Source organism: Ureibacillus sp. FSL W8-0352 (assembly GCF_038004345.1).
Lineage (GTDB): Bacteria > Bacillota > Bacilli > Bacillales_A > Planococcaceae > Ureibacillus > Ureibacillus thermosphaericus.
This window is the reverse complement of record NZ_JBBOQT010000001.1, coordinates 3,324,899-3,440,241: the sequence shown is the minus strand read 5'-3', so window position 1 is coordinate 3,440,241 and position 115,343 is coordinate 3,324,899. Positions and strand designations below refer to the sequence as shown.

Genomic DNA, 115,343 nt, shown 5'->3' with positions numbered 1-115,343 from the left:
CTATTTTCCTTATATAATTTTTTCTTAAAAAGTGAATGTGAAAATGCTGGTACCACGGTAATTGCTACAAGCAAAGATGCGAGCAATGCAAAGGTTATTGTCAGTGCAAATGGGAGAAATAATTCCCCAATCATCCCTCCAACAAATACTAGTGGTAAAAATACTGCAATGGTAACCAATGTAGAAGATAATATTGGTTTAAACATTTCAATCGTTGCAGAGCTTATTAATGCTCGTCCATATAAAGGTTCGTTTCTTAAATGGAGCCTTCTGTAAATATTTTCAACGACCACAATCGAGTCATCAATAACCCTCCCAATTGCTATCGTCATCGCACCTAATGTCATCATATTTAACGTAATATCTAGAGAATACAAAATCATAAAAGCAATCAATAAAGATAATGGTATGGAAATTACAGAAATCAATGTTGATTTGATATCTCTTAAGAAGAATAAAATGACAACAATTGCTACCACTGCGCCAATAAAGGCTTTATTTAACATGGTTCTGACAGACTGTTCAATTGGTGCACCTTGGTCTAAAGTAACATCAATGATTAACCCTTGAACGGATGACGTTAATTCATTCGCTAACGCTTTCGCTTCCTTAACGACTTCCAGCGTATTGGCATCTTGCGCTTTAACAATTTGTAAAGTGATTGCCTCTCTACCATTCGTTCTTGATACAGACTCCACTTTCCCAACAAAATGAATAGTTGCAATTTCACCTAACGTAACAAAAGGATAAGGGTAAATCTGGGAAGGGGTAATTGGTATAACTATATTCTTTAATCCTTCAATTGTCGTCAATTTACCATCAATTACGATTGATTGCTCTTCATCCTGAAACGGAAATAATCCAAGAGGCACTCGGACGTTGCTCGATTGAATCATTTGTTTTACATTTTCCTCTGTTATCCCAAGAGAAGCCATTTTCTCTTCATTAAAATGTAACTCAATTTCATTTACATGTTGACCTGAAATCGAAACAGACGCCACACCATCAATTCCTTCAAATTTTGGTGCGACAATTTCTTCTACCGTCGTTGTAAGTTCTGCAATATCTTCTGTTTCACTTGAAATACTAAAAGCCAATATTGGAAATGCATTAATTGTTACTCGTGTAATATTTGGCTCCTCTGCATGATCTGGAAGTTTTATTTGTTCAATGGCTGACTTGATTTCCCGTTCGGCATTAACAAGGTCAATACCATACTCAAATTCAATTTGCACATTTGATAAATTGGCATAGGAATTAGAGTATACATTTAGAACTCCTTCTAAGTTTGCAACAACTTTCTCCAAAGGTTCTGAAATTTCTTCCATCACCTGTTTTGGAGTTGCTCCAGGATACACTGTCGTAACCGTAATAACTGGAATTGATATATCAGGAATAGTCTCCATATTCATTTTAGATGTAGAGTATATTCCTGTACCTAAGAAAATGAATGTTAGTAACCAGACAGCTAGTTTATTCCTTAGCACAAATCGAAGAATCCCATTCAATGGTCATTCACCTATCTTTGATGGTTAATTATTTATTTTTATTTTGTGCAATCTCATTTTTTCAATGCTGAAAATTCATCATTTTACGAGCTAGAGAATCAATTCATCATTTCCTATCAATTCGACCAGATATTTGCCAGCATAGAACGAGAAGCTTCAAAATAAAAAAAGCCCTTGTAATGAGTTACAAGGGCTCTAAACTAGTGATTATTTTGAAATAATGTGGATTGGGTTGCCAAGTAATACTTCCGCAGTTTCCATTGTGATTTCGCCTAAAGTTGGATGCGGGTGAATTGTAAGAGCGATGTCTTCAGCTGTCATACCGCCTTCGATTGCTAGGCAGATTTCAGAAATCATGTCAGAAGCACCAGCACCTACAATTTGTCCACCGATGATAAGGCCATCTTCTTTACGTGCAACAAGTTTCACAAAACCTTCTGTTTGATTTAATGCTAATGCACGACCGTTTGCTGCGAATGGGAATTTCGCAACAGTTACTTCGATACCTTCAGCTTTCGCTTGCTCTTCGCTATATCCAACAGATGCCATTTCTGGGTCTGTGAAGCAAACAGCTGGAATTGCTAAGTAGTCAACTACAGATTTATGTCCTGCAATTGCTTCAGCAGCAACTTTTCCTTCATAAGAAGCTTTGTGAGCAAGTTGTGGACCAGGAACAATATCACCAATTGCATAGATATTTGGAATATTTGTACGGCATTGTTTATCAACTTTAATTAATCCTCTTTCGCCGAACTCAATACCGATTTGTTCAAGACCAAGTTCATCTGTATTTGGTCTGCGTCCAACTGTTACAAGTACGTAATCTGCTTCAACTTTCTTCTCTTCGCCGTTTACTTCATAAGTTACAATTACGCCATCTTTAGTTTCTTCTACACCTTTAGCAAGGGCGTTCACTTCAATTGTAACACCTTTTTTCTTCAGACCTTTTTTCACGATTTGAGTCATTTGTTTCTCAAATCCTGCTAAGATGTCGCTTGCACCTTCAAGGATTGTTACTTCAGTACCAAAGTTTGCATATGCTGTTCCTAATTCTGTACCGATGTATCCTCCACCGATTACAACTAATTTTTTAGGTAATTCTTTTAAGTTTAACGCACCAGTAGAGTTAATTACACGATCAGAATATTTGAATGTTGGGATTTCCACAGGACGAGAACCTGTTGCAATAATTGCATTTTTAAATTTATAAGTTTGAGCTTGGTCGCCATTTACAACGCGAACAGTATTTGCATCAACGAAATAAGCTTCACCTTTTACAACATCAATTTTATTTCCTTTTAATAGACCAGCTACTCCACCTGTAAGTTTTTTTACTACGCTGTCTTTGAAAGCTTGCACTTTTTCAAAATCAAGTTTTACATCAGAAGTAATAACACCCATATCATCTGAATGTTTTGCTTGTTCGTAGCGGTGAGCAACTGAAATTAACGCTTTTGATGGAATACATCCAACGTTTAAGCATACTCCGCCCACTTCATTTTTTTCAACAACTGTTACTTTTTGTCCAGTTTGTGCTGCACGAATTGCTGCAACATATCCACCAGGACCTGCTCCAACTACAAGAGTGTCGATTTCGATTGGAAAATCTCCTACTACCATTTGTTACGCCTCCATTAATAAAAGTTCAGGATCACTTAGTAAACGCTTCAAATAATTCAAAGCATTTTGAGCTAAAGCTCCATCGATCATACGATGATCAAAGCTCAATGATAATGCTAACATAGGTGCTGCTATAATTTCACCTTCTTTTATTATAGGCTTTTCTGAAATTCTTCCAAGTCCTAAAATTGCTATTTCTGGATGATTAATCACTGGTGTGAACCATTGGCCTCCAGCAGAGCCTATATTTGTGATGGACATTGAGCCGCCTTTCATCTCGTTTGGAGCAAGTTTTCCTTCACGCGCTTTTGTTGCTAAATCATTGATTTCGGACGCAATTGTAAAAATTGATTTTCTGTCCGCATGTTTGATAACTGGAACAAGCAACCCACGTTCAGTATCGGCAGCAATTCCAACATTATAATAATGTTTTTGAATAATTTCTTGTGTTGCATCGTCAAATGAACGATTAAATTCTGGGAATTCTCTCAACATTGCCACTAACGCTTTTACCACATAAGGTAAATATGTTAACTTGACGCCTTTTTCAGCCGCAACATCTTTGAATTTTTTGCGATGAGCGACTAAATTCGAAACATCTACTTCGTCCATTAAAGTTACATGAGGAGCCGTTTGTTTGGAATGAACCATTGCTTTTGCAATCGCTTTGCGAATTCCAGATATTTTTTCTCTCGTCTCTGGGAATTCACCTTCCAACACAGGAATTTGTGGAATTTCTGCAACCGCTTCTTGTTTTTCTTCCACAACTTTCGGCGCTTCTTGAACAGTTTGCCCGCCTTCCATATAACGAATGATATCCTCTTTTAAGATACGACCGTTTTTCCCTGTACCTTCCACTAATTGAATATCAACACCGTTCTCTCTAGCAAACTTGCGAACGGAAGGCATCGCGATTACACGTTTAGCAACTTCAATTTCAGAAGATAGTGGTACTTCCTTTGTTTCCTGTTGTTTCGTATCTTCTACTTTTCCATCTTCTGCTGTCGCTTGAACTTGCGCTTCAGTTTTAGATGAATCTTCCTCAACGTGCGCATCACCTTTAAATTGCATGTTTTCATAACCTGGTGCATCTAAGCGAATGAGCACATCTCCAACGACAGCTACACTGCCTTCATCGACTAAAATTTCTTCTACTTTACCTGCAACAGGAGAAGGAATTTCCACTACTGCTTTATCGTTTTGAATCTCACATAAAATATCGTCCTCATTTACCTCATCACCTGGTTTCACAAACCATTTTACGATTTCACCTTCGTGGATTCCTTCGCCGATATCTGGCATACGAAATTCAAACGCCATTACGTCCACCCTTTCATCAATTAGAATGTTAAAACTTTTTTCGCTGTTTCGATAATGTCTTTGTAATTAGGTAACCAAACATTTTCAGCTTGCGGGAACGGATAAATTGTATCTGGTGCTGCCACTCGAAGTACCGGAGCTTCTAAACTTAATACCGCTCTTTCCATGATTTCCGAAACGACATTTGCCGCGATTCCAGCTTGCTTTTGTGCTTCTTGAACAACAATTGCACGATTTGTTTTTTCTACAGAAGCAATGATTGTGTCAATATCAAGTGGTTGCACTGTGCGAAGGTCCACTACTTCTACAGAGTATCCTTCTTTCTCTAATTCTTCTGCAGCTTTTAAGCTTTCATGCACCATTAATCCGTAAGCGAAAATGGATAAATCTTTTCCTTCTCGTTTTACATCTGCTTTACCAATTGGAATTGTATAAGCTTCTTCAGGCACTTCTTGACGGAATGAACGATATAGTTTTAGATGCTCTAAAAAGATAACCGGATCATTATCGCGAATAGCTGAAATTAACAACCCTTTCGCATCATATGGCGTTGAAGGAATCACAACTTTTAAGCCCGGTTGTTGAGCCATTAATCCTTCTAAACTATCAGAGTGCATTTCAGGCGTGTGTACACCGCCCCCAAATGGCGAGCGAATCGTAATTGGCATATTAAACGTACCGCCAGTGCGGAAACGATAACGAGCAATTTGTCCGCTAATGGAATCCATTACTTCATATACGAAACCGAAGAATTGAATTTCCGGAACTGGACGAAATCCTTGTAAAGCTAAACCGATTGCAAGACCACCGATTCCTGATTCAGCAAGAGGAGTATCGAATACCCGATCCACTCCAAATTCCTTTTGTAAACCTTCAGTTGCTCGGAATACCCCGCCGTTTACACCGACGTCTTCCCCGAACACTAACACATTTTCATCATTTTTCAATTCTGTGCGTAAAGCATCAGTAATCGCTTGAATCATCGTCATTTGTGCCATAGGTTACTTCGACTCCTTTGCTTTATAGATTTCGTATTGTTCTTTTAGATTGAAAGGCAGCTCCTCATGCATGATGGAGATTAAGTCAGTTACTGTTTGTTTTGGAGCTTGGTCCGCTAATTTAATAGCTTCTTTGATTTCTTCTTTCGCTCTTTCAATCACTTCTGTTTCTTTCTCTTCAGACCAGAGTCCTTTGCCTTCTAAATATTTACGGAAACGTACAATTGGGTCTTTTTTCGCCCATTCATTATCAATATCTTCTGTACGATAACGCGTTGGATCGTCCCCTGACATTGTATGCGGTCCGTAACGGTAACAAATTGTTTCAATTAATGTCGGACCTTCACCAGCTACAGCACGCTCACGTGCATCTTTTGTTGCTACATAAACAGCTAATGGATCCATTCCATCTACTTGAACACATGGAATACCTGCTGCAATTCCTTTTTGTGCAAGTGTTTTTGCAGCTGTTTGTATGTCACGAGGAGTAGAAATCGCATATTGGTTATTTTGAATAAAGAAGATTGCTGGCGCTTTGTATGCCCCTGCAAAGTTGATACCTTCATAGAAGTCACCTTGAGATGAACCACCGTCACCTGTATATGTTACTGCTACATTCTTTCCGCCGCGCTTCTTAATTCCTAAAGCAACCCCAGCTGCTTGAATGTATTGGGCACCAATAATAATTTGAGGAGGTAAAATATTTACACCTTCAGGAATTTGGTTTCCAATGAAATGTCCACGGCTAAATAAGAATGCTTTCCATAACGGTAAGCCATGCCAAACGATTTGAGGAACATCTCTGTAACCTGGTAAAATCCAATCATCTTTTTCCAATGCAAAGTGGGAAGCTAATTGGGAAGCTTCTTGTCCTGCAGTTGGCGCATAGAATCCAAGTCGTCCTTGTCGATTTAGAGAAATAGAACGCTGGTCTAAAACTCTTGTGTAAACCATGCGAGTCATCAGTTCTACCAATTCTTCATCAGACAATTTTGGTTCATACTCTGGGTTCACAACTTCTCCGTTTTCATTTAAAATTTGAAACATTTCAAATTTGCTTTCAACATCTTGTAATACACCTTTTGGATCAAAAACTTTCCCACTCATAAAACACCTCTCCTTTATCTGTATCATTTTTTATAACCCGAAAATTGATACAACCTTCAATTTACTACAGTATATATTACCATAATACAATCGGTCAATCGTTGTTTTTTCTTTTCAATTCAAAATTATGCTAGTTATTTGAATTTATCACAAAAAACATTCTGTTATACGACAAAACAAACTTGTATTATAACAGTTTGATTTTTTGACAAAATTAATATGATATGCTCATAAAATAATCCGTTGTACGAAATTCATTATCGCCTATAAATGACATATAATATTCATTGAAACATCTATTAGAAAAAGAAATTGACATATGGTATTTTTAAATAGAAAAACCTTCATTTTGATAGAGAAATTGAAAGGAAGTAAAATATGATTTTAATGAAAGATATTGTTCGTGAAGGCCACCCTGCATTAAGAATGAAAGCAGAAGAGATGAAATTCCCGTTATCAGATGAAGAGCGTAAATTAGCAGAGGATATGTTGCAGTTTTTAAAAAATAGTCAAGACCCGGAAATAGCAGAAAAATATGAATTGCGTTCTGGAATAGGGCTTGCAGCAAACCAAGTAAATTGTTTAAAAAGAATGTTTGCCCTTCATATTGAAGAAGAAAATGGAGAAACACTCAGCTTTGTCGCAATCAACCCAAAAATCGTCAGCCATTCTGCTGAAAAAACTTACTTACCTAATGGTGAGGGTTGCTTATCCGTTGACCGCAATGTTCCTGGGTATGTTCCTCGATATGCACGGATTACGGTAAAATTCTTCACTGTTGATGGCGAAGAGAAAAAAATGCGTTTAAAAGGTCTTCCTGCGATATGTTTTCAACACGAATTGGACCATTTAAACGGGATTATGTTTTATGATCATATTAATAAAGAAGATCCGTTTGCTCCTATTCCAGATGCTTTTCCTTTTGAAGGTTAATAAGCATAAAAAAGAAAACCCTAAAAGCACCAATTTTGTCTTCAGTGCTTTTGGGGTTTCTACTTGTATGAGACAAATGCCGAGACTTTGAAAAGTCATCATGCATATAAATAGATTAGATGATTTCTAATTTTTTCATCACTTTCACAAGCCCATCATTGTCAACATGTTCACCTACAACATCAGCTACTTTTTTTACTTGTTCTTTAGCATTACCCATTGCTACCCCTACACCAACTGCTTGAAGCATTTCAATGTCGTTTAATCCATCACCAAAAGCAATGGCATTTTCAATGGGAATATTCATTTTTTCCAATACTTTTTTAATCCCTCTCGCTTTTGAACCGTCTTTTGGAAGGATATCGCAAGAGTACGGATGCCAGCGAACAAATTTAACATTTGAAAATGTTTCGTGATAAATCGCTTCCTCTTCTTCTTCCATAAAAATAAGTGTTTGATAGACAGCATTTTCTTTATAAAAATGAGGATTAATTTCGGGATACGGGTAGCGTAACGATAATAAACTTTGTTCGATTTTTTTGTTTCCTTCTGTTGTCGCAATCATTTTTTCGTCATCAATAAATACAACAGGATGATTGCGCATTGATCCGAATTCAATGATTTCCGTTAAATCGTCTTGTGGAACACTATCTGTAAAAATTACTTCATTTTTATAAACAACATATTGTCCATTAAAAGTTATAAAAGTATCAATCTCTAACTCTTTTAAAATCGATTGAATCATAAAAGGAGCTCGACCTGTAGCAATGGCAATTTCATAACCGTTCCTTTTTGCTTGATAAATTGCATCTTTCGCAGATGGAGGCAATCTTTTCTTACTATTATAAAGTGTACCATCTACGTCAAAAAACAGAACCTTCTTCATTGTCACTAACCCTTCTAATGCATATTTATATGTAAATGAAAAATACTTTACATATATATAATTCTACCTTATACTTTAAATTAAGGAGTGGTGCACCATGTTAAAAAGACTCAAAAAGAAACTTTTGAAGCGTCTTAATGGCATCCTCGGTAAAAAATCAATCGCTTAAGCCCTTCAAAAACGGAGGGCTTTTCTTTATTTTAAAAGATTCACATGATAATATAAAGGAAATGCATTCTATTTCAACATGTTACAAATTTGAAATTTTGGTATATAATGAATATTTCTTAATAACTTTTGTCACTTTAACTAATAGGCCACTTCATGCATTTGGTTGTGAAGATATAAACCATTTGCGTTAATATAATAAATACCAATTGATTATATTCGTAAAAAGTGGAAAAATAATAGATGCAAAAAATGTTCGGTTAAAGAGGGAGAGAAAAGATGATTTACAAAGTGTATTATCAAGAAAATCCAGATGAAGTACCAGTTCGCGAAAATACGAAAAGCCTCTATCTAGAAGCTAATTCAGAACGAGAAGTCCGCGAATATTTAAAAGATCGTCACATTTTGATTGAATATATTCAACTACTTGAGGGCAATTATTTAGAATATGAAAAAAATAGCCCGAATTTCCGTTTGGAGAATGCGTAGTCTATATGAAATTTGTAAAAAATGATCAAACTGCCGTTTTTGCTCTTGGCGGACTGGGTGAAATCGGCAAAAATACTTATGGAGTTCAATTTCAAGATGAAATCATTATCATCGATGCAGGGATTAAATTCCCTGAAGATGATTTGCTAGGAATCGATTATGTAATTCCTGACTACACTTATTTAGTACGAAACGCCGATAAAATTAAAGGTCTTTTTATTACTCATGGCCATGAAGACCACATCGGTGGAATACCCTATTTATTGCGCCAAGTAAATGTACCTGTGTACGGTGGAAAACTTGCCCTTGGACTTTTGCGCAATAAATTAGAAGAACATGGTTTACTACGTCAAACGAAACTGATTGAGATTAAAGAAGACGATGTCATTAAATTCCGAAAAACATCTGTTAGTTTTTTTAGAACAACACATAGTATTCCAGACGCATTTGGAATCGTTGTAAAAACACCGCCTGGAAATATCGTTCATACTGGTGACTTTAAATTTGATTTTACACCAGTGGGTGAACCAGCCAACTTAACGAAAATGGCAGAAATTGGACGCGATGGCGTGCTTTGTTTATTATCAGACAGCACAAACGCAGAAGTACCTAACTTTACAATGTCAGAACGAAAAGTTGGTGAAAGCATCCACGATATTTTCCGTAAAGTTGAAGGACGTATTATTTTTGCAACGTTCGCTTCCAATATCCATCGTCTTCAACAAGTAACAGATGCAGCTGCTCAATATGGAAGAAAAATTGCAGTTTTCGGACGATCGATGGATAATGCTATTTCCATCGGTCGAGAATTAGGATACATTACTGCACCAAAAGAAACGTTTGTTGACGCTCAAACCATCAATCGCCTACCAGCAAATGAAGTAATGATTTTGTGTACAGGCTCTCAAGGCGAACCAATGGCGGCTTTATCGCGAATTGCTAATGGTACACACCGTCAAATTCAAATCCAGCCTGGAGATACAGTTGTATTCTCCTCTTCGCCTATTCCTGGCAATACGATTAGCGTCAATAAAATTATTAACTTATTATACCGTGCTGGTGCAGAAGTCATTCATGGATCCATTAACAATATTCATACTTCAGGTCACGGTTCTCAAGAAGAACAAAAATTAATGCTTCGCTTAATGAAGCCAAAATTCTTCATGCCAATTCACGGTGAATATCGCATGTTAAAAATGCATACGAAACTTGCTATTGATTGCGATGTACCGGCTGAGAATACTTTTGTAATGGAAAATGGAGATGTACTTGCACTAAGCTCAAACGAAGCATACATTGCAGGACGCATCCCTTCTGGCGATGTTTACATTGATGGAAGCGGTATTGGTGATATCGGAAATATCGTGTTGCGCGATCGCCGAATTCTTTCCGAAGAAGGATTAGTCATTGTTGTTGTTAGCGTAGATATGAAACAACAAAAAATTGTGGCAGGTCCTGATATTATTTCGAGAGGCTTTGTTTATATGCGTGAATCTGCTACATTAATTAGCGAAGCACAGAAAATGCTTGCAGATCATTTAGCAGAAATGATTCAAGAAAAATCTCAATGGACAGAATTAAAAAATGAGATTACGGATATTTTATCCCCATATTTATTTGAAAAAACTAAACGCAGACCAATGATTTTACCAATCATTATGGAAGTATAAAAATCTGAGGCTGTCTAGAAAAATTAACCTTCTAGACAGCCTTATTTCTTCGATTCATGTTGTCATTCAATTTTATATATTGCTAACTCGCTTCCTTCTTTCTTTATCAATTGACTATTATGTCAGCTATTTTGACTATTATGCTTTTGCGTATGGCTAATATGTTCTGAAATTTGACTATTATCGCCCATCGATTGCGGCTTTTTTTATCGATTGGCTATTATGTTCACTACTTTGACTATTATCCTCTTGTGAATGACTATTATCTTCGGAAGTTTGACTATTATCTCCCTTTGCTCTCGGCTTTTTTTATCGATTGGCTATTATGTTCGTTCCTTTGACTATTATCCTCTTGCGTATGGCTAATATCTTCTGAAATTTGACTATTATCGCCCATCGATTGCGGCTTTTTTTATCGATTGGCTATTATGTTCACTACTTTGACTATTATCCTCTTGTGAATGACTATTATCTTCGGAAGTTTGACTATTATCTTCCTTTGCTCTCGGCTTTTTTTATCGCTTGGCTATTATGTTCACTACTTTGACTATTATCCTCTCGTGAATGACTATTATCTTCGGAAGTTTGACTATTATCTCCCTTTGCTCTCGGCTTTTTTTATCGGTTGGCTATTATGTTCACTACTTTGACTATTATCCTCTCGTGAATGACTATTATCTTCGGAAGTTTGACTATTATCTCCCTTTGCTCTCGGCTTTTTTTATCGATTGGCTATTATGTTCGTTCCTTTGACTATTATCCTCTCGTGAATGACTATTATCTTCGGAAGTTTGACTATTATCTCCCTTTGCTCTCGGCTTTTTTTATCGATTGGCTATTATGTTCACTACTTTGACTATTATCCTCTCGTGAATGACTATTATCTTCGGAAGTTTGGTTATTATCTCCCATCACAAATTTTTTTATCGCTTGACTATTATCTCCACAAGTTAACCTTTAAGAAAATAAATAAATGTTATAAACATAATTCATAATTTTCATTTTTTATTTTGGGTTACAACTTGTACAATGTCTCTAAAACAAAAAGAGGAATGTTTATGTCTACTATTCAGAAAGATCATTGGAATCCCGTACTTTATGATGAACAGCATTCTTTTGTATCAAAATTTGGGAGCAGTTTAATTGATTATTTAGCTCCGAAAAAGGGGGAAAACATTCTAGATGTTGGTTGTGGTTCAGGAGATTTAGCTCAAAAAATTGCAAATACCGGAGCAAGTGTTAATTGATTTAAGTGAAAACATGATTGCAAAGGAAAAGAGAAATATCCTTACCTGACCTTTTTGGTGAGAGATATTACAAAACTGGATTATCATAATGAGTTTGATGCTCTTTTTTCAAATGCCACATTACACTGGATCAATGAACCAGAAAAAGCACTTACAAATATTTTCAAAAGTTTAAAAAAGGAGGAAGATTTATCGCTGAGTTTGGTGGGAAAGGTAATGTCCAAATGATTACTCAAGAAATCATCAATCAAATCAAAAGTGCAGGAATAGAAAAAGAAATTTCTTTTCCTTGGTACTTCCCGAGCATTGGAGAATATAGCACATTAATGGAATAAATGGGTTTTCAGGTTGCTTTTGCCATGCATTTTGATCGACCTACACCACTAGAAGGAGAAGAAGGACTAAAAAATTGGATTATCATGTTCTGCAGTGAACTATTTGAGGGAATGAAAGAAGAAAGTAAGCATGCAATCATTGAGAACGTGGAAAAAGGTTTAAAGCCTTCACTTTGTGAAAATGGTGTTTGGTTTGCTAATTATAAACGTATACGTGTCATCGAAGTAAAAGGGTAACCATATGGAAACAACTAAAAAATAACCTTTCCCTCTATTTGTGGATTTCGAAATAGTAAGCTAAAATAATGTCATCGATGCATGTACGGAGGTAACAAATGAGAAAAGACTTTGTAGTTATTGGATTGGGACGATTTGGAGGAAGTGTCTGCCGGGAATTAGTTCGACTTGGAGCAGATGTGATGGCAATTGACTCTTCATCTGATAGAGTGGAAGAATTTTCTAAAATTGCTACCCATGCGGTTATTGCAGATTCCACAGATGAGGAAGCATTAAAATCACTCGGTATCCAAAACTTTGAACATGTGATTGTGGCAATTGGAGACGATATTCAAGCAAGCATACTCACGACATTAATTATAAAAGAATTAGGTGTACCCCAAGTTACTGTGAAAGCGCAAAACGATTATCACGCAAAAGTATTACAAAAAATAGGGGCGGATTTAATCGTACACCCAGAACGGGATATGGGTATTCGCATTGCCAATAACATAATGTCGTCCAATGTCCTTGATTATTTAGAATTATCCGATGAGCACTCCATTATGGAAATTAAATCAAACCATCGCATTGCTGGATATTCAATTAAAGATTTAGATATTCGTGCGAATTATGGAATTAACATTATCGGGATTAAACGAGGGGAACAAATCATCATTTCTCCTAGTGCCGATGAAAAAATATTATTAGACGATATATTGCTTGTCATCGGAGCTGTAGTGGATATTAACCGCTTCGTCAATCGGGCGATGACATAATAAGTGATATATTTCATGAAGCCTTGATGAAGCTTTTCTTTCCAAAAAACAACTCTTTTGAAACAATCATGATACAAATCGAGTAGGAGGGAGCGATTAACTCCCACCGTACGTACGGTTCCGTATACGGCGGTTCAATTAAAATCATTGACGCAAGTTTTCATAACTTCCGTGAATAGCTTGTCTTCTTATGCCAGTGGTCACTCCACCCTCCAAGAGGTCTCCCACGGGATTCACCGCTTCCTTCCTCAAGTGAGGTACTACGTTTTCTGTGTTCATCATGACTCACTGAATGCCAAGGGCTATTCTCTCTTCATTGTTCGGTCCTTCTTAGTAGTTCTAAACCAACTAATACTATGACCTCTGCTGACTTCTGACGGTTCAGCTACTTATCACTAAGTAGGTTATGAAGCGTACTTCACCTATCCGCCAGACCTCCCCGGGTAAGTACATGCACTTTCACACCATCTATCCGCCTCATTTACTCGATATGACCTTCGACAGAAAGAGCTTTGTTTTGTTTTGCAAACTCACTCAATCATACCTAGCCTTATATGAGGTTCGTGTTCCTCGGACCGGTGTTTTGCCTCCAGCTTCCTTCAGATTCCGCGTCACCACGGACACCCTTGCGTTGAGCTAACCTCTACTTCTGTCTTCGGGGTTCGGGACTTACACCCTATAGTTCATGTACATGCCGGGCGCACAAAAAGCTGGGGGCGTCTGAAAAGTCATTTCAAGACGCCCCCTTTGCGGCTGTCGCACATGCTTAGCCGAGATAAATTGCGGCTGTCGTACATGCTTAGCCGAGATAAATTGCGGCTGTCGTACATGCTTAGCCGAGATAAATTGCGGCTGTCCCTAGTGCTTTCACCGCAGATAAATTAAGGCTGTCGCACATGCTTAGCCGCGGCTAAATTGCGACGAGGAGGCGCGTTTGATGTGACCACCGCAGGAGCAAAGTTTTTAAGAGAACATTACTATAAGAAGTAAGGCTGTTCAGAAAGTGTTCGACTTTCTGAACAGCCTCAACTTTTCCTTTTATTTTCCCTCTATAATCCTGTTTACCCGCTGTTCTAACATGTTCATTCCTTTTCCACCAGCTTGATAGTGCCGCAAAAAACCGGAGCGGTCAAACAAATAATAGGAAGGCACATATTCATTTTCAAATAAATCCGATAATACTAAATCATTATCTACAAATATAGGCTGTGTCATATTTAACTTTTCCGCTACTTGTTTAATTGTTTCAATATCCGTATCTTCTTTTGAACGAGGCATATGCACTGCTACGACACTCAAGTAATCTTTATACTTTTCACAAAATCGATTAAAATCGGGCATAGCTTCTTTGCATAAATAGCAGCTGACTGACCAAAAGTGGATTAACGTGAGTTTTTCCCCTAATAATTCTTCTTTTCGCACTTTCCCATTAATCCATATTGTTGCACCATCCAATTCTGGTAATGGTGAACGCAATTTCATCAACTTTCCCCCTTAAAGATATCTCCCATGCCTCTATTAAATCATAATGTAGATTGACCAGGTCGCCAATTGGCTGGGCATAATCCGCCCGTTTGAAGAGCCTGTAATACGCGCAATACTTCATCAACATCCCGACCAATATTATTGTGATGTATGACTTGATATTGAATCTCACCATCTGGACTAATAATAAATAATCCGCGAAGCGCTACCCCTTCCTCTTCTATTAAAACACCAAACTTCCTTGAAACTACGTGATTGTGATCTGAAGCTAAAGGGTAATTTAGTTGTCCAATACCATTTTTCGTCCGTTCTGTATTGATCCATGCTAAATGAGTATATATTGAATCTGTCGACACACCGATTACTACTGCATTTAATTCTTCAAACTCATCATAGCGATCGCTCAATGCTGTAATTTCCGTGGGACATACAAAAGTAAAATCCATTGGATAAAAAAATAGAACAGTCCATTTCCCTTCATTCATGATATCTTCTAAAGCAACTTTTCCAAAGGTCTTATCCGGCATTACTGCATTCAATTCAAATAACGGAGCCTGTTTATTCACTAAACATTCTGCCATGTGAGATTCCTCCTAACCGCCAAAATGAAGGTAATACTTTCCTTTTTTACGTTAACAAATGCATTCCGTATTTTCAATTATTTTGGGTACAACGCTTCCTAATATCTTACTGAAAAGTTAAAAAAATATTGCATTTTTTCTTTATATAAATATGAAAATTTTATAAAAAATTGTTGCATTCCAATTAAAATTAGGTATAATCATTATCTGTAATTGTAAACTAAAAGTTTTGTAAAAGTAAACTTTCTTACAAAAAGTTTAGAAAAAATAAACTACTTGTCGAAAAAGAGGAGTTTTATCTATGCAAATCGGAAAGAAAATTAAAGCATTGCGCATTAAGAAAGGGTTAACTCAAGAAGAGCTCGGAGAAAGAACGGACTTAACTAAGGGTTACATTTCACAACTTGAACGCGATTTAAACTCCCCTTCCATCGACACGCTTTTTACCATTTTAGAAGTATTAGGTTCCACCCCTAAAGAATTTTTTGATGATGACTTTGAAGAACAAAAAGTGGTTTACAGCGAGGAAGACCAAACCTCTTATATAGATGATGAAAAAAAATATGAAATCAAATGGCTTATACCGACTTCCAATGATAAAGAAATGGAACCGGTCATCATTACATTTCAAAAGGGTGGCGAATATAAACAATTCGAACCTTCTCTAGCTGAAACATTTATTTATGTATTAAAGGGTCGGATTCGAGTTGTTTTAGGGGAAGAAGAATACATCGCCAGTGAAGGAAATTCAATCTATTATGAAGCTTCAAGCAATCACCAAATATTTAATGCCAATGATGGTGAGTCACAATTGCTTCTTGTAGCAACAGAATCTTATCTATAGTGTTTAGGAGGCTTGGATATGAGTAACACAATTATTCAATTTGAAAATGTATCAAAATCTTATGACGATGGGACAGTAGTATTAAAAAACATTAACTTTGAATTGGAGAAAGGAAAGTTTTATACCTTACTTGGACCATCAGGTTGTGGAAAAACAACGATTCTTAGAATAATTGCGGGTTTTACAGAGCCTTCTAGCGGAAACGTCTATTTTAATGGAAAAAAAATCAACAACGTTCCTGCTCACCAACGACAAGTAAATACAGTATTTCAAGACTATGCGCTATTTCCACATTTAAATGTCTTTGAAAATGTCGCATTCGGATTGCGCATAAAAAAGATAAAAGAAAGTGAAATTAAAGAGCGTGTTATGGAAGCGCTGAAATTTGTCAATTTGGAAGGGTTTGAAAGCCGTGAAATTTCTGAGATGTCAGGTGGTCAGCGACAACGTGTAGCCATTGCACGAGCAATTGTCAATGATCCAGAAGTGATTTTGCTAGATGAGCCACTATCTGCCCTTGACTTAAAATTACGTTCTGAAATGCAATACGAACTCAGAGAATTACAGCAGCGACTTGGAAAAACCTTTGTTTTTGTCACTCACGACCAAGAAGAAGCCTTAGCGATGTCCGATGAAATTTTTGTATTAAACGATGGTGAAATTCAACAATCAGGTTCCCCTGTTGACATATACGATGAACCAATCAACCGATTCGTAGCGGATTTTATAGGAGAATCAAATATCGTTGAAGGCATTATGTTAGAAGATTACAAAGTGCAATTTGCCGGAAGAGTTTTTGATTGTGTTGATAAAGGCATGAAACCAAATGAAAAAGTAGATATTGTCATCCGACCTGAAGATTTGGAAATTACATCAGTGGACAAAGGAAAACTTGTTGTAACAGTCGATACTCAATTGTTCCGCGGTGTGCATTACGAGTTATCGACTTATGATAAAGACGGTAATGAATGGCTCGTTCATTCTTTGAAAAAGGCAGAAGTTGGCGAAGAAATCGGCTTAAACTTTAATCCGGAAGCAATCCATGTAATGCGTTTAAATGAGACGGAAGAAGAATTTGATAAACGATTAGAATCATATGGAGAGGGTAACAATGCGTGATCGTGTAGCAAAAGGGCCGCTCATTCCCTATCTCCTTTGGATTGCTTTCTTTGTCATTGCGCCAATTGCCTTAATCGTTTATTATTCCATGCTAGATTTAAACGGCAATTTCACATTGGAAAACTATAAACGATTCTTTTCGCCTGTTTATATCCAGATGACACTTACTAGCTTTTTTTACGCTGTCATCATAACTTTCTTTACATTGCTTATTTCTTATCCGATGGCATTTATTTTAACGAAAACGAAACACAAATATCTTTGGCTCATGTTTATCATTATTCCATCATGGATTAATTTACTTTTAAAAACTTATGCTTTCATCGGAATATTTGGTTTATATGGACCGATTAACGCAGTAGTCAGCGTATTTGGAATTGAGCCACAACAAATTTTATTCACTGATTTTAGTTTTATATTTGTGTCTGTTTATATCTTTATTCCATTTATGATTATTCCGATTTTTAACTCCTTAGATAAGTTAAATCCAACATTAGTGGATGCAGCAAGAGATTTAGGTGCATCACCTTTTACTACATTCCGCCGAGTAATTTGGCCATTAACAATCGAAGGCGTGAAGTCGGGAATTCAAGTTACATTTATTCCTGCATTATCACTCTTCATGATTACTCGCTTAATTGCAGGAAACCAAGTGATTACATTAGGGACAGCTATTGAACAGCAATTCCTCGTTGCCCAAAACTGGGGAATGGGTTCAACAATTGCCGTATTCCTTGTATTAATTATGTTAGTAAGTATGTTATTCACTGGTAGAAAAGCAAAAGGAGGTCGCGTGTAATGAATAGATTATCTACACCAGCAAAAATATATGTCGCCGTTGTATTCATCATATTATACGCGCCGATCTTCTATTTAATTTTCTACTCATTCAATAGCGGTGGTTCCATGCATAATTTTGAGTCGTTTACAATGGAACATTATCAAGCTGTTTTTGAAGATTCTCGGTTGTTAGTCATATTAATTAACACAATCATCATCGCCTTGTTATCTAGTTTAATTTCTACGATTCTCGGTACTTTAGGGGCCATTGGAATTGTGTCAATAAAAAACCGAAAAATGCGAAATACGTTACTTTCATTAAATAATATTATGATTGTAAGCCCAGATGTAGTGATTGGTGCAAGCTTTTTAATTCTCTTTACGATGATTGGAGTAAAACTCGGATTTACGTCAGTCCTAATCTCACATATTGCTTTTAGTATTCCGATTGTTGTTTTAATGGTATTGCCGAAGTTATTAGAAATGAATCCCAATTTAATTGATGCAGCACAAGATTTAGGTGCCACTAAACGGGATGTTTTATACCGTGTAATCGTCCCTTACATTAAACCTGGCATTTTTGCAGGCTTCTTTATGGCACTCACCTATTCATTAGATGATTTCGCTGTTACGTTTTTCGTAACCGGAAACGGATTCTCTACATTATCTGTAGAAATTTATTCCATTGCTCGCGTTGGCATTTCATTAACAATTAATGCCCTTTCAGGAATTATCTTTGTTGTGACGGTTCTTATTGTAATTGGTTACTATTTCGTAACTCGCCGCACGAAGCTTGCTAACGGGGGGTTAGGACGATTATGAAATCATTAATTAACTTAAGTATCGCTATTTTGCTACTAAGTGCGGGGCTTTACTTCGTTGCTGATCAATTGGAAGCTTCCGGTGGCAAAGGAAGTAAAGACACGATTACAATTTACAACTGGGGAGACTATATCGACCCAGATTTATTAAAACAATTTACTGAAGAAACTGGAATTAAGGTCATTTATGAAACCTTTGATTCCAACGAAGCAATGCTGACAAAAATCCAACAAGGTGGAACAACATATGACATCGCCATCCCATCTGAATATACTATTGAGATGATGATTGAAGAAGATTTACTCCACCCAATTGATCATTCAAAAATACCGAATTTACAATATATTGATCCCTATTATTTAGACTTACCTTTTGATCCGAAAAACAAGTATTCTATACCATATTTCTGGGGTACAGTTGGCATTGTCTTTAATCCAAATTTAATTCCAGATCATATCACTTTTGAATCATGGAACGATTTATGGGATCCTTCCCTGAAAAGAAAAGTATTTTTAGTGGATAGTGCCCGCGAAGTAATGGGAATGGGTTTAAACTCCATTGGCCAATCGTTAAATGCAAAAGATGAGAAATTGTTGCGTCAAGTAACTGATAAACTCGTCACCCTTTCTCCAAATATTAAAGGGATCATTGGTGATGAAATCATACCTTTAATGATTAATAATGAAGCAGCTGTTGCCCTCACATGGTCGGGATCAGCAGCTGATATGATGTCAGAAAATGAAGAATTAGATTATGCAGTACCACAGGAAGGATCAAATTTGTGGTTTGATAACTTTGTCATTCCGAAAACAGCAAAAAATATTGATGGTGCACATGCTTTCATCAACTTCATGCTGGATCCTGAAGTGGCTGCTCAAAATGCCGAATATGTCGGATACTCTACACCGAACAAAGCCGCATTGGAAATAATGGATCCGGAAATTATTAACGATGAACGTTTCTACCCTCCTGAAGAAATAAAAGATCGGTTAGAAGTATATGAAAATTTAGGCTTAGAATGGCTAGGAAAATATAACGAATACTTTTTGGAATTTAAAATGTCCATCAGGTAGCTCTTTTGTCAATGACAAAAATGAATGATTGAGAGTTTCTTTTTAAGAAACTCTCAATTTTATTCGTGCGCCCGGCATGTACATGAACTATAGGGTGTAAGTCCCGAACCCCGAAGACAGAAGTAGAGGTTAGCCAAGAGCAAGGGTGTCCGTGGTGACGCGGAATCTGAAGGAAGCTGGAGGCAAAACACCGGTCCGAGGAACACGAACCTCATATAAGGCTAGGTATGATTGAGTGAGTTTGCGAAACAAAACAAAGCTCTTTCTGTCGAAGGTCATATCGAGTAAATGAGGCGGATAGATGGTGTGAAAGTGCATGTACTTACCCGGGGAGGTCTGGCGGATAGGTGAAGTTCGCTTCATAACCTACTTAGTGATAAGTAGCTGAACCGTCAGAAGTCAGCAGAGGTCATAGTATTAGTTGGTTTAGAACTACTAAGAAGGACCGAACAATTAAGAGAGAATAGCCCTTGGCATTCAGTGAGTCATGATGAACACAGAAAACATAGTACCTCACTTGAGGAAGGAAGCGGTGAATCCCGTGGGAGTCCTCTTGGAGGGTGGAGTGACCACTGGCATAAAGAGAACAGCTATTCACGGAAGTTATGAAAACTTGCGTCAATTATCTTAATTGAACCGCCGTATACGGAACCGTACGTACGGTGGTGTGAGAGGACGGGAGCTAATCACTCCCTCCTACTCGATTTTTTCAGGGTTTTATTAATATAATCTTTTTCTTCTCATAGTCGTTCTATAATTCTTGGGATAGCCGAATCATATCCCTGCATTGAATGCCATTTTCAAAAATCTCTATATCGTAGTGCCTTATAAAATAATTCTGTCGATACCGGCAATTCGAAAACCGCATTTTTGATAAAGAGCTAGTTGGGAGATGCTTGAGTTTCCGGTTCCCATTTCAATTGTTTTAAAACCTTTTTCTTTTGCTGTATTCACTGCATGCATAACCAAAAGTTTTCCTATTCCTTTTCCTTGATAGTTTTCAGCAATAGCAACATTCACGGCTTCCATCGTTTTGGGTCTTGTCGCAAGCAGGACATAAACTCCTACAATTTGATGATTCATTTACGCAACATAACATTCACCTCTTTTTAAATATTCTTCCACATTGTCCACAGAAGGATCCGCCAATAACAACAAATCCATTGGCGGATTTTCATTGTTATTTAACATAAAATCCCCCTTTTAAATTAAGTAAGGAAGTAAAATGCCAAAAGGTTATAAATAATAATATGTCCACCTTCACAATTGGTTGGACCATATAAAATTTTACTGTTTTCTGTTGTAAATATCATGCTTAGCAATTTTAACTACGCTGTTCAGAGGAGGCAGATACAGTGATTGCTTTATATTTATATAGCAGATTGTTAAAATAATCGATTGATTAAAATTCTTTCTCCTATATTTTCCTTATTGTAATATGATAAAATAGTTCATTATTTCATAGTAAGTTTTTTGAATTAAATGGAAGGTGATCGGAATGTCACAGAGAAAGAAAAAGTTGGTCATGTTTATGTTAATGTTTAACTTATTTATTACAATGGGTGGCATTGGAATGGTGGTTCCGGTGTTACCTTCCTACCTGGATCTTTTTGGAGTTGGGGGTATCATCCTCGGATTTTTAGTTGCTGATTTTGCCTTTGCCCAATTTATTTTTTCGCCGATTGCGGGGAATTTATCGGATTTATATGGACGAAAATTCTTTGTCATTTTGGGATTAATCATTTTTGGATTTTCACAAATCTTCTTCGGTATAGCAAAAGCAATTTGGATGCTGTTTTTTGCCCGTTTCTTGTCAGGAGCAGGTGCTGCCTTCATCATGCCACCGGTGATGGCCTATGTAGCGGATATTACAACAGTGGAAGAACGGGGAAAAGGAATGGGATTTCTCGGAGCAGCTATTTCTCTTGGATTTATGATTGGGCCAGGAATTGGTGGATTTTTAGCTAAAGTGAATTTGCATTTTCCCTTTTATTTTGGAGGGATTGTTGCTTTAATAGCGGCCATCGTTTCTTTTATCGTGTTACCGAATATTAAACAACAACAGAAAGAACGATTAATAACAAAAGGGAAAGATAACATCTTTCAACAATTATTACGTTCCCTTCATACGCCCTACTTCGTCATGTTATTAGTCGTCTTTGTTTTTAGTTTTGGTATCGCAAATTTCCAATCGACGTTGTCTATGTACTTAACTTATAAATTTGGCTATACGCCTATGGATATCGCTATCGTTATGATAATCGGGGGTTTTCTTGGTGTAATTTTACAAGTATATATTGTCGACCAGCTATTTAAACGATTCGGTGAGATGAAAGTTATATTAGTCAATTTGATTATTGCTGCCCTTTCCATGGTTGGTATGGTGTATATAAAAGGATTTTTCATTATTATTACCATTACGTCTATTTTCCAAATTGCCACAACTTTTATTCGGCCAGCAGTCAACACATTAATTTCGAAATTGGCAGGGGCTGAGCAAGGTTTTGCCGCTGGAATGAATAATGCATATATGAGTTTAGGTAATATGGTTGGTCCCGCCCTCGCAGGAATAATGCTTGAATGGAAATTATCTTCACCATTTATTCTTGGTGCATTCATCTTATTTGCCTGTTACATATTAGCTCACCTTTGGACAATGAAAAAAGCACCACAATTATTGAAAGCAAATGAAGAATATTAATAATCGAGTAGGAGGGAGCGATTAACTCCCGTCCTCTCACACCACCGTACGTACGGTTCCGTATACGGCGGTTCAATTAAGATGATTGACGCAAGTCTTTATATAACTTCCGTGAATAGCTGTTCTCTTTATGCCAGTGGTCACTCCACCCTCCAAGAGGTCTTCCACGGGATTCACCGCTTCCTTCCTCAAGTGAGGTACTACGTTTTCTGTGTTCATCATGACTCACTGAATGCCAAGGGCTATTCTCTCTTAATTGTTCGGTCCTTCTCAGTTGTTCTAGACCAACTAATACTATGACCTCTGCTGACTTCTGACGGTTCAGCTACTTATCACTAAGTAGGTTATGAAGCGTACTTCACCTATCCGCCAGACCTCCCCGGGTAAGTACATGCACTTTCACACCATCTATCCGCCTCATTTACTCGATATGACCTTCGACAGAAAGAGCTTTGTTTTGTTTCGCAAACTCACTCAATCATACCTAGCCTTATATGAGGTTCGTGTTCCTCGGACCGGTGTTTTGCCTCCAGCTTCCTTCAGATTCCGCGTCACCACGGACACCCTTGCTCTTGGCTAACCTCTACTTCTGTCTTCGGGGTTCGGGACTTACACCCTATAGTTCATGTACATGCCGGGCGCACGAAAAAGAGCGGATGGAATAAAATCGTTCCATTCGCTCTTTATTTGTTTATTGAGAATTAGTTTTTCAAATACATACTATTGTTCATATTTCGCCATTGTTTTTCATCAATAAATTATCGTTGGGACTCATCTACTGAATCAGCATGTTTTTTCACTACTTCAACAAAAGCTTCCACTTGACGTAATCGGAAGGAGGATTCATAACCAATCAGCCAAGTATCCCGAGTTAGCCCAATATCTGTATCTCCAGATGTTAATGCAATTTTATTTACATTTTCTCCTCCATTCAATGTAATAGAAGGTAAAATCGCATATCCAATACCATTGAGCGCCATTTGCTTACATGTTTCAATTTGATCTACAATGATTTGTCTTTTAGGGCTAGATGCAAAGTGTCCTTGCCACCAAACTTGAATTTCTTGATAATAATTCGAATCGCTTTTAAATTGAATAAATGGCCGTTCCGTCGTTAAAATTTCTTCTAATCTTTCAATTTCTTTATCTACTAGATACATTGTATCGCGGAATAAGTGCATCTTTTTCCCTTTCCACTCTGACTGGCCTCTGACAATACCAACTTGGGCTTCCCCATCATAAAGAGCTTTCACAATTTCAGAACTCCAACCGGTAATTAATGAAATTTTAACATCTGGATAAGTTGTGACAAATTCTTTTAACACTTTTGGTAACCAGTTAATTCCAACGATGGAGGCACAAGCGATTTTTAATGTACCATGCACTTTTGAATCTAGAGCTTGAATCCTTTCAAAAACTTCTTCTTTTTTTTGCAATGTCTCAATTGCATATTGAATAACTAATTCTCCTGCAGGTGTAGGCATCAATCCCTTTTGAGAACGAATGAATAATTGAGTACCCCAATATTTTTCAATCGATTGCAATCGTTGAGATAACGCTGGTTGTGTAATAAATAGCCGTTCTGCTGCCTTGCGCATATTTCGTTCTTCCGCTAATATTTTTATAATTTCTGCTTCTGTCGTTGTCATCCAATCACTCCAAAAAAATACGATACATAAAAATTCAATAAAAATCGACAAAATCCTTTTCATCCATGGATTTTGCCGATGATTGTTCAATTAATAATCTAATACTTGATAAATATATTTTTTTAATTGCTTTAAAATCACTCTTCTCGTTAATATCCCTGCAAAAGTGCCTTCATGATCTACAACGCATAAAAAGGCATGGTTAATGACTAAATCTAATGCCCTTTGAATCGTATCATCGATTTTTAAATATGTGACATTTCGATCCATGCAGTCATCAACTTTAATATGAGCTAATTTTTCATACTCAATCCGCTCTAGCCCAAGTATTGATTCGGTAATCATCTTTGAACTTACCAAACCATGAATTCGAAACTTCGTATCCAATACCGGTACTTGAGAATAACCTGTTTTAGTAAGAACTAACAATGCATGTTCAGCACTATTTCCAACTAAAACATGAGCTACTTTTTCTGCCGGAATAATAAAATCACTAATCGGCGTTTCCAAAAAGGCTCTTGTCTTTGTTGAAATCAAATCCTTCAACCCCTTCCATGAGGACCCCAGTTACCACTATCATATCATATTTGACAGTTTTATGACCATGACAATGACACATGAATTTTTGGGTTGAAGGATTTTTTGTTTTAATAAGAAGCAGATTTTGCCCAATAGTAAAAAATCATGATACCAGTAAATATACCGAAAATAATGTACATAATAATGATTGGATTCATTAAAATTGGATGTTCTCGAACAGTTTTACTAATAGGTGTATCCATAGCGGAAGCTCGCTCTTCTGTTTTCTTCATGACACTTACAGTCATGACATACGAAACACCAACAATAATTAAGCCTACAATAATTGTCGGAATGGTCCATCCACCCATCATCATACTCTCCCTTCTAGTCTTAAGAAGAGTATGTTTCTTTTTTTTATTTTTTATTCTTCTTAATAAAAACGACAGATTTCAATTAAAATGGAAATTGGTTGAGCCATTGGCCGCCATCCAACGTTACACATTCTCCGTTCATATAGGCACACTTTTCAGATAACATGAATGCTGCCAAATCCGCAATTTCTTCTGGTGTACCTAGACGTTTTAAAGGGACGGATTCAATCGTGCGTTTTACTTGTTCTTCTGATTCCCAAAGTTTTTCTGCACCACCCGTTCTGTCAATCGGTCCTGGTGCAATGGCATTTACACGTATTCCATATTTGTGTCCCCATTCAACAGCAAGAGTACGAGTTAATGACAATACTCCTGCTTTGGCTGCTGCGGAGTGAACGACCCCTGCACCTGCTTGCCAAGCATATGTGGCTACCATATTTAAAATTTTTCCTTTTACCCCTTGTTCAATCCAATATTTTCCTACTTCTTGTGAGCAATAAAATGTTCCATTTAAAACAATATCAATAACCGCTTTCCAACCATTTGGCGATAATTTTTCTGCTGCAACAATAAAGTTTCCTGCTGCATTATTTACTAATCCATCAATTTTTCCAAATCGTTGAATGGTATATTGAACCGTTGCCTTTACTTGTTCCACATCTCGAACATCCATCTGAAACGTTTCAATTGTATTGCCAAACTGTGAAATCTCATTTTTTGCCTTTTCAAGACGCTCTTCATTTCGACCAGTTATAACGACATTAGCACCTTCTTGCACAAATTTTTTTGCCATAGCCAGTCCCATTCCACTAGAGCCGCCTGTTACGATAATCGTTTCATTGTTTAACATAAACATTCCTCCCATCGTATATGAATGAATAACCATTCATCTCTATTGTACAAGAAAAGAAGTGCGAAGTTTGTCGAAAATTCAACTTTTGCTATTTTTTAAATAAAAATAAATATTCTATATTTTTACATATTTAACATTTAGTATAATTGTTGTATAATATTTTCTAGGTTTTGTTTTCTTGAAATTATTTCAATTATCAAAATCTTCGACATATGTAGTGTCGAAGATTGTATTTGATTGGTAGAAAAGTAATCTTTACTTACCTTTGTTTTTTATTGGCTCTATAATATTTGGTGTTGGTGAGTATAAACCAGCACCAATTTTTTTGAACAAAAAAAATGAGACAGTGACAAAACTCTGGTAAAATGTAATCGCCAAAACACATTTTCCAAAGGAGTTGTGTCACATGTCTCACCATCATTCTATACGAAACCTACTCAATATAAAAGACAAAAATATCACATTTGATGAAAATTTTTGTTCTACCGAAACAATCAAAAAAGTAAAAGCGAAAGTCTTTCATGGGACGTTAACGTATCAACCAAAAGCTTGTTATGCTTGTGGACATGTCTTCGATGATCAAATCATTAAACACGGTTTTAAAACGTCTCTCATTAAAATGCCTAGCATTTCAGGTTTTCATACCTACTTAAAATTGCGTAAACAGCGTTATTTCTGTAAACATTGTCATTCCACGTTTACTTTAAAAACGAGCGTCGTGGCTAAAAACTGTTGTATTTCCAACAATACCAAAGTATCGATTGCTTTAAACGCCAAAGATAAAATATCCGAAAAAGATATTGCGATGAAACATAATGTTTCTCATGCCACTGTCAGTCGTGTCATTGACAGCTTTTATAGCTACTATCAACCAAATGTTCACTACCTTCCAAAGCATTTGTGTTTTGATGAGTTTAAATCAGTGAAATCCGCAGCTGGAGCGATGTCCTTTATTTTCTGCGACTCTGAAACGGGGGAGATTGTGGATATCGTGGAGGACCGGAGATTATCTGTCCTCAAAGAGTATTTCTTACGGTATTCCAAGAAGGCGAGAGATGCGGTAAAAACGATTGTCATCGATATGTATAGCCCTTATATTTCCTTAATCCAAGAAGTTTTCCCTAAAGCGGAAATCGTACTCGACAAATTCCATATCCTCCAACTATTTAGCAGAGCTTTAAACAAAACGCGCATCAACGTCATGAATCGGGATAAAAAGAATTACAATAAATTGAAAAAATACTGGAAGCTCCTTCTGAAAGATCAAACAAAACTTGATTATAAGAACTATAAATATCATCGTTGCTTTAAAAAGCATATGTGTGAGGTGGAGATTCTCCACTATCTCATTGATTTAGATTCTGAATTAAAAGCGTCCTATGAGTTATACCAATACGTTCGACATTACATCAAAACCAAAGACTTTGAGCTCCTAAAGAAAACATTAGAGAATAAACAAAATATCGTTTCCAGCTATATGAAAACCGCCATCAAGACAATCAACAAATACATCAATTATGTCGAGAATACGCTAAAGTACGATTATAATAACGGCATTTTAGAGGGGATTAATAACAAAATCAAAGTGATTAAACGCATTTCTTTCGGTTATCGATCCTTCTATCACTTTAGAAACCGAATATTCATTACCCAAAACTTAGCGAAAATAAAAACAGCTTAGGGGAACCTCGAATTTCCCCTAAGCCATCCGATTACATATTACCAAATAATGTCACTAAAATTTATTCACCAACACCATTTGACAAAGAACCTTTTTATTTCAACAATGGAAGTTTGAATAATCCCGAATAGCGATCATGTCACTATTCGGGATATTGAAATTGGAAGCTATGTAGCAATCCTAAACGAATTGCATTTATTTACATTCTAAATATTTTTTAATAACTTCTTCCACCGGCATCGGTTTATTATACAAATAACCTTGTCCTTTTTTACAACGATTTTCCTTTAAAAATAATTCTTGATATTTTTCTTCCACACCTTCTGCGACCACATCCATCCCTAAATGATGTGATAAAGAAATAATCGCTTTTATTATGGCTTCATTTTTTTCATCTTTGTTAATATCCGAAATAAAAGATTGATCGATTTTGATGATATCAATCGGGTATTTTTTTAAATAACTTAAAGAAGAATAACCTGTACCAAAATCATCTACAGATACATAAACACCGAGCTTTTTTAGCTTTTTCAATATTTCTTCCGTTTCTTCTACATTTTCCATTGAACTTTCTGTAATCTCCAGTTCAATAAATTGTGGGTCAACCTCGTACTTCTTTAATACGGATTCAATTTTATTCGGGAAGTTTAGTTGTTTAAATTGCATTGGTGAAATATTTACTGCAATTCTTACAGGACGATATCCTTTTTTTCTCCATTCTCGCTGATAACTACAAACTTGTTCCAACACCCAATCTCCTATTTCAATAATTAAACCGCTTGATTCAGCTAAAGGAATAAATTGGGATGGTGGAACATAACCAAACTTCGGGTTGTTCCAACGGAGTAAAGCTTCAAAACTATCAATCTCATTCGTTAAATAATTTACTTGCGGTTGCAAGTGGATGGATAATTCATTAAACTCGATCGCCCGTTTTAAATGAGCTTCCATCAGCACTTCATTTTTAAAATCTTTACTCATTTCTTCACGATAGAAACGATAATGAGCACGGCCATGAGTCTTCACATAAAATAGTGCTTGTTCTGCTTGATGCAACAATGAGTTAAAATCTCTTTTTTGCTCAGAATTTAATGTAGCAATCCCAATGGATGCAGTTACAAAATATTCTTGTCCATCTATAATAAAAGGTACTTTTAACTCCTCTAACACTTGGTTAGCAAGAAGTTCCACTTCTTCTCGAAGATAATGCTTCATTAAATAAAGGAATTCATCACCATTATAATGATATAATTCAATGTTTTTTCCTTTTAATCGCTTAAATCGCTCACTAATTTGCTTAATCATTATATCTGCATTTTGTTTTCCTAACGACTCGTTATACTTTTTAAAGCGATCAAGATCTACCAATAAAATTGATAGATTCATATCATGATTATAGTTACGATATTTCTCATCCCAACGAAAATTTAATGCTCTTCGATTTAGCAATCCTGTATTTTCATCAATAAACGATATATAGCTAAATTCCTTCCCTTGACTCATGATGACCGCATAATACAATTCGTCATGAAACTTAATCGGTTCCACATACATTTGCAATTCTTCATCCATATTCATTGTTATGTATTGAATTTTCTCTTGCTTTTCTAATATCACTTTTTTGATTTCATTCCAATTTAATAGCTCAAAAAAATGTTCAGCGTCCATCCCTTTTTCAAAAGTATTAGGCGTTAATTTGTAAGCACTGGAATTAATCATTTCTACAGAAAATTTTCCAGCCCTTAACTGTTTTAATATGACAATCGCATTAAAAGGGTTAAGTTTCATGACATATTGTAAGTAATCTTTTTCTGTATTGGCTGGAAAGTTGATCATCGATGTTCCTCCATTACTATGTAAATGTATAAAAAGGTGTAGTTTATGTGTCCGGTCATTTATTCAATTAAACTACACCATGCATTCAATACAGTTCTTATTCCTCCATCATGACTGTACTAGTTGCTTCTAAAATAAATAGCTCCTGGCTATTGATTACCGGCTCGCCTTCTTTACGTTCCTTATATCGAAATTTTCCTGTTGAATCTTGAACACGAGCCTTTACATTATCAGCTAGTTGTGTTGAAAAAATATGCATTATTCGTTGTTTAATTTCAGCAGAATAGATTGGGAATAGTATTTCCACTCGACGCACCATATTCCGAGTCATCATATCGGCTGAAGATAAATAAATTTTATTTTCTCCGTTATGATGGAACCAATAAATGCGCGAATGCTCTAAGAATCGACCGACGATACTAGTAACCGTAATATTTTCACTAATGCCTGGTATACCAGGTCTCAAACAACAAATACCTCGTATTAGTAATTCAATTTTAACACCATTTATGGAAGCTTCATACAATTTCATAATTAAATCTTTGTCAGTTAACGCATTCATTTTTGCACGAATGAATCCATTTCCATATTTTTTATGAAACTCAATTTCTTGATCAATCATTTCAATAAATTTATCACGAATATCATAAGGTGATACGACAATATGGTGGAACCTAGGCTTTTCCGTATAACCACTTAAATAGTTAAAGAAATTCGTTGCATCTATACCAAACTCTTTATCCGTTGTAATAATCCCCATATCGGTATATGTTTTAGCTGTCGCATCATTATAATTCCCTGTTCCTAAATGGACGAAACGCTCTATTTTTCCATTTTTCCGTCGAACTACAAGGGTTATTTTTGAATGGGTTTTTAAGTTATGCATTCCATAAATCACAAGGCAACCTGATTGTTCCAGCTCCTTCGCCCAATGCACGTTGTTTTCTTCATCAAAACGTGCTTTTAACTCTACTAAAACTGTCACTTGTTTCCCATTTTCAGCCGCTTGTTTTAGAGCTTGAATAATCGGTGAATTACCGCTTACTCGATATAAAGTCTGTTTGATTGCTAACACTGTCGGATCATTCGCCGCTTCTGTAATAAATTCCACAATAGGCTCAAAGGATTCATATGGATGATGAAAAAATAAATCCTTTTCTAGCGCCTTTTCGTAAATATCTTCATCAGACTCTAAATCTAATGGACGTTGAGGAATAAAACTTTCATATAATAAATGCTCTCTTCCTTGAGACAACTTCTTCACAAAACTAAATAAAAACGTTAAATCAAGAGGGCCATCAATTTTAAAAACATCGGATTCACTAATTTCAAATTCTTCTAATAAATATTCTAAAACGTCATCATTCATTTCTCCATCGCGAACTTCAAGACGGCTTCCAATTCCCCATTTTCTTTTTTTCAATTCCTTTTCGATTTCAACGAGTAAATCTTGAGCGCCTTCTTCATGAATTGTTAAATCAGCATTTCTCGTTAATCGGAAAGCCTGTACCGATTTCACATTATAGCCATAAAATAGTCGATCTACATGTGAAGTAATGACATCTTCTAATAGAACAAATACTTTTTGATCAGGGCCTGCGGGTACTTCAATAAAGCGATCTAATACAGATGGGACTTGTATAATAGCTACTTTTTCGTTAAACTCGCTTAACACTTTTGTATCTTCTAACAAAACAAGCAAGTTTAACGTTTTTCCAAGTAATGTAGGAAAAGGGCGATAAGCATCTACTGCTATGGGTGTTAGTACAGGGAAAATGGTTTCTTCAAACATTTCATTGATATATTGCTGCTGTTCTTTCGATAATGATTTGATATCTGTTAAGTAGATATTTTCCTTTGGCAATAGCTCGAATATTAAATGACGAAAAACTTCCATTTGCCTACGAACAAGCGCTTGTGTTTTTTCAGCAATTTTCTCCAATTGTTCCTTGGGCGTTAAGCCCGCTTTATTTTCCGGTTTATGAAATCCCGCGCGAACTTGGTCTTGAAGTCCAGCCACACGCACCATAAAAAATTCATCTAAATTCGAACTAAAGATTGCGATAAATCTCAACCGCTCCAGTAATGGATTTGTTTCATCTTCCGCTTCTTCTAATACTCGTTCGTTGAATGCTAACCAACTTAATTCACGGTTATTATAATACTCAGGTTTCGATATTTCATCCAATATTTTCCTTCTATCAATATCCGTTAATTTATGATTATCTATAAGATTTTCCCTTTCAGGAGAGTTCAGCCCTGTTTCATCTGTCATTACTCATTCCACCCTTCATAGATTAACTCAATTTTTACCCTCTTCTTAAATAATCGTTCAATATGCTTCTTTTGGCTTTGTGCTCGATGGATTTCTGCCACTGCACGCCCTTTCGCAACAACAAATAGAGTAATGATATCCTTTTCTTGTAATTCCATTTTAATACTTTTTACGATATTTCTTTTTGAACTATTTAAGGAATATACAAATTTTAATAAAGCACCGAAATTCCGCAAAATTTTTAACTCTTCACGGGTAAACCATGTCAGAAACGGTTGACTAAGACGTCTGAAATAATCTCGGTTTTTATAAGATGCAAGCAATGCAATTTTTACCCGATTTTTATGGTTTAATCCGGGAATAGATTGATTGGCAATTAGATAAAAAGTGTGTTGATTCGATGAATCTAATTCGATATAATCTCCAATTGAAAATACTCTTGCTGCTTTTTTTAGTAAATTCAGATGTTCTTCATTAAATTGAAATAAGTTCCATTTACAACTTTCTATATATATATTCTCTATCAATGTAACTAATGTACCTACTTCAGCCTCCGTTCTCCCATATTTGAATGCTAGATGATTCGCATAATCTTCAAATACGTTAAAGGGTTGAAAAACTTCAGGATTCGATTTCATCACGATATCCATGATTAACCCTTCCCGCAATCCTCTTTTACTAATGTAAAATGAATTCGAATCCACAACTTCCATTAAAGTTTTAAAAATGACTAAAGCAATTTCAATAATGTCCGCTCGATCGGAAGACAATCCATCAATTTGCTTTAATTGTTCAAAAGATTGTTTTCCTAAGTAACCACTCAAATTTTTTAGCGTTTCTTCATTCATTTCATAATGATGGACGCCAGATATCGGATAATCAATTAGATGCTGATGAATTTGCGCGAGATTTCGAGCACTGCCACCAATCCCCACAATTGGTAATTTAACATTTTTTAACCATGCTACATTTTCAAAATATTTCTTTATATTTTGATATAGTTGATATTTTTCCTTTTCGTTTATTTTATCACCGGTAACAAAACTTTGTTTTAACGATACAGTACCAAAAGGAAAACTTATAGAATGTTGTAATTCTTTATTTATAAACAACGTAATCTCCGTTGAACCTCCACCAATATCAATTGTAACGGCAGAAGGGATCTCCATCGAATGAACGACTGCTAAATATCCGAAATAGGCTTCCTCATCTTCCGATAATAAATCGATTTTTATGCCCGTATCTTTTTCCATTTGTAAAAGGATTTCTTGATTATTTTTTGCTTGTCGAATAGCAGCTGTTGCAGCAGCCTTTACGGTCGTCACACCGTAATCTTGCATTATTTCCTTGAACGAAATTAACGTATTTTTTAATACCTCAATGCCTTTTTCAGACATATATCCATCAGTTTGAATATATTTCCTTAGCCTAGCAACCGTTTTCATATTTCCAATTTCACGTAATCCTTTTTCATGACTATATCTGTATAGCACTAGGCGAATTGTATTCGAACCGATATCTATAACCGCCATGTTTACTTCATTCACCGAATAAAATCCCTACTCTCTATATACGAATTCTAAGTTTAAGAATATTTTGTCATATGTTTAATGTTGGTTCAACGAATAAAAATTAATCAAAAACGTCGGAGCCTTTAAAGGCATCCGACAAATGTGAATTGAAAAAAAGCTATTGAATTGATGGATACCTAAAATTGTGCTATGTTACAAAATCAATTCATCAATTTTTAAAATTAAATCTCCAATTTCAGGTTTCGAAATTTGATCATCTGCACCAACTCTTTCCCCTTTATGGCGAAGATCATCGGTAATTAAACTTGAGAAGATAATAACCGGTAACTTTTGTAGCTCTGAATGAGTTTTTATTCTTTTTGTTAAATGGTGTCCATCCATTTGTGGCATCTCAATATCCGTTACCACTAATTGTACATGCTTCGTAATATCATCATTCGTTTCTAATAAGTGTTCCAGATATTCAAAAGCTTCTTTACCATTCTCAAAAAACTCTAAATTAACATACCCTGCTTCTGTTAATGTATCATTTAACAATTTACGCAATAATGGTGAATCTTCTGCCACGATGATTCTTTTTTCTGATCGTTCTCTCTTTCCAAGTTTCTTTACAGAATCCATGCTAATTCCGGAATCTGGATTAATATCAACCATTATTTTCTCAAAATCAAGTAATAATATCATTGATTCACCTATTTTAATGACACCGATAACTTGGTTAGAACTTCCTTGATACATATCTGAAGGCTTTTCAATTTGATTCCAAGAAATACGATGTATCTGTGTAACATTATCCACATGGAATACCACTTTTTGTTTATTAAATTCTGCAACAATATATTTTTGCTGATCACTATAAGAGGCATTTGGTATTCCTAACACTTTCAACATATCGACAACCGGTAATACTTCTCCTCGCAACTGGACAATTCCCTCTATATGCGGATGAGCATGAGGAATAAATGTGACAGGAAGTGGCTGTATGATTTCTTTTACTTTTATTACATTGATTCCAAATTTATTATTTCCTACTTCAAATTCAACAATTTCTAATTCGTTGGTTCCTGATTCTAGTAAAATACTTTTTTGCTCCATCTATCATCATTCCTTCCTATATAACTAAATATAATAATATAACTTTTCTATAAATTCAGATAGTAATAATTTAAATTTAATGTTGCTCCTGCTGTACTTGCAAATGAACAATTAAACCAATAATCGTTAATACAATTAAAGAACCTAAAGCAATTCTTGATGCAAGGGGTCCATAATCCTTTAGCATGAACGTCACCGTTCCATATAACGCTGGGCCAATAATAGAAGAAACTTTTCCTGAAAAAGCAAACAAACCGAAAAATTGACCACGTTTTTCCTCCGGTGATAATTCAATAATCAATGTTCTAGAGGTTACCCACATGGAACCAAGTGACACACCGAACATGCTTCCCGCAATCCAAAACATCCATTCTTGTGTAGCACATACCGCTATTATTAAAGCGATAATCATAATGATGCTTACGATTGCAACAGCTTTTCGGGCACCAATTGCTTTTGTAATGTTGCCAAAAATGAAAGACCCAATCACAGTAGATATGGTACTTACTAAATATAAAATTATAAATTTCCCAGAAGTAAAACCAACAATCACTGTTGCGTAGACTGCCATCATCGCTATTGTCGTTGCAATGGCGTCGTTTAAGAAAAAGTAAGCAATCATGAAAGTAAAAATTGCTTTATATTTTTTCATATCTTTAAAAGTATCGACAATTTCTTTATATCCTTTAAAAAATCCAAACTTTTTTCTTTGATGTTTAGGGATTGGGCGATCTTTAATAAAGAAAAATAATGGTAAGGAAAATATAAGATAAAGAATTGCCGTTGGAATAAAAGCTCGATGAAAACCACCATCAGCTACGAAAAAGTATATCGATAACCCTACTATCGTTCCTAAATAACCGACAGCTACACCAAATCCTGAAATTAATGGTATCTCTTCACTTGTGCCAAGATCTCCTAACATCGTGTCATAAAACACTAAACTGGAATTAAAACAAAATTTTGCAATGATAAAACTAAGAACAACGAAACACAAACTGAGGGGCAATCCTGAAAAATAACTTGAAACATCCAGTTGAGCAAAAATTCCCATCATAAATGTAAAAAATATTGAGATAGATGCAAACCAAACGATAAATCTCTTTTTATAACCTGTTTGATCAATCCAAACACCATAAAGCGGAGAAAAGAGCACCAAAAAGAGACTTGCAAAAGCATTGGCGTAAGAAATAAAGGAGCTTGCAACCTGTTCCATCACTCTATCTGTTCCAAGCACTTCATCCATATAAAAAGGAAAAAAAACCGTATTAATATTGGATGAAAAAATCGTATTCGCAAAATCGTACAATGCCCATGAAAGAATTGGAAGGGAACAATATAATGCAAATTGATTCCTCTTCCTCAGGTTTTGGCCTTTAATCAAAAATATCGCCCCTATCAGTTTAAAATTGCCACTCAGACATTGTAGTATTTAATTAACGCTTGAGTTCCCAAATCACCATACCCTTTGTTTAACAACGTCTCATACATTTCTTTCGCCAAATGTAAACCTGGTAAATCTAATTCCATTTTTTCTGCTTCTTCCAAAGCAATTTTCATATCTTTAATAAAATGTTTAATATAAAAGCCTGGTTCTAGATCGCCTTTTAATATACGTGGTCCCAAATTTGATAATGACCATGAGCCAGCAGCTCCTGATGAAACCGACTCTAACACTTTATTTAAATCTAATCCTGCCTTCATTCCATATGCAATGGATTCACACACGCCAATCATGTTCGTCGTTATTAATAATTGATTGCACATTTTTGTATGTTGACCAGAGCCAGCTTTTCCTTGAAAAACAATATTGGAGCCGAATAATTCAAAAATTGGCAACATTTCTTTAAAAACTTCTTCATCGCCACCTACCATAATGGATAATGTACCATTTCTTGCACCTATATCTCCCCCAGACACCGGTGCATCAAGACTCATTATTCCCTTTTCTTTCGCTGCCTCATATATTTTCTCTGCAAGGCTCGGCTTTGAAGTCGTCATATCTATGAGAGTCGAACCTTTTTTTGCTGTTTTGAAAATGCCATTATCTCCAAAATACACATCTTCAACATCTTTAGGAAAACCAACCATTGTAAAAATGATATCCTTGTTTTCAGAAGCAAGGGCAGGTGTATCAGCCCAAGTAGCTCCAAGGTCAATTAAAGGAATTGCTTTTTCCTTCGTACGATTATATATCGTGACTTCGTATCCCGCCTTCAATAGATGCTTTACGATACTAGTTCCCATAACCCCTGTACCGATAAATGCAATCTTTTTATTAAACATAATTCCCCAACACCCCTGTATCATTATTAAAAATATGCATATTTTACACTTTCTTGTAATGTACCATATAAATGGGCAATTGTTGATATGTAATAAAAAAATTGTTAATACATAGACAAAAAAAGAGCAGCAAGATACGCTGCTTGAAAAGGGGGAAAATGAGAATGTTGCTGTGTTCAAAAAATACTATTGCCAATTGCATGATTTTTTATAACAAAAAATTGAAAAAAATTATTTTTTCGTAATAATCAATGGGGATTTTTCATGCTTTTGATATTGATTTAAAATCTGGTCCAGTTGTTTACTTAATCGAATCGTTTTTGGTGATTGCAGGCCATTTTCTAAACCTGAACGAATCATTTTTTCCCGAACGTACTCCAAATGTAGCTTCAATCTATCCATACTTCTAATCCCCTCTTTCATATAGAAATGGGTGGAAGTAGTTTTTTGTTATGCACGCGGTGTATCTGAATAAGTATAAATGACCCTTCCACCTTGTTTTGCTTCACCTCTAAAATGTTTAAACTTTTCATCATTCACAAGCACTTCACGAAACTGCAAAAATTCCTCTTTTGTAATTTCTATACTTTTTATTTCCCCATTTTTTAACTTTTCAATCATATCTTTGTAGTTATTCATAAATATTTTACCTCCTACTTCTTATATTTTCGAAATTATTCTAAAATCACTTTACATTTGTTCTATTATCATGCAAACTAACTTCATAGTAACTGATAGAGGAGGGGCACGCCAATGAAAATAGCAGAAGTGGGAGATATTATTGAATTTAAGGATGGACTTCGCGGAATGGTTGAAAAAGTCAATGATAATTCAGTAATTGTTGATTTAACAATTATGTCGAACTATCGTGACTTAGATTTGGAAGAAAAAACCGTCGTTAATCATAAACGTTATAAAATCGTAAAGTCAGTAAATGATTTTAAATAAAAAAACTTCCCCTTTTCATTTGTAATTGATGATAGGGGGAGTTTTTTTTGATATTATGATAACAAAGGAGGCAAGTAACATGAAATTTTCAAAACAAATGATTGTACTCCTTCTCTCGCTTGCTTTCATCTTTATAAGTATGTATTGTTCCTTCGAAGTAAAAAAAATCTTCTGGCATTTATATACTTTTACTCTCCTCGTCGGTACTGCAATCTCCATCCTTTTTGGGAAATTCAAAGATGAACTCCCAACTTGGAAATATATCCTATTTGGTATCGGATTCGGCACAATTACTTATGGCATCATCCGACTTGGTTATATGTTGCTTAAGTTTACAGACAGTAGTTCAATAAAAACGATTCGCAAATTTTTAGAAACATATGGTCCGAATAATATTTGGCATTATTTATTGCTCATTTTTATCATTGTCGTCGGTGAAGAATTGTTTTGGCGCGGCTACGTTCAACATGCACTCAAACAATATGTTTCTCCAGTAATTGCTTGCATCATGACTAGCTTATTATTTGCATTGGCAATATCATTGAGCGGTTTTATCCATGGTGTCATTTGCGCATTCATTATATCCCTAATATTTGGGTTTTTATACGAATGGAAGAAAAGTATGCCATTAGTCATCGTTGCGCATGAAGTTTTTGTTTTGCTGTTATTTTTAATATTGCCTTTTATTCATTATTAAAAAAAATGAAACTTCCTTCGTTCCATATTCGTTTAATCAAAAAGGAGGTAGAGTAAAATGAAAAAGAAACTACAACTATTTATTTCAGTAACTCTATTAATGTTCCTTCTCGCTGCTTGTGGAACAACAAATGGACAAAATACGGAGTCAGATCAAACAACAGCAGATTCGGAAAAGGAAATAGAAAATGTTGAAGATGAAGAGACAACAGAGAATGGAGCACAAGACGAAGAAACAAATCAGCCTGAAAATAAAATTGAATACACATCAAAAGGTGAAGTGTATACTCATGAAACCGCAGTTGTAGAAGAAGAAAATTATACAATACAAATTTTAGAAGGGTATGAACTCACAAAAGAAGAACCAGGAAAAGAAGTTCTTTTTCTCCAAGATAATGATGCCATCTCCATGCGTATTGAAGTGTTTCCAAAAAATGCTTCATCATATGATCATCTCGTAAAAAGTACAGAAGAATGGATGGCAGCCATCAACGAATACAAACCATTGGATATTACTGAAGCGGTTAATAAACATCCGGAAATTACTAATTTTGTTGCATTTATAACTACCATTGAAAATGATGAAGTCGTTGGAATCGTTTACGAAAAAAATAATATTCTAGTTCGTTTATCTGTTTTTGATCAAAAAGATTACGATTTAAAAGACGCACTCATCAAAATGGGGTTAACAATTGAAGAAAAATAACTTATCTCTCTAAAATTAGGTGGAGGATAATATTACAATAAAATAAAAAATTTTTTGAAGTTAATTATACAATTCAAACGAGCTGTTCGTCTTAGCGAACAGCTCGTTTTTAATAAGACAAATCTTTAATCGATAAACCTAATTTTTTCAACAATTCGATTGCTATTTCTTTTTCACTTGGTGTTAACGCGTTCATCAATTCATGTAAATTTTTCTCATGCTCTGGAAATATTTCTTCCATAAATTTATCGCCTTCTTCAGTTATCTCTGCATATGTGACTCTCCTATCAGAAGGACAAGATACCCGTTTAATCAAACCTCTTTTTTCAAGTTTATCAACAACATATGTGATAGACCCACTTGCTAACAAAATTTTACTTCCAATTTTTTGTAAAGGTTGTCTTCCCTTATGATATAACAATTCCAACACAGCAAATTCAGTTGGATTTAAACCTTTTTGTTGAAAAAACTGATTTGTCACTTCATTAATCGCTTTATTTGCTCTTGATAACACAATATACAATTTTAACGATTGTTTCATCTCATTTGACGGCAAGACAAATCATCCTCTTTTTTCTATCTATATAAAAGCATTATATCTATTTGAGAGAAGATTTGTCAAAGTCGTGCCTATACAACTGGTAATGAATTAACTTCCTGGGTAGTCAACCATTTTTTCAGTTGGCTGTCGTTGTAATAAATCTTAGTATAACCCTCGGTATAATTTGGAAATTCTAAAATAAACGTAGATCCTACACCGACAGTACTTTTCACAACAATCTTCCCTTGATGTTCATCTACCACTTTTTTTACAAGACATAGACCTAATCCTGTTCCTTGTTCCTTTGTTGTAAAAAATGGCGTAAATAACTTGCTTAAATTTTCTTCAGGAATTCCTATCCCTTCATCTTGTACCGAAACTTGAATTTTATTGTGGACATCCTTTAATTCAATTGTAATCGTTCCACCTTTTTTCATTACTTCAATGGCATTTTTCACTAAATTAATGAACACTTGTTTTAACTGATTGACATTCCCCAATATCGTGGAATTGCAATTGTCTTCAGAATTTAATTGAATAATCACATTGTTCGAGTATGCATGTGGTTGCATTATTTGAACAACTTCTTTCAAAATTTGTAAAAGCGATACCTTTTCCTCAATGGCCTTACTTGGTTTTGACAAATAAAGCAATTCTGAAAGAATGGATTCCATTCTTTCCATTTCAGATTCCATTACATGTAAATATTTTTTTCCTTCTTCGGTTGTATTATCTTTCAACAATTCAACAAAACCCTTCAATGATGTTACAAGATTTTTTATTTCATGGGTAATGCTTGCCGACATCCTACCCATATTACTTAACCGTTCTAAATCTCTCATATTTTGCTTTAGTTTTACATTTTCCGTATTATCAATAACTGTCATTACATACATATCTAAATAATAATTGTATTTGCAGTTTAGTGTTAAATAAACCTCTTCTTCATTATTTAAATGGGAAATTTCCAACGTTGCTTGTCCATATTTTTTTAAATCAGACAGGAATTGTAATTTATTATTTTTATAGTCATGATATTTTGAGAGAAAAGATTCCAGTGACAAGTTTAAACCTTTTTCAACATCAATCTTTAATAATTCAACCGCTTGAGAATTTATTTCAAAAATCTGATCTTCTTTGAAGAATATGATGCCATAAGGCAAATCATTAAGAAAACCTCTACTGCTCACTTGAAACTTCTTTTTTTCATCATCACTTAATATTTTTAAAAATACTAAATTCTCCTTTTGGATAAACATTCCCAAAACTTTAATTTCCTTAAAAGATGAATCCTTATTTTTAATTTTAAATGAAGAGAAGGAAAAACTCTCTTGTCTAATTCTTTTTAAAAATGAATACCAACGTGATTGAGATAGTTTATCCATGGAAAGGGGCTTCCCAACCTCCACAGCTAAGTTCAACAATTCGGCTGCTTTTTGATTGATTGACTCAATTTTACATGAGGTGTCTAAAATAAGCACTGGATCATTATCATATTGGACTAATTCTTCCAAAAAAGGCAACATTGTGGCACTTTTCATTAAAATACACCAATCCTTCCCCTCAATCTTAAATTTCTCTTATTATCTTTTCTATCTATATATAATTTGCTAATTTTTAATTTTATAAAATTTTCTTAATTTAAATTTTGTACAAAATTATTTCATAAAACAATTCAGAATAAAATGGGTATAATATATCTATTTTCTAATTTTAACCAATACCGGATATCAATTTTGCATTTTTTTAAGTAATTTGGTTCTATTATTAATTCACTTATTCGATTATAATAGATTACTAATTACTACTTCCCTTATTTTGTATATTCTTATATTTTTTTGAAAAAACCTTTTTTTACAAAACATATGACAAAAAGGACAAGGATATTCATATTTTTCAGAAAAGTTTTAATAATAACTTCTAATACGACAGCATAGAAAGAAAAAAATGGTCAATTCGACTTATCATTTAGTCACCCAATTTGGTATTTTGCTGAACAAAATGGCATATTAGCTTTTATACTCTTTAATAATAATTATTGAAAAAAAATTCACCACTTTCATTTTAAAAATGGTGAATTTTTTTAGTTTATTCACTTGTTCAACTCATTATCCAATAATTATTCGTTCTTCTGGGTACCGATATTTTGGAGTTTGGGCCTTTCCTCCCAAAGTAAATAAAAATGAAATCAACCCGACTCTTCCTATGAACATGAGGGTCATAATGACCAATTTCCCTGCAGTTGATAATTTTTCAGTAAGTCCAAGAGACATGCCACATGTTCCGAATGCAGATGTTATTTCGAAAATAATTTGTGTAGCAGTTCCATGGGGTTCCGTCACTACCAATATCATCGTCGAGATCATGACCATAAAGAAAGCTAAAATGATGACTACAAAGGATCTCAAAATATCATCCATACAAATTTCTCGACCAAACACTTGAATTTCTTTTCTTCCATTTGCGAAATTAATTAAAAATAATATAGCTATTGCAAATGTGGTAGTTCGAATACCCCCACCAACAGAACTTGGCGAAGAACCGACAAACATTAAAAAACTAAGAAAGATATTTGTCGCCTCATTAAACATCCCGATATCCATTGTCGTTAAACCAGCTGATCGTGTAGAAACAGAGTGAAACATAGCAACAAAAATTTTTTCATGCCACGATATACCTTTTAAAGAATGAAATGATTCAATAAATAAGACAACAAGTGTACCTAATATAAACAATCCCCCATACGTTACGGTCGTAATTTTAGTAAACAAACTAAAGCGAAATGCGGGATTCTTTTTCATTAAAAAATGTTTCAATTCCACTAATACCGGGAATCCAATGGCTCCGAGTACGATTAATATCATCGTAATAAATTGAACAAAATAATCGGAATAAAATGGTTCAAAGCTATGACCCGTAATATCAAAGCCGCTATTCGTCGTAGCAGAAATTGAAGCAAAAATGCCATGTTTAAAGGCCTCTGACCATGACTCAAAATACCTTTTAAAATGAACGCTTAAAATAAGTGCCCCTAATGCTTCAATAATAAATAAAATTTTCACAATTTCTTTCAGTAACCGAACAACCCCTGCAAGATGATGTTGATTAAAATCAATCATAATCAACTGTCTTTCCCGCATCCCGATTCTTTTCCCTATCAATAACCAGATAAAGGTGCCGATAGACATAACACCAATCGCACCTAATTGAAGAATAATCAATAAAACAATCATTCCAAAATTAGTGAAAGTTTCCGAAATATCGAACACCGTCAATCCTGTAACACTGATTGCGCTGACAGCAGTAAACAGCGTATCAATAATTGATACTTCTTTTCCATCTTTATAGACAGCAGGGATTCGTAATAACAAAAATGATATTAATATAGCGATAAAATAAAATGATACTAGCAGTTGAAATGGCGTTATATTTTTTATTCTCTCGGACATATTTGCCATTCATTTCGCCCTCTTTATTGTCGAATAAACTTTTTATTAGTATAAGAAAAATTTTATATAAAATAAAGAGGAACAGCTGCTAAAACTGCTCCTTCCTTACTTTAAATTTCTTTTGTTTTTTGTTTTTTATTTTTTACCATGCTAACAAACCATCCACCAATTGCAATGGCTAATAAAACGCCCCAGAAAGTAAGTTCCCAAGGGGTTGAATGCGGGAATTCATGTGGCAATATGCCAACTTTTTGATGCGATAATGTTAACACCACTAACTTCACTCCGACCCATCCTACAATTAAAAAGGCAGCAGTTTCAAGTTCAGGATATTTATTTAATATTTTCACAAAGGCTTGCGCTGCAAATCGCATTAAAATCAAGCCAATAACACCACCGAAGAACATAACAGCAAATTGTCCTCCGTTAATGCCACCGATATGGAAGTCACCAACTTCTGGTAAAGTTACTGCAATTGCAACAGCAGCAAGCATTGAATCTACCGCAAAGGCGATATCTGCAATTTCTACTTTTAATACAGTTACCCAAAAGCCTTTGCCTTTTTGTAGATGTTCATCTATCTTCTCTTTTTCATTCTTAAATTTCTTCTCGTAAATATTTTTAATGGCAATAAACAATAAATAAGCTGCACCAATCGCCTGAATTTGCCAATAATTCACTAATATTGTAATTAAGAATAATGCTGTAAAGCGGAAGATGAACGCACCAAATAATCCGTAAAATAGCGCTTTTTTCTGTTTATCTGGTGGTAAATGTTTTACCATAACGGCCATTACAACCGCGTTATCTGCAGCCAATAGCCCTTCTAAAACGACGAGAACGACTAAGACCCACAAATATTCCAAAATAATTGCTTCCACTAATAATTCCTCCTTAAATTTTTTATGCCCAACTTGTAACTGTTTTACTAGTCAAGGAACTCTAATTTTAAGCAAACGAAAAGACCTTTGCCTAATTAGGCAAAGGTCTTGCTAAGCAAATTGAATAAGTTTGCTTTCATATCCGATGGCAATTGCCATGTAGTGACGAATATGAAGTAAGTATTTAGTCACGCTAAATACTTATAGCTACTCCCCTTTGACAATGTCAATGGTTGTTCGATTTTCTATAGGATAAGTATAGCAATAGAATATTATATTTGCAATGAATTTATTTTATTGGAATATGAAATTGTTGGTTATTTTTATTTTTCTTATAAAATTGAACCATTGAGGGAATGGTTGCTATGAAATCCGGACAACTGATATTCCCTTTTGATAAAAGTTCTTTTGCTATCGAACAATCAAAGGTTGCATTCCATGTCAAATAATCAAGCGTTTCCTTTTCCACACCAAGTATTGTTCGAACCTTTTTTAATTGCAAAAATTTCTTCGCTATTGAAAGTGGAATTCTCCCTTTTGGAAATTTTCCTGTCATTTCCTTAACCATCGCCCGATATACTTCTTGAACAGGATGGGGATTGGGATCCGTTAAATGGACCGTCTTGCCAATCGCCTCTTCCTCTTCACAGAGGAAAATAGCCGCTTCTGTTATATAGTCTATGGGTACTACGTTAATATGTGTATCCGATTTTCCGATGTAAGGAATGAAAGGTAAAAAACTCAAACAATCAATCATATTTAAAAAGAAATATGGACCGTCAAATTTATTGGTCTCTCCTGTAATCGAATGTCCTTTCACAATGCCTGGACGAATGATAGTTAGAGGAATTTCTCCAATTAAATTTTTCACAAGCAGCTCCGCTTCAAATTTTGTTTCTTCATAATAGTTTTTGAATTCTTTTGGACGAATTAACTCCTTCTCAAGAATTACTCCTTCTCTTCTCCCTGCTACATAAGCAGTGCTAAAATACATATATCGTTTTAAATGAGGTAATGATTTGACAAAATCGTTTACATGGGAAGTCCCTAGCACATTGATTGTCCACGCCACATCTCGAGGAACTGCCAAATCATAGATTGCCGCTAAATGCCAAAAATAGCGAACTTCCTTTGCAATTCGATTGATTGTCTCTTCCTTTAAATTTAGTTTTGGTACTGTAATATCCCCTTCGATGATTTCAATCCTTCTTCCAGGATAAGTTTCTAAAATTTTTTCACGTACTTTTTCCGCTTTCTTCATTTCCGTTCTTAACACAAGAACATACACGGAGTCCGTTATGTTTTTTTGGAACAATTCTCCAATCAATTGTCTCGTTATAAATCCAGGAAAACCTGTAAAAAAGTGAACTGCCATCGCCAATTCCTCCATTCCCCTTTTTCCTTTTATCAATTATTCTTGATAAAAATCCGTATTCCTTTCTTTCATATACTGTATTACAAATTTGTAATTGCATATTATACAATACCGTTTCTTACACTTCGTTAATAGTTAAAGCTGTCAGCATCATTGTCAATCTACAAGCCAAAATCGAAAAGAATAATGTAGAAAGATTGCAAAAAAGAAAAAGAGCGAAAGGAAAACTCCTCGCTCTCTTCCTACACGCTTATTATTCGTAAACTTGTATTCTTGCATTACTTATACAACTAAACAACTTAAAGCAAACTATATAATTGAATATGCTCGTTTTTCTCTGAAAACCAACGCATTGCAAATTCATTTTCAAATAAAAAGACAAGATTGTCGAAACGGTCTTTTACGAGCATAGAACGGGATGAAGACATTGATTCTTTTACCTCATTTTCATTTTTAATCCAACGGGCAATCTTAGATCCGATTGGTTGCATTACGACTTCCACATTATATTCATGCTTCATTCGATGTTCAAATACTTCAAACTGCAATTGACCAACCGCACCAAGCATAATCTCTTCCGTGTGTAACGTTTTATAATATTGAATGGCTCCTTCTTGTACAAGTTGAAGAATTCCTTTATGGAACTGTTTGGATTTCATTACGTTTTTTGCACTTACTTTGACAAACAATTCCGGTGTAAATTGTGGGAGTTTTTCAAATTGGAATATTTTCTTTCCACCAACAATCGTATCACCAATTTGATATGTTCCCGTATCATATAGACCAATGATATCTCCCGCTACCGCTTCGGCAACGGTTTCACGAGTTTCAGCTAAAAATTGTGTGGATTGGGTCACTTTAAACGTTTTGCCTGTACGAGCTAAAGTAACATTCATTCCTCGTTCAAACTTCCCAGATACAATGCGAACAAAGGCAATCCGATCTCGATGGGCTGGATTCATATTTGCTTGAATTTTAAACACAAATCCGGAAAGTTCTTCATGTGAAACTGGATCAATCAATTGTTCGTCTTCAGTTAATCTAGGTTGTGGAGATGGTGCAAACTGTAAATAGGTTTCTAAAAAAGTTTGAACGCCAAAGTTTGTTAATGCAGAACCGAAAAAGACAGGTGTTAATTCACCGCGGCGAATTTCTTCTTCAGAAAATTCGTTACCTGCTTCATCTAATAAATGAATATCATCCATTGCTTGTGTATAATATGAAGTTTCCTTCATTGGATGATCAACAGCTAATTCTCCATTTTCATCTAATGGTAAAAAACGATCCTTCTCATCTACTCTGAATTGCTCAATGCGTCGATGGAAGCGGTCGTAAATACCGAGGAACTCTTTCCCCATACCGATTGGCCAGTTCATTGGATAGGCTTGGATTTCAAGCACTTCTTCAATTTCTTGAATTAATTCTAGCGGCTCTTTTCCTTGGCGATCCAATTTATTAATGAATGTAAAAATTGGAATTCCGCGCATACGACAAACTTTGAATAATTTAATTGTTTGTGCTTCAATCCCTTTTGCTGCATCGATGACCATGACAGCACTATCCACTGCCATTAATGTACGATACGTATCCTCTGAAAAGTCTTGGTGTCCTGGGGTGTCTAAAATATTCACTCGATATCCATCATAATCAAATTGCAATACGGATGATGTAACAGAAATCCCCCGTTGTTTTTCAATTTCCATCCAGTCACTCGTTGCAAATTTTCCAGTTTTTTTCCCTTTTACTGTTCCAGCAGCTCGAATGGCCCCACCAAATAGCAATAATTTTTCAGTCATCGTCGTCTTCCCTGCATCCGGGTGGGAAATGATGGCAAATGTACGACGAGATAAAATTTCTTGTTCTAATTTTGTAGTCATTTTCTACGTCTCCTTTTTCTACGTAAACAATAATAAAAGAATTTCCCCTATTCCGACAACCATTTTCTGATTTTCATGAATAGCCTTCTATAAATTAACAACGGAATCTCTTACATAACAATAACTTTTCTTATCATCATAATTTTAGCCGTCCCTCAATTATTTGAGACGGCTATATTTTCATAATATTATTTTACGAATTTTAATTTCGCAGCTTCTAATGCAATATCAGCATCACTATGCGGGTACTTTTTATTACCTATTATTTGATAGTCTTCATGACCCTTTCCAGCAAAAATGATAATATCTCCAGGATTAGCAACAGATACTGCATGGCGCACCGCTTCTGCCCGATCGCCAATACAAGCATAATTCTCATGAAGCATTCCTTTCGCTAAATCCCCTGTAATACTTTCATAATCTTCAAAACGTGGATCATCCGTTGTTAAAACAACATAATCAGCTTTGGATGCTTTTTCAGCCATTGTTGGACGTTTTGATTTATCTCGATTTCCACCAGTCCCCACAAGGAAGATGAGTTTATTTTCTGGCTTTTTAAAAGGCATTGCCGCTTCAATTGCTTTTTCAATCGCATCTGGCGTATGGGCATAATCAATAAAAATATGTAGTGGTAAATCTGTTTTAACCTTTTGCATGCGACCTCGAATCGGTACTAAATCTTCAATTTGCTCGATGATGATGTCAATCGGATACCCCCGAGCATATAAAACAGCTGCAGCAGCTAAAACATTATAAACATTAAACTCCCCTAGTAATTGCATTGTAACAGGGAATTTTCCTTCTGGTGTAATCATGTCAAAGGAAGTGCTTTCATCATTATACTCGCAATTTTCAGCCCGGAAATGAGCATCATTTTTTAACCCATATGTCCAAATTGGAAACGGTGTCATAGTTGCATACTTTTTAGACCAAGGATCATCCGCATTTAATACAACTGTTTTATTTTTTGTCAAATCTTGTCCTAATTGTGAAAATAATAGCCCTTTTGCGTAACCATACTCCTCCATTGTTCCATGGAAATCTAAATGGTCATGGGTTAAATTTGTAAATACAGCCACATCAAAATCCACACCCGCAAGTCTTCCTAATGATAGTCCGTGAGATGAAACTTCCATGACCATCGTGTGGCAACCTTCCATCTTCGCACGGAATATCATTTGTTGAGTGTTTAAAGCATCGCTTGTCGTATTCGCTGTTTCATACAGAACACCATTCAAATTAAAGCCAATAGTTCCCGATAAAGCAGATTTTTCTCCTATACCCACGTACATTTGATGAATGATGTTTGAAACGCTTGTTTTTCCATTTGTTCCAGTGACACCAATCATCGTTAAATCTTTTGAAGGATAATCAAAAAATTTAGCGGCAATGAGTCCTAATGTCCTCTCCGTATCCGGTACAATTACTTGCGCCACATTCCCTTCTAATTGCAACGGTCGTTCTGCAATCACAACCGTCGCACCTTGATTCACTGCATCTTGAGCAAAATCATGACCGTCTACCGTGTAACCTTTAATACAAATAAATAAACTTTTTGGTTGCACACTTCTTGAATCGTTGGAAATATCCTTAATAGTATTTGGCAATTGTCCAATTACTTGTTTTAGTGGTATGACGCTCAATAATTCTTCTGTAATCATTTTTCTTCCTCCGTATATCCAATGGTAAGTTACGATATAAACTCACTTTTCTATGTAGCAACGGTGTATATTGTTATTAATAAACATTTTCTTTAATGATAATAATCATATCAAAAATAGATAATATTCGACAAAAGTAATTTTTGAAATACGAATTTTTTAGAATTATGTCGAATTTTGACAACAAAAGCCGATTTTTTCAAAATAAATACGCTATGAAATAATTCTTCTTTTTTCATTTACCACAATTGAATAATTCAATTTATTTCAGGATTTTTCGAACTAATTTCACTTTTTGTTTATATGGTGGAAATAATAAGTTATTAGCAAATTTAGATGAACGCTTCAAAATCGATTTTGCATGGGTAAACGTTTCAAAACTCGCTTTTCCATGGTAACTGTTCATTCCAGAAGTGCCTACGCCTCCGAAAGGTAAATAGATATTGCCTACGTGAGTCACCGTATCGTTTATACAACCTCCACCAAAAGGTAACTCTTGTAAAAAATAATCAATTCGTTTTTCGTCTTCTGAAAAGAAATAAGCTGCTAACGGTTTTGGAAGTTTTCGAATTTGCTCAATTGCTCTTGTTAAATCGTCGTACTTCAATACAGGCAATAACGGTCCAAATATTTCATCTTCCATAACAGGACTTTGCCAACTTATATTTTCAATGATGGTAGGCTCGATATATAAATCCTTTCTGTCCGTTCTTCCGCCAAAAGTGACATTGTGCTTTTCCGATTGTAAAAGTTTTGCAAGTCGATCAAAGTGTCGTTCATTGACAATTCGTCCGTAATCTTTACTTAATTGAGGATTCTTTCCATAAAAACTAACAATTGCTTGCTTTAGTTTTTTCATAAATTTTTCATAAATCGAAGAATGGACTAGAAGATAATCCGGTGCGACGCAAGTTTGTCCAACATTGTTAAATTTGCCCCATGTAATTCGTTTTGCTGCAACATCAAGATTTGCACTTTTATCTACTATTGTAGGGCTTTTTCCACCTAACTCAAGAGTAATTGGTGTAAGCCGTTCAGCCGCAGCACGCATGACAATTTTTCCGACCGAGACGCTGCCTGTAAAGAAAATATAATCAAAAGGAGCATGAATCAATGCATTTACTTCTTCCTTCTCTCCTTCAACAACTCGTATATACCGCGAATCAAAGGTTTCTTCAATAATTTTTTTAATGATTTGAGCAGTATGAATAGCAGACTCAGAAGGTTTTACAATGGCAGTATTTCCACCAATTATAGCTCCAATTAACGGCTCCATCACTAATTGGAACGGATAGTTGAAAGGACCAATAATCAATACAACACCATATGGTTCTCGAATAATCATGCTCTTTGCCGGTTGAAAGTGGAATGGCGTTTTCACTTCCACAGGTTTTGCCCACTCATCGATAGACTTGATCATATGTTGAATGCTGTGCAACACGAAACCAACTTCATTAGAATAAGCTTCGAATTCGCTTTTTCTTAAATCCAAATTTAATGCTTTTAATATTTCACTTTCATACTTTTTGATTGTATTTCTCAAGTTTAGTAATTGTTTTTTTCGATATTCTATATCCCTTGTTTGCCCCGAATAAAAAAAATCCTTTTGTTCTCGAATCATTACTTCCACATCATATATATCAAATTTCATTATTTCCTCCCGAATACATAAATTAATTTTTTCAGTCCATACTAACTACAGTAATATTACTACAACTTATTGAAGAACTCCTTTTAAAAATTAGCTATGGAGGTTCTTTAACAAGAATTTTTGAAGAGGGGGCAATGATGTATGATTTCGACTGAATATTGGTGGGAAGAAATTTTTTCTGGACCCTTGGCTATCGGAATAAATGAAGAAAAAATTCATCAATTAGAGGACGAATCGTTTTTATACTTTAAAGAACAATTACCACAAGAGGAAAATAATTATACTGGTGAGGAAACAGAAAATTAAACATTTAAAATAAATCGAGTAGGAGGGAGTGATTAGCTCCCGTCCTCTCACACCACCGTACGTACGGTTCCGTATACGGCGGTTCAATTAAGATAATTGACGCAAGTTTTCATAACTTCCGTGAATAGCTTGTCTTCTTATGCCAGTGGTCACTCCACCCTCCAAGAGGTCTCCCACGGGATTCACCGCTTCCTTCCTCAAGTGAGGTACTACGTTTTCTGTGTTCATCATGACTCACTGAATGCCAAGGGCTATTCTCTCTTAATTGTTCGGTCCTTCTTAGTAGTTCTAAACCAACTAATACTATGACCTCTGCTGACTTCTGACGGTTCAGCTACTTATCACTAAGTAGGTTATGAAGCGAACTTCACCTATCCGCCAGACCTCCCCGGGTAAGTACATGCACTTTCACACCATCTATCCGCCTCATTTACTCGATATGACCTTCGACAGAAAGAGCTTTGTTTTGTTACGCAAACTCACTCAATCATACCTAGCCTTATATGAGGTTCGTGTTCCTCGGACCGGTGTTTTGCCTCCAGCTTCCTTCAGATTCCGCGTCACCACGGACACCCTTGCGTTGAGCTAACCTCTACTTCTGTCTTCGGGGTTCGGGACTTACACCCTATAGTTCATGTACATGCCGGGCGCACATAAGAACAGGCTGGGCATGTCTCACCCCAGCCTGTTTATTATGGTTCATCATCGACCGGCAACATTTCTCCTTCAGGTCCTAATTCCTTTGGAGGAACATCTTGAAATGTTTCCCCTTCTTCCTCTAAATCTCGCATTTTATGTGCAATACGGCTCGCAGCACATGCGGAAATACTAGCCACTAAATCATCTAAAAATGTATGGACTCCTTTGCCAGCTTTTGTGTCTAACTTTTTAATAATACCGATTTTATTTTTATCTAAATGACCATAAGTCGTTAATGCAATACTTCCGTATGTCAAAACAGAACCTAAAGCAATCGTTTCATCGACACCAAACAAACCCTCATCATTTTCAACAAGCGCTTGAAGTGGTTCTGAAAGCATCTTTTTTTCTGCTAATTCATCTAGTTCTATGCCGACAAGTATTGCATGTTGAACTTCCCGCTTCATAATAACGCGCTCAACGGAATTAATGCAATGTTCTAAAGTTAAGCCATGATTATATGGTGACTGCATTTCATACACAATTTCAGCTATATCTTCAATTGTTACGCCTCTTCTTTGTAATGCTTCCTTAGCTGCTTTCGTCACGTAATTCGAATGTACTCGACTTTTTTTCTCTTGCATTTGTGAATCCTCACTTTATTTGAATTTTCCTTTATAATGCTTATTTTAAATATTCTCTTATTTCATAATACACGATATTTTCGAATTATGATACAATTATGAACAACTGTTTTAAGGAGGATAAAAGGTGGAAAAAGGATCTATTCAAGAAATACCATTTTATAGTAATGCATTAGATGAACACTTTGAGTTGCTTGTATATACTCCTGGAAATTATACCCCTCTCTATAAATATAACATTTTAATTGCTTCAGATGGAAAAGATTACTTCCAATTAGGTGGAATTTCTCGTATTGCTGATGAATTAATGGACAATTATGAAATTGAAAACTTAATTATCGTCGGAGTGCCTTACAAAAATGCACAAGATCGTAAGAGAAAATACATACCGACAGGAGATCAACATGCTGCTTATTTGAAATTTTTAGCACATGAGCTAGTACCATTCATTGATAATGAATTTTCAACAACAGCGCTTGGTGCTAGTCGAGGGTTAATTGGAGATTCCATGGCAGCAACTGTATCTCTTCTTGCTGCAATCAAATATCCACATACTTTTGGCAAAGTTATTTTACAATCACCTTATGTAGATGAATGGGTATTAAAAGCAGTTGAGGAAGCACCAACTCATAATACGTTGTCAATTTATCATGTTATAGGAAAACAAGAGAAGGAAGTTGTAACACTTGATAAAGAAGTGAAGGATTTCCTAACACCTAATCGGGAATTAAATAAATTGTTACACTCTAAAAATTATCTCAATATATTCTACGATGAGTTTGATGGCAACCATACATGGAAATACTGGAAACCAGATTTAAGAAGAGCACTTTGCAAAACTTTTGGAATATAAAATAATGTATTCTCCAGGTATTATTTGCTATACTTAAGTAAAATTTGCATTTTAGGGAGGAAAGCGGATGAAGTTAAGTGTTGTGGCATTTCCATCAAAAAAACTGCAAGATTTGGCGAATACTTATCGCAAACGATATGATTCCCATTATTCAAAAATTACCCCTTATATTACGTTAAAAGAAGCCTTTGAAGTGGATGAATCACAAATTGAAAGTGTTTCAAATACAATCAAATCCATTACAAATAAATATGGTCCGCTAAAAATACACGCATCGAAGGTCAGCTCGTTCTTTCCAACAACGAACGTCATTTACTTTAAAATTGAGCTAACGGATCAATTGCAAAACATTCACGATGATTTATATAAAGAAATCAACATTGGTGAACCAAAACATGTGTTTATCCCACACATTACAATCGGTCGTGATTTAACGGAAACAGAACATGACGATATTTATCCTCAATTGCGTATGATTGGTATTGATGAAAAGGAAGAAATTGACCGCATACACCTAATTTATCAATTGGAAGATGGGTCTTGGACAACGTACGAAACATATAAATTAACTGGAGAATTATAATCAAATTCATTGACACTTAAAAGCAGCTTAGCTTAACAATGGGCGAGTTTTTTAATTCGCTCATTTTCTTTTCTCAAAATAACTGCATGAATACAAATGTAAGAGCCTTCTGAAAAGCCTTTTGAGAACTCTCCTTTTCAATGAGGAAACTTGTTTCAAATACCGCAGAAACAAAGATAGATAATCATAAGAAGTGAGGGTGTCTGGAAAGTCGAAAACTTTCTAGACACCCTCTTTCTACATTATCCTAACATTCTTTGAATGCTACTTAAATCTAATGATTCTCCATTATTTATAATTGAATTCACAATTTGATCTTCTAATTCCTTAGAAATCGGCTTATTTGCTAACTGACTAACTCGGCGAACAATTTTACGCACTTGCTTTTCATTTGTAAAATCCGCATGTTGGATCGCATTTGCTAGTGCAAATATTTCTTCCATGCTTACGCCAGTCTTTTTTTCAATTTGTTTAAAAAAATGATTCATGTTTCCCCTCCTTACCACTTACATGCTCCTACAATTATTAATAAGATGAATAATACAACGAGTAGTACAAACATGTTACCGTTGTATTTACATTTACTTTTATAATATGCAGGACTTACATATGAGGGTGCACAATAGTCATAGGCTGGCATAATTTGTTGATATTGTTGTTGGCATCCACATTTATTCCACATAAAAAATCCCCTCCTTTCTATACAGTCGTAGTGTATGCATAGCTACAACGTTAAGGAGGGGTAATCGTCTAGTTGACTTTTCCTTTCGGCTTAAAAATTAACGCTGCAATAAACCCGAAAACAATGGCAGAACTAATACCTGAACTTGTTACTTCAAACATTCCAGTTAATACGCCTACCCAGCCATGTTTTTCGGCTTCTGCAATTGCTCCTTGGGTTAATGAATGTCCAAAAGATGTAATGGGTATTGTCGCTCCAGCACCCGCTAAGTCGATTAAAGGTTGATACCATCCTAATCCAGAAATAATTGAACCCGCAACAACTAGAATAGATAAAGTTTTTCCTGGTGTCATTTTTCCGACATCCATTAATAACTGACCTATAGCACAAATCAATCCGCCTACAATAAATGCAAGTAAAAAGTCAATGAATATCATCTTTATGCCCTCACTCCATCGTCACTTCGATTGCATGGGCAGTACAAGGAATTGTCTCCCCTTGTTGGAAAGTTAGTGGGGAGAGAAGAGAACCTGTCGCTACAAGCAATACTCGTTTATAACGCCCATCTTTTAATTGCTGAAGTATATAACTGAAATATACTGAAGCAGAACATCCAGCTCCACTAGCCCCAGCTAAAAAGGATTTATCTTCTCCGTAAAATTCTGCCCCGGCATCGCGGAAAATATTTAATTCTTCCTGGGTTGCACCTGTTTCAACAAACATTCTTTTTAATATTTCTAATCCGATTTTCCCTAAATCTCCTGTCATGATGACATCATAGTCTTTTATTGTTTGTTTTCGTTTTTCTAGATGTTTGGTAATGGTGTCATATGCAGCAGGCGCCATTGCAGCTCCCATATGAAACGGATTCGTTTGTCCGTAATCTACAACTTTTCCAACAGTCGCAGCTACAATTGAAGGGTTTTTCGGATTATGTTTCCCAATTAAAGTAAAGCCTGCTGCCGTTACAGTCCATTGGGCAGTCGCTGGTTTTTGAGCACCGTAATAAATAGGATAGCGGAATTGTCTTTCAGTTGAATTATGTTGGCTGGAAGCACCTGCAATAGCGTATTTTGATGCTCCTAATTCTGTCAGCAAACAAGCAATAATGACAGATGAAACCGATGTTGCACATGCTGAAAATAAACCTATAAAAGATGCAGCTATTTCTTTTGCTGCAAAATTAGTTGGCGTCATTTGATTCACTAAATCGCCTGCTAAAAAGAAGTCGATATCCAAATTATTTAAATTCGCTTTCTTTAGTATAATTTGGCAAGCTTCTTGAATCATCTTTGCATTACCCTGCTCATTCGTGGCTTGATGCCATCGTTCATCCTCTACTACAGAATCAAAATATGAATAAAAAACACTCTTTCTTTCTAACGGTCCTGCAACAGCTGCACTTGCAATAATAGACGGTTTACTTTGAAATATGATTACCATTCGATAACACCCATTGTTACTAAAATTAATTTAATTAAAGCTACAACAAATGCTGAAGAAACGCCAAATAGTATAACCGAACCAGCTAATTTAAACATATTGCCTCCCACTCCAAGCACAAATCCTTCTGTCCGGTGTTCAATTGCTGCTGAGATGACTGCGTTCCCAAATCCTGAAACTGGAACAGCACTTCCAGCTCCTGCAAATTGACCAAGTTTTTGATATAAACCAAATCCTGTGAGAAGCATTGAAATTAAAATAATCGTTGCAACTGTTGGGTTCCCGACTGTTTTTTCTGTAAAATCAAAAAAGATAATGTAAAAATACGTAATTGCATGTCCAATCGTACAAATGAGACCGCCTACCAAAAAGGCTTTTAATACATTTTTTACATAAGGAGTTGGAGGGGTAATTTCCTGCTCAATCTTTTCAAATTGTTCCTGATTCATTACGTTTCCTCCTTTTTCAATTTTTTTAGCTTTTCCAATTTCTCCTTCACCTTTTCGCTGTCTTCTTCTTTCAAAAGTTTTTGCGCTTCCCAATAAAGTTTGTAATCCGAGGAAACAGTGATGTCGTATTCAGGCAAGATCTCTTCCAGCTTCTTTTTTAAATTTTTTTCAATTTTTGTTTTTTTATAATCCAACCAAGGTTTTGCTTGAACAGCTACCAACAATTGGTCTTCCACAAAAATGGCTCTTCCGCTGTTTATTTCATCTTCATTTTTAATAATTGCAGCAACTTCTTTCACTTCTTCACCATTTGCATTATTTACTTCAAGTGTTTTTTCATCATTGCATCCGAATAAAAAAACCGAAAGGAATATAGGGAATACCAATTTTTTCAAGTTCCATCCCCCTTTTTAATGTCATTATGCGTTTTCATAAAAAAAACTATTCAAGAAAAATGACCTAATTGTTATGCCCATAGACAATCGCCCTTATTTCAATCGCACTTTTACATATTGTAGATTGAACAAAATTAAGTGAGGTGACATGATAATGGGTTGTGGAAGAAAGCATTTTGAGAGTTCATCCCATCATGGTCGTCGTCATGAAGGATGCATTTGCGAAGTAGTAGAAACAATATTAGAACTTCAAAATCATGTAGTGAAAGATGATGATGATACTTGTGGAACAAGTTGCTTCTTAGAACCTCTTGGGGGAATTAACAATAAAAATCGTCGCAACCATGCAGATACTCGGGTATTTATGTTACTAACAGAAGATGGTTCTCCATTTAAAGTAATGTTCTGTGATAAAGAATATGGTTGGTACAAAACGCCATTCTTCAGAGTGGAAGATATGTTCGGTGATTGCTGTGCTACACTTAGAGCAATTGCTCCAACAAGCGAAGCATATGAACCAATATCAGCAGTAGATGGAGAGACACTAGATGCTGGAGCAATGATGGATTGCTACCACTTCAAGAAAACAGATACTTGCGTAACAGTTGATCTATCACGTTTTGCTGGAATTCAATGCATTGCTGACGTAAATTTACACATTAACAAGTAAGGAATAACATCCACCAAGAGGAAGGGGCAGCTTGCTCCTTCTTTTTATTTACTTTTATTGATTTACTCTTGAAAATCTTCTTGAATCTCTTATAGGTATTAATTGAGCTGAATTCTAGTGATAATCCAGTACAAGAAAATCGTCTTAAATGCAATTGAAACTGCTGAAGCTAGATAATTGTCACGAAATAAAATGAGTTGCATATTTTATGAAAAAAAGGATGTGCATCAGTGGAAGAACCATTACTATTTATTCAAACCCCTCCTTTTTATTACATCGAAGTTGATGAAGACACGGAAGAAGCGTCTCTTGAAGAAAGTACTTCTGTTTATGAAATTACGCGTAGAGAGCAAATTAAAAATTCCGTTATTGCAAGGCAATTGCATTATTTTTCACAACCCATCAACCGTAAAAATCGTCACTTAATTTTCCATTTAAACAATGGTGAAAAAATTACAGGAATCATTGAAGGGTTAGATGGCATTTTGATTAAAATCCGTACACAAGACGACTTGAAAACCATTAATGCCAACGATATCGAAACAATTACCGTGTCATCCAAAAAAGCATTTAAATAATTTTGTTGTAGGCAATTTGCCTTCTATAATTTTCAATATTTAGTTTCGTCCACTCCCCCGATAATTTTTCATTAAAAAAAGAAAAAATCTGCTCTTCCATTTAAAAGCAGATTTTTTCTTTCCATTTTTTTATGAAAGTTTACAACTGTCCTAACAATAACGTTGCCAATCCTAAATAAATTAAAATACTTGTAATATCATTTAAGGTCGTAATAAACGGCCCTGATGCGACTGCTGGGTCGATGCCTAATTTATGAATCAACAACGGAATAAAGGAGCCAGCAATCGTTGCTACAAAAATCGAACAACAGATGGCTGTCCCAACAAGCAACCCGATTAATAAGGATTGCTTCCAAACAAACACAACTCCTACTACAATCAAACCACAAACAATCCCTGTGATTAATCCGGTACCCATTTCACGAAAAATCATTTTTAGTTTGCTTTTTTCATCAATTTCTCCCGTTGCAATTCCTCGAACAACGACAGCTAGAGCTTGCGTACCACTATTTCCGCTAGTTCCAGAAATGAGAGGAATAAATAAAGCTAGCAACGCAACTTTTTCAAGTGTCTCTTCAAACTGGCCCATTAATGTCGCTGTAATCATTCCTAAAAATAGCAACATTACTAGCCAAGGTAATCGTTGTTTTGCAGCTTTGAATGGACTTGAAGCAATATCATCAATATCGGAAATACCGGCTAATTTTGAATAGTCGTCGCTCGCTTCTTCATCAATGACATCAATAATATCGTCTACAGTAATAATCCCTTGCAATACGAGATTGTCATCAACAACAGGAAAAGCAAGGAAATTGTAATCTTTAAAGATTTGGGCAATTTTTTCTTGATCATCTGTGACCTTTGCATAAACAACCCGATCACTCATGATATCTCGAATAAATGCATCTTCATCTGCAACAATTAAGTCTCTTAGCGATAAAACTCCTGTTAAACGATGAGATTCATCGACAACGAACACATAATAAATTGTTTCTGCATCAGGTGCCTCTTGACGAAGCACATTCATCGCCGAACGTACCGTTGAATTTTCTTGAATTGATACATATTCCGTCGTCATGATGGAACCGGCTGTATATTCTTCATACCCCAGCAACTCTGTAATTTCTTCTTTCGTTTCTTCATCCATCAATTCAAGAAAACTATTTCGATCATCTTGATCTAATTCATTTAATACATCCACCACATCATCTGTATACATGTAAGACAACATTTTTGCCGCATATGTGGGGTCCATTTCTTTTATAAAGTGTTCAACTTCTTCATCGTCCAATTCAATGGCTTCATAAATTTCCGCCATTTCTTCGGGAGACAAAAAATGATACATTGTCCTGCGTATGTCTGGTCCAACCTTAACATAAAATTTTGCCCGCTCATACGCATGAAGTGATAAAAAATGCTTCCGGAATTCATCAATATTTTCTTCAATTAAATTTTGGAACAGCTGCTCCTCATCATAAGAAACATCCCGTTTTTCATCTTTTTCTTCGATCATTTTGTCCCCCTCCTCTCAACCTAAATGATAGGTTGCATTTTTAATCTCGACAATAAAATTTTTATGAATATTTTTGTGTATTTGCAGAAAAAAAGATGCTCGAATAACTCGAACATCTAATTATGGATTATTTTTTTCATGGATTCAACTAGTTCACTAGAAAAAATAATTTTTTTCTTCAATAACGGATGAATCATTTCCAAGTATACGCAATGAAGGGCTTGACGATTTAATATATGTTTACTTCCTCCATATAATTCGTCGCCTACAAGCGGATGCCCGATATGCGACATATGAACACGAATTTGATGGGTTCTTCCAGTATGTAATCGTAGACGAACATGTGAAAGCGGCTCATTTTGATAAATGAAACGTTTTAATACTTTCACATCGGTATGTGCATATTGTCCATCTTCTCTTACTTCCCGTTCGATTATACTTGAATCTTTCCTGCCTATTGGGAGAATAATGGAAAGATCCTTTGAAACATGTCCATGTACAATGGCTTCATATTCTTTTATGATTTGACCCTTTTGCAATTGCATACTCATTAAGTGATGAATATGCCGATGTTTTGCAATACAAACAAGCCCTGTAGTATCACGATCTAATCTAGTCACAACATGGACGGTGGAATCAATTCCTTGTTCCAAAAAATATCCATAAACAAAATTAGCGATACTTCCCGTCGGATGTTCCCTTGAAGGAATGGTATTAATAAAAGGCGGTTTATCAATAATTAACAATGCATCATCTTCATAAACAATATTTAATTCTCCATACTCTGGTTTTAGATGCTCGCTCGCCTGTTCTTCAGGGAAAATGATTGTAATTTCATCCCCTTTCGAAAGGATGTGGCGAACATTTTGTTCTTCACCGTTCACTAAAATTTTACCACCGCGAAATTTGATTGCTGTTAATGCCCTGCTCGAAATATCTTGTTTTAAAATCGCTTCTCTTAATAATTGTCCATCTTCCATTGCTTGAAACTGCAGTTTAAATGGCATTTGAATCACTCACTTGCAATAAAGGAATCATGAACCCTTTCCCAAAATGGAAACGGACGGAATCTTGCAAATCGCACTTTCTCTTTTGCCACTTTGAAAATGACATAATCCAATTCATTGTGGTCCAATTGCAGATGGTCAATTGTCATTGTGAACGTTTGGTTTTTGACCGGTTTTAATTTACATGTATGATGGGCTGGTAACACTAGGGAGGATCCGATTGTACGGAAAACGCGGTTATTGATTGATGCCATTTCCGTCACTTGAATCGCTTGCAATGTAGGATGAATGATTGCGCCGCCTAATGCTTTATTATACGCTGTACTTCCTGATGGGGTTGAAATACATAAGCCATCACCGCGGAAACGTTCAAAATGGCGATCATTTAGAAACACATCCATCACTAACGTTACATTGGGCGATTTAATCGTTGCCTCATTGAGTGCAAGATAAGTACTGATTTCTGTATGATTGCACACATTTACTTCCAATAATGGATATTCAACAACCTTATATTGATTTTTCGCAATACATAATACTAACTTTTCCAATTCAGAAGGTTTCCAATCTGCGTAAAATCCTAAATGCCCAGTATGAATCCCTACAAAAGCCACTTTATCCAATCTTTTCACATGGTTGTGGAAAGCATGCAAAAGAGTACCATCTCCGCCAATGGAAATGACAATATCCGGTTCTACTTCATCCAATATTAATCCGAAATCCTGTAAGTAATTTTTTGCAAGTTCCTTCAATTCATTTGATTGAGAATCATTGCGTGATTGAATAGAAAACTTCAAATTATTCACGCTCCTTTTCCTCTCGGATCTTTGGATTTTGAGCTTCCTTATTTTCACTAAAATACGCCTGTGCTTCTTGTATTTCATAACGGATTGATGACATTTCTTCATCTAGTTGGAATGCTGCCTCAGCCGCACGTTTTAGGCGTAATTTAATTTCTTCAGGAAAATCGCCCTTATATTTATAATTTAAAGAATGTTCGATTGAAGCCCAAAAATTCATGGCTAACGTACGTATTTGTATTTCTACTAATACCGTCTTTTTCCCACTGACCGTTTCCACTGGATACTCTGCAATCATATGATATGAACGATAACCACTTGGTTTTTTATGAGTAATATAATCTTTTTCTTCAATTACTCTCAGGTCATCCCGCTGGCGAATTAAATTAACAACCGTTGTGATATCATCTACAAATTGACACATAATGCGAATACCAGCGATGTCTTGCAACTCCCTTGCTAATTGTTCTGAAGGTTCAAAGGGAATTCCTTTTTCAAAACTTTTATCATATATACTTGCTAATGGTTTCACTCGACCAGTAACAAATTCAATGGGTGAAGTTGTGCCTTCTGCAGAAAACTGAGATCTCATCCCTCTAAATTTCACTTTTAGTTCATCGACTGCTTGTTTATAAGGTCCTAGGAAGCGTTCCCATTGCCCCATAAAAATCCCCCCAATACGCTACAAAAACTCAATCAATTATTGTGCTTCTAATATTTCACGAAAAGTTTCTTCTACTGCTTGTACAAATTCATCACCGTAATTGCCATTTCCTTCAATGTTATATATGAGCATTTCTAATTCATTCGAAAAATTATGTAATAGTATGGATTCATTATCTAAAATTAATATCGAATCTTTCTTCTTTTTTATCATTTCTACTAATGCACGCCACACTTTTTTAGGAAATTGTAAATAACTATATTCGTTGTCTTCTTCAACGACATAAATAAAAGCAAGCTCGTCAGAATCCGTTAACACTTGTCCTGCTGGCTGAATTTGTATTTTGGAGTGATTTTTGTTTAAACTAAAATAAAGTTCATCATTTTCAAAACGATAATCATCAACGACATAAACGTTGCGCATTTATAACAATCCCTTCCTACCATTTCTCCTCATATTTTAACATAGCAGGAACTATTTTCGATAAAAAGGTTCAATAAAATGCATAAATGAAAGGGATAAAGTCATGAGTCAACAGTATGAAATTGAATTTAAAAACATGTTAACAAAAGAACAATATGAACAATTATTAACAGAGTTCAACATTCAAAAACATCAAATCGTTCGACAAGTTAATCACTATTTTGATACAGAAAATTGGCACTTGAGGAAATTTTCCAGTGCTCTACGCATTCGAGAACAAAAAGGAAAATATTTTTGTACTTTAAAAGAGAAAACGGCAAAACATATTCATCTTGAAACAACGGACATATTAACACAACAACAAAGGGATGATATGCTTTCTGGCAAGGGATTTTGGGCACCTTCTGTCAAGGAAAGATTACTGCGATTGCAAGTGCCTATTGAAGATTTACGCCCCTTTGGAACATTGACAACAGATCGGGCTGAGGTGCCATATGAGGGGGGAATTCTTGTTTTTGACCATTCCTTCTATTTGCACTGCGATGATTATGAGGTAGAATATGAAACAAATAACCCGACAGTAGGGGAGAAACGGTTTTTATCTTTTTTACAAGAACGAAATATCGATATACAAATAGCTGACAAAAAAATCGCCCGATTTATGAAAGCTGTCCAAGAGAAAGGAGTACAGTAAATGGATGCAACAATGATGAAAACCATATTAGAAATTGACGCATTGCGTTCCCTAAATAGCTCTTCTATCAATGCAACGACTGAGGAAGGTTTATTTGCAGAAATGCTAGAAGAAATATTGGCTACTACCCAAAATAGCGATAATCCAGAAAAAGCCCTACTTGAAGCGATTGAACACTTTTCTTATAAAAACGGACTAAATGATGATGCAAAAGATTATATTTCAAAATTCATATTATCTAGCCCAAATCCGTACATAACAACATCCTATTCTCAATCTAACGCTTCCGAATCAGAAGCAAATATCGATTCAGCAACGCACGGAGATTATCGTGAAATTATTCAAAGAGCATCTGCCAAATACGGTATTCCTGAAAAATTAATTATGGCAGTTATAAAACAAGAATCGAACTTTAATCCAAATGCAGTAAGCTCAGCTGGGGCTACCGGGCTTATGCAATTGATGCCAGGTACCGCAAAATATTTAGGTGTAACGAATACGAAAGACCCTGAACAAAACATCATGGGTGGTACAAAATATTTGCGTCAAATGCTCGATCAATTTGATAATGACTTGGAACTGGCTTTAGCTGCATATAATGCAGGACCTGGTAATGTAAAAAAATATGGAGGCATTCCTCCATTTAAAGAAACTCAAAACTATGTTAAGAAAGTGTTAAATTATTATCGAACAATGTAGTTGGATAATTTCTATATTTCCCCTCAATTATCAACACTTGCTGAAAGCGATTTGTTTGAGAAAACGGTGAGTCGTTGATAGAATGAAATATAACTAATCAAGGTTTTCATAGTCGATCACAATTCGTACATGCGGGAAAAGAGTATAAAAGGAGTTTACACCTATGAATCGAAAGTATATGGTTCCTTATGAGGAAATTGGTGCTGAAAAGTTAGAAAAGCTTATTCATGCATTTTATAAACGAGTTGATGTCCATCCATTACTCCGTCCATTGTTTCCAGAAGATTTAAAAGAAACAATTCGCAAACAAATACAATTCCAAACGCAATATTTAGGTGGTCCGAATTTATATACTCAAGAACATGGTCATCCGATGATGAGAGCAAGACATATGCGCTTTAAAATCACTCCAGACCATGCTCAAGCTTGGCTGGAATGTATGAGTGAAGCGATGGATGAAGTAGGACTTGAAGGCCCATTTCGCGAACAATATTTCCAACGTCTTGTTTTAACAGCGCATCATATGATTAATACTCCGAGTGAGGATGAGGGGGGATTAGATTGAATAATATCCAGCTACTGTCAGAACCTGTCGCATCCACGAAGAGGACAAAACCAATTGAACTTTATATTTTTATTGACCCGCTTTGTCCAAATGCCTTTAAATTACAGTCAATGTTAAAAAAGCTACAATTGGAATACGAGCATTATTTCACTTGGCGATACGTACTGAGCACAGAATTACAAACTTTAAACTGTGTTACTAGACGTATCAAAGGGTGCTTAACAGGTACTGATGTGGATATTACTCATCCTGCCTTACCCTCACTTGCCATTAAAGCAGCAGAATTACAAGGTAAAAAAGCAGCAAATCGTTATATTCGAAAATTGCAGGAACATGCATTGTTGGAAACTAAAAATGTTCATTCCTATTCAGCTTTAGTAGAAATTGCGAAGGAAGCAACATTAGACCAAGAGGAATTTATTAAAGATTTCGGATCAAAAGAAGCGGTGCGTGCTTTTCAATGCGATTTATATATCACTCGCGAAATGGAAGTTGATGAAGTGCCGAGCATTGTATTCTTTAATGAATGCATTGAAGATGAAGGTCTAAAAGTAAGTGGAATGTATTCCTATGAAATATACGTTCAAATATTGCAGGAAATGTTGGATGAAGAAATCGTCAGTAAACCGTTACCAACATTCGAAGAGTTATTCCAACGTTTTCAATACTTAACAACCGATGAAGTGGCAAGCATCTATTCGATATCCATGAGCGATGCGGAAAGAGAATTGAAAAAACGGATGTTACAACAAAAAATCGAACGTGTTTCAAATGATGCTGTTACATTATGGCGTTTAAAATCCTCTTCTTTTTCACTCTAGTAATTGTGGATTAAATTTTTGATAATGATAGAATATCTAGATGCTTTTCTGAATGTAGACATGATATAGCATGTCTACGTTTTTTTTGTGGCTCTATAATATTTGGTGTTGGTGAGTATAAACCAGCACCAATTTTTTTGAACAAAAAAAATGAGACAGTGACAAAACTCTGGTAAAATGTAATCGCCAAAACACATTTTCCAAAGGAGTTGTGTCACATGTCTCACCATCATTCTATACGAAACCTACTCAATATAAAAGACAAAAATATCACATTTGATGAAAATTTTTGTTCTACCGAAACAATCAAAAAAGTAAAAGCGAAAGTCTTTCATGGGACGTTAACGTATCAACCAAAAGCTTGTTATGCTTGTGGACATGTCTTTGATGATCAAATCATTAAACACGGTTTTAAAACGTCTCTCATTAAAATGCCTAGCATTTCAGGTTTTCATACCTACTTAAAATTGCGTAAACAGCGTTATTTCTGTAAACATTGTCATTCCACGTTTACTTTAAAAACGAGCGTCGTGGCTAAAAACTGTTGTATTTCCAACAATACCAAAGTATCGATTGCTTTAAACGCCAAAGATAAAATATCCGAAAAAGATATTGCGATGAAACATCATGTTTCTCATGCCACTGTCAGTCGTGTCATTGACAGCTTTTATAGCTACTATCAACCAAATGTTCACTACCTTCCAAAGCATTTGTGTTTTGATGAGTTTAAATCAGTGAAATCCGCAGCTGGAGCGATGTCCTTTATTTTCTGCGACTCTGAAACGGGGGAGATTGTGGATATCGTGGAGGACCGGAGATTACATGTCCTCAAAGAGTATTTCTTACGGTATTCCAAGAAGGCGAGAGATGCGGTAAAAACGATTGTCATCGATATGTACAGCCCTTATATTTCCTTAATCCACGAAGTTTTCCCTAAAGCGGAAATCGTACTCGACAAATTCCATATCCTCCAACTATTTAGCAGAGCTTTAAACAAAACGCGCATCAACGTCATGAATCGGGATAAAAAGAATTACAATAAATTAAAAAAATACTGGAAGCTCCTTCTGAAAGATCAAACAAAACTTGATTATAAGAACTATAAATATCATCGTTGCTTTAAAAAGCATATGTGTGAGGTGGAGATTCTCCACTATCTCATTGATTTAGATTCTGAATTAAAAGCGTCCTATGAGTTATATCAATACGTGCAACATTGCATAAAAATCAAAGACTTTGAGCTCCTAAAGAAAACATTAGAGAATAAACAAAATATCGTTTCCAGCTATATGAAAACCGCCATCAAGACAATCAACAAATACATCAATTACGTCGAGAATACGCTAAAGTACGATTATAATAACGGCATTTTAGAGGGGATTAATAACAAAATCAAAGTGATTAAACGCATTTCTTTCGGTTATCGATCCTTCTATCACTTTAGAAACCGAATATTCATTACCCAAAACTTAGCGAAAATAAAAACAGCTTAGGGGAACCTCGAATTTCCCCTAAGCCATCCGATTACACATTACCAAATAATGTCACTAAAATTTATTCACCAACACCATTTGACAAAGAACCTTTTTTGTTTTTTTAACCAAAGCTATGTTATTAAAAGAGAAAGATTTATTACAGGTCTTTTGGTGCGAATGTATCATTGATGAGAATAAAGTAAAAGAGGCATTTGCTGCAGCAAATGCCTCCTTACACAAAGGGGATGGGAGAAATGTTCACGTTCAAACAAAGGGGTGTATGTTTGATATGTGATTTATTTCACGTTTTTAATTTATCATGGAATAATAATTTGTGCAATAAAGTTTAATGGAATTTCACAAATTCGACATAATGTAAACACTTTCATGAAACTTGCAAAAATTATTGAAAAATTAGGAACAATCAAGATAGTAAAAGCTATATATTTACTTCAAAAAACGTTCACATTCTCTAAATAAAATCGTCAAAAAAAATTATACATTAAAAACTTTTATTTCAAGAAAAAAAGCTTCAAAAGAGATTTTATTAACTCTTTTGAAGCTTTTTTACTTATTTTATTGTGTAGTTTACCGTATGAGTTATACAGTATTTCACTATTGCAATAACAGTGATTCTAATTCATTGAGTTTTTCTTCAAATACTTTGCAAGCTTGAGCGATTGGTTCTCTTGATTCCATATCTACACCAGCTTTTCGCAATACTTCAATTGGGAAATCAGAACATCCCGCTTTTAAGAAGTTGTTAATATAGCGATCTACTGCAGGACGTCCTTCTTCTAAAATTTGACGGCTTAAAGCAACTGCTGCACTTTGTCCTGTTGCATATTGATATACATAGTAATTGTAATAGAAGTGTGGTATTCTCGCCCATTCTAAGCCAATTTCTTCATCTACCGTCATTTCATCGCCAAAATATTGTTTATTTAAATCATAATAAATTTCTGTAAGATGTTCAGCAGTAAGCGCCTCACCATTTCGATCCATTTCATGAATCATATGTTCAAATTCAGCAAACATTGTTTGGCGATAAACCGTACTTCTGAAACTATCGAGCCAATGATTGAGTAAGTAAACTTTCACTTGTTTATCTTCCGTCGTTTTTAATAAATAATCGAATAAAAGCTCCTCGTTACATGTAGAAGCTACTTCCGCCACGAAAATGGAGTAATCCGCATAAGGATACGGTTGATTTTTCCGAGTATAGTAACTATGCATACTATGTCCAAATTCATGGGCTAACGTAAATAAATTATCAATATTATTTTGCCAGTTCATTAATACGTACGGATTCGTGCCGTATGTCCCTGAAGAATATGCTCCGCTTCGTTTTCCTTTATTCTCCATTACATCTACCCAGCGGCTATTTAATCCTTCTTGGACGATAGTTTGATATTCTTCCCCTAATGGAGCAAAGCTTTTCACCATAATATCTTTTGCTTTTTCATAAGGCATATCCATTTTCACTTTTTTCACAAGAGGTACGAATAAATCATACATGTGCAATTCATCCACATCGAGCACTTTTTTACGCAATGATACATAGCGGTGAAGTGCTGGTAAGTATTCGTGGATCGTTTCAATTAATTGATCATAGACCTTTCCAGGTATATGGTTACCTGCTAATGCGCGATGACGAGCAGAATCGTAGTTCCGGATTCTTGCATAAACATTATGTGATTTTACGTTGCCTGCTAATGTGGAAGCAAAAGTATTAATATACTTGCCGTACGTATCATACATCGCTTTAAAAGCATTTTTTCTTACTTCACGATCTTCACTTTCTAAAAATGTGATGTAGTTTCCATGAGTCAGTTGTACTTCTTCGCCATCTTCATTCTTGATAGTTGGAAACTCTAAATCTGCATTATTCAAAGCGCTGAAAGTAGTACCCGGAGAGCTTGTCACTTCTGAAAATTGTGCTAATATAGCTTCTTTATCGGCCGATAATACATGTGGACGCTGTAAATTTAATTCTTTAAACATTTGCTCATATAGACGCAACGGTTCGTATTCTTCTAAATATTGTTGTATTTGTTCTTCCGATAAAGTTAAAATTTCAGGAGTTAAGAAAGACCATGCCGCATTAATCTTTGCTCCTAGAGAACGTGCACGGCTTTCCATCCCTTGATATTTGCTTTTCGTCGTATCTTCATCGTGTTTCAAATGACTATATACGTATAATTTCCCGAAGCGCTCAGAAATTTTGTCGCTAAATTGCAATGTTTCATATAAACTTTTTGCGCTTTCTGTTGCTTTCCCTTTATACTTTTCTGCTTCTGAAATTAATTGCTCAATCTGTTTAAATTCTTCCTCCCATGCCTCGTCTGAAGGGAAAATTGTTGATAAATCCCAAGTCAATTCGACAGGCACTTCATCACGTGTTAATAATTTTTTTGCCATGTCAATGCCCCCGTAATGATAAATTTTTTTCACAATCCTATTTTCTCAATATTTTCCTCTTGTTGCAAGAAATTGCCTATATAGCAATTCCTCTAATTGTTCTTTTTTCACTGTGCTCATCATATCTTCCACAGACAAATCTTTGAGAAGTTCTACATATCGATTAACAACTTGAATAGCCTCACTCGTACATACCCGCTTTGACCATCGTAAAAAGTCAATTATTACTTTTTGATTGATTGCATGTACCTTAATTCCCAATAAATAAATAAAATACATTAGTTCAGTTTGCCATTCTATTGCACATACATGAAATGCTTCATTTCCGCAAATAGGAATTCCTAAAAATATTGGAAATTGATAAAGGTCTATTCGCAGCTCATAAACACTTCTCAAAAATAAATCATTTACACCTTTTCGGCTAAATAATACCCTTGATTTTAAAAATTGATTGATAAAATTACGGTATGCATTTAATACATTGGAAAATTCCTTTTCTGTAAAAGGCCTCGGTATATAAAATGGGAATTTTTGTTTTAATAGTGGGAGAGGACTAATTTTTGATAAATAACTAATTCCCTTTAAATGAATGAGGTTAGATATATACAAAAATTGCTTTGTATTTGGATTATATGTCATTAAATATTTTGCTTTCTTTTCGCTAGTAATAAATTGTTGGAGTTGATGAGGAAGGGTAATTTTTTGTAAGCCATTTCCTTTTATTTTTGGAACAGGAGTCAATGGAATCCAAATAGGTTGGATATTTTTTTGATTGTAACCGTTATTTCGCTCAAGAAATCGTTCATGCTTTATTGGACTACATTGGAATTCAATGGCATACTGATATCCATTTAAATTTATTAGCAGATCTGGCTTTTGCTTTAGTTCCGCTATATAAGGCTCTAGCAATACGGGGACTTGAAGATATCGAAAAAGTTGAAACAGCTGTTCTTTTCCTTGGAGATGTTGTATTGTTTCACCTTCAGAAAAATAAGACTCGCAATGACTTATTGAAATGTGAGCAAAGTGAGGCACTTTAACGGTTCCAATTTTCAATTGGAGTTTTTCACCGCATTGTGGGCAATAGAATTGTCTTTCTTCTCTAAGGCGTTTTAATGTTGTATGAGGAATTGTGGAATCAATCACAAATCGTTCTTGATTTTCTGTAATTGCTACAAGCACAAAACCCCCCCTTTTCACACCATTTTATGGTAGAATTTTAGGATTGACAAGAGCATACAAAAAGATATATTTTTCAAGGGGGAGATTAACTGAAATTCAAAATATTAACATAAAAAAAAGTGCCTACACCTAGGCACATTTAATTAAAGTAATGAACAATTGTTTCCAAGCAATCTTCTTCCATGATCGCTGTACCGTACTCTTTTAAACGATATATTGTCATTTTTGAACTTGTTAAATATTCATTTAAAATCGAGCGTATATTTTGACGAGTTGCACTATCATTCACACCAGCAAAATTGATGGCAATATAGTAATAATTTTCATATTTATATAAAGAAGTGTGCAAGCCGTACTCCACTAATCGATTTGCTACTGGAATAATTTCGTCGATATCCTTGAATTTATATAATGACATGTTCGCAATTCCTTCATGATTTAACACATCATCATCTTCGAAGGGATTGAACGGGTCTTTATGGTTAACTGTAGCTTCATGATGTTCATCAAAATTAGAGAACAGAGAGCTTGGATCTGAATCATTTACATTGGCACGTGTGACGATTACTTCTAAACCTTGTTCTGAAGCATTCACGTGTATCCAAATTGGGCCATCTAAATCGAAATATTCTTCTGTGTTAATTTCACCAATCATATCCCAAAATAACTCTTCGCCTTTTGCTCTGTTATACCATATTTCTTCACGGCTATAACCGCGATCCTCAATATCACGATATGTGATAAAGAGCTTTATTGTATTTTCATTTACGCGTTCGATGTCCATGAGACTTCAACTCCCTTCACAGTCATTGGTTGAAAAACCGAAAGCGTGTACTTAGTATGTTTGAATCGGAGTAAAATACACCCCAATTCTTTAGTGCCTTTCCCCTTTACTTCCTTTGGTATACAGAACAAAACGCTTAATGAATATTTATGTTTCATTCTATGATTCTATTGTATGATGAACTAATAGAAAATGAAAAGGAAAAACACCCTTCAAATAAAATTATTTGAATTATTCAAAATTGTAGATGACAATATCAATTAAATCAAGTATTAAGTGAAAAAAGGATGAATTTTCTTTATGAAGGAATTCATAATAAAAATGCAATAAAAAAAGCGTAAACAAGTCAAACAAACGTTGACTGAATTTACACTTTTTCACTACATTATATGATTAATTGACCATTTTTTGGGCTTCCATTAATTGATAAGCACGTACTTTTCGAGGTAAAAATCGACGGATTTCATCTTCATTGTAACCAACTTGCAGACGCTTCTCATCTAAAATAATTGGTCTTCGGAGTAATCCTGGATGCTCTTGGATTAATTCATATAATTTTTGTAAAGGTAAACTTTCCACATCAACGTTTAACTTTTGGAATACTTTAGAGCGTGTAGAAATAATTTCGTCAGTTCCATCCTCTGTCATTCGTAATATTTCTTTAATTTCACTAATTGTTAGCGGTTCTGAAAAAATATTTCGTTCTCTATATGGAATATCATGTTGCTCTAGCCAAGCTTTCGCTTTTCTACATGATGTACAACTAGGTGATGTAAATAATGTTACAATCATTGTTACACTTCCCTTCTATATATAAATCAAAGGCATCTATGCTTTATTATTAATTTAGAATTAATATCATTTTAAATTCTGTATCAATTATACAACATTCTTTTCCTTTTGAATATAGGATAATTGAAAAATTCACATATTCATATAATAAATTTAAAAAAAACATTCGTGAATCTTAGCTTTTTTCACAATTAACATAAAATTTCCTACTAAAGTTGTATTTTCTTCCCTCCTTTATCTTCCAATTTATTTTCTCAATTAGATCGATAACGGCAATCAAGAGTTTCTATATTTAGTGATAAAATTTCCTTACATTTTCCTACTACAATACTACCCAAATCTTTTTCATCTCATTCCAAAATGAAAAATTTTTCACGTTTGATTTTTCCTTTGAATTACTTTATAATTCACTCATAATTTACCGAATATATACATTGAACAACGATGACGAAGAGTAGTACATTTGATTTCTGCGTTTAGAGAGTCTGTGGTAGGTGCAAACAGATCGCAGAGCAAATGGAATGGACTTTCGAGTTGGCTTTACGAAAGTGAGTAGTAAAGCTCGTACGCTTCACGTTACGAAGAATCGAGAGCGGCCTTTTAAGGCAAACTGGGTGGTACCGCGGATATACATCATTCGTCCCAATACAATTTGTATTGGTCGTTTGATGTTTTTTTATGGATAAAAATAGGAGGTAGTGTTAATGAAGACTATTTTTTCAGGAGTACAACCAACTGGAGTTATTACATTGGGGAACTATATCGGAGCGTTTATGCAATTCCCTGCACTTCAAGATGAAGGAAATGCAATTTACTGTATAGTAGACCAACATGCCATTACCGTTCCACAAGATCCAAAAGAATTGCGACAAAACATTCGCATCCTTGCTGCTACATATCTTGCAACGGGCATTGATCCGAAAAAAGCAACGTTATTTATTCAATCGGAAGTACCTGCTCATACAAAAGCTGGCTGGATGTTACAATGTATTTCATCCATTGGTGAGCTCGAAAGAATGACTCAATTTAAAGATAAATCAGCAAAAGAAGGAAAAGAATTCGTTTCTGTTGGTCTATTAACTTATCCACCGTTAATGGCTGCTGATATCCTATTATATAATACGGATATCGTTCCTGTTGGAGAAGACCAAAAACAACATATTGAATTGACTCGTGATTTGGCAGAACGATTCAATAAACGATATGGTGAGGTATTTAAAATTCCAGAAATTCAATTACCAAAAGCAGGAGCTCGCATTAAGTCATTGCAAGACCCTACGAAAAAAATGAGCAAGTCCGACCCAAATACAAAAGCGACAATTCGCTTATTAGATACACCTAAAGAAATCATGAAAAAAATTAAATCAGCCGTTACAGATTCAGATGGTGTTGTCGCTTTCGACGAAGAAAAGAAACCAGGTATCTCCAACTTACTTACAATTGAAGCAGCAGTAACAAATAAATCCATTGATGAGGTTGTAAAAAAATATGAAGGCCTTGGATACGGTGCCTTTAAGGAAGGGGTTGCTACTTGCTTAATTGAACATTTAACGCCAATTCAAGAACGATTCAACGAACTTATCGATTCAGAAGAATTAGATAACATCTTAGATGAAGGTGCAGAAAAAGCCAATGCCATTGCAAACGAAACCGTTAAGAAAATGGAAATCGCGATGGGAATAGGTCGAATATTACGATAAATAATATTACTAATGATATGATCATTAAATACAATTCAGGAGAACCTAAAATATAAAAAAAGACTGCGCGCCAAGAATAACCAAGCGTCCGATAGTTTAAGTATAAAAGAAGATTGCTTACCGAAATAACGCAAATGCCATAGCTGAATAAAAACAACATAAATCGAAATATCAAGCCACCATCCTTTACTACTCTTATTATTCATCAAATTAAGTAAAAATGCGTTTAGCTTTAAGCTAAACGCATTTTACTTATCGACAATTTTTTATTCTTCTATTTTTTTGAATACAAGGCTTGCATTATGTCCACCAAATCCTAAGGAATTGCTCATAGCATATTGAATATCTGCTTTACGAGCTTCATTTGGTACATAATCAAGGTCACACTCAGGATCTGGATTATGCAAGTTAATTGTAGGTGGTAAAATTCCTTCTTTTAATGCTAATGCTGTAAAGATTGCTTCAATACCACCCGCTGCACCAAGCAAGTGACCTGTCATGGATTTTGTTGAACTCATAGCTAATTTATATGCATGGTCTCCAAAGACAGTTTTGACAGCCATTGTTTCATATAAGTCATTGTATGGTGTACTTGTTCCATGAGCATTGATATATCCTATTTCTGTAGGATCAATACCCGCATCTTCAATAGCTTGCTGGATAGCGCGGGCAGCACCTTCACCATTTGGCGCTGGAGCTGTAATATGATAAGCATCACCAGTTGCACCGTATCCAACGATTTCCGCATAAATTTTTGCACCGCGAGCTTTTGCATGTTCATACTCTTCTAATACAAGAATACCTGCACCTTCACCCATAACAAATCCATCGCGTTCTTTATCGAATGGACGGGATGCCGTAGCTGGATCTGTGTTTAGCGAAAGCGCAGTGCTTGAACAGAATCCAGCAACAGCCATTTTTACGATTGGAGCTTCCGTTCCTCCCGTAATCATGACATCTGCATCGCCGCGCTGAATCACTTTAAAAGCATCGCCAATAGAGTTTGTTCCAGAAGCACATGCAGTTACAGTACAAGCATTTGGACCTTTTGCTCCTAAATAAATCGAAACTTGCCCACTTGCCATATCTGGAATCATCATTGGAACGAAAAATGGACTTACTCGGCGGGCACCACGTTTTTGGAACACTTCAAATTGTTGTTCATACGTTTCCATCCCACCGATTCCAGAACCAATCCAAACACCAACGCGGTTAGCATTTTCTTCATTAATTACTAAATCTGCATCTTTTACTGCCATCAATGCAGAAGCAAGCGCGTAATGAGTGAAACGGTCCATCTTTCTTGCTTCTTTTCGATCAATATATTGTTCAATATCAAAATCTTTTACTTCAGCAGCAACTTTAGCTGGGAATAATTCTGCATCGACTCTTGTTAACGGCCCAATGCCGGATTTCCCTTCTTTAATTGCTGACCAGGTTTCATCTACTGTATTACCTAGTGGTGTAACAGCACCTATACCGGTAATCACTACTCTCCTTTTCATGTATCTCTAGTACCCCCTTAGGATTTACTATACTTATAAATTACTATAACTGGAATATGAAAATCTATTATTTTCCCCATTTTATTACGGCGCCGCCCCAAGTGAGTCCTCCACCAAATCCAACTAAAACGACTATATCATCATCTTTAATTTTTCCTTCATCAAGTTCATCTTTTAAAGCAAGACCGATTGAAGAAGATGATGTGTTACCGTATTTATGGATGCGTTTTGATAGTTTATCTTCATCTAGCTCTAATCTTTCTCTTGCTGCTTCCATAATGCGAATGTTTGCTTGATGCGGAACTAAGAAGTCAACATCTTCTTTTGATAATCCAGCCTTTTCAATAACGGATAATGCTGTTGCCCCCATTTGACGCACAGCAAATTTAAATACTTCACGTCCGTTCATATAGATGAAATCTTCGTCGTTCATATTCAAATATTTTCCGCCAGTTCCATCTGCACCTAATTCAAATGCTAAAATTCCTCTGCCCTCTGATACTTTACCAACAACTGCAGCGCTTGCTCCATCACCAAATAGTACAGCAGTATTCCGATCTTTCCAATCCGTAATTTTTGATAATTTTTCTGCACCAACAACTAAAACGTAATCATAACTGTTGCTTTCCACATACAATTTCGCTGTTGCAAGGGCATAAATAAAACCAGAGCAGGCAGCTGAAATGTCCATTGCAGCTGCATTGCTAGCTCCTAATCGTTCTTGCAATTGACAAGCAACACTTGGAAAAGCACGGTCCGGAGTAACGGTTGCTACTAAAATCAATCCAATTTGTTCAGGTGAAATCCCACAGTTTTCAAGAGCTTCTTTTGCCGCTTCATATGCCATATCTGAGGAATCTTCATCTTCACGAGCAATTCTTCTTTCTTGAATTCCTGTACGCGTACGAATCCATTCATCATTTGTATCTAAAATTTTCTCTAAATCAAAATTCGTTACAATCTTTTCAGGAACATATTTTCCTAATCCTAGTATTCCTGCATTCATGGTATTTAACCCCCAATTTAATACTTGCGATTAGTAGTTGGTCTTAATTATAGACCATAATAATGAAATTCACAACAGAAAAATTTGTTTGTACGAAAAGTTTATTGTTCATTTTTGTCGTACTATGTTATGATTATTAAGATGAGCAAAGTATATACTAGTAATTAAAGTTCGATAGAGGTGAAACGAAATGCAATATATTATGTCATTCATTTGGGGAATTTTGTTAATTTCTATGTTAAGCTACGTAGTTGGTTCTATTTTAGGAATTACAGTTTTTGACTTTGTTACAACTTTAGTAGTTGCTGTTATTTTCACAGTTCTCGTTTGGGTTGTAGCTGCGATCATTCCTAGCGAATCTCCAAAAGAACTTAAAGCAGATCAACAATAATCTATTCAACAGCTTTGACAAGCACAAAAAAATTAACGAATGGGACTCCTAACTTTCCCATTCGTTTTTTATTTTTCTAACTATTAATTTATGCAATTATCGGTATAGGTATTCGCTTGAACATAATAGCCAAGGAATAGATAAACAGGTGGATACTTCCAAGATTTGAGAATATTAGTCAATATCGAACTCATAATAGTCAACCTGAAGTGGATATTAGACATTCTATGGAACTTATTAGTCAAACAATCAAAATGAGAGGCTGCGATTTACTTTATTAGTCAAAATCGAACTGATAATAGTCAACTTGGGGAAGATATTAGTCATTCTTTGGAACTTATTAGCCAAGCAAACAAAATGGGGGGACAGAGATTTACTTTATTAGTCAAAATTGAACTGATATTAGTCAACCTAAGGAAGATATTAGTCAATCTGTGGAATTTATTAGCCAAGCAAACAAAATGGGAGAACTGTGATTTGCTTTATTAGTCAAAATCGAACTGATATTAGTCAACCTCAGGAAGATATTAGTCAAACTTAAGAACTTATTAGCCAAGCAAATAAAATGAGGGAACTATGATTTGCTTTATTAACCAACTCGAACTGATATTAGTCAACCTGAGGAAGATATTAGTCAAACTTAAGAACTTATTAGCCAAACAATCAAAATGAGAAGCTTAGATTTGCTTTATTAATCAAAATCCATTTTATTTTCGCCTATTTTAAAAAAACGGCTGAGCAAAAAGAGCTCTAGCCGTTTTCACACGTACTTTATTCACCTTTTGCTACTACTAATTGACCTTCTAGTAATGAAACCCTCATCATCTCGCCTGGAAAAATTTCTCCCTTTAACAACTCTCTTGCCACAGCCGTTTCAACATGTCGTTGCACAAATCGTTTTAATGGTCTTGCACCAAATTGTGGGTCAATACCGTTTTCTACAACCCAATTTACCACTTCATCATCCACGATTAGCGTAATTTCATTTTCAGCTACTCGTTGTTGCAATTGTTTAATGTATTTCCAGGCGATTGTAGTAAAGTGTTCATCCGTCAATGCATGGAATAAAATAATATCGTCTATCCGGTTTAACAATTCTGGCTTGAAATGTTTTCGAAGTTCTCTCATTACAACATTTTCAACCTCTTCGTCAACATGAGAGCCTGCTTCCAATAAATACTGAGAACCTATATTGGATGTCATAATGATAACCGTATTCGTAAAGTTTACAAGACGCCCTTGGCTATCCGTAATCCGACCATCATCTAAAATTTGAAGCAAAATATTCGCCACATCTGGATGGGCTTTTTCAATTTCATCTAATAAAATAACAGAATATGGATTGCGACGTACCGCTTCTGTCAATTGTCCGCCCTCTTCATAGCCAACATACCCTGGAGGTGCACCAACTAATCGTGATACACTATGTTTTTCCATATATTCGCTCATATCAATGCGAATAAAATGATCTTCTGAATCAAATAATTGTGCGGCCAATGCTTTTGCAAGCTCCGTTTTCCCTACTCCAGTTGGACCAAGGAAAATGAAGGAACCGATTGGACGGTAAGGATCTTTAATGCCAGCACGTGCACGCCATACAGCTTCTGTTACGAGTTTCACCGCTTCATCTTGACCAACGACTCTTTCATGGAGAGTATCTTTTAAACGCAATAATTTTTCCCGTTCACCTTCCACTAATTTTGTAACTGGAATTCCAGTCCATCGAGAAACAATTGTTGCAATTTCTTCTGCTGTAACTTCTTCTCTTAAAATCCGATTTTCTGAAGCATTGGCTAAAGTTTTTTCTAATTGTTTGATTTCTTTTTCCACAGCAGGAATTTTTCCGTATTGGAGTTCCGCCAATTTATTCAAATCTTGCCTGCTCTGTGCATCTTCAAACTGACGGCGGTACTCATCCAATAATGCCCTTTTTGTTTGCAGTTGCTCCAAACCTTCTTTTTCGAATTGCCATTTCTTTTTTAATTCTTTTTGTCCATCTTTTAGTTGTTGTAATTCTATTCTAAGGGCTTCTAAACGTTTTTTACTCGCCTCGTCCTTTTCTTTCATTAACGCCTGCTCTTCTATTTCCAGTTGCATCACGCGGCGAGTCACATCATCCAATTCTTGGGGCATGGAATCGATTTCTGTACGAATCATTGCGCAAGCTTCATCAATTAAATCAATGGCTTTGTCCGGTAAAAAGCGATCTGTAATATAGCGATTTGAAAGTTGAGAAGCAGCTATTATCGCACGGTCATGAATTCTTACTCCGTGATGCAATTCAAAACGTTCTTTTAAGCCCCTCAATATCGAAATCGTATCTTCAACAGATGGTTCTCTCACCATCACTTGTTGGAATCTTCGTTCTAAAGCTGGATCTTTTTCAATATATTTACGATATTCATCTAACGTAGTCGCCCCGATACAATGAAGCTCACCACGAGCAAGCATTGGCTTTAAAATATTCCCAGCATCCATTGAACCTTCTGCTCTACCTGCACCAACAATCGTATGAATCTCATCAATAAATAAAATAATGCGTCCATCTGATTCTCGAATTTCTTTTAATACGCTTTTTAAACGTTCCTCGAATTGACCACGGAAACTAGCTCCAGCAATCAATGAACTCATATCCAATTCCCAAAGAATGCAATCTTTCAATCCTTCTGGCACATCTTTACGAACAATTCGTTGAGCCAGCCCTTCAACGATTGCGGTTTTCCCAACGCCAGGTTCTCCAATTAACACTGGATTATTTTTCGTTTTTCTGGATAAAATACGAATCACATTTCGAATTTCCTCGTCGCGACCAATAACAGGATCAATTTTCCCTTTTTTTACTTCTTCATTTAAATTGCGACCAAATTTTTCTAATGCACTACGATTATCTTCCTGTTGTAATTGCATCCAATCACCTCTTACGTTTGACCTTCTTTGACTAACTTGATTATAAGATTACGATTATGGAAATGCAAAAAATATCTCCAAAATTATTCAAAAAAACAGCAGATTAATGTGGTATTATATATATAGGTTTAAATGTGTGTCGTTGAATGGAACCGACAAATTAACATCATTATTAAGGATGTGATGAATAGCATGGTCTTAGTCGATATGGTTCCTATGAATTTTAATTCGCTATTTGCAGAACATGGTCTGTTATTGAAAATAGATAAAGGAAATCAAATCTTCCAGGAAGGTGAAAATGCAGAAGAACTTTATCTTATTAAAAAAGGCGCTGTACAATTAAGCAAAGAAACAGAAAGCGGTAAAGAATTGACGCTAAGAATTTGCGGTCCTAACTCCATGATCGGTGAATGTTCTGTTTTTGGTCCTCCTATCAATCATACAATGACTGCTAAAGCAATGATGAATACTGAACTTTTGTCCATGAAAAAAGATTCATTAGAAATGCTTTTAACTGAGCAACCGACATTAATGATTGAATATATTAAATGGCTACAAAATGAACATCTGAAAACCCAAAGTATTTTACGGGATTTAGTGATGCACGGTAAAAAAGGGGCTCTTTACTCAACCCTCATTCGACTTGCCAATACTTACGGCAAATTGAATGAAAACAACGATCTTTACATTGATTTCAATTTAACGAATTCGGATCTTGCCAATCTTTGCTCCACAAGTCGAGAAATGGTGAATCGTATGCTGAATGATCTAAAAAAACAAGGAGTTATTTCATTTGATAAAAGCATCATTACCATTCACAATTTAGAGTATTTGAAGAAAGAAATATGTTGCGAAAACTGTCCGCTATCCGTTTGCCGCATTGATTGAACATGGAGGCTGGGACAAAAGAATCGAGTAGGAGGGAGCAATTAACTCCCGTCCTCTCACACCACCGTACGTACGGTTCCGTATACGGCGGTTCAATTAAGATGATTGACGCAAGTCTTTATAACTTCCGTGAATAGCTGTTCTCTTTATGCCAGTGGTCACTCCACCCTCCAAGAGGTCTCCCACGGGATTCACCGCTTCCTTCCTCAAGTGAGGTACTACGTTTTCTGTGTTCATCATGACTCACTGAATGCCAAGGGCTATTCTCTCTTAATTGTTCGGTCCTTCTTAGTAGTTCTAAACCAACTAATACTATGACCTCTGCTGACTTCTGACGGTTCAGCTACTTATCACTAAGTAGGTTATGAAGCGTACTTCACATATCCGCCAGACCTCCCCGGGTAAGAATGTAATCTTTCCTTCCATCTATCTGCTTCATTTACTCTGTACCACCTTTGGCAGAAAGGACTTTGTTTTGTTTAGCAAACTCATCCAATGATACCTAGCCTTATATGAAGTTCGTGTTCCTCAGACCGGAAGTTTGCCGCTCGCTTCCTTCAGATTCCGCGTCACCACGGACACCCTTGCGTTAAGCTAACTGTTACTTCTGCCTTCACAGTTCGGGACTTACACCCTATAGATTACACCCATGCCAGGCGCACTAAAAAAACACCATTTTCTCACGGGAGAAAATGGTGTTTTTTTGATAATTGAAGAAAATTTGATTTCCGTTCCGGGGACGCTTTCCGCGGGCCCGGCTCGAGCCCAATGTCAGAAACTTATACAACCAATAATTTACAGTTAGTAGGCAACCATCTGGTTGTCTACTTTTAAAAATACTATTCAACCTACAAAGTGTTGATAATTTTCTAAAATCGGCTAAAAAAGGCAATAGGATGCCCGGGGCTTAAATTTTTATTTTTTTAAGCCCCTAATTTATTTACATTTAATAAACAAATAGGTTATATTTATCCTATGTATTGTTTATAGACACCTTTTTTGGTTTAGGGGATACTTTGTTGAGGACAGACCATTCCTTCGTGGGTAGCTTCTCCCAAACCGAATAGGTGTCTTATTTCTTATAATCACTTTCATGATTTTTGTAAACATTCTCTCTCTTTTGATTGGACAATCTTCTAATAATAAGTGAACCATCCTATCTTTTAATTTTCCTATTAAGATATTTGTGTTTACTTGATAATCATGTTTTCGTCTTTTTTTCTTACTCTCCTCATTAATTGTTTCATTGGCATCATTTCTCAATAAACTGACCATATTCGATAAATATATTGATGCATAGAAATCTTGTTCAATTGCGATTTTCGAACTACCCGTGAAATTTTCTATTTCGATTTTATTTTTCACATCATTATATTCTGTTTCAATTCCCCAGCGTTTAAAATAAAGAGATTTAAACTCAGAGATATCAAACTCTTCCTCGGTTAAATTTGTGACAAGTATTTCTTCCGTGCCAGAATCCAGTGGGAATCTAACTACACGAGCAGTAATCACTTGTTTCCTATGTATTATATGAATGTTTTGATCAGCATCTTTCGCTTCGACAATTTCCTTTATCGTATTTTTTTGACATCGCATCACATATTTGATACCAAGGGCATCTAAATAGGCAATAAAATCTCTCGATGGATACCCTCGATCAAATAAAAAAAGATCATTTTTTAATCCAATTTGTACGAGTTCTTCAATCATATCCTTTGCACTATCTCGCTCAGCTACCTTATATGGATTGATTCTAGAAGTAATAATGATTCCATTCTCAAGATCGTAAATACAAGAGGCACTAGCTCTTGCATAACTTGTCTTATGATTTTTTCCATACCCAAAATAATTTCGAAGCTCCTCAGTATCAGGGATTTGGAGCACACTTCCATCGATTGCGCAAAGTCTAAATCCACGATAAGTTTTAAAGGAATTTTCTTCATAATACCAATTCACAATCGCTTTTGTAAGTTTTACAAAAGCGAGAGGAGAAATCTTTTTTCGTGCGGCTGAATAGCCTTGTTTGGAAATACTAATTTCTGATAAATTAAATTTGTCGAAAAAGTCGTCAAGTTCAATTTGGAGGCTCTTTTTAACAAAGTTTAAGCTAAATAGAATAGTATTTTTAAAATTTAACTTCTTTTCTTTTCGTGTAAAATACGTTTCTTTTGTCCGAGATTCAAGCATAAACATCACATCATTCAGCAACTTTCGAGTAATCTCAATTGCCCCTAAAAAAGTACTTTTTGTTTTCAAAAAAACCACCATCCTCGTTTTATTAACCAAAAATTGGATTCTAAAACGATTTTGGTGGCCTTTTTAAAATTACAAGAGGCTTATTACCTAATTTTATAAAAGTTAAATTAAATATTATTTTCCATTAAATGTAACGTTAAGTTGATGACATTGGGCTCGAGCCTCCTCTGATTCAATCCTTCGCTCCTGCGGGGTCTCGAGAGGGCTCGTCGCAGGAAAGCTTTGAATTTACTTCCTTGAACTTGCTCCGCTTTGCGACTAAGCGTGCGCGACAGGAGCACTCGCCCCGTCACTCCAATCAATTTTTTACAAAAAATCTTTTTGCAGCTCGTTCACTTTATTAGTTATGTCCCATCCTTTTTTTAATAGCCCTCTTTATAAGTCAATTTTTTGCAGCCAGAGTTCCTCCAAATGTCCGCAATGATGATCCCTTAATAATTGTTGCACTGCCCCTGCCGCCAATATTCTTCCTTCATGCAAAATAATGACGTCATCAGCCAACTGTTCCGCGAAAGCCAACATATGGGTTGAAAACAATACCGTTGTCCCCCGATTCCGTTCTTGGGCCATCATTTCTTTCAGTTGTGCAATCCAATAGGGATCAAGACCGTTCGTAGGCTCATCCATGATGATCAGCCCATCCCCTCCAATGAGGCTCTGAGCCAGATTTAGGCGCTGGCGCATTCCCTTTGAAAAGGAAGAGACTTTTTGCTTTTTCACTTCAAAAAGCCCGACTTTTTTTAATATTTCATCTTGTTCTCCTTTTCCAACCTTTTTTAGTGAAGCCAGGAGTCCCAGCACTTCTTGCGCCGTCAGCGTGGAAGGAAAATCCACATAATCCGGCATATAACGTACAAAGTCATCCTGATGCCAAATCAGTTCCCCATTCGTCGGCTTCTCCTGCTTTGTCAGCAGGCGAATCAGCGTGCTTTTCCCCGCACCGTTGCCTCCCGCGAGAGCGACGATGCGGCCTTTTCTAATGGTGAAATTGGCATCATGGATTCCCCGATTGTTCTTATAAATTTTCTGCAAATTTTTCGCTTCAACAATCATTTTTCAACACCAAGTTTCTTTAATTTGATGGTTGCCACAATGAGTGGAAGTGCAATCCATAACAACGTCACTGCCACAAACACTATTGTTCCAAACGCTGACTCATAGAAGGCGATCAAATCATAATAAGTCGGACCAAGAACCGCCGTCTGATGGGAAAGGAGGAAATATCCAAACCGCAGCCAATCTGCCGGATTGATATGCAACATGACAATTGTGAGTTTTTGCAACACATGTCCAGGAACAACCGTACCGACAGCCATAACCAAATAAGATAGAAGCAATAATAACAACGCCCACACAACAAGGGAAATGGCAAGGGCATGCAAGCGGTTTTTCGCCAAACTTCCGAGCAATATGGCAATCGATGAGAAAATGAAAATCAAACAGAAAGCGATGCTCAACAATTCAGAAGGAACTTTGACGCCGCCGAATAACCCTCCAAGGGTAAAAACCACCCCAAGGGACAATATAACAATAAACATGAAGGAACCGATCAGCGCAATAAATTTGCCCAACACATATTGGACAATTTTCATCGGATAGGTTTTCAATAAAGAAAACCAGCCGGATTCCACATCCCCCGCCACACTCATTCCTCCAATGGTGAGCGTAAACAGCGGCAATAAAAACAATAGCAAATTCAAAAAAGATGCCGTTTGTCTCGTAAATCCTTCAATATCCGGCAGTGCCAGCTGCTGAATCATGACGATGGCGACAAAAACGAAAATGAAGAGGATGGCCACCAGTTGCAGCCATCTGCTGCGGAGCATTTGTTTCCATTCCAATAAAATGAATTTGCCCAGCATCAGAAATGGATTCCCCATTGAAAATCGTCCAATTGTTCAAAGGAATACACTTCGCCTTCACCGTTCTCTTCCATGTATTGTTCCGCAGCATCTTTGGAAGGGAAGGCGAGCACGCCATAATTCATCGGTGTCCAATAGTCTTTGGAATAAACATAGGTTGCATCTTCCACAGGAAGCCATTCGTTGCCGTCAGCGCTTTTTATATAAGCGGCACCCACTTCCGATTCATCGACATCTTTCAAAAATTCCACCAAACATCCCAAATCATCGAACACTTCATAATCCCCGTTTTTAAAGATCAGTTCCGCCGCATAATCTTCATGGGCAATCCCCATGTTGCACACTTTGCAAATATCAGTTTCCACATTGATTTCTTTCGGCTCATAGGCTTTTTCCGAGCAGCCGACTAAAAACAAGCTCAATGATAAAATGAAAATAAACGTTTTCCATTTCATATTAGGACACTCCTTCTCCAAATAGCGATGCATCCGATTGTAAAAATCAATCCAATGATGAGCTGAGGCAAATGGAATTGAAAATGGAAGGCTTTGTCCCTTTCAAATTGGGTTGCCGGTGTTTCATCCACCAAAAGCTGTTTGGCGGTTTTATTGGTTTGTTGATCGATTTGATTCAATAAAACCACGCTCGGCGCTTCCACATAATATTGGTACACCGGTTTTCTCACGATCCACTGGCCAAAGCTTTGCAATGCCACATAGGACTCGTCCCCGATTCCATCATCGTCGATATCAATCCCTGCATAGTCATCGTAATAATTTTCCTGCAGCTGAATGCCTTTCACATCTGAACGGACATTCACCAAATTCCCTACAAAATCGTTTTTGGCGACCAGGTTCGTGCCCGATTGAATGGATTCAATCGCCGTTTGATTCATTTGAAAAATATTGTCGGTAATCGTGACTCCATCGGATTTTTGAATGGAAAGGGCGACCCGGTTTCCTGAAACGGTATGTTTTTGTATTTCGATATTCTTGACCTCATATAGGGTGATTCCCGTCCCGTTAAACCCATTTTGATAGGAAATATCGTTATTGAATAGGCTTACATTTTCCGTCATCATGATCATAAAACCTGTCACATTTTTCCGGAACTTGTTTTCTGATGCTTCAGCATCTGCACTATACATAAAATGGGTTCCGTACCGGATGTTTTCCACTCTATTGCCTTTTACGGTGATTCCCTTTGCGTTTTCAATGTAAATTCCGTCCTGCACTTTGGAAATTTTATTATGTTTGATGGACAGGTCGTAACTGTCATAGATGGCAATGCCGTTTCGTTTATTGGCAAAATCTTGATCATTACCCGTAACGGCAACTTGCCGAATATCGATTTGTTTGGAATTGTAGATTTCGACCCCGCTGTAAACATGGTTCATTGATACGTTTGAGAGCTGAACATTTTCCGAATTTTTAATGAGAATCCCTGTTCCGGATGTGCGCAATTGCAAATTTTGAATGGACACATCCTTTGCCCCCGTAACCGCAATGACCGGTTCTTCTGGATTTTTGGGAAGAAGGATGACTTTCTCATCCCCAATCAATGTAATCCCCTTGGATATGGATACATTCCCTTCATATGTACCTGCCGAAAGATGAATCGTTGCCCCTTCCCCGGCATCATCGATGATTTGCTGCAAATCCATGTTGGCGTCCGCTTCATGGACAAAGGCTACAAAGCAAATCAGGAATACGAGGTGGCTTATTATATAACGCACGCTGATCAACTACTTTCAAACGGTATTGGGCCGTCCAGAAAACACTTTAGACGGCCTTCACAATTTTTACTTTAGTTCTTTCGATGATTTTTCAAGATGGATTTCATTAATGGTTATGTCCATCATGTGACATATTTTGCATGTTTTGCATATTCCCTTGTTGTTGCTGTTGTTGTTCCGCTTGTTTTTTCAATTTAGCTTCGCGTCTTTCTTTTGCTTCTTGTTTTACGACATCAAGCGCTGTGATTTTGTAGCTAGGGTTGTCTGCGATGAATTGATCTGCATCTTCTTTGTTTTTAAAGAATACGTAACCCCAGTTCATTGGAGATTTTAAATCTGTTTTTACGATCGTTGCATCATCGACAAGTACCCATTCCAATGTATTGTAGTCACGCACATATTTTTGGTTCTTTTCATTGTGCGCCAACTCCGCGTTCAATAAGCAACCGATATCATCATAGAAAGCAATCGTGCCATCTGCTTTGATCGCTTGACCGCTGAATTTTCCTAAATCATCTGTCACTTCATAAACTTTCATATTACACATTTCACATTTCGTATCGGCAGTCGGTTCTTCAAGGCGTGCATCCGGTTTGGATACGGTAACTTTCTCATCTTCTTTATTTTGTTTGTCTTTGCTTACTTCCGTTTGTTTTGTGTCGTCATTTGCATTTTTTGAATCGTTACTTGCATCATCTGATTGTCCACAAGCAGCCAATGTGAACAAAGCGATCAACATCATGAGTGTCAATAATTTCTTCATTCTGATAAGACTCCTTCCAACATATTACTAGAATAAGTTCTACGCTTATTACTTTACTAAGAAGTTGTGAAAAAAGATGAAAGTGTCTGTTAAAAAAATGAGAAATAAAATTGGCAATTTTGTTGCATGCCCGTTTTCATCCCAAACAAAAAGAGCGAACCGGAAAACTCAACGTTTTCCCAATTCGCTCTGCATTTACAATCAAACGAGGTGCCGGAAATGCCTTTTTCGTGCTTATATTTTAACCAAATTATATGATTCAATACATCCGTTTGATTACTGCAATCATCGGATTCCCAATGCCATTTTTGCGTAGCGGGACATCATATCTTTATTCCATGGCGGATTCCATACAATATTGACATCCACATCTTTAATTTCTGGAAGTTCGCTCAACACCGTTTTAATTTGATCCACAATAATTGGACCAAGCGGACAGCCCAATGAAGTCAGTGTCATGGTAATTTTGCAGACACCTTCATCATCCATATCCACATCATATACCAAACCGAGATTGACAATATCGATTCCCAATTCAGGGTCAATGACGTTTTCCAAAGCACCAAGAATACTTTCTTTCATATCCGCATCCATTGCCATCATCCATCGCTCCTTTCAATCCGAAAATGATAACTGTTCTCAATCATCATACTATATTAAAAATTAAAATACAAAAGTTTCGTCTTCTGTCAAATGTTTCGCAAGGAAGTCGGTCACTTTCAGCATCCCTTCCCGATTCACTTTATGCCCCTGGTTTTCATCAATAATCAACTGCAAATGTTCCGGCTGTTGATAGTATGGACGGGCCTGTTCATAAAAATGTACCGCATTTTCCATAGGGACGGTCACATCTCTTTTTCCATGCCAGAATATCACAGGGCGATTGTTTAATCGTTCCGGCGTTTTTGATATATCATATTCAGAAAGAGCGGTATGTATCTGTTCGATTTGCTCATCGCTCAAAGGAAGCGGAATCCCCGCTTTTTCAAACTCCACCAGCTGATAATCCGCAAAGGCGTTGTATCCCGGTGCACCCATGCAAATGCCGGCTGCATCAATCCAATCATATTTCTTCAAACAGCCGCATGTTGTAATTCCGCCCATGCTTGTTCCTGCAATACCCAATTTTTTCGGTTGGAAACGGGATCGGATTTCATTGTATAACTCCCCTACCTCGTGTATAGAATTCAAAACGATGTTCCAAAATTGCAAATTCATTTTTTCTTCGGATAATCCCTCGCATCTGTCGCCATGCAATAGGGCATCCGGCAAAATCACGCGAACCCCTTTTTTCACTAGTTGATAGGCATAATGTAAGTTGTGTTCTTTCGCACTTGTAAATCCATGTAAAAAAATGAGAACGGGTGAACATTCATTCATTTCTTCATTATAAAAATGAATCAGCGGAATATCCTGCCATAATTCTTCATCTATTAACATTAACGCTTCACTCCTCAACAACTCTCTCTTATCAATTATGTTACCAAAAATTATAACTGGTGACAAAATTTTGACGAACTCCAATCGTCGCGATAAAATCGTAAAGACAGAAAGGGGACTTTCCATGAAACAACATCTAATTGTTTTGGACCTGGATGGCACTCTATTGACGGACAATCATACCATTTCGCCGAAAACCAAACAAACCTTGATGAAGGCGAAAGAAGCCGGCCATCTAATCATGATCGCCACAGGAAGACCATTCCGGGCGAGCAATATTTATTATCAGGAATTGGGATTAACCACTCCGATTGTCAATTTCAACGGAGCTTATATACACCATCCAAAAAATCCATCTTGGCAGGCCATCCACTCCCCCATCGATATGCGGGTGGTGCACGACGTCATTGATTCAGTGGATAAATACCAGTATGAAAACTTAATTGCCGAAGTCATTGATGATGTGTATATACATGTGGAAGATCCGACAATGATGAACATTTTCAAAATGGGAGATCCCAAAGTGACCATCGGAAATTTGCGCGGCAACTTGAATGAAAATCCAACAAGTTTGCTCATCCACGCCAATGAAAACAACGTGCCTTTGATCCGCCGACATTTGCAGGAGGTGCATGCGGAACTCATTGAACATCGGCGTTGGGGAGCACCTTTCAATATTATCGAAGTGGTGCGGAAAGGATTAAATAAAGCGGTCGGCGTTTCCCTCATTGCAAAAGATTTGGGCATCCCAAGGGACCGCATCATCGCCTTTGGGGATGAAGACAACGACTTGGAAATGATTGAATATGCCGGCATCGGGGTTGCAATGGGCAACGGCATCAACGAATTAAAAAGCATCGCCAACGAAGTGACCGGAACAAACAATGAAGATGGCATTGCAAATTTCTTATCAGAAAGATTAAAATTATCTTAACATGATTCCATCATGAGGCACCCTTACTTACCAATTTTTGAGAAGGGTGTAATAATTTTATAAAGGATGGAAAGGAGAGTAAAATGATTCTATTCACAGATAGTGCGAGCGATTTGCCAAAAGCTTATTATGATGAGCATAATGTGGTCTTTTTCCCGCTGAAAGTCCACCTCAATGATACAGAATATGATGATGTCATCGGCATCGATCCAAAAGAAGTTTACGATGAAATGAGAAAAGGCGCTGCACCGAAAACTTCCCAAGTATCGCCTGAAATGTTCTACAATACCTTCGAAAAATACGCCCAAAGCGGTGAAGAAGGGGTTTATATCAGCTTTTCTTCCCAACTGTCCGGCACTTACAACACGGCTGTCATGATTGCCGAACAATTGCAGGAAAAGTATCCGGATTTCAAATTAAAAATCATTGATACGAAATGTGCTTCCCTTGGACAAGGCCTTGTTGTGAAAAAAGCCGTAGAATTGAGAGATGCTGGAGTCCCTTTCGATGAGCTCGTTGAAAAAGTGGAAAATTACGCAAAACATATGCAACATATTTTCACCGTGGAAAATCTGGATTACTTGGCAAGAGGCGGACGCATTTCAAAATCAAGCGCGTTTTTCGGTGGCTTATTGAGCATCAAGCCCATCCTGCATGTGGAGGACGGGAAGCTCATTCCCCTTGAAAAAATAAGGGGAAGAAAAAAAGCCCTTGCCCGGATGGTTAACATCATGGCTGAACGCGGCGGAGATTTTTCGGATAAAATCGTCGGAATCTCCCACGGGGATGATTTGGACACGGTGGAAGAAGTGAAAAAGTTGATTGAAGACAAGCTCCGTCCAAAAGGCTTTGATGTCACGATGGTGGGCGCTGTGATTGGTTCCCATTCCGGCCCTGGCACATTGGCGATCTTCTTTACGGATAAAGATTATTAAGAATAAATGTTTAAAGCACCTTCTCGGATTACGAAGGTGCTTTTGATTTTGTGCTATATCCACAGTATTTGTGACAATATCTTCTGATTTAGTGGACATAATGACCGTTGTCCATTATTTACTCTTGATCGGCTCTTTTGCCAATAATTCAATCTCATGCAGTTCAGTCGGATTGTCAAAATCGATGCTATAATGTTTGACCCGCTTATTCACAGGAACAATCTCATAGCTAAATTGGAGTGGGATGACTGGAGCTTGTTCTTCCATATATTGCTGCCAAATCCGAAACTGTTCTGCACGATATGATTGATCAAATGCTTCTGGAGAATCGATTTTTTGAATCGTCTCCTCTAAAAAGTCAGACGTAAAACGGCTAAAGTTAAAGGCATCGGATTTTCCATACAAGCCGGCTGGCGAAGGATTTGTCCCCGTTCCCCATGCAGCCATAAAGACATGGATTTCTGGATCATCTGCCTCCACTTTATCGTAAAAAGCATTCACTTCAATCGGTCTTCCTGTCGTTAAAGTGACATTTAATCCAACATCCCGCCAATTTTGTAAGTAGTAAGCAGCAATTTCATCTTGAATGGTATCTCCTGCCATTGTCGCAAACTTGATTTCCAGCTTATTTCCCTTTGGGTCTTCCCGGAAGCCATCCCCGTCAATATCGATGTAACCTGCCTTGTCTAAAATCTTTTTTGCCTTTTCGGGATTATACGTATATCCTTTCAGCATAGCATCATGGTAAGTTTTAAACGCTGGAGGAATCAATGAATTGGCCCGTTGACGGAAATTGAAAAAGAGCACTTCGCAAACCGCTTCCACATCCAACGCATATCCCATCGCTTGTCTTAAAGCCTGATCTCCCACAGGTGTGGAATTTAAATCTGTCACCACTTCTCTCTTTTTCGGGTCCCATTTTCCCAGCTTAAATCCTAAATAGGAATAATATAATTCTGGCCGCCCTAAAATATCAATGTTGTTGAACTTCTGGATTTCCGGCCATTTTGTTGCAGTGAATCCCGACACAATATCATACTTTCCAGCCCCAATCGCAACAGATACTGAGCTGGATGGAACAACCTCCACAAAGACACCGTCCAATTTCGGTTCGCCTTTCCAATAGTATGGATTTTTCACAAATTGCACAGATTCCCCAGGAACAATTTTATGAAACTTGAATGGCCCGAGTGTCACAGGATTTTTTCGAACGGCGTCGCTTTCAATTAACTTCTTCACAGGAATGCCTTTTAATTGATGACTTGGTGCCGCATACGTCCATAAACCGTCCCCACCGGAAAATATCGCAGGCGATAACTTTTTAAATCGGATTTCTAACGTACGCTCATTAATTTTTCGGATGCCGGAGATGGTTTTCGCTTTTCCTTCGTGGTATTCTTCCACCCCGATAATATTCTTGAATTCCGTATCATATCGGACGCCCGTATAATCAGGATGGGCAATAATTTCGTAAGGCAAAATCAAATCTTCTATTTTGAGTGGCTCACCATCGGACCACCGTACACCTTCACGAATAGTAATGGTCACTTTATTCTCTTCCTGATCCACTATCATGGATGCAATGCCCTCATCATTGATTAAAAAATCGCCATCCATTTCAAAAATGGCATTTGATGCATAGCTCATAATGGCAGCATCGTAGCGGTTTTCATAAAGTTCAGCCAAAAACACTCCTTGGAAAGGTTCATCTTTCACAATCCCTACTTTTAAAATACCTCCTTTGATTGGTGTTCCTTCATTTGTAACGGAAGTCGGCAATGTGATATTTTTTGAATAAACATTCGAATTCATTAGTGCTGTTATGATGATGATCGTGATGCAGAGTAATAATATTTTTCTCATGATGTCCTCCCTTGGTGCTGTTTTAGTTAATATTTATCAATAAATAAAACAATTCATTGACATCATCCATTATCCCAATCGCTGCTTCACATCCACCGATCTCCTTAAAGCTTGGCCGATATAATTGATGGCAAGCATCATGAATAAAATTAATAAAGATGCCGGAAGCCATACCCACCAATATTGTTGCAATACGGCTGGATTATTGGCATAGCTCACTAAGGTCCCTAATGAAGGGGTTGTGGGCGGCAAGCCAAAACCTAAATATGAAAGACCAGTTTCAATGCCGACGTTGCCCGCAAAATTCAATGTTAACTCAACAATTAATAATGAACTTAAATTTGGCGCCACTTCCCTCCGAAGTATGACAAAATCGCTCGTTCCAAGTGTCTTCGATGCGCTCACATAATCCCTTTTGCTTTCTGATAATGCCTTTGAACGAACAAGCCGGGCTGTTCCCGTCCATAAAAAGAGGCTCATAATCAGAATGAAAGAGGTTACCGAATATTTTGGCACAAGGGTTACAAAGACAATGATAAATAACAATGAAGGAATCGTTACGAAAAAATCAATGATTCTCATGATGATATAATCCACCCAGCCGCCGAAATAACCACAAATGAGACCTACCACAATGCCTATAAAACCAGTGATAAGCGTGATAGCAAGAGCAATGGATACGGAGTTTCTGGCGCCAATGATTAGTTGTCCCAAAATATCTTTTCCGCCCTGATCTGCACCTAACAAGTACTTCTCTCCCGGCCGACTATAACGGTCGTACAAATTAATGCGCATCAACTGCTCTTGATCAATGAAGAAAGATGCTATAAAAACAAATAGAATGAACAAAACTAATAAAAAGAGCGAAACCAAGGCGATTTTATCCTTTTGGAATTCCCGAAAAGCAACACCTATTCCTCGTGGACGACCATTTTTTCGATATCGCTTCTTCTTACGTCTCATTTTTCCACCATCCCCTCCTCACTATTCAATTCGAATGCGAGGATCCACAATACTTAAAATAATGTCGGAAAGCAAACTACCTAGCAATGTTAAAAAACCATACAGCATCACTAAAGCGCAAATGACGCTATAATCCCTTGAGGCAATGGAACTGACAAATAATTGTCCCATTCCTGGGTAGCCGAAAATCGTCTCAATAAATATAGATCCGCCAAGAAGTCCGGTAATGGTAAATCCTAAAAAAGCTGCAATCGGAATAAACGAATTTCGCAAAATGTGCTTCGTATAAATTTTCCTTAACGGCACGCCTTTGCTTCGGGCCGTTCGTACATAATCCATTGTTTTTGCATCGATGATTTCCGAACGCAAATATTGAATCACACCGGTCGTACCGAGAATGGCATAAGTAATGGCTGGCAGTAGGATGTGATAAAAACGGTTCCATATGTACTGGATGGTTCCTGGTTCAACTTCGATATCTACGCTTCCGCTTGTTGGAAACCATTGCAATTTGTAGCCGAATATATATAAAAACAACAGAGAAAGTACAAACGTTGGAATGGCATAGGTGATGAAACTATAAAACACAATAAATTTATCTAGTCTTGACTGTTGGTATCGCCCCGCTAAAATCCCAAGAGGAATGGCTATTAGATACAATAAAATGACGCTGACAAAGGATAGCCAAAAGGTGTTCAACGCCCGTTCCCCAATGAGAGAAGTCACATCCCGCTGAAAAGTATAGCTCTTTCCGAAATCACCTTGCAGCGCATTTTTTACCCAGCGAACATATTGTATTGGTAAAGGGTCATTTAATCCCAATTCTTCCTTCAATTCTTCAATTCGTGCTGGGTCAGTTTCGGGTGTAATCATACCTGTAAATGGATCCCCCGGCATCATCTTTGCCATCACAAACACGATGATGCTTAAAGCAATCAGTTGTGGAACCATAAGAATGAGACGACGTACAATGGTTTTCCACATCTATACGACCTCCTTTACGCTCGAAGCCGAAACGTAATGGGTATCGGAAATCGGAATTAAATCATACACTCGTCCATTTTCATCAAAAGCTTTATGAATATGCTTTTCATACACTTTTTCAAACTCTTGTCGAGCCCATTTCCTTTTTTCCCTTCCCACAGGAGTTGTCGCCGGAATGGAATTAAGCAATCGCTTCGTGTAAAGATGCTTTGGATTTTGGTAAATATCCTGCTTTGTGCCGCATTCCACAAACCTTCCTTTATACATGATAAAAATATAGTCACACATATGCTTGACGACTCCTAAATCATGGGAGATAAACAAATAGGTTAATCCAAATTCCTTCTGCACATCTTTCATAAAATTGAGCACTTGTGCCTGTACAGATAAATCAAGAGCTGAAACCGGTTCATCAGCAATAATTAGCTTTGGATTCGTTGCAAGGGCTCTTGCGATATTGATGCGCTGCTTTTGTCCTCCTGAAAATTCATGTGGAAATTTTTCTTTTGAATCGCCCGGCATGCCAACTATCGCAAGAAGTTCATCAATTTTTTTCCTTTCTTCCCTAGGAGTTAAGTTCAAAAAATTTCGAATCGGTTCTGCAAGGATATCAGCAATCCGTTTTCTCGGATTTAAACTGGAATGGGAATCTTGAAAAATCATTTGCACTTCTCGATGAAAATGGGAGGTGCGAGATTTCCTCTCCTTCGTCACATCTTCCCCTTCAAAAAGGATTTTTCCCGACGTTATTTTCTCAAGGCCAATGATCACTTTTCCCGTTGTCGATTTCCCACATCCAGACTCTCCCACAAGCCCGTAAGTTTTCCCCTGTTCGAACTCCATATCTATACCATCTACCGCATACACCCAATCAACGATGGAATTAAAAAATCCCCCCCGAATCGGATAATGCACTTTTAAATCAATGATTTGCATGAAGCTCAAACTGCTTCCTCCTTCAATGATTTATGGAGCTTTTTCATGTTGAAAATTGAAATACTTCCAGCATGTGCACTTCACAAAATGCCCTTTTGAAATTTCGTGGAATATCGGTTGTTCTTCATGAGCATCTTTTGGAATCCATCGAATGCGAGATGCAAATCTGCATCCTGTTCTTGGTAAGTGGGTTAACGATGGAACGATTCCTTCAATGGCGTTGAGGCGTTCATTTGTGGAGTGGAGTTGAGGCATCGAGTTAAATAATAATCGCGTATATGGATGCTTTGGACTGGCAAACAATTTTTGTACTGGTGCTTCTTCAATGATTTCTCCCGCATACATCACCATCACCCGATCGGCCATTTCTGCAACAACCCCTAAATCATGGGTGATCAATATGATGCCTGCTTCTGTTTCATTTTGCAATTCCTTCAATAAATCTAAAATTTGCGCCTGTATCGTCACATCTAGAGCCGTTGTCGGTTCATCAGCTATAATTATTTTCGGTTTACAAGAAATGGCTATTGCAATCATAACCCGTTGCCGCATTCCCCCGGATAATTGATGGGGAAATTGCCTAGCAACTTGTTCAGGTTTTGATATACCGACTTGTTTTAATAATTGTAATACCTTTTCTTCCCGTTCATCACGAGAATAGTCAGTATGATATGTTAACGCTTCTTCAATTTGATCACCAATTCGCATTAAAGGATTCAAGGCGGATAAAGGATCTTGAAAAATCATTGCTATTTCTGCACCGCGAATATGATTCATTTCCTCTTCTGAACATTCCAAGAGATTGCGTTCTCCAAAAAGGATTTTTCCCGTCACCCGCGCATTCTGTTCATGGTGGAGACCGATGATGGCTGTAGCAAGAGTACTCTTTCCACAGCCCGACTCCCCAACAATTGCAAGAATTTCGTTATTTTTTAATGTGAAGGAAACCCCATCCACCGCATCATAAAATGTATCATTTATTCGAAATCCAACATGTAGATTTTGAATGGCCAGTATGTCCATTTTGGGAGAGTCCCCTTTCTTGCAATTGACTTTAATGAAGTGTATGAATTGAAAAGAAGAAAATTAACCTAATTACATGAGAGTTAGTATCTTCTCAATGAATTTTCTACAAATGGGTTATTTTCAAAAATACCTACAATCTTCTCATCATTTTTCTTCGGCATCCTTGCTATTCAGTCAATCGAGTAGGAGGGAGCGATTAACTCCCGTCCTCTCACACCACCGTACGTACGGTTCCGTATACGGCGGTTCAATTAAGATGATTGACGCAAGTCTTTATAACTTCCGTGAATAGCTGTTCTCTTTATGCCAGTGGTCACTCCACCCTCCAAGAGGTCTCCCACGGGATTCACCGCTTCCTTCCTCAAGTGAGGTACTACGTTTTCTGTGTTCATCATGACTCACTGAATGCCAAGGGCTATTCTCTCTTAATTGTTCGGTCCTTCTTAGTAGTTCTAAACCAACTAATACTATGACCTCTGCTGACTTCTGACGGTTCAGCTACTTATCACTAAGTAGGTTATGAAGCGTACTTCACATATCCGCCAGACCTCCCCGGGTAAGAATGTAATCTTTCCTTCCATCTATCTGCTTCATTTACTCTGTACCACCTTTGGCAGAAAGGACTTTGTTTTGTTGAGCAAACTCATCCAATGATACCTAGCCTTGTATGAAGTTCGTGTTCCTCAGACCGGAAGTTTGCCGCTCGCTTCCTTCAGATTCCGCGTCACCACGGACACCCTTGCGTTAAGCTAACTGTTACTTCTGCCTTCACAGTTCGGGACTTACACCCTATAGATTACACCCATGCCAGGCGCACTAAAAAAGCGAAATCAAAACTAGTTGATTTCGCTGAATTTTGAATTATCCTTGAGAACGTTTGCGTTTTCCTCGTTTAATTAAAGAAATGATAAAGACGATGAAAATTATATAAACGAAAGCCATCGCTAGAATATATGAAATATTGATTCCTTGTTCATCAATCACTTGATAAATTTCAACAACTTCTCGGTCTTGGATAATTCTAAAAATCCCGTCTTCACCTTCACGGAAAATTTCACTATTTAACATTCCACGAAGCTCTTTATTTTCTCCAACAAACTCTTTCGGAATTTCAATCTTTTCGCGCATTCCTGTGTTGTTGATGACAATAATCCAATTTTCATCCTCAGAAGAACGCTGGAAAACAATTAATCCATTTTTATTTTGAATTAGATTGAAATCTCCTCTGCGTAGAGTTTCCGATTTATTACGCAACAATTGGATATCTTCAATATATTTTTTTAATTCTGTTTCTGTTTTAAAGTTATAAATTTGATGAGCTTCAGGTCCAGCTTTACCGTTCATGGCAATCTCGGATCCATATTGCATAACCGGTACGCCCGGAAGTAGCAAAGTTGTTGCCAATGCCATTTTTAATCGAGTTGGAGGATAAATTTCCGCTGTATATAGAAAACGATCAGTCTTTACGTTGTCAATCATAATTTGCGTAGGGATTTCCTCTTCTCCCTTTGCATAGGGTTCAAAATGTTTCAATAAATCGGATGTATCTTCATCAATATTTTTAAACGCATGGCTGAAAATTTGGCTTACTTCATCATAAAATTTCGCATCAAATCGAGCATTGCTTTCAGTATTTGAAATCACATAAATTTGTTCATCTACTGATTTAATTGCATCAATCATCTCATTTAAAAATTCTGTATCGGCAATATCGAGATTTGTTAAACGGATACCGTCAACATCATATGTAGAAGCAAATTGGACAACAGCATCAATAAGCGCCTCTTGTACTTCTTCATTTTTTAAATCCCAGCGAAGTTTTCCATTCGATGTCCCTACAATCCAAGAAGCTTTTTTAGGATCTTTTGCCCATTCATGATTTTCACTTACATTTGTTAACGGAAAATCTACCATAATGGACATGCCATTTTGTTTCACAATTTGAATCAACTTTTTGAACTCTTCTTCTGTCCCAAAATTAGGTTCCAATTGATGATAACTTGTCACCATTGAACCGTCATAAGATTCTGTTGCAAAGACGGAGCCGATGGAAACAATCGTAAATCCCATATCTTTAATGTCAGAAAGTTTATCTATAATCCCTTGAAAATCCCCACCAGCGAATTTTGCTGGATTTTTTGGATCGGTTTTCGAAATATCGTCATTTTCATTCGTCGCATTAAAATAACGATCGACTAATAAATCGTATATACTCTCATCAGCAATTGAACGGGGTTTTTCAGCGCTTGCGATAGGCGTTGAGAAACTTGCAAATAATAATGTTGCCATTGCTGTCGTTCGAATCCATTTACTGAGTTTCAACATAATCCCTCTCCTTTAAACCAATCAACGACATTTTACCAAAAATATAGATACAACTCCCAATAAAACATAAAAGTTTAATAAAATGCGCTTATTTTTTGTCTAAAGTGTGACAAAAAATATAGAACCCCTCATGGTTATTCGTTCTTTTTATCTTCGAGTCCAATGAATTCTTCATTTCTATGATTACTCGGTTTTTGCAAAAAAACAAAAAGAATAAAAAGTAACATTAAAACAATCACAAATACAAGCATAACGATTGGAATCATAGCACATTCCCTTTCTTTTTTCTCATATTTGTTGAAATTATTTTAGAGTAATTGAGCAATAATTTCTATCTACAAACTAAAAAAACGCAAAGTATAAAATATACTTTGCGAACTCACGAATGATTAAGCTAAGAAATTCATTCCCATTGGTAATTTAAAGCCAAAGAATAACGTTAAAAATAAGAATATTGCAAATAAAACCCAAAATATTGTTGTGGGTTTGTCTTTAGCTTTACGAACAAGAATCATCTCCATCATACCAATCACTAAAATACCTAAAAGCAATTTGATTCCATAATTCAAGCCTTGACCGTAGTCCATTGCTTCAATAAATAAAGCTCCACCCGTAATGATAATAAGGATGTAAAATAAGCGTAATGCCATTTGCAATCCTTTGTTTGGTTTAATGGCAGCAATTAAAAACAAAATGATTCCAACAAACCATGTTGTGATGTGTAAATGCGTTGAACTTGTTAAAAAATCCATCTACTTCCCACCTCATCGTATATTTCATAGAATATCCTAACACGTGAATAGTTTCTATTCAAATATAATACTTCTTTTTATTTTGTATTTATTTTAATACAGTAAAAGAATCCGCAAGTCATCACAGTGAATGCAATCATTGCGGATTCAATTTCGTATCCATTTTTTTAATTTGATTCAAAACGATTTGTTAATGTACCAATGCCTTCAATCGATATCTTCACTTCATCTCCAGCTTTTATAAATTGTGGAGGATTCATTCCTTTCCCTACCCCGGCAGGAGTCCCTGTTAAAATAACGTCGCCAGGTTCTAGTGGAACATGGTGAGAAATAATCGAAACCAACCGATCTACTGGGAACATCATATCTCCTGTATTTCCATTTTGGCGAACTTCCCCATTCACTTTCGTTACAATCGTCAAGTTTTGGGGATTTGGAATCTCATCTTTCGTTACAATGTATGGTCCCATTGGGCAAGTAGCATCCAAACTTTTACCTAAAAAATATTGTTGGTGTCTCTGTTGAATATCACGGGCTGTGATATCATTAGCAATCGTATACCCAAAAATATAATCATAAGCCAATTTTTCAGGTATATCTTTTCCGAATTTGCCAATGACAACTGCCAGCTCTCCTTCATAGTCAAGAGAGTCCGTTTTTCCTTCATGCACTGGTAAAACTTCGTGGTCTGCAGCAATCGTTGTCGGTGACTTTGTGAAAATGACTAAATCAGATGGAGCAGCTTCCACTCCCATTTCCTTTGCATGTTCATCATAATTTTTGGCTACACAAATAATATTTTTTGGAGTTCTTGGAATTGGCGATAACCATTCAATTTTGCTAAATGGTAATTTAAACTTTTCAACCACTCCTGATTTTTCTGCTACTTCTACTAATCTTCTAATTTTTTCAACAAAATCATACCCTAATGCAATGCCTTCAATAATCGTCTGCGGGAACGATGGTAGCACTTGAAGCGTTTCTTGAATTGCTAACACATCCCAAACTGCTTCTTCTTTTTTTACTTTTGGACCAAATTTCACTTGATTATTGAATTTAAAGGATAAAATTTTCATTCGTAATAGCCCCTTTTCATTTTCACAAATTCTATTAAACTACGAAGCGTAGTATTAATAACATATTACATGAAAATCATTTATATTGCTTAATTTTCCGTAACGTTTTTTCCATAAGTGATGCGTTTTACAGCTTTTTCAAGCGGTCCTTGTTGATATTTCAAAAACCATAATTCAGATAAGGCTAACTGAACGACATAAATACCAATGGCGATGACAATTCCCATCATTACATCCACTTTTCCATATAACCCAAAACCGAAATTGTAAAATAATAAAGTGCAAATGATAGACTGCATGATATAGATAGTTAATGACATGCGTCCTACTTTAGCGATTGGGGTTAGTAGTTTTGTTGCAAATGGTATGAGACAAAGTACGACAATTAAAGATGCATACCCTACGGCTAACATGGGCCCTCCTATATAAACTCGGACATACTCTAATAAATAAGTCCGCGTTACATGAAAAGGCACACTTTTAATAAAAAGCCCTCCAGCAATACAAATAATCGTTAGTATAATCCACATCATTTTCAATTCTTTTGCCCGTTCAACTAAACGCCACTTAGCAGCAGCTGCTCCAATCATCATATATGGCAAAATCGTAAACAACGCGCTAATCCACATACCCGGAGCCATTTGAACCGCTAAATCATTTAAACGTTGAAAAAAGGCATCAGTCCAAGTTCCAATACCATACGCTGTAATCGCATTATTAATTGCAGTAATATCGACATGAGGAGTTTCAAACTCTGCATTCGCTATACCTGCAAGGGCATATAAGGAGAGGATGAAGAAATGCAATAGACCATTCATTGCTAAAGCAACGGTTAGCAACCATCCACTCTTTAATTTCAAACATAAAATTAAGAAAAATCCGCAAAAAGCATACATCGTAAGGATGTCTCCCCACCAAATAAGAAACGCATGCAACAATCCAATTATGAATAACACAACGAGACGTTTTGTTGCGAAAGGATAAAATCTCGTACCGGTTTGTTCAGCTTTGATCCACTGCATCGCTAAACCATAACCAAACAACATCGAAAATAAAGGATAAAAACTGCTTTGTACATAGATATCTAATGTTTGATATAACATTACATCCTGATAATCCGTAAACCAGCTATGCAAATCAAGAATATGGGGAAGCGGCAGGGAAAAGGCAAAGATGTTCACTATTAGAATGCCAAGCAAACTAAATCCCCGCATAATATCAAGGGTATGAATTCTTTCATTCAAAGACGTTGGTTGAAACACTACATTCGACCTCCTAAATACAATTAAACTATCATTTTCATGCAATTCTTACAAGAAGAAACGTCGAATGTTTATTACACCAAGGCTTCCAACTGTATTTCCTTCCCTGCCTCAAATAAGTAAAGTACCTTTTCATCTACCTTGATTTGTAAAATCTTTTCCACCGCTTCCGCATAAAGGCGGATTTGTACACTATAACGCTTCGACATTTCAACTATTAACGCTTCCTCTTCTTCAAAAAACGGTAATATTTTATCCGTTTTGTAATCGAGCAACACCCATTTTCCGTCATAATCTTGCATTAAGCAATCGACAATCCCTTGGATCATTTGAGAGTCGCCTTCCGCATCGGACACACTTAATGTAAACGGTACTTCTCGATACAATTTTTTCGCGTTGCTAAATCGTTTTCCGATTGGCGTAGCAAAAAAGTGCAATAGTTGTTCAATTTGGATAGCTTTCATCTCTTCTTCTGTAATTAATTGTTTTTCTACTAACGTTTCAAGGAACCGTTGTGCTTCTTCCGTATTGATAAACCCTTGTTGCGGTACATGTTGCATCACGGTATGCATCGCTGTACCAATCTCTGTCGCAGTTAATTGTTTTTCTTGCATAAAAATTGGCCGCTTGACGAATGATTTTTTGCGATTTTTATAATAAATTCCAAAGTACTCACTCTCATCTTCTTGCTGCAAGTTTTCAATGCGCTTCATTTCGGATACACTCGTTTTAGATTTTTTCTTAGTTGCTCGTTCAAATGGATAAATATGAGTAAATCGACGTTCCAATTCTTGCAATAAACTGTCATCCACTTCTTTCCTTGCAAGTTCGTTTTCCGTTTCTTCCATTTTCTCCTGTTTTTTCATGAATGAATCATTGGATATGACGCTTACTTGCCAAGTGGATGGATGTTGTATCGGCGTATAGTCTGTATCACTAAAATCTTTAAACGATGCATGTCGACTAATTGCTGGACCAATCCAGTCAAGATAATTTCGAGCTCGAGCCCTTACATAATCCGGCAACATTTCATCTTGAGCCAAACTTTGAACTTCACACCAATTTTGCTTCGTTTTCTCCCAATCTTTCACAGAGCCGACGAGAACGAGCTTTTCTTTTGCGCGGGTCATCGCCACATATAAAATGCGCATTTCTTCCGCTTTCATTTCTAACTTTTTCTTTTCCTTCATCGCTAAAAATGGCAATGAAGTATACATAATTCGATTGTCTGGGTCTATCGCTTTAACAGCTAAACCGTACTCTTGATCAAATAAATATGGTTGATTGAAATCCATTAGATTAAAATTACTACCTAATCCAGCTACAAATACAACGGGATACTCAAGCCCTTTCGAAGAGTGAATCGTTACTAAACGAACAACATCATCCTTCTCTCCTATCGATTTTGCAATTCCTAAATCATCCCCGCGGGATTTCATGCGATCGATGAATCGTAAAAAGCGGAATAATCCCCTGAAAGAAGATTTTTCAAAACTTAATGCTCGGTCATGCAGCGCTCGTAAATTAGCTTGACGCTGTTTACCGTTCGACATCGCGCCTACCATTTCATAATAATTTGTATCTAAATAAATTTGCCAAATTAGATCAGATAGACTGCCTCTGCGTGCTAAATCTCGCCAATTATCCAATTGTTTTAAAAACTTTTCAAGCTTTGCTTGTGTGCCTATTTCAAGGCCAGAATGCTCTTTTTCAACAAATATTTTTACAGCTTCATAGAATGATGCTTGCTTTTCAGTTAAACGAATGAGTGCCATTTCATTTTCCGTTAAGCCGACAAATGGAGCTCTTAATACAGAAGCGAGCGGGATATCCTGGTACGGATTATCAATGACTTTTAATAAATTAATCATAATCATCACTTCAAGCGCTTCAAAATATCCTTTGGAACTTTCGGCATATAGAGGAATATTTGCAGCTTTAAATTCTTCAATAATATCGTTCGACCAGGTCATTGATCGCATGAGAATGACGATATCGCTATAACGCATTGGGCGCATTCGCTTCCCTGGGTCTTTTTGCTTCGTATCGTACACTGTTGCACCAGCATCCATCATTTCTCGAATGCGTTGGATAATGTAACGAGCTTCTTGTTGAGATTTTTTCATTTCCTCTTGGATCATTAAATCAATATCCTCTTCTTCATTATCATTAGAAGTATCTGGCTGTTCTTCATAAATGATTGCTAATTCCACTGGAACTTCGACATCATCATATGGTGCGCTTGGTTTTAAAGCTGCTTTCTCATCATATTTAATTTCTCCTACCTTCTCGCCCATCACTTGCTCGAATATATAGTTCGTTCCGTATAGAACTTCCTTTCGACTGCGGAAATTAGCATTTAAATCGATTTTCAAACCGCTCGATTTCGGCTCTTCCTCAAATGTTAAATACTTATTTAAAAAGAGCATTGGTTCAGCCAATCGGAAGCGATAAATGGACTGCTTTACGTCCCCTACCATAAATAAGTTGCCGTTACTCTCATCGCCGTTTTTAACTAATTGCAAAATCGTTTCCTGCAGCATGTTTGTATCTTGATATTCATCGACAAGCACTTCTTTAAAGCGCTGTTGGAATTCGATTGCTACAGGAGATGGTTTTATTTTTCCATCCTCTTCTATCGTTAATATTTCAAGGGCATGATGCTCTAAATCTGAAAAATCTACAATCGCTTTTTCTAATTTTGCTTGTTTAAACTTTTCATCGAATTGAAGTGTTAATTTTACCAATGTTTCAATTGTCGGAGCCATGAGCCGAATTTCTTCAATGAGCCGCTCAGGTTTTCTAGCAAAATACGTATCTTGAATTTTTTTTACGATGTCTTTTGCTTTATTTCGCTTATCTTGCGCTTTCTTTTTTAATTCTTCATCACAAGAATCTTTCGCCACCCTTGCTAAAGTTGACCATTTTAATGTAGAAAAGAATTCGTATGCTTCTTGCCAAGAAGAGCGAATGCGACGAGATGCCTCTTGAATGAGCGTTAAATCCAATTCCACCGTTTCTCCGTATGGAGCCGGACCATCTGGCATTAAAGCATATTTACGAACCGTTAAAAGGTGAGACCTTGCTTCTTCCAATTGAAACTCTATAGCATTTTTCAAATGCTCAATAAAAGGTAATTCATCTACCGTCACATCATTCGGAATCTGATATTGTTCCACTAGGGAATGAAGCCATTTTTTTGGCTCGGGATGTACTCGAGCAGTATCGTATAATTGATCAATCAAAACTTCGATATCTTGGTCATCTCGATCGGACGTAAAGCTATCCACTAATCGATAAATACGGTTTACTTTGTTTTCATCTTCAGCACTATAAGCTTCCTCTAGCACTTCTTTTAACACATCATCCCTGAGTAAAGAAATTTCTCCTTCACTGGCAATGCGGAATCCCGGGTCAATATCGAGTAAATAAGCATATTGCCGAACAATAGATAAACAAAAAGAATGCAGTGTAGAAATTTGCGCTTTGTTGACAAGGCTTAACTGCTTTCGTAAATGTGCATTATGAGGGTCTTTCGCAATTTCCTTCTCAAGAGCATCCGCTAAGCGATGGCGCATTTCCGCGGCTGATGCATTGGTAAAGGTAACGACAAGGAGCTCATCTACATCAATCGGGTTTTCTTTTGCAATGACCTTTTCGATCATCCGATTAACAAGCACCGCCGTTTTTCCTGAACCTGCAGCAGCGGAAACAAGAATATCTTGACCTGTTGCCCAAATGGCTTTCCATTGTTCATCGGTCCATGTAGCGTCTTTCGGCTTAGTTGGAATTGAGTTCATCGTCATTCAACTCCTTTCGAATTTTTTCTACGACATTTGGCGCTTTATCTGCCTGCAACAGTTGATATTCACCGTCTGTCGGGTCAAATTGGCATACCGACTTAAATTCACAATAATCACAAGCAGTTCGATCTTTTAACTTAAATGGTCGAATAGAAGTATCTCCGCTTAAAATGGAATCTCCTGCTTCCCTATGTTTTTTGCGCACAAATAATCTCAACTCTTCCATCGCTTCAGGCGGTACAACTTTCGAAGTTTTGGAAAATTCCTGTTTTTTCGTTATCGACACTGGAATGATAATCGACTTGCCATCCTCTTCTAAACGCTCGTCCATCGCAATCACAGCCTCTTGATCTTCGGATAACAATCCTTTCATTTTGTACATCTTTAATCGTTCTTCTTCGATTTGTAATTCATTTAACTCCTGCTCAATTTTTAAAAGAGGATTTTGCACATGGACGTATAGGACACCTGCGGGCATTGCCGGTTCATTTAATAAAATTAATGAATTTTCAACGGCTACATCTAAATACGTTAATAACTGCAATGATAAGCCGTAATACACTTCATTTAAATCTAAATCTCTGCCAGAAGATTTATAATCGATGACACGTAAATAAGATGTTCCACCAACTTTTGCATGGTCTATTCGGTCAATTCGTCCTCTCAATTTCATTTTTCGGCCGCCGTTTAATGCTATTTCTAAAGGCGGTAATTGTTCATTTTTGCTAGGGCCGAAAGACGCTTCCACAGCTATTGGCTTAAAGGTTGAATTCTTTGCATGCTGTGATAGGGCAACCATCGTTTTTTCAACGATGTGCATCAATTTCCGCTGAATATAGCGATAGCGGGAACTGCTTAACAAGATTTGGTGTGAAAAAGCCGGTACAATCTGTTCTACAGCTTCTCGTGCAAGATGAGCACATTGTTCTTTCGTTAATTTATTCCATGGCAAGTTTAATCGGCTAGTCTCCTTCGAAATCCACTTTAAAGCTTCATGGAACAAATCACCCATTTCAAATGTTTCTAAACGGAACTCCGGGCGTTGTTGCAAGCGAAGACCATAGAATGCAAAATGGGCAAATGGACAACTAAAATACTTTTCAATTCGTGAAACGCTGGATGTGAAGTCATCCCCATATAATGCTTCCGTCAATTCTTGAGCCAATTTTTCTGAGACATTTTTTTCTTTCAACGGTTTCATTACAACTTCAAGTACTGGTTTCCATTCATCACTTTGTTCATAAAACGTTTTTAGTGCTCTCCATTCTGGTGCAAGCTCCATTGATTCCGCTTGTTTCAATTGAGTCATTAAGTAAGCTAGCGATGTTCTCGGATGTCGTAAGTACGAAAGCACTTTTTCCTTATTCCATTCTTCGATTGGGTCAATAAAAATTCTTTCATGAGGCAATGTGTATTTTCCGTTCACTTCAAATAAGTTGTGCAACCGTTGTACATAAAGAGATGGTAATAAAGCTTTACTCTCCTCATCACTGCTGGAATATGTGACATATAAACGGTCTGTAGGGGAAGAAAAAGCACGATAAATATAAAAGTTTTCTTCCATGAGTCGATGCTTGGATGATGGGTACAATTCCACATCAATTCCTGAAAACCATTCCCTGTCCATATCGTTTATGAATCCTTCATAGTCAATACGCATTGGATATACTCCGTCATTCACGCCAATGACGAAAACAACTTTCATATTGTCAAAACGAGAAAACTCCACAGTTGCAACAGTCACTTCATCAACAGCTGGAGGAATTTTTGAAAATTTCAGCGTGTCAAATCCTTCATCCAGGATTTTAGCGGCTTCTTCAATCGTTAAAGGCTGGTCTCCAAACATGATAGCGAATTGTTCAAGTACGTTTACCCACTGGTTCCATGCCTGATCATGTTCCATTGCCTCTTCCAGTTTGCCTTCTTCCAGTTCTTTATCTTTTAACGTCTGAAGCTTTTCATAAATTTGCAATTCTTCAACGGTTGTAAATAGAGCCGTTGCGATTTCTTGTCCATTGCGAGCCTTCTTTAATTGTTTTTCAAATTTTATTAAAGGTTCTCGAATGTAACCCTTCATTTCATCGATAATCGCTTGTATCTTTTTTTCTTCATCGGTTTGTTTCGTTGTCACAAACTCTAAACCTCGATATTTTTTATACATCCAACGGTCGTCTTGCATCCATCGGTCTCCATAAATTCCTTGAGCAATGACAAAGTTTTCAAATACATCCGCTTTCTCTCTTATTTCTTTTACATTAGAGTTTAATGGGAAAAATAAATCTGTTTTTACACTACGGAAAATCGGTTCATATTTCCAATGAGAAGTAATCACTTCTAAAATAGAGCGGCTAAATTCAATTAACGGATGATGCAACATCGATTTTTTCTCATTGGTAAAAACAGGAATATTATATTGTGCAAATATTGTCGAAATTAGCGGATCATACACATCTGCTTGTCGATACATAATCCCGATATCACGATAACGAATACCTTCTTCTTGCACTAATCGTTTTATTTCCCGGGCAATTCCATGAACTTCAGCACGCCGATTTGCTCCTTCAATAATCTTGATAAAACCTTCTGCTTCGATTTTTTTTGGAGTTAGCTGATAAAATTGCTGTTCCACATGAAATAAATCTCGATTTTTATAGCGGTGAGTTGTTTCCAAATGTATTCTCGGTTCAATTTCGATACCTAATTTTGTCGCTTCTTGTTTTAATTTGTCGTATGTGAGAGCAGCACGATAAAACACTGCTTGTTCATTGTGTTTATCTTGTTCATCTTCAAAAGGAAGAACAATGGTAACTCTTTTCGTTAAAGATAAAAGCTGCTTGACAATTTCAAACTCACGCACTGTAAATGATGTAAATCCATCGATATATACATGAGTGTCTTTCAATTTTTCAGAGTATTTCATTTGCTGGATAAGGAAGGGATATAGTCCATCTCCTTCTACATATCGATCCCCTAAAATTTCTTCTAATTTTTGTATTATGATTTGTAAGTCTTTAGATTTCGCAATTAGTGTATGAGGAGCTTGGGCTTGTTCAAATTTTTCAATTGCTTCTTTTAATGCGATACTATCGATATTAAACTGATTAAATTCCTTAATTATCTTCTCAATTTCTTCCGTAAATCCTCGCTTATCAGCAGCTTGGCTGAATAAAGTAAAATGGTCTTTATTTTCTTCCAACAATCTTCTAAGGAGCATTCGATATCCAATTTTATCAACTTTATCTTTTGCGATGCCTCCCGTTTCTTGTAATACGTGCCAGGATAATCGCTTAAAAGTCATTACTTGCGCACGAATCAACCCTTGAATATCATAGTGATTCGTTAGCTGGTATTCCGTAGAAAAAGACATTTGGTCTGGCACAATTAAAAAAATCGGTGGGCCAAAGGGATTAGATTTTACCTCTTCCACAATTTCTCGATGAATGAGGGCTGTTTTCCCTGTCCCAGCTCGTCCGCTAATAATTCGTAATGACATGTTGCTCCTCCTTCAATTTCCTCTTGCTTTATTGAAAAATAGTATTTTATTTATTATAGTACATTTTCTAATAGATTCGATAAAATGCACCAATGAAAAACGCCCCGAAATTGCTAATTTTTCGGGGCTTTTCAATCAATTACCAAGCTTAATCTTTATAAGTTATTTTTAATTTCTTATTCTTTCTAAGTCTCGATACATCTTTTAATTCTCTTTCAACTCGTTTATTTAAATATCGTTCAATTTGCTTTCCGATAATCCATAAAAAGAAAATTGCGACCATGACAAGTACTAATTTTGTGGGACTTCGCAATAATGCATCGATATCGTAACCAAGTAAACTAATTGTTAAAATCATTACACATTTTCCTGCTAACAATACTACGAAGTAATATTTTTTCTTAATATTGGAAAGCCCTGCCACGATATTGACTAATACGGATGGTGTAAAAGGGAAACACAATAATAAAAACAGTGGGGCAATTCCTTTCATATCTACCCATTGAATGAGTTTTTGCATCTTTTCATACTTAATGAATTGTTGGACCCTACGATTATTTCCAAATCTACGAACGAGCAAAAAGACCGAATAAGACCCCAATACTGTTCCAACCCAGGAAAGTAAAAAACCAAACCAAAGCCCGTGAGAACTTGCATTGGCTACTACGAAAACAACTAGAGGTAGGAACGGCAAAAAGGATTCTAAGAAAGGAAAAAGGATTCCAATTAGCGGTCCTAGTGTTCTATATTGTGCTTCCAATGCTTCAATATTTTCTACCGTAAACCATTCACTCACCTGTTCCACCTCTATCGATATTGAATAATTAAATGTAAAATCGTCACCTTATCTGTTGGATTTTCGTATTGGTGCGGCTGATTAGCAGAAAATACGAGCGTTTCACCTTCTTCTAAACATTCCTTCATATTGCCGCATTGGACAACTGCCTGTCCTTCTATGACCGTAACTGTTTCCTCTACTCCTTCCGTGTGGGGCTCACTTTTATGTATCACCCCGGGATCCATTTCAATTTTATAAAATTCCCAACCCCGTTCCGGACTATAAGGGATAATGGAATATACACGGTATTTGCCATTTTCTTCAGACACATATGTAGAAGGATCCACACTATATTTTTGGAAAAATGTTTTCGGTGGCTGTAAAAGAGATGAAAATGAAATTTTTAACCCTGCAGCTATTTTCCAAAGGGTTGAAACAGTTGGATTTGCTTCACCCTTTTCAATTTGGGCAAGCTGTGCCTTACTTACATCAGTAGCTTTTGCCACATCATCCAAACTTAAACTCCGCTCTTTCCGAATTTTTTTTAATTGTATACCAATATTACGACTCATTTGATCCATTTTTTCATTCCACCCTATTGTCTATTTTAAAAGACAAATGTATACTATACTAAACGAAATGTGAATGTTCTGATTTTTTATTTTCTGTTTATTACCATTAATTAGCGATTATTTAAATTAAATTATCTCTGTATTTATCATAATACAAAATTTCTCTTTGTACTGTAACGATGATTTAGTCATTTATGCTGCTTACTGCTAAAATTCCGTCAGTCTTTTAAAACAGTATTTTTCATTTATTATATTTGAAAATTTAGTAGAAAGGAATGGATAGTGTGGCAACGGAAGTCAAGGAAGTGAATCAACGTTTTTCTGATGACTCCTTTTTACAAGGTGCGAAGGATTGCGTTCCTACGTTATTAGGTTACATAAGTATAGGGCTTGCTTTTGGGGTAGTAGGCGTCACATCAAATTTATCGATTTTAGAAATCTTTCTACTTTCGGCACTAGTTTATGCTGGCAGTGCACAGTTCATTTTTGCAGGTTTATATTTAGCGGGAGCCCCAATGTACATCATGGTTATTACAACGTTTATTGTTAACTTACGATTCTTTTTAATGTCGCTTACTGTAGCACCGCATTTAACTCGTTATTCTGCTTTACGCAATGTCGGCTTTGGTTCGCTTTTAACAGATGAAACGTTTGGTGTTGCGATTACAAAAATAGGACGAGAACAATATCTTGGTGGTCGTTGGATGGATGGTTTAAATTTAACCGCCTATTTTACATGGATCGCAGCTTGTGTTGTTGGAGGTCTTGTAGGAAATTGGATTCCAAATGCTGAAGCTTTTGGTCTTGATTATGCGTTAGTAGCGATGTTTATTGCGTTGCTAGTTTTAAACTTAGTAAATGTTCATAAAAGAAAACTCATGCATTATTTAAAATTAATCGGTTGTGTATTTGGAAGCTTGTATATTCTTTCTTATTTCATGCCTGGTCATTTAGCTGTACTTTTATCGACGATTATTGTAGCAACGATTGGGGTGTTGACTGAAAAATGACGACTACGCTATCCATGTTTTTACTTATTTTAGGATGTGCTTTTGTTACGTGGGTACCACGCGTTACTCCATTTATATTAGTACGGAATATCCAATTACCGAATATCGTATTGCGTTGGCTCCAATTTATACCCGTATGCATTTTAAGTGCACTTGTATTTCAAGCCTTACTTCGTGAAGAAGGGAAATTTGTCACATTTGATATAGAAAGTACTATTGCATTCATCCCAACATTACTTGTAGCAATTTGGACGAAAAGTTTATCCATAACAGTTGTCGTAGGTGTGTTGACGGTAGCTGTATTGAGAAATTTCTTTTAATTACATCGGCGTTGCGACAATTTCGCACAGAGCCGATGTTTTTTATTGTGAAAATCACTTTCTTGTATTATCAGATTTTCCTCCATTGGTGAACGAGTCCCCAAACATAACGAAAATGGCCTAATTCTCTTTAAAGAAGAATTAAGCCATTTCGTATGTTACTCTACTATTAACAATCCAATGCGGTAATGGTCTTTACTATGGACGACATGCTGCGTTAAGCGCAATTCATTTTGATGATTTAATACTTCCAATTTACAATGAGCCGCATTGATTTGAAGGGCTTTATACAATTCCAATTCATTGTGCACTTCCATACCGTTTACTTTGCGAATAACCTCTCCTGCTTGAAGCCCCATTTTTTCTGCCGGTGAGTTCGGTAAAACAGCAGCAATCATCACACCATTTGGACGCGCAGAAACGGCATAGACATCACGACGCTCTCGAACTTTATAAATATAGGAGATTATTAAACGAAGGAATGCGCCGACGAATACAGTCACAACTGCAACAATAGGATAAAAATATCCTACAAGTCCTCCGATTAGCACCAATTCCCCTAAAATGAAAATCGCCCTTGATAATTTAGGATATACATTTAACGGCAATGAACGTCTCGTCTTTTGCTGGAATCCGATGATAGCAGGGAACAAAATCAATGTAAATTGTTGATGGTTTAGTGAAAATTGTGGCCACCACGGAAAATAAGCATCAATTGCTTGTCCAGGAATTACGAAAAAAATCGGCAACAACCAAATTTTTTTCGTGAAGAAAGCAACGCCATGTAATCCCCTTTTTGACTTTTCGATAATAGGGGATGCATAATGCAATCCATATTTCTTCATTAAGCGACTTTCCGCCATTAACAATAACCCTGCAACCAATGCGCATGTTACCGCAGTTCCTTCAAGTACGTTTCCCCCTTGAATTGTCAACCCTAATAATTGAAAGGACCAATTTTGAATATTCATCAAGATTATGGCAGCCATACTCAAGGCAAACAGAATGATTGGTGAAAGTAAATGAAACTGATAAAGAACAAGTCCTAATATACTGAAAGCTGTAACAAAGAATAATAGTTCAACTGATTGAGTCAATCCGAAAAAGAGGGTAATGACGGAAATAATGAGCGCTAACCATACCCCTTCTTTTATGAGGCCTGCAAATTCCGACCAACCCCATAAAATTCGAATATTGAAATGTTTTCTCTCTCTTTTAACTCGTACATATCCTAAAAAAATCGACATAAAAATTGCAATATACAATAGAGGATTTAAAAACATTCTGCCGATTGCACTGAACAATTCTATTAATATCTCTATCACTCATCCCACCGCCGTTTCCTACTACTACTATTGTTCATTTTATCAAAGGAATGAAAATTTGCGTAGCATCAATATACCCGTCTTCCAACATAAAATAAAATCATGTACCACACATCATTTCTGATAATTTAGAAAATTTACAAATAGTTTATCATTTTTAAGATAAATATAGTAATATTTATGGAAATCTTTGGTACAAAAAGCTGCCTAGAAATGTATTCTAGACAGCCTCACCTTCAAAACGTTAAATATCCCCCTTGATTCTATGAAGTATTACACTTAAGCCCATTTCCAACTGTACATCATGTTCCATATCTTCTTTATATAAAGCGACTTGATCTCGAATGCTTGCGAAAAACTCGTCATCCATATGTCTTCCGCTTTTTAAATCATGTTTTTGCCGATAGGAGGCCACTGCTTCTGCTGTTTGTTCATCATAAAATCCGTCAGTCCTCACCATGTTATAGCCCAATCCATTTAATACCTTTTGAACGTAGGCAATCTCTTCACTATAATCTCCTTCAGCAAATTCGCCTCGCAGCGGTGTAATTTCCATTGCAAATAGCGGATGTTGTTCCACTTCGATATCCGACTCGATTCCTTTTCCATGAATCCAATCACGATCAGGAGTAAGCCATTTATTCGTTGATAATTTTAATTCTCCACCATTTTCCAAATCATAAGTTTCTTGAACCGTTCCTTTTCCAAAACTTTTTAATCCTACAATAATTGCACGATTCCAACTTTTTAGCGCTCCTACCATCACTTCGCTTGCCGATGCACTTCCTTCATTTTGGAGAACAACTAAAGGAATGACCTTCATTTTCTTCAAATAGTCCTCATCAGCGTCAAGTTTTGTTGTTTTAATTGCTTCAAGCTTTCCTTCTGCATTTTGCATATAAGCAAAAACTTCTCCATCTTTCCCGATGCTACTTACGACGCCAGCAACGCTATGTAAATAACCTCCAGGATTATCGCGCAAATCGACTATCAATCCTTTTACATCATCCGATATCAATCTCGCAGTTACTTCGATCCATTCTTCTACCGTCTCTTCTCCAAACATTGATATGGAAATGTATCCAATTTTTGTATCATCAATCGGAATCACTTTCCATGATACCGTTTGATTATCAATTTCTGCTCGCTCAACAGTTATTTTAATATGCCTGTCTGTGCTTGGACGATATAAGACTAAGGTTACTTTTTCTCCAGCTTTCCCTTGAATTAATTGCAACAACTCCCCAAGGGTTTTGCCCTCTAAACGCACACCATCCACTTCTACAATTTCATCATAAGGGCGTATACCTGCTTTTTCAGCGGGAGATGATTTAACAGGAGATACAACGATAAATCTTCCATCTTTTTCTGTAATTTCAATACCTATACCAACCCGTTGTCCTGCTAAAGACTGACGATGAATGGCTGCTTCTTTTTCGGTATAGTACGTGCTGTACGGATCCTTAATTGCTTCCGTCATTCCTCTTAACGCGCCTTCAATCAAATCCTCATCTTTTGTGTCAAAAACTGATTTTTCTTTTATGAGTGAAAAAGCTTGGTCAATTACAGGCATATCACTTCCTTTTACTGCTGTTTCAGATTTCATATCACTTTTCCAATACACAATGATGGCAGCTAATAAACAAACAATTGCCAAAATGAAAAAAAATCGACTCTTTCGCACTCACTTTCCTCCTCTCGTTCAATCTATGTAAGAACGAGTGGTAATAACACATGCAAAAGAGCGATTTTTTTACTCTAAATTTGTAATATAATCTCTTAACGTGTCTAGGTCTAACGGTCCTAAAATCTGTTTTTCAATTTCGCCTTTTGTATTAATCATGAATGTGGAAGGAATTGTGTATACTTTATATGTTAAATTTAATCCTTCTTCTTCCATTAGGAGAATGGGAAATGTTAAATCATAACTTTTCACGAAGTTTTGAACATTGGTTAAATTGTCGTTAAAAGTAAGATTTACTGCAACAATTTCCACATTATCTTTCTTTGCATATTTCTTATAATATTCTTGGAAATAAGGCATTTCGTCTTTACAAGGTGGACACCAGGATGCCCAAAAATTTAATATGACTTTTTTTCCTTTTAAATCAGAAAGGGTCATTGTATTCCCATCTAAAGTTTTTAAAGTAAAATCCGGTGCAGGCTTTCCTAACCCAACACTTTGGGGGCTGTCGGATTTCACTTCATACCCAGGAATATTATCATCAAGGGTATTTTTATTTCTATCCAATTGTTTATTGATAAACGTAGTGACTGCAATCACTACTAATGCTATTATGAGTAATGCACTTATCACTTTCTTCTTGCTGTTCATTCAATCCCTCCAAAATACTTCAAATGAACCCCATCCACTTATAGAATAACATAAATTTAGCAGAGTACATCTGGAGAATCTATGTCAAGATGATGAAAACCATAACTGAATAGCTATAAAAATAAATGGCTGCATAGAAAACAATACTTTCTATGCAGCCTTTATACTTTCATTATAGTGAAATATAGCGAAGTGGGTTTTGGACGCCGGCAGTTTGTCCTCTCCAAGTACCGATATGAACTTCAAAATGCAAGTGAGGACCTGTGGAACGACCAGTGGAGCCCATTTCAGCAATTTGTTGCCCTTGTTTCACGACATCCCCAACACTTACATTAAAGGATCTTAGATGAGCATATAGTGTTGTATAGATTTCACCGTTAATATTGTGAGTAATCATCACAACATTTCCGTAAGTACTCAGTGATGAAGCATATGTCACAACTCCGTCAGCAGATGCTACAATTGGCGTTCCTGCACTATTTGCTAAGTCAATTCCATAGTGGAACTCAGGACCATAACCAAGATTTCGCCAACCATAACCACTTGTTAA

The 115,343-nt window shown here is 36.3% G+C and carries 113 protein-coding genes, 1 pseudogene and 1 other annotated feature (2 of these 115 running past the window's edge); of the genes and pseudogenes, 36 read left to right on the top strand and 78 right to left on the bottom strand.

The window, feature by feature from the left end; all coding sequences use genetic code 11:
* The 5 genes from NST98_RS17175 to pdhA form a co-directional block, all read right to left on the bottom strand.
* Positions 1-1,508, bottom strand: partial view of an efflux RND transporter permease subunit gene (locus NST98_RS17175; protein ID WP_340715634.1) — the beginning only. The gene continues 1,567 nt to the left of window position 1, outside the view; only the first 1,508 of its 3,075 coding nucleotides appear in the window; it begins with the start codon at positions 1,506-1,508; its stop codon lies beyond the left edge, outside the window.
* A 207-nt stretch (positions 1,509-1,715) separates the two neighbouring features.
* Positions 1,716-3,128, bottom strand: coding sequence for a dihydrolipoyl dehydrogenase (lpdA, locus tag NST98_RS17170; protein WP_016838298.1), 1,413 nt, complete (start codon positions 3,126-3,128; stop codon positions 1,716-1,718).
* A gap of 3 nt (positions 3,129-3,131) precedes the next feature.
* Complete coding sequence (locus NST98_RS17165; RefSeq protein WP_096550558.1) at positions 3,132-4,448, bottom strand: dihydrolipoamide acetyltransferase family protein; 1,317 nt, start codon at positions 4,446-4,448, stop codon at positions 3,132-3,134.
* A 20-nt stretch (positions 4,449-4,468) separates the two neighbouring features.
* Positions 4,469-5,446 carry an alpha-ketoacid dehydrogenase subunit beta gene (locus NST98_RS17160; protein ID WP_016838296.1) on the bottom strand — a complete coding sequence of 326 codons (978 nt, stop codon included), beginning with the start codon at positions 5,444-5,446 and terminating at the stop codon, positions 4,469-4,471.
* Positions 5,447-5,449: 3 nt separating this feature from the next.
* Positions 5,450-6,553, bottom strand: a complete 1,104-nt coding sequence (gene pdhA / locus NST98_RS17155; protein WP_016838295.1) for a pyruvate dehydrogenase (acetyl-transferring) E1 component subunit alpha — start codon at positions 6,551-6,553, stop codon at positions 5,450-5,452.
* A 378-nt stretch (positions 6,554-6,931) separates the two neighbouring features.
* Here pdhA and def point away from each other — a divergent pair, with 378 nt between their 5' ends.
* Positions 6,932-7,486 (top strand): peptide deformylase, encoded by a 555-nt coding sequence (def, locus tag NST98_RS17150; RefSeq protein ID WP_340433866.1) that lies wholly within the window; start codon positions 6,932-6,934, stop codon positions 7,484-7,486.
* 115 nt (positions 7,487-7,601) lie between these two features.
* Here the strand turns inward: def and NST98_RS17145 are convergent, their stop codons facing one another.
* The gene (locus NST98_RS17145; protein WP_340715633.1) at positions 7,602-8,372 is read right to left on the bottom strand and encodes a Cof-type HAD-IIB family hydrolase; all 771 of its coding nucleotides are present in this window, start codon (positions 8,370-8,372) and stop codon (positions 7,602-7,604) included.
* A gap of 447 nt (positions 8,373-8,819) precedes the next feature.
* Here NST98_RS17145 and NST98_RS17140 point away from each other — a divergent pair, with 447 nt between their 5' ends.
* The 6 genes from NST98_RS17140 (at position 8,820) to NST98_RS17115 (ending at position 13,276) form a co-directional block, all read left to right on the top strand.
* On the top strand, positions 8,820-9,029 hold the full coding sequence (locus NST98_RS17140; protein ID WP_016838289.1) for a DNA-dependent RNA polymerase subunit epsilon: 210 nt from the start codon (positions 8,820-8,822) through the stop codon (positions 9,027-9,029).
* A 5-nt stretch (positions 9,030-9,034) separates the two neighbouring features.
* Positions 9,035-10,699 (top strand): ribonuclease J1, encoded by a 1,665-nt coding sequence (gene rnjA, locus NST98_RS17135; protein ID WP_340435465.1) that lies wholly within the window; start codon positions 9,035-9,037, stop codon positions 10,697-10,699.
* Between the two features lie 1,058 nt (positions 10,700-11,757).
* Positions 11,758-11,946 carry a class I SAM-dependent methyltransferase gene (locus tag NST98_RS17130; protein WP_340715632.1) on the top strand — a complete coding sequence of 63 codons (189 nt, stop codon included), beginning with the start codon at positions 11,758-11,760 and terminating at the stop codon, positions 11,944-11,946.
* A gap of 57 nt (positions 11,947-12,003) precedes the next feature.
* Positions 12,004-12,174: a class I SAM-dependent methyltransferase gene (locus NST98_RS17125; RefSeq protein ID WP_340715631.1), complete on the top strand. Its 171-nt coding sequence runs from the start codon at positions 12,004-12,006 to the stop codon at positions 12,172-12,174.
* A gap of 107 nt (positions 12,175-12,281) precedes the next feature.
* A complete protein-coding gene (locus NST98_RS17120) occupies positions 12,282-12,518 on the top strand; it encodes a hypothetical protein (RefSeq protein ID WP_340715630.1) in 237 nt (78 codons plus the stop codon).
* 98 nt (positions 12,519-12,616) lie between these two features.
* A complete protein-coding gene (locus NST98_RS17115; RefSeq protein WP_340704313.1) occupies positions 12,617-13,276 on the top strand; it encodes a potassium channel family protein in 660 nt (219 codons plus the stop codon).
* Between the two features lie 144 nt (positions 13,277-13,420).
* On the opposite strand, the gene NST98_RS17110 is transcribed toward NST98_RS17115, so the two are convergent.
* From NST98_RS17110 to NST98_RS17100, 3 genes are all read right to left on the bottom strand, one after another.
* A complete protein-coding gene (locus tag NST98_RS17110; protein ID WP_340709696.1) occupies positions 13,421-13,558 on the bottom strand; it encodes a hypothetical protein in 138 nt (45 codons plus the stop codon).
* A 756-nt stretch (positions 13,559-14,314) separates the two neighbouring features.
* A complete protein-coding gene (locus tag NST98_RS17105) occupies positions 14,315-14,758 on the bottom strand; it encodes a TlpA family protein disulfide reductase (RefSeq protein ID WP_340715629.1) in 444 nt (147 codons plus the stop codon).
* Positions 14,759-14,799: 41 nt separating this feature from the next.
* Positions 14,800-15,342 carry a peroxiredoxin gene (locus NST98_RS17100; protein WP_096550554.1) on the bottom strand — a complete coding sequence of 181 codons (543 nt, stop codon included), beginning with the start codon at positions 15,340-15,342 and terminating at the stop codon, positions 14,800-14,802.
* Positions 15,343-15,643: 301 nt separating this feature from the next.
* Between NST98_RS17100 and NST98_RS17095 the strand changes: the two genes are divergently transcribed.
* From NST98_RS17095 to NST98_RS17070, 6 genes are all read left to right on the top strand, one after another.
* Positions 15,644-16,186: a helix-turn-helix domain-containing protein gene (locus NST98_RS17095; RefSeq protein ID WP_016838282.1), complete on the top strand. Its 543-nt coding sequence runs from the start codon at positions 15,644-15,646 to the stop codon at positions 16,184-16,186.
* 18 nt (positions 16,187-16,204) lie between these two features.
* Complete coding sequence (locus tag NST98_RS17090) at positions 16,205-17,305, top strand: ABC transporter ATP-binding protein (protein WP_340715628.1); 1,101 nt, start codon at positions 16,205-16,207, stop codon at positions 17,303-17,305.
* Positions 17,298-18,104 carry an ABC transporter permease gene (locus tag NST98_RS17085; protein WP_016838280.1) on the top strand — a complete coding sequence of 269 codons (807 nt, stop codon included), beginning with the start codon at positions 17,298-17,300 and terminating at the stop codon, positions 18,102-18,104. The genes NST98_RS17090 and NST98_RS17085 overlap by 8 nt, the downstream gene beginning before the upstream one ends.
* Entirely contained in the window at positions 18,104-18,907 is an 804-nt protein-coding gene (locus tag NST98_RS17080; protein ID WP_340704314.1) for an ABC transporter permease, read from the top strand. The genes NST98_RS17085 and NST98_RS17080 overlap by 1 nt, the downstream gene beginning before the upstream one ends.
* On the top strand, positions 18,904-19,980 hold the full coding sequence (locus tag NST98_RS17075) for an ABC transporter substrate-binding protein (protein WP_340715627.1): 1,077 nt from the start codon (positions 18,904-18,906) through the stop codon (positions 19,978-19,980). The genes NST98_RS17080 and NST98_RS17075 overlap by 4 nt, the downstream gene beginning before the upstream one ends.
* 487 nt (positions 19,981-20,467) lie before the next feature.
* Positions 20,468-20,611 (top strand): hypothetical protein, encoded by a 144-nt coding sequence (locus NST98_RS17070; protein ID WP_340714232.1) that lies wholly within the window; start codon positions 20,468-20,470, stop codon positions 20,609-20,611.
* Positions 20,612-20,731: 120 nt separating this feature from the next.
* On the opposite strand, the pseudogene NST98_RS17065 reads toward NST98_RS17070, so the two are convergent.
* Positions 20,732-21,063 (bottom strand): annotated as a pseudogene (locus tag NST98_RS17065) (GNAT family N-acetyltransferase).
* 442 nt (positions 21,064-21,505) lie between these two features.
* On the opposite strand from NST98_RS17065, the gene NST98_RS17060 reads away from it, so the two are divergent.
* On the top strand, positions 21,506-22,681 hold the full coding sequence (locus tag NST98_RS17060) for an MFS transporter (protein ID WP_340715626.1): 1,176 nt from the start codon (positions 21,506-21,508) through the stop codon (positions 22,679-22,681).
* 72 nt (positions 22,682-22,753) lie between these two features.
* Here NST98_RS17060 and NST98_RS17055 read toward each other — a convergent pair whose 3' ends face one another.
* The 5 genes from NST98_RS17055 to fadH all read right to left on the bottom strand — a co-directional run bounded on the left by NST98_RS17055 (position 22,754) and on the right by fadH (position 26,073).
* Positions 22,754-22,903 carry a hypothetical protein gene (locus NST98_RS17055; protein WP_340714173.1) on the bottom strand — a complete coding sequence of 50 codons (150 nt, stop codon included), beginning with the start codon at positions 22,901-22,903 and terminating at the stop codon, positions 22,754-22,756.
* A gap of 536 nt (positions 22,904-23,439) precedes the next feature.
* Positions 23,440-24,330 carry a LysR family transcriptional regulator gene (locus NST98_RS17050; RefSeq protein WP_096550548.1) on the bottom strand — a complete coding sequence of 297 codons (891 nt, stop codon included), beginning with the start codon at positions 24,328-24,330 and terminating at the stop codon, positions 23,440-23,442.
* A gap of 90 nt (positions 24,331-24,420) precedes the next feature.
* A complete protein-coding gene (gene cbpB, locus NST98_RS17045) occupies positions 24,421-24,867 on the bottom strand; it encodes a cyclic-di-AMP-binding protein CbpB (RefSeq protein ID WP_016838274.1) in 447 nt (148 codons plus the stop codon).
* Positions 24,868-24,977: 110 nt separating this feature from the next.
* Positions 24,978-25,226, bottom strand: a complete 249-nt coding sequence (locus NST98_RS17040) for a short-chain dehydrogenase (protein ID WP_232019915.1) — start codon at positions 25,224-25,226, stop codon at positions 24,978-24,980.
* Positions 25,227-25,305: 79 nt separating this feature from the next.
* Positions 25,306-26,073 (bottom strand): 2,4-dienoyl-CoA reductase, encoded by a 768-nt coding sequence (fadH, locus tag NST98_RS17035; RefSeq protein WP_340715625.1) that lies wholly within the window; start codon positions 26,071-26,073, stop codon positions 25,306-25,308.
* A gap of 409 nt (positions 26,074-26,482) precedes the next feature.
* Here fadH and NST98_RS17030 point away from each other — a divergent pair, with 409 nt between their 5' ends.
* Positions 26,483-27,757, top strand: coding sequence for an ISL3 family transposase (locus tag NST98_RS17030; protein WP_340714763.1), 1,275 nt, complete (start codon positions 26,483-26,485; stop codon positions 27,755-27,757).
* A gap of 195 nt (positions 27,758-27,952) precedes the next feature.
* Here the strand turns inward: NST98_RS17030 and NST98_RS17025 are convergent, their stop codons facing one another.
* The 8 genes from NST98_RS17025 to NST98_RS16990 all read right to left on the bottom strand — a co-directional run bounded on the left by NST98_RS17025 (position 27,953) and on the right by NST98_RS16990 (position 37,420).
* Positions 27,953-29,593 carry a putative bifunctional diguanylate cyclase/phosphodiesterase gene (locus NST98_RS17025; protein WP_016838271.1) on the bottom strand — a complete coding sequence of 547 codons (1,641 nt, stop codon included), beginning with the start codon at positions 29,591-29,593 and terminating at the stop codon, positions 27,953-27,955.
* 97 nt (positions 29,594-29,690) lie between these two features.
* On the bottom strand, positions 29,691-31,868 hold the full coding sequence (locus tag NST98_RS17020; RefSeq protein WP_340715624.1) for an RNA degradosome polyphosphate kinase: 2,178 nt from the start codon (positions 31,866-31,868) through the stop codon (positions 29,691-29,693).
* Complete coding sequence (locus NST98_RS17015) at positions 31,868-33,415, bottom strand: Ppx/GppA family phosphatase (protein ID WP_340715623.1); 1,548 nt, start codon at positions 33,413-33,415, stop codon at positions 31,868-31,870. The genes NST98_RS17020 and NST98_RS17015 overlap by 1 nt, the downstream gene beginning before the upstream one ends.
* Positions 33,416-33,592: 177 nt before the next feature.
* Positions 33,593-34,495 (bottom strand): chemotaxis protein, encoded by a 903-nt coding sequence (locus NST98_RS17010; protein ID WP_016838268.1) that lies wholly within the window; start codon positions 34,493-34,495, stop codon positions 33,593-33,595.
* 76 nt (positions 34,496-34,571) lie between these two features.
* Positions 34,572-35,879: an MFS transporter gene (locus NST98_RS17005; protein ID WP_340715622.1), complete on the bottom strand. Its 1,308-nt coding sequence runs from the start codon at positions 35,877-35,879 to the stop codon at positions 34,572-34,574.
* Positions 35,880-35,911: 32 nt separating this feature from the next.
* Positions 35,912-36,781 carry an NAD(P)-dependent oxidoreductase gene (locus NST98_RS17000; protein ID WP_340715621.1) on the bottom strand — a complete coding sequence of 290 codons (870 nt, stop codon included), beginning with the start codon at positions 36,779-36,781 and terminating at the stop codon, positions 35,912-35,914.
* 231 nt (positions 36,782-37,012) lie between these two features.
* Complete coding sequence (locus NST98_RS16995) at positions 37,013-37,183, bottom strand: aspartyl-phosphate phosphatase Spo0E family protein (RefSeq protein ID WP_016838265.1); 171 nt, start codon at positions 37,181-37,183, stop codon at positions 37,013-37,015.
* 48 nt (positions 37,184-37,231) lie between these two features.
* Entirely contained in the window at positions 37,232-37,420 is a 189-nt protein-coding gene (locus NST98_RS16990) for a hypothetical protein (RefSeq protein WP_016838264.1), read from the bottom strand.
* Between the two features lie 114 nt (positions 37,421-37,534).
* Between NST98_RS16990 and NST98_RS16985 the strand changes: the two genes are divergently transcribed.
* The 3 genes from NST98_RS16985 to NST98_RS16975 all read left to right on the top strand — a co-directional run bounded on the left by NST98_RS16985 (position 37,535) and on the right by NST98_RS16975 (position 39,131).
* Positions 37,535-37,729, top strand: coding sequence for a YkvS family protein (locus NST98_RS16985; RefSeq protein ID WP_016838263.1), 195 nt, complete (start codon positions 37,535-37,537; stop codon positions 37,727-37,729).
* Between the two features lie 79 nt (positions 37,730-37,808).
* The gene (locus NST98_RS16980) at positions 37,809-38,426 is read left to right on the top strand and encodes a CPBP family intramembrane glutamic endopeptidase (RefSeq protein WP_016838262.1); all 618 of its coding nucleotides are present in this window, start codon (positions 37,809-37,811) and stop codon (positions 38,424-38,426) included.
* Between the two features lie 57 nt (positions 38,427-38,483).
* Positions 38,484-39,131, top strand: coding sequence for a hypothetical protein (locus NST98_RS16975; RefSeq protein ID WP_340715620.1), 648 nt, complete (start codon positions 38,484-38,486; stop codon positions 39,129-39,131).
* A 109-nt stretch (positions 39,132-39,240) separates the two neighbouring features.
* Here NST98_RS16975 and NST98_RS16970 read toward each other — a convergent pair whose 3' ends face one another.
* The 8 genes from NST98_RS16970 to NST98_RS16935 all read right to left on the bottom strand — a co-directional run bounded on the left by NST98_RS16970 (position 39,241) and on the right by NST98_RS16935 (position 50,566).
* Positions 39,241-39,672, bottom strand: coding sequence for a MarR family transcriptional regulator (locus NST98_RS16970; RefSeq protein WP_172597915.1), 432 nt, complete (start codon positions 39,670-39,672; stop codon positions 39,241-39,243).
* 89 nt (positions 39,673-39,761) lie between these two features.
* A complete protein-coding gene (locus NST98_RS16965) occupies positions 39,762-41,213 on the bottom strand; it encodes a PAS domain-containing sensor histidine kinase (protein ID WP_340715619.1) in 1,452 nt (483 codons plus the stop codon).
* 567 nt (positions 41,214-41,780) lie between these two features.
* Positions 41,781-43,130 (bottom strand): TrkH family potassium uptake protein, encoded by a 1,350-nt coding sequence (locus tag NST98_RS16960; RefSeq protein ID WP_340715618.1) that lies wholly within the window; start codon positions 43,128-43,130, stop codon positions 41,781-41,783.
* A 101-nt stretch (positions 43,131-43,231) separates the two neighbouring features.
* Entirely contained in the window at positions 43,232-44,002 is a 771-nt protein-coding gene (locus tag NST98_RS16955) for a TerC family protein (RefSeq protein WP_340715617.1), read from the bottom strand.
* 289 nt (positions 44,003-44,291) lie between these two features.
* Positions 44,292-45,377, bottom strand: a complete 1,086-nt coding sequence (locus NST98_RS16950; protein WP_016838256.1) for an SDR family oxidoreductase — start codon at positions 45,375-45,377, stop codon at positions 44,292-44,294.
* A 299-nt stretch (positions 45,378-45,676) separates the two neighbouring features.
* Positions 45,677-47,254: a peptide chain release factor 3 gene (locus NST98_RS16945; RefSeq protein WP_340715616.1), complete on the bottom strand. Its 1,578-nt coding sequence runs from the start codon at positions 47,252-47,254 to the stop codon at positions 45,677-45,679.
* Between the two features lie 188 nt (positions 47,255-47,442).
* Complete coding sequence (locus tag NST98_RS16940; protein WP_339288982.1) at positions 47,443-48,915, bottom strand: UDP-N-acetylmuramoyl-L-alanyl-D-glutamate--2,6-diaminopimelate ligase; 1,473 nt, start codon at positions 48,913-48,915, stop codon at positions 47,443-47,445.
* A 262-nt stretch (positions 48,916-49,177) separates the two neighbouring features.
* Entirely contained in the window at positions 49,178-50,566 is a 1,389-nt protein-coding gene (locus tag NST98_RS16935; protein WP_340704329.1) for an aldehyde dehydrogenase, read from the bottom strand.
* 141 nt (positions 50,567-50,707) lie between these two features.
* Between NST98_RS16935 and NST98_RS16930 the strand changes: the two genes are divergently transcribed.
* Entirely contained in the window at positions 50,708-50,872 is a 165-nt protein-coding gene (locus NST98_RS16930) for a hypothetical protein (protein ID WP_016838252.1), read from the top strand.
* Positions 50,873-50,959: 87 nt separating this feature from the next.
* Here the strand turns inward: NST98_RS16930 and NST98_RS16925 are convergent, their stop codons facing one another.
* Positions 50,960-51,103: a hypothetical protein gene (locus NST98_RS16925; RefSeq protein WP_172597780.1), complete on the bottom strand. Its 144-nt coding sequence runs from the start codon at positions 51,101-51,103 to the stop codon at positions 50,960-50,962.
* A 461-nt stretch (positions 51,104-51,564) separates the two neighbouring features.
* Positions 51,565-52,155 (bottom strand): phosphatidylglycerophosphatase A family protein, encoded by a 591-nt coding sequence (locus NST98_RS16920; protein WP_096550529.1) that lies wholly within the window; start codon positions 52,153-52,155, stop codon positions 51,565-51,567.
* A 127-nt stretch (positions 52,156-52,282) separates the two neighbouring features.
* Here NST98_RS16920 and NST98_RS16915 point away from each other — a divergent pair, with 127 nt between their 5' ends.
* Positions 52,283-53,008 carry an alpha/beta hydrolase gene (locus NST98_RS16915; protein WP_016838250.1) on the top strand — a complete coding sequence of 242 codons (726 nt, stop codon included), beginning with the start codon at positions 52,283-52,285 and terminating at the stop codon, positions 53,006-53,008.
* Positions 53,009-53,075: 67 nt separating this feature from the next.
* On the top strand, positions 53,076-53,591 hold the full coding sequence (locus NST98_RS16910; protein WP_016838249.1) for a 2'-5' RNA ligase family protein: 516 nt from the start codon (positions 53,076-53,078) through the stop codon (positions 53,589-53,591).
* Positions 53,592-53,833: 242 nt separating this feature from the next.
* Here NST98_RS16910 and NST98_RS16905 read toward each other — a convergent pair whose 3' ends face one another.
* The 6 genes from NST98_RS16905 to NST98_RS16880 form a co-directional block, all read right to left on the bottom strand.
* On the bottom strand, positions 53,834-54,079 hold the full coding sequence (locus NST98_RS16905) for a stage VI sporulation protein F (RefSeq protein ID WP_016838248.1): 246 nt from the start codon (positions 54,077-54,079) through the stop codon (positions 53,834-53,836).
* Positions 54,080-54,090: 11 nt separating this feature from the next.
* Positions 54,091-54,273 carry a YjcZ family sporulation protein gene (locus tag NST98_RS16900; RefSeq protein ID WP_096550527.1) on the bottom strand — a complete coding sequence of 61 codons (183 nt, stop codon included), beginning with the start codon at positions 54,271-54,273 and terminating at the stop codon, positions 54,091-54,093.
* Between the two features lie 68 nt (positions 54,274-54,341).
* Positions 54,342-54,710 (bottom strand): stage V sporulation protein AE, encoded by a 369-nt coding sequence (spoVAE, locus tag NST98_RS16895; RefSeq protein ID WP_016838246.1) that lies wholly within the window; start codon positions 54,708-54,710, stop codon positions 54,342-54,344.
* A gap of 10 nt (positions 54,711-54,720) precedes the next feature.
* Complete coding sequence (locus NST98_RS16890) at positions 54,721-55,716, bottom strand: stage V sporulation protein AD (RefSeq protein WP_096550526.1); 996 nt, start codon at positions 55,714-55,716, stop codon at positions 54,721-54,723.
* Positions 55,710-56,165 carry a stage V sporulation protein AC gene (gene spoVAC, locus NST98_RS16885; RefSeq protein WP_340715615.1) on the bottom strand — a complete coding sequence of 152 codons (456 nt, stop codon included), beginning with the start codon at positions 56,163-56,165 and terminating at the stop codon, positions 55,710-55,712. Before spoVAC ends, NST98_RS16890 begins: the two co-directional genes overlap by 7 nt.
* The gene (locus NST98_RS16880) at positions 56,165-56,560 is read right to left on the bottom strand and encodes a YhcN/YlaJ family sporulation lipoprotein (protein ID WP_340715614.1); all 396 of its coding nucleotides are present in this window, start codon (positions 56,558-56,560) and stop codon (positions 56,165-56,167) included. The genes spoVAC and NST98_RS16880 overlap by 1 nt, the downstream gene beginning before the upstream one ends.
* Positions 56,561-56,714: 154 nt before the next feature.
* Here NST98_RS16880 and NST98_RS16875 point away from each other — a divergent pair, with 154 nt between their 5' ends.
* Both NST98_RS16875 and NST98_RS16870 read left to right on the top strand, forming a co-directional pair.
* On the top strand, positions 56,715-57,230 hold the full coding sequence (locus NST98_RS16875) for a CotY/CotZ family spore coat protein (RefSeq protein ID WP_172597851.1): 516 nt from the start codon (positions 56,715-56,717) through the stop codon (positions 57,228-57,230).
* Positions 57,231-57,460: 230 nt separating this feature from the next.
* Positions 57,461-57,808: a 4-diphosphocytidyl-2C-methyl-D-erythritol kinase gene (locus NST98_RS16870; protein ID WP_340715613.1), complete on the top strand. Its 348-nt coding sequence runs from the start codon at positions 57,461-57,463 to the stop codon at positions 57,806-57,808.
* Positions 57,809-57,947: 139 nt separating this feature from the next.
* On the opposite strand, the gene mgtE is transcribed toward NST98_RS16870, so the two are convergent.
* The 5 genes from mgtE to NST98_RS16845 all read right to left on the bottom strand — a co-directional run bounded on the left by mgtE (position 57,948) and on the right by NST98_RS16845 (position 62,215).
* A complete protein-coding gene (mgtE, locus tag NST98_RS16865) occupies positions 57,948-59,321 on the bottom strand; it encodes a magnesium transporter (RefSeq protein WP_016838240.1) in 1,374 nt (457 codons plus the stop codon).
* Between the two features lie 116 nt (positions 59,322-59,437).
* A complete protein-coding gene (locus NST98_RS16860) occupies positions 59,438-60,328 on the bottom strand; it encodes an RluA family pseudouridine synthase (protein WP_016838239.1) in 891 nt (296 codons plus the stop codon).
* A 5-nt stretch (positions 60,329-60,333) separates the two neighbouring features.
* Positions 60,334-61,125 (bottom strand): NAD kinase, encoded by a 792-nt coding sequence (locus NST98_RS16855; protein ID WP_026019069.1) that lies wholly within the window; start codon positions 61,123-61,125, stop codon positions 60,334-60,336.
* A 1-nt stretch (position 61,126) separates the two neighbouring features.
* A complete protein-coding gene (locus NST98_RS16850) occupies positions 61,127-61,792 on the bottom strand; it encodes a GTP pyrophosphokinase (protein ID WP_016838237.1) in 666 nt (221 codons plus the stop codon).
* Positions 61,793-61,828: 36 nt separating this feature from the next.
* Positions 61,829-62,215, bottom strand: a complete 387-nt coding sequence (locus NST98_RS16845; RefSeq protein ID WP_339288999.1) for a UPF0738 family protein — start codon at positions 62,213-62,215, stop codon at positions 61,829-61,831.
* A 103-nt stretch (positions 62,216-62,318) separates the two neighbouring features.
* On the opposite strand from NST98_RS16845, the gene NST98_RS16840 reads away from it, so the two are divergent.
* The 6 genes from NST98_RS16840 to NST98_RS16815 all read left to right on the top strand — a co-directional run bounded on the left by NST98_RS16840 (position 62,319) and on the right by NST98_RS16815 (position 66,764).
* Positions 62,319-62,909, top strand: coding sequence for a CYTH domain-containing protein (locus NST98_RS16840; protein WP_096550521.1), 591 nt, complete (start codon positions 62,319-62,321; stop codon positions 62,907-62,909).
* Positions 62,910-63,608: a lytic transglycosylase domain-containing protein gene (locus NST98_RS16835; RefSeq protein WP_340715612.1), complete on the top strand. Its 699-nt coding sequence runs from the start codon at positions 62,910-62,912 to the stop codon at positions 63,606-63,608.
* Positions 63,609-63,771: 163 nt separating this feature from the next.
* Complete coding sequence (locus tag NST98_RS16830) at positions 63,772-64,173, top strand: globin domain-containing protein (RefSeq protein ID WP_016838233.1); 402 nt, start codon at positions 63,772-63,774, stop codon at positions 64,171-64,173.
* The gene (locus NST98_RS16825; protein WP_016838232.1) at positions 64,170-64,994 is read left to right on the top strand and encodes a DsbA family protein; all 825 of its coding nucleotides are present in this window, start codon (positions 64,170-64,172) and stop codon (positions 64,992-64,994) included. The genes NST98_RS16830 and NST98_RS16825 overlap by 4 nt, the downstream gene beginning before the upstream one ends.
* Before the next feature lie 218 nt (positions 64,995-65,212).
* On the top strand, positions 65,213-66,487 hold the full coding sequence (locus tag NST98_RS16820; protein WP_340715611.1) for an ISL3 family transposase: 1,275 nt from the start codon (positions 65,213-65,215) through the stop codon (positions 66,485-66,487).
* A gap of 115 nt (positions 66,488-66,602) precedes the next feature.
* On the top strand, positions 66,603-66,764 hold the full coding sequence (locus NST98_RS16815; protein WP_016838231.1) for a hypothetical protein: 162 nt from the start codon (positions 66,603-66,605) through the stop codon (positions 66,762-66,764).
* Between the two features lie 320 nt (positions 66,765-67,084).
* Here the strand turns inward: NST98_RS16815 and pepF are convergent, their stop codons facing one another.
* From pepF to spxA, 4 genes are all read right to left on the bottom strand, one after another.
* Positions 67,085-68,890, bottom strand: a complete 1,806-nt coding sequence (gene pepF / locus NST98_RS16810; protein ID WP_340715610.1) for an oligoendopeptidase F — start codon at positions 68,888-68,890, stop codon at positions 67,085-67,087.
* Positions 68,891-68,935: 45 nt separating this feature from the next.
* Complete coding sequence (locus NST98_RS16805) at positions 68,936-70,072, bottom strand: competence protein CoiA (protein WP_340715609.1); 1,137 nt, start codon at positions 70,070-70,072, stop codon at positions 68,936-68,938.
* 139 nt (positions 70,073-70,211) lie between these two features.
* Positions 70,212-70,856, bottom strand: coding sequence for an adaptor protein MecA (gene mecA, locus NST98_RS16800; protein WP_340715608.1), 645 nt, complete (start codon positions 70,854-70,856; stop codon positions 70,212-70,214).
* Positions 70,857-71,249: 393 nt separating this feature from the next.
* Positions 71,250-71,645 carry a transcriptional regulator SpxA gene (spxA, locus tag NST98_RS16795; RefSeq protein ID WP_172597913.1) on the bottom strand — a complete coding sequence of 132 codons (396 nt, stop codon included), beginning with the start codon at positions 71,643-71,645 and terminating at the stop codon, positions 71,250-71,252.
* A 438-nt stretch (positions 71,646-72,083) separates the two neighbouring features.
* Positions 72,084-72,296: a binding site (T-box leader), on the top strand.
* A 56-nt stretch (positions 72,297-72,352) separates the two neighbouring features.
* Here spxA and trpS point away from each other — a divergent pair.
* Positions 72,353-73,348, top strand: a complete 996-nt coding sequence (gene trpS, locus NST98_RS16790) for a tryptophan--tRNA ligase (protein ID WP_340715607.1) — start codon at positions 72,353-72,355, stop codon at positions 73,346-73,348.
* A 266-nt stretch (positions 73,349-73,614) separates the two neighbouring features.
* On the opposite strand, the gene fabF is transcribed toward trpS, so the two are convergent.
* Both fabF and NST98_RS16780 read right to left on the bottom strand, forming a co-directional pair.
* A complete protein-coding gene (gene fabF / locus NST98_RS16785) occupies positions 73,615-74,853 on the bottom strand; it encodes a beta-ketoacyl-ACP synthase II (protein WP_096550515.1) in 1,239 nt (412 codons plus the stop codon).
* 67 nt (positions 74,854-74,920) lie between these two features.
* Positions 74,921-75,859, bottom strand: a complete 939-nt coding sequence (locus tag NST98_RS16780) for a beta-ketoacyl-ACP synthase III (RefSeq protein WP_340715606.1) — start codon at positions 75,857-75,859, stop codon at positions 74,921-74,923.
* Positions 75,860-76,049: 190 nt separating this feature from the next.
* Here NST98_RS16780 and NST98_RS16775 point away from each other — a divergent pair, with 190 nt between their 5' ends.
* Positions 76,050-76,250, top strand: a complete 201-nt coding sequence (locus NST98_RS16775) for a DUF2929 family protein (RefSeq protein ID WP_016838218.1) — start codon at positions 76,050-76,052, stop codon at positions 76,248-76,250.
* A 771-nt stretch (positions 76,251-77,021) separates the two neighbouring features.
* Here the strand turns inward: NST98_RS16775 and NST98_RS16770 are convergent.
* Positions 77,022-79,157: an ATP-dependent Clp protease ATP-binding subunit gene (locus NST98_RS16770; protein ID WP_340715605.1), complete on the bottom strand. Its 2,136-nt coding sequence runs from the start codon at positions 79,155-79,157 to the stop codon at positions 77,022-77,024.
* Between the two features lie 180 nt (positions 79,158-79,337).
* On the opposite strand from NST98_RS16770, the gene NST98_RS16765 reads away from it, so the two are divergent.
* Complete coding sequence (locus NST98_RS16765; protein WP_445684049.1) at positions 79,338-80,045, top strand: Crp/Fnr family transcriptional regulator; 708 nt, start codon at positions 79,338-79,340, stop codon at positions 80,043-80,045.
* 96 nt (positions 80,046-80,141) lie between these two features.
* Here the strand turns inward: NST98_RS16765 and NST98_RS16760 are convergent, their stop codons facing one another.
* The 9 genes from NST98_RS16760 to NST98_RS16720 form a co-directional block, all read right to left on the bottom strand.
* Positions 80,142-80,285: a hypothetical protein gene (locus NST98_RS16760; protein WP_172597779.1), complete on the bottom strand. Its 144-nt coding sequence runs from the start codon at positions 80,283-80,285 to the stop codon at positions 80,142-80,144.
* Between the two features lie 744 nt (positions 80,286-81,029).
* Positions 81,030-82,310: an IS4 family transposase gene (locus NST98_RS16755; RefSeq protein ID WP_340715701.1), complete on the bottom strand. Its 1,281-nt coding sequence runs from the start codon at positions 82,308-82,310 to the stop codon at positions 81,030-81,032.
* A gap of 366 nt (positions 82,311-82,676) precedes the next feature.
* Positions 82,677-83,354 (bottom strand): ABC transporter ATP-binding protein, encoded by a 678-nt coding sequence (locus NST98_RS16750; RefSeq protein ID WP_340715604.1) that lies wholly within the window; start codon positions 83,352-83,354, stop codon positions 82,677-82,679.
* Positions 83,351-84,181 carry an ABC transporter permease gene (locus tag NST98_RS16745; RefSeq protein WP_340710262.1) on the bottom strand — a complete coding sequence of 277 codons (831 nt, stop codon included), beginning with the start codon at positions 84,179-84,181 and terminating at the stop codon, positions 83,351-83,353. The genes NST98_RS16750 and NST98_RS16745 overlap by 4 nt, the downstream gene beginning before the upstream one ends.
* Positions 84,163-84,618 (bottom strand): nitrous oxide reductase accessory protein NosL, encoded by a 456-nt coding sequence (locus NST98_RS16740; RefSeq protein WP_340710260.1) that lies wholly within the window; start codon positions 84,616-84,618, stop codon positions 84,163-84,165. The genes NST98_RS16745 and NST98_RS16740 overlap by 19 nt, the downstream gene beginning before the upstream one ends.
* Positions 84,615-85,826, bottom strand: coding sequence for a right-handed parallel beta-helix repeat-containing protein (locus tag NST98_RS16735; RefSeq protein ID WP_340715603.1), 1,212 nt, complete (start codon positions 85,824-85,826; stop codon positions 84,615-84,617). Before NST98_RS16735 ends, NST98_RS16740 begins: the two co-directional genes overlap by 4 nt.
* Before the next feature lie 178 nt (positions 85,827-86,004).
* Positions 86,005-86,661: a nitrous oxide reductase accessory protein NosL gene (locus tag NST98_RS16730; protein ID WP_340710256.1), complete on the bottom strand. Its 657-nt coding sequence runs from the start codon at positions 86,659-86,661 to the stop codon at positions 86,005-86,007.
* Positions 86,662-86,946: 285 nt separating this feature from the next.
* On the bottom strand, positions 86,947-87,255 hold the full coding sequence (locus NST98_RS16725; protein WP_340705477.1) for a metal-sulfur cluster assembly factor: 309 nt from the start codon (positions 87,253-87,255) through the stop codon (positions 86,947-86,949).
* A 69-nt stretch (positions 87,256-87,324) separates the two neighbouring features.
* Positions 87,325-88,101 (bottom strand): prolyl oligopeptidase family serine peptidase, encoded by a 777-nt coding sequence (locus NST98_RS16720; protein WP_340715602.1) that lies wholly within the window; start codon positions 88,099-88,101, stop codon positions 87,325-87,327.
* A gap of 124 nt (positions 88,102-88,225) precedes the next feature.
* Here NST98_RS16720 and NST98_RS16715 point away from each other — a divergent pair, with 124 nt between their 5' ends.
* Together NST98_RS16715 and NST98_RS16710 are read left to right on the top strand one after the other, a co-directional pair.
* Positions 88,226-89,035 (top strand): Cof-type HAD-IIB family hydrolase, encoded by an 810-nt coding sequence (locus NST98_RS16715; protein WP_340710253.1) that lies wholly within the window; start codon positions 88,226-88,228, stop codon positions 89,033-89,035.
* Between the two features lie 83 nt (positions 89,036-89,118).
* Positions 89,119-89,970, top strand: a complete 852-nt coding sequence (locus tag NST98_RS16710; protein WP_340710251.1) for a DegV family protein — start codon at positions 89,119-89,121, stop codon at positions 89,968-89,970.
* Positions 89,971-90,084: 114 nt separating this feature from the next.
* Here the strand turns inward: NST98_RS16710 and NST98_RS16705 are convergent, their stop codons facing one another.
* From NST98_RS16705 to NST98_RS16640, 14 genes are all read right to left on the bottom strand, one after another.
* Entirely contained in the window at positions 90,085-91,833 is a 1,749-nt protein-coding gene (locus tag NST98_RS16705; RefSeq protein WP_340715601.1) for an oligopeptide ABC transporter substrate-binding protein, read from the bottom strand.
* 69 nt (positions 91,834-91,902) lie between these two features.
* The gene (locus NST98_RS16700; RefSeq protein WP_340715600.1) at positions 91,903-92,796 is read right to left on the bottom strand and encodes an ABC transporter permease; all 894 of its coding nucleotides are present in this window, start codon (positions 92,794-92,796) and stop codon (positions 91,903-91,905) included.
* 21 nt (positions 92,797-92,817) lie between these two features.
* Entirely contained in the window at positions 92,818-93,780 is a 963-nt protein-coding gene (gene opp4B / locus NST98_RS16695) for an oligopeptide ABC transporter permease (RefSeq protein WP_096550506.1), read from the bottom strand.
* Positions 93,781-94,725: an ATP-binding cassette domain-containing protein gene (locus tag NST98_RS16690; RefSeq protein ID WP_340715599.1), complete on the bottom strand. Its 945-nt coding sequence runs from the start codon at positions 94,723-94,725 to the stop codon at positions 93,781-93,783. It abuts the gene before it with no gap.
* A gap of 21 nt (positions 94,726-94,746) precedes the next feature.
* Entirely contained in the window at positions 94,747-95,739 is a 993-nt protein-coding gene (locus NST98_RS16685; protein ID WP_340715598.1) for an ABC transporter ATP-binding protein, read from the bottom strand.
* A 254-nt stretch (positions 95,740-95,993) separates the two neighbouring features.
* A complete protein-coding gene (locus NST98_RS16680) occupies positions 95,994-96,137 on the bottom strand; it encodes a hypothetical protein (RefSeq protein WP_172597779.1) in 144 nt (47 codons plus the stop codon).
* A gap of 466 nt (positions 96,138-96,603) precedes the next feature.
* Complete coding sequence (locus NST98_RS16675) at positions 96,604-98,067, bottom strand: alpha-amylase family glycosyl hydrolase (protein ID WP_340715597.1); 1,464 nt, start codon at positions 98,065-98,067, stop codon at positions 96,604-96,606.
* Positions 98,068-98,456: 389 nt separating this feature from the next.
* Complete coding sequence (locus NST98_RS16670; RefSeq protein WP_340715596.1) at positions 98,457-98,819, bottom strand: DUF1516 family protein; 363 nt, start codon at positions 98,817-98,819, stop codon at positions 98,457-98,459.
* Between the two features lie 167 nt (positions 98,820-98,986).
* Positions 98,987-99,895, bottom strand: coding sequence for a fumarylacetoacetate hydrolase family protein (locus NST98_RS16665; protein ID WP_340715595.1), 909 nt, complete (start codon positions 99,893-99,895; stop codon positions 98,987-98,989).
* An 89-nt stretch (positions 99,896-99,984) separates the two neighbouring features.
* Entirely contained in the window at positions 99,985-101,157 is a 1,173-nt protein-coding gene (locus NST98_RS16660) for a DUF418 domain-containing protein (protein WP_340704358.1), read from the bottom strand.
* A gap of 74 nt (positions 101,158-101,231) precedes the next feature.
* On the bottom strand, positions 101,232-104,957 hold the full coding sequence (gene addA / locus NST98_RS16655) for a helicase-exonuclease AddAB subunit AddA (RefSeq protein ID WP_340715594.1): 3,726 nt from the start codon (positions 104,955-104,957) through the stop codon (positions 101,232-101,234).
* Complete coding sequence (addB, locus tag NST98_RS16650; RefSeq protein ID WP_016839263.1) at positions 104,938-108,453, bottom strand: helicase-exonuclease AddAB subunit AddB; 3,516 nt, start codon at positions 108,451-108,453, stop codon at positions 104,938-104,940. Before addB ends, addA begins: the two co-directional genes overlap by 20 nt.
* 148 nt (positions 108,454-108,601) lie before the next feature.
* On the bottom strand, positions 108,602-109,249 hold the full coding sequence (locus tag NST98_RS16645; RefSeq protein WP_340715593.1) for a TVP38/TMEM64 family protein: 648 nt from the start codon (positions 109,247-109,249) through the stop codon (positions 108,602-108,604).
* Positions 109,250-109,260: 11 nt separating this feature from the next.
* A complete protein-coding gene (locus NST98_RS16640) occupies positions 109,261-109,812 on the bottom strand; it encodes a helix-turn-helix domain-containing protein (protein WP_340704362.1) in 552 nt (183 codons plus the stop codon).
* 266 nt (positions 109,813-110,078) lie between these two features.
* Between NST98_RS16640 and NST98_RS16635 the strand changes: the two genes are divergently transcribed.
* Both NST98_RS16635 and NST98_RS16630 read left to right on the top strand, forming a co-directional pair.
* A complete protein-coding gene (locus NST98_RS16635; RefSeq protein WP_340715592.1) occupies positions 110,079-110,813 on the top strand; it encodes an AzlC family ABC transporter permease in 735 nt (244 codons plus the stop codon).
* Positions 110,810-111,133, top strand: coding sequence for an AzlD domain-containing protein (locus NST98_RS16630; RefSeq protein WP_016839259.1), 324 nt, complete (start codon positions 110,810-110,812; stop codon positions 111,131-111,133). The genes NST98_RS16635 and NST98_RS16630 overlap by 4 nt, the downstream gene beginning before the upstream one ends.
* 158 nt (positions 111,134-111,291) lie before the next feature.
* Here NST98_RS16630 and NST98_RS16625 read toward each other — a convergent pair whose 3' ends face one another.
* The 4 genes from NST98_RS16625 to NST98_RS16610 all read right to left on the bottom strand — a co-directional run.
* Positions 111,292-112,458 carry a PDZ domain-containing protein gene (locus tag NST98_RS16625; RefSeq protein ID WP_340715591.1) on the bottom strand — a complete coding sequence of 389 codons (1,167 nt, stop codon included), beginning with the start codon at positions 112,456-112,458 and terminating at the stop codon, positions 111,292-111,294.
* 244 nt (positions 112,459-112,702) lie between these two features.
* Positions 112,703-114,142, bottom strand: a complete 1,440-nt coding sequence (locus NST98_RS16620; RefSeq protein WP_340715590.1) for a S41 family peptidase — start codon at positions 114,140-114,142, stop codon at positions 112,703-112,705.
* Positions 114,143-114,211: 69 nt separating this feature from the next.
* A complete protein-coding gene (locus NST98_RS16615; RefSeq protein WP_340715589.1) occupies positions 114,212-114,793 on the bottom strand; it encodes a peroxiredoxin family protein in 582 nt (193 codons plus the stop codon).
* Positions 114,794-114,965: 172 nt separating this feature from the next.
* Positions 114,966-115,343: the end of a murein hydrolase activator EnvC family protein gene (locus NST98_RS16610; protein ID WP_016839255.1), read on the bottom strand. The gene runs 852 nt beyond the window's last position; 378 of the gene's 1,230 nt are visible here — the last part of the coding sequence; the start codon falls outside the window, past its right edge; its stop codon occupies positions 114,966-114,968.

Bases quoted from the DNA above. Each gene is read 5' to 3' on its own strand.
- NST98_RS17100 (WP_096550554.1), bottom strand. From the start codon at position 15,342: ATGGCAGAATGTTTAGTGAATAAACAGGCTCCGTTATTTGAATTGAAT.
- NST98_RS16705 (WP_340715601.1), bottom strand. From the start codon at position 91,833: ATGAGAAAAATATTATTACTCTGCATCACGATCATCATCATAACAGCA.
- NST98_RS16840 (WP_096550521.1), top strand. From the start codon at position 62,319: ATGAGTCAACAGTATGAAATTGAATTTAAAAACATGTTAACAAAAGAA.
- fabF (WP_096550515.1), bottom strand. From the start codon at position 74,853: ATGAAAAGGAGAGTAGTGATTACCGGTATAGGTGCTGTTACACCACTA.
- NST98_RS16710 (WP_340710251.1), top strand. From the start codon at position 89,119: ATGATTCTATTCACAGATAGTGCGAGCGATTTGCCAAAAGCTTATTAT.
- NST98_RS16760 (WP_172597779.1), bottom strand. From the start codon at position 80,285: ATGATGAACACAGAAAACGTAGTACCTCACTTGAGGAAGGAAGCGGTG.
- NST98_RS17110 (WP_340709696.1), bottom strand. From the start codon at position 13,558: ATGATGAACACAGAAAACGTAGTACCTCACTTGAGGAAGGAAGCGGTG.
- addB (WP_016839263.1), bottom strand. From the start codon at position 108,453: ATGTCATTACGAATTATTAGCGGACGAGCTGGGACAGGGAAAACAGCC.
- fadH (WP_340715625.1), bottom strand. From the start codon at position 26,073: ATGTTAAACAATGAAACGATTATCGTAACAGGCGGCTCTAGTGGAATG.
- NST98_RS16730 (WP_340710256.1), bottom strand. From the start codon at position 86,661: ATGAAGAAATTATTGACACTCATGATGTTGATCGCTTTGTTCACATTG.
- NST98_RS16940 (WP_339288982.1), bottom strand. From the start codon at position 48,915: ATGATTACAGAAGAATTATTGAGCGTCATACCACTAAAACAAGTAATT.
- NST98_RS16905 (WP_016838248.1), bottom strand. From the start codon at position 54,079: ATGAATCATTTTTTTAAACAAATTGAAAAAAAGACTGGCGTAAGCATG.
- NST98_RS16770 (WP_340715605.1), bottom strand. From the start codon at position 79,157: ATGCAATTACAACAGGAAGATAATCGTAGTGCATTAGAAAAATTTGGT.
- NST98_RS16830 (WP_016838233.1), top strand. From the start codon at position 63,772: ATGAATCGAAAGTATATGGTTCCTTATGAGGAAATTGGTGCTGAAAAG.
- NST98_RS16945 (WP_340715616.1), bottom strand. From the start codon at position 47,254: ATGACTACAAAATTAGAACAAGAAATTTTATCTCGTCGTACATTTGCC.
- NST98_RS16930 (WP_016838252.1), top strand. From the start codon at position 50,708: ATGATTTCGACTGAATATTGGTGGGAAGAAATTTTTTCTGGACCCTTG.
- NST98_RS16965 (WP_340715619.1), bottom strand. From the start codon at position 41,213: ATGAAAAGTGCCACAATGTTGCCTTTTTTGGAAGAATTAGTCCAATAT.
- NST98_RS17105 (WP_340715629.1), bottom strand. From the start codon at position 14,758: ATGAAATTGCGTTCACCATTACCAGAATTGGATGGTGCAACAATATGG.
- NST98_RS16815 (WP_016838231.1), top strand. From the start codon at position 66,603: ATGTTATTAAAAGAGAAAGATTTATTACAGGTCTTTTGGTGCGAATGT.
- NST98_RS17050 (WP_096550548.1), bottom strand. From the start codon at position 24,330: ATGACAACGACAGAAGCAGAAATTATAAAAATATTAGCGGAAGAACGA.
- NST98_RS16640 (WP_340704362.1), bottom strand. From the start codon at position 109,812: ATGGATCAAATGAGTCGTAATATTGGTATACAATTAAAAAAAATTCGG.
- NST98_RS16725 (WP_340705477.1), bottom strand. From the start codon at position 87,255: ATGGATGCGGATATGAAAGAAAGTATTCTTGGTGCTTTGGAAAACGTC.
- NST98_RS17000 (WP_340715621.1), bottom strand. From the start codon at position 36,781: ATGTTTAATAAAAAGATTGCATTTATCGGTACAGGGGTTATGGGAACT.
- NST98_RS17120 (WP_340715630.1), top strand. From the start codon at position 12,282: ATGGGTTTTCAGGTTGCTTTTGCCATGCATTTTGATCGACCTACACCA.
- trpS (WP_340715607.1), top strand. From the start codon at position 72,353: ATGAAGACTATTTTTTCAGGAGTACAACCAACTGGAGTTATTACATTG.
- NST98_RS16675 (WP_340715597.1), bottom strand. From the start codon at position 98,067: ATGTTGAAACTCAGTAAATGGATTCGAACGACAGCAATGGCAACATTA.
- NST98_RS17095 (WP_016838282.1), top strand. From the start codon at position 15,644: ATGCAAATCGGAAAGAAAATTAAAGCATTGCGCATTAAGAAAGGGTTA.
- NST98_RS17040 (WP_232019915.1), bottom strand. From the start codon at position 25,226: ATGATGATGGGTGGATGGACCATTCCGACAATTATTGTAGGCTTAATT.
- NST98_RS17025 (WP_016838271.1), bottom strand. From the start codon at position 29,593: ATGATCAACTTTCCAGCCAATACAGAAAAAGATTACTTACAATATGTC.
- NST98_RS17060 (WP_340715626.1), top strand. From the start codon at position 21,506: ATGTTTATGTTAATGTTTAACTTATTTATTACAATGGGTGGCATTGGA.
- NST98_RS17010 (WP_016838268.1), bottom strand. From the start codon at position 34,495: ATGGAGCAAAAAAGTATTTTACTAGAATCAGGAACCAACGAATTAGAA.
- NST98_RS16630 (WP_016839259.1), top strand. From the start codon at position 110,810: ATGACGACTACGCTATCCATGTTTTTACTTATTTTAGGATGTGCTTTT.
- NST98_RS16745 (WP_340710262.1), bottom strand. From the start codon at position 84,181: ATGGGGAATCCATTTCTGATGCTGGGCAAATTCATTTTATTGGAATGG.
- pepF (WP_340715610.1), bottom strand. From the start codon at position 68,890: ATGGCAAAAAAATTATTAACACGTGATGAAGTGCCTGTCGAATTGACT.
- NST98_RS16735 (WP_340715603.1), bottom strand. From the start codon at position 85,826: ATGGATTTGCAGCAAATCATCGATGATGCCGGGGAAGGGGCAACGATT.
- NST98_RS16715 (WP_340710253.1), top strand. From the start codon at position 88,226: ATGAAACAACATCTAATTGTTTTGGACCTGGATGGCACTCTATTGACG.
- NST98_RS16900 (WP_096550527.1), bottom strand. From the start codon at position 54,273: ATGTGGAATAAATGTGGATGCCAACAACAATATCAACAAATTATGCCA.
- NST98_RS16970 (WP_172597915.1), bottom strand. From the start codon at position 39,672: ATGAAACAATCGTTAAAATTGTATATTGTGTTATCAAGAGCAAATAAA.
- NST98_RS16820 (WP_340715611.1), top strand. From the start codon at position 65,213: ATGTCTCACCATCATTCTATACGAAACCTACTCAATATAAAAGACAAA.
- NST98_RS17145 (WP_340715633.1), bottom strand. From the start codon at position 8,372: ATGAAGAAGGTTCTGTTTTTTGACGTAGATGGTACACTTTATAATAGT.
- NST98_RS17165 (WP_096550558.1), bottom strand. From the start codon at position 4,448: ATGGCGTTTGAATTTCGTATGCCAGATATCGGCGAAGGAATCCACGAA.
- def (WP_340433866.1), top strand. From the start codon at position 6,932: ATGATTTTAATGAAAGATATTGTTCGTGAAGGCCACCCTGCATTAAGA.
- NST98_RS16750 (WP_340715604.1), bottom strand. From the start codon at position 83,354: ATGATTGTTGAAGCGAAAAATTTGCAGAAAATTTATAAGAACAATCGG.
- NST98_RS16925 (WP_172597780.1), bottom strand. From the start codon at position 51,103: ATGATGAACACAGAAAACGTAGTACCTCACTTGAGGAAGGAAGCGGTG.
- NST98_RS17080 (WP_340704314.1), top strand. From the start codon at position 18,104: ATGAATAGATTATCTACACCAGCAAAAATATATGTCGCCGTTGTATTC.
- NST98_RS17070 (WP_340714232.1), top strand. From the start codon at position 20,468: ATGATGAACACAGAAAACATAGTACCTCACTTGAGGAAGGAAGCGGTG.
- NST98_RS16850 (WP_016838237.1), bottom strand. From the start codon at position 61,792: ATGGGGCAATGGGAACGCTTCCTAGGACCTTATAAACAAGCAGTCGAT.
- NST98_RS16835 (WP_340715612.1), top strand. From the start codon at position 62,910: ATGGATGCAACAATGATGAAAACCATATTAGAAATTGACGCATTGCGT.
- NST98_RS16960 (WP_340715618.1), bottom strand. From the start codon at position 43,130: ATGGCAAATATGTCCGAGAGAATAAAAAATATAACGCCATTTCAACTG.
- NST98_RS16635 (WP_340715592.1), top strand. From the start codon at position 110,079: ATGGATAGTGTGGCAACGGAAGTCAAGGAAGTGAATCAACGTTTTTCT.
- NST98_RS16720 (WP_340715602.1), bottom strand. From the start codon at position 88,101: ATGTTAATAGATGAAGAATTATGGCAGGATATTCCGCTGATTCATTTT.
- opp4B (WP_096550506.1), bottom strand. From the start codon at position 93,780: ATGTGGAAAACCATTGTACGTCGTCTCATTCTTATGGTTCCACAACTG.
- NST98_RS16975 (WP_340715620.1), top strand. From the start codon at position 38,484: ATGAAAAAGAAACTACAACTATTTATTTCAGTAACTCTATTAATGTTC.
- spoVAE (WP_016838246.1), bottom strand. From the start codon at position 54,710: ATGATATTCATTGACTTTTTACTTGCATTTATTGTAGGCGGATTGATT.
- NST98_RS16685 (WP_340715598.1), bottom strand. From the start codon at position 95,739: ATGGACATACTGGCCATTCAAAATCTACATGTTGGATTTCGAATAAAT.
- NST98_RS16950 (WP_016838256.1), bottom strand. From the start codon at position 45,377: ATGGCAGTTCACTTTTTTACAGGTTTTCCTGGATTTATAACGAGACAA.
- NST98_RS17140 (WP_016838289.1), top strand. From the start codon at position 8,820: ATGATTTACAAAGTGTATTATCAAGAAAATCCAGATGAAGTACCAGTT.
- NST98_RS17090 (WP_340715628.1), top strand. From the start codon at position 16,205: ATGAGTAACACAATTATTCAATTTGAAAATGTATCAAAATCTTATGAC.
- NST98_RS17020 (WP_340715624.1), bottom strand. From the start codon at position 31,868: ATGACAGATGAAACAGGGCTGAACTCTCCTGAAAGGGAAAATCTTATA.
- NST98_RS17055 (WP_340714173.1), bottom strand. From the start codon at position 22,903: ATGATGAACACAGAAAACGTAGTACCTCACTTGAGGAAGGAAGCGGTG.
- NST98_RS16995 (WP_016838265.1), bottom strand. From the start codon at position 37,183: ATGGATAGATTGAAGCTACATTTGGAGTACGTTCGGGAAAAAATGATT.
- NST98_RS16680 (WP_172597779.1), bottom strand. From the start codon at position 96,137: ATGATGAACACAGAAAACGTAGTACCTCACTTGAGGAAGGAAGCGGTG.
- NST98_RS16845 (WP_339288999.1), bottom strand. From the start codon at position 62,215: ATGCGCAACGTTTATGTCGTTGATGATTATCGTTTTGAAAATGATGAA.
- pdhA (WP_016838295.1), bottom strand. From the start codon at position 6,553: ATGAGTGGGAAAGTTTTTGATCCAAAAGGTGTATTACAAGATGTTGAA.
- NST98_RS16980 (WP_016838262.1), top strand. From the start codon at position 37,809: ATGAAATTTTCAAAACAAATGATTGTACTCCTTCTCTCGCTTGCTTTC.
- rnjA (WP_340435465.1), top strand. From the start codon at position 9,035: ATGAAATTTGTAAAAAATGATCAAACTGCCGTTTTTGCTCTTGGCGGA.
- NST98_RS16700 (WP_340715600.1), bottom strand. From the start codon at position 92,796: ATGAGACGTAAGAAGAAGCGATATCGAAAAAATGGTCGTCCACGAGGA.
- NST98_RS17085 (WP_016838280.1), top strand. From the start codon at position 17,298: ATGCGTGATCGTGTAGCAAAAGGGCCGCTCATTCCCTATCTCCTTTGG.
- NST98_RS16860 (WP_016838239.1), bottom strand. From the start codon at position 60,328: ATGCCATTTAAACTGCAGTTTCAAGCAATGGAAGATGGACAATTATTA.
- NST98_RS16780 (WP_340715606.1), bottom strand. From the start codon at position 75,859: ATGAATGCAGGAATACTAGGATTAGGAAAATATGTTCCTGAAAAGATT.
- NST98_RS16990 (WP_016838264.1), bottom strand. From the start codon at position 37,420: ATGAATAACTACAAAGATATGATTGAAAAGTTAAAAAATGGGGAAATA.
- NST98_RS17160 (WP_016838296.1), bottom strand. From the start codon at position 5,446: ATGGCACAAATGACGATGATTCAAGCGATTACTGATGCTTTACGCACA.
- NST98_RS16875 (WP_172597851.1), top strand. From the start codon at position 56,715: ATGGGTTGTGGAAGAAAGCATTTTGAGAGTTCATCCCATCATGGTCGT.
- NST98_RS16740 (WP_340710260.1), bottom strand. From the start codon at position 84,618: ATGAAATGGAAAACGTTTATTTTCATTTTATCATTGAGCTTGTTTTTA.
- mecA (WP_340715608.1), bottom strand. From the start codon at position 70,856: ATGGACATCGAACGCGTAAATGAAAATACAATAAAGCTCTTTATCACA.
- NST98_RS16775 (WP_016838218.1), top strand. From the start codon at position 76,050: ATGCAATATATTATGTCATTCATTTGGGGAATTTTGTTAATTTCTATG.
- lpdA (WP_016838298.1), bottom strand. From the start codon at position 3,128: ATGGTAGTAGGAGATTTTCCAATCGAAATCGACACTCTTGTAGTTGGA.
- NST98_RS16985 (WP_016838263.1), top strand. From the start codon at position 37,535: ATGAAAATAGCAGAAGTGGGAGATATTATTGAATTTAAGGATGGACTT.
- NST98_RS16615 (WP_340715589.1), bottom strand. From the start codon at position 114,793: ATGAACAGCAAGAAGAAAGTGATAAGTGCATTACTCATAATAGCATTA.
- NST98_RS16670 (WP_340715596.1), bottom strand. From the start codon at position 98,819: ATGGATTTTTTAACAAGTTCAACGCATTTACACATCACAACATGGTTT.
- NST98_RS16910 (WP_016838249.1), top strand. From the start codon at position 53,076: ATGAAGTTAAGTGTTGTGGCATTTCCATCAAAAAAACTGCAAGATTTG.
- NST98_RS16890 (WP_096550526.1), bottom strand. From the start codon at position 55,716: ATGGTAATCATATTTCAAAGTAAACCGTCTATTATTGCAAGTGCAGCT.
- NST98_RS17075 (WP_340715627.1), top strand. From the start codon at position 18,904: ATGAAATCATTAATTAACTTAAGTATCGCTATTTTGCTACTAAGTGCG.
- NST98_RS16935 (WP_340704329.1), bottom strand. From the start codon at position 50,566: ATGAAATTTGATATATATGATGTGGAAGTAATGATTCGAGAACAAAAG.
- NST98_RS17130 (WP_340715632.1), top strand. From the start codon at position 11,758: ATGTCTACTATTCAGAAAGATCATTGGAATCCCGTACTTTATGATGAA.
- NST98_RS17115 (WP_340704313.1), top strand. From the start codon at position 12,617: ATGAGAAAAGACTTTGTAGTTATTGGATTGGGACGATTTGGAGGAAGT.
- spoVAC (WP_340715615.1), bottom strand. From the start codon at position 56,165: ATGAATCAGGAACAATTTGAAAAGATTGAGCAGGAAATTACCCCTCCA.
- addA (WP_340715594.1), bottom strand. From the start codon at position 104,957: ATGAACTCAATTCCAACTAAGCCGAAAGACGCTACATGGACCGATGAA.
- NST98_RS16665 (WP_340715595.1), bottom strand. From the start codon at position 99,895: ATGAAAATTTTATCCTTTAAATTCAATAATCAAGTGAAATTTGGTCCA.
- NST98_RS16920 (WP_096550529.1), bottom strand. From the start codon at position 52,155: ATGCAAGAGAAAAAAAGTCGAGTACATTCGAATTACGTGACGAAAGCA.
- NST98_RS17030 (WP_340714763.1), top strand. From the start codon at position 26,483: ATGTCTCACCATCATTCTATACGAAACCTACTCAATATAAAAGACAAA.
- mgtE (WP_016838240.1), bottom strand. From the start codon at position 59,321: ATGATCGAAGAAAAAGATGAAAAACGGGATGTTTCTTATGATGAGGAG.